Source organism: Rhodoferax sp. GW821-FHT02C08 (assembly GCF_059421805.1).
The window spans coordinates 341406-456748 of record NZ_JBWKVR010000001.1 but is presented as its reverse complement, the minus strand read 5'-3'; the positions used below and the strand labels follow the sequence as shown (position 1 = coordinate 456748).

Below are 115343 nucleotides of genomic sequence, written 5' to 3'. Positions count from 1 at the left end.
GAAAGCTCAAAACACCGGACGCCGACACGAAACTGAATTCAGGTAGTGACCATGCGAACAGCCGGTGTCCGTCGTGATCGACCTCATAAAATCCGCTAGCTCTCGACAGTTCCGCCGCGTCACCACTGACGTCGGCATATAGCCCTGCCAGAGTGCGCGCAGCCTGACGCCAGGTGAAGTTGGCACGCGTGACGAGGGTGGAGAGAAGGCTGTGAGGCTGCGACAGCATTTGGGCAATTCCGCGCACAATATCGTGTACATCGTCATGCCTGACATATTCAGCACCTTTGCCGAAATATTCGCGTGCACACCCTTCGCCAGTGATGACTACTTTCGCACCGCATGCCGAAGCTTCCAACGCGGCAAGTCCGGGAGTCTCTAGGGTGCTAGGCAACGCAAACAGTTCGCAAGCAGCATAGGCCGACTTGAGGAGGGGCGAGTCATGTGGCAGCGAGCCGATGTAGCGTACTTGCTCACCGCCTTCGGATATGCAGGCTTTGGCGTAATCCGGATCGCGTTGGTACCCGATTAACACCAATTGGAGATGGGGAAATGCCTTCATTGCCCGCACTAGGTTAATTTGGTTCTTACGCGGCTCGAGATTGGCGACATTCAGCACAAACGGGCCATCGAAATCGAAAGTACTGCGAAACAGTGCCGGATCCGATGGCTCAAAAAATGCCTCATTAACGCCGTTGTAAACGGTAGAAAATTTCTCACGCGGAATATTGAAGACCTGCGCCAGCAGTGCACATTCCATATCAGAATTACAGATCACCCGATCGGCCAAGACAAACTGGGTGCGGATCTCTTCAACAGGATAGTTGCCTTTGTTCTCTTCCGTAATCCATAAATTGGGCGAGACCAGCAATGGCAAACCGAGGTTTTTAACAAACGCGCAAAAATGCACCGACCCACCCATGCTGGAAAAAAAATGGACTAGGTCAAACCTCAGGAAGCCGGGATTCCACGGGTCAAATAGCGTGACACCAACCGATTCAGCAGACAGGTACTTCCTGTACTGCATCAATTGGACTTCTCCTCCACCAGGCGTATGAAATGCCGTGGGATAAGTATTAAAGAGAACGTTCATTTATTATGGCTAAAGACCGACATGCCGCAGACCTGAATCAAATCTTGACATCAATCGCATTGAGTAACTCTAACGCACTGGTTTGCCATGAAACCATTTTTACTTGAGAAGGGGATGGCGCATTACCTGCTGCAGCGAGCTCAATCCAAGTTTGCACGTGCTGGGCGAGGATACCTGGGTGTAAATCCTTTGGCAAATAGTAGGCCCCATCACCACATACTTCCCTGAACACGTCAATGTCACGTGCCAGTATTGGTAGACCATATGACGCTGCCTCAATGTTCGGCAATCCAAAGCCCTCAGCTTCGGAAATGGACAAAAGTGCACTTGCGTGAGAATAACTATAAGCAAGCTCTTCATCTGTAGCCGCGTTTATGTAAACCAGATTGGTGCCGAAGTGAGGGTGAGTGTCGATACGCCGCAGAAGTGCTTCAGATTTCCAGCCGGGCCTTCCAATAATCACAAGTTTTTGCTCATTACCCTCACTCCAAAGTAGGTCAAAAGCATCGAGCGCCAACATGTGGCCTTTCCTAGGCTCGAGCGTACCCACAATGAGGAACGTCGTTCGCGAGTCAAAGACACCGCAAAGCCGTGCCGTAGGCGGTTCTTCGAGGCGCTGCAATTGACTAGATCCCAAGCGAAAGTGATCCAAGCGTGGACGTCTACTCCTGGAAATAGACTGCCCATCAAGCCAGGTTTCGAGATATGACTGAGTAGTCATTGAAATAGAGATCAATGCACTTGATAGAGAGGCCGCAGCAGACAACCAATATGTGAACTGGGCTACAAAGTCTTCGTTAGCAAACCATTTTTCATTAGCAGGAAATAGGGTTGGATGCGTTATCGGAAGAAGATCATAAACAACGAAAAATATAGAACAGCCGTCGCCTCGATAACCATCCAATACCGACACAAGTGCTGGTTCTATTTGGTAATGAAGATCAACACCCAGAAATATATCAGCAGATGAAGGATAGATAGCGACCACATCGGTGGTAGCCACGAAGTTTTCTGCCTTTGTATCGATATCGGCTTTGTAGAAGTGTTTTGAACTGGCGCTACCGATCACGGGTTCGATTTCCCAAGGCCCAAGCGACGTTAAGGCCTCTAATGCCTGGAATATTTCCCAAGTGACGCGCTGAATTCCCGTCTTTCTATTCAGACGAGAAATCTCCGTGACATCATAGAAAATTTTTGGCATTATTAGGCACGAGTCTCAAAAAGCAGATAGTCGTAGAGATTAGAAAAAGCACGAGGAAGAAGGAACTCATTTGATTTCTCTCTCGACGCTACTACAAACTTTCTTTCCAACTGCAACAGTACAGCTTGACGTATATTTTCTTCTGATCCAGGATCTACTAGGGTGGCCTTACCATCGAAAAATTCTTTTGACCAATCGCAATCTGAAAGAATCAATTCGCAATTTGCTTGAAATGCTTCCATCGCTGAAACACCTGGAAAATCTAGAGGCAACTCCAAAAACACTTTACAGCCTGTTAGTGCCGATATATATATCTCCGAGCCAAAAGGCATTTCCGGAACAAAGAGGGTGTTGGCACCTGCACTTTCACGACAAAGCCGGAAATAAGCCTGATCTCTGACGCAACCCGAGACAACCAGCGGGATATCCAAGTCGGAGAGCGCCTGAATTGCTTTCAGCTGATTTTTCTGTGGTTCGATGATCCCGGGCCAAAAAATGTAGTCCTTTGCACCATAGACATCTGTGAAGAGCGTGGTCCGCTTGGCGGTCACAAACTCATTCGACACACCCGGCAATACGAAGATGATTTTTTTATCCTCGATAGCGAAATACTTCCGAAAGTGCACGCATTCAGCGTTGGACTTGAACACGATCACATCAAATCGGTTCACCAACTTTTGCAAGTGCGCCACTGTGTCTTTTGACGGTTCCTCTACAAACCATAGGTTTGGCCACAGAATCATCTGACGTTCGTCTCCCGCCAGCTGGTCCAGCAGCTGCTCAGTACCAGCCGCTAAAGAAAAGTGAATCACCGTATCGTATTCGGAAACAGGACGTGAATCAGGGCCGTATAGGTCCGCAATCAGGCCAACCTTATTTAAGGCGTCGCGCAACAAAAAAATCTCCCGCTCTCCACCGCCGTGATAGAGGTAGGCGCCGGGGGAAGTAGTCAGCAGGATACGTTTCATTGCATAGCCTTCAAAGTCGGATCGTCGAAGTTGACGAAGCGATATCGTGTCTGCCCGTCAACTGTCACATTGATATAAACATAGTCACAATTGCCAATGGCAAACGTGGGATAGTTGCTTATATCAAGTTCAAGCAGGTGATGCAGAATGGAGCACACAGTGCCTTCATGCCCGGCGATAAGTATGTCCTCGTCCTCGGCCCAATTCTTTTTTTCCTGGTCGAACCACCCCGTAACGCGGGCCATCATTTCGTTGAGGCATTCACCGCCGGGATATTTAAGGTCTGGGCTCAGGCCTTGGTATTGGTAGCGTGGAGAGTGCGCATACAACTCAGCCACCGTGATATGGCTCACATCACCAGTGTCCAACTCGACCAGCGCGGGAACCGTCGTGACGGAGATCTGTTGCTTCAGGTGCGCAATGGTCTGCTGGGCGCGCTGCAGGGGTGAACAATAGATGCGCGAGAAGGTCAGCTTATCGAGCTCAGCGCAGATAGATATCGCCTGCACCAGGCCACGTGTGGAGAGTGGGTAGTCAGACGCTCCACAAACAATGCGCTTTTCGTTTGAGACACTAATGCCGTGCCGTAGCAGATAAATATTCATGGTCAGAAGCCGTAGGTTTCGTTAATGCCAACTTCATGATCCAGAATACGACCGTCGAGGTCGTTGTCGAAATTAAACTGCCTGTCGATCAAGGAGAGTCTGGCTTGCATGAGCTTGCTGACGCTGCGCAGAGAGAAATCCCGATTTACACGAATCTTGGCATTGTCGGCCAGCATTAAACGCTCTCCGTAGCGCTCAACCATCTCAGTAAAACATCGAGTTGCAGATTCCATGTCCGGTTCAGCCCACATGTCTTGTTTTTTATAGCGAAGACGCTCATGGCCAATGTTTCGAAGTTTGTAATCGACAAGCATGGTGTCAGCGCCATTGCAAAAATCCACATTTCCAGAGTAACCGGTCGTAATCACTGGAATGCCACGACTTATAGCGTCAGAGATAGTGAAGCCGAAGCCTTCTGCGCGATGCAAGGACACATAGGCATCCGTCTGGTCGTACAGACCATGGATCACTTCATTCTCGACGTAACCGGGGACAATCTGGACGTTGAGGTGCTTTTCGGCAATCGACTTGAGCTTAGCATCGAGCAGCAGGTCGTATTCCAGATTACTAATCTTCAAGACTAGCCTAACATCCTGGCGGTCGCCAAAGGCATTCAGGAAGGCTCGAACGGAGAACAGGATGTTCTTGCGTTCGGCATCGCTATACACATTGGCAATGGTAAGAAATGAAAATGCTCCGCAATCGACGCCAGCCCTACGATCTTTCATTCGGTCTGTTACCGCGAATTCCTCGATGGGATGGGGCATCAACAGAATGGGGATATTGGATGATCTAGACATGGCTTGCTGACAAAAGGCGGAACCAGTCCAGACCTCGTCAAAAAACCGGAACTGCTTCGCCCATTGCTCTGGAATCTCAGGCACTTCACATTCCCAGTAGCCGATATTATGAAAGCCATCTAAAGCACCGGCAGACAACTGCGCGAAGTAGTGCGGAACCCAGCGTGCACTGAAATGAAAGTAGTTGATCTTATGAGGCAGACTTTTAACCAGCGCGTCAGAGATAACCAACTGGCTGGTCTTTTGCAGGGCTACAGGACGGGACAGCACAAATTTCTCGACGCTAAATTCCGTATCGCTCAAGCACTGCAGGTTCAATGATGCAGCACGACCGATACCATCCGCTGTTTCAGAAGGGCCGAAAAAGTTGATTCCTAATTTTTGGCCATTAAGCATTCGTGGTGAGCCCTTTTTTGCACTGGCCTGACTTGTTGTGAATCATGGGGGATGTCATGGATGAACGAATAGCAACTCAAGCATTTTTTTTAGTCTTGCCGACCAGGTGTTGTCGCATACAAACTCGTATGACTCCGAGACGGTAAAGCCGCCGCGAGCTAATTGAGCGTTTATATGCTCAATGAATTGCTCGCTGGTGTCGGCCACCAGCAGACCGGCTTGGTTGGTTTTTGTGAATTCTAACCGCGTACCGACCACGGGCACACCAGCAGCCAAATACTCGAAATACTTCATCGGAAACATCGATCGGGTGTACTCATTGATCAACGTTGGGAGCGTGCCGACATCAAAGCCACGCAGATAGTCGGGTAACACTGCATATGGTTTGTCCCCCAAAAAATGGACGTTCGGCAACGCACGCAATGCTTCAGCTAGAGAGCTTTGCTGCCCTTCGCGCTCGGCACCGATCACCACCCAATGCCAATCCGGCCGGGCAATGGCAACACCCCGCATCAATGCAAAATCCACTTTGAAATCCGACAGTGCTCCCACGTAGCCGATTCGTGGCGACGGTATAGCCGCAATATCTGGCGGCAATGCGCCAGGGTTATGTGCACGACCAAAGTGGTCCAAATCTGCAACGTTAGAAAAATAATATGTATTGGCGTTAAACGGCGCACACTTGTCCTTAAGCGCCAAGCTGGTAACAAACACAACAGCGCATTCTGCAAGCAACCGTTGCTCTTCACTATTGAAGCTATCCGGATCAATACCGGGCACAGCCGACAGGTCGTCAACACAGTGATAAACGAGCTTGCCATGGGGCAACTTGGATATCGTTTCACGCATGAAAGGGTGGTAAGTCCAAATCATGGGCAACTTAAAACCCTGACGCAGCATAAACAGCTTGATGCGCATTCTGAGCCAGCCTTGGTTCATAGCCCGAACAATTGGCAAGTGCTGCTTAAACGGTATAGCCAATGGCGACATAACCCACACATTGGGCTCTACCAGTTTTGCGGGCCGCAGTCCCCGCTTTAGCCTTTGCCAAATACGCTTAAGGTCCATCCCATTCATTGTGGGCGCACGCAAGCCTATGCTCTCGATATACAAGACTCGATGTCCCGCGAGCGCGAGGTGGTGAGCCGTATGCTGTTTATTGGTCCAATAGGGGGCGTCCCAGTCTGCTGTAGCAAATAACACACAGTCTTTGGAGTTGGGTGCTTCTGGCTCAGCCATTAAAGCCCTCTACGCAGCTGCCCAACAATATGGCAACGATACGTTGGCTAGCAAGTCCGTCACCGTAGGGGTTGCCTCTTTGCTGCAATTCGGCTTGCAGGCCCGGGTTACCCAAATATCGCTCCGCAGTGGAAACAATCAGACGGGTATCGGTACCGGTTAAAGTTGCAAAACCAGCCGTAACGCCGTCATTACGCTCTGTGTGTTCTCGCATCACAATGGTCGGCACGCCGAAGCTTGGTGCTTCTTCTTGTATGCCGCCTGAGTCTGTGATGATGAGTGCGCACTGGCTTTGCAGATACAGATTGGCCTCAAAGTTCAAAGGTTCAATCAAACGCAGATTGGGCAATCTGTCCAACTCCGCGAACACCACCTTGCGCACCTCAGGGTTCAAGTGCACCGGAAACACAAAACCGACGTTCGGGTGATTGGTACATAGCATTTTGATAGCGGCACAAATTTGCCCTAAGCCCTGCCCGAAGTTTTCCCGGCGATGCGTGGTAACGAGCACCATGCGTTTGTTTTCAAAGTACGCCGGAAACTTGTGCTTACGACCTGCCTCCGCCCAACGGCGTTGAACCATGCCAATGGCATCCACCACGGTGTTGCCAGTTATAAAAACCTTTTCCGCGTCTACTGCTTCAGAGCGCAAGCAGTTTGCCGCGCTAAGGGTAGGCGCGAAATGCCAGCTTGCAATCCTGCTAATAGCAACACGGTTGAACTCTTCTGGAAACGGGCTGTCCCAAATGCCAGTGCGCAAACCAGCCTCCACGTGTGCAACCGGTATACGCAAATAGAAGGCAGCCAATGCAGATGCGAATGCCGTGGAGGTATCTCCCTGCACCATCAGCACATCGGGACGATATTCAAGCAATGCTTCTGTTACGAGGTCTATGAGTTTGGTGGTCAATCCAGCCAAAGTTTGACCTTCTTGCATGACCGACAAGTCCACCTGCGGGGTGATACCAAAAACGGCCAGCGCCTGGTCCAGCATATGGCGATGCTGGCCAGAAGAGCACACCGTCAAGTGAATGGCTGAAGGGTGCTTTTGCACCTCCGCAATAACAGGTGCAAGCTTAATGACCTCTGGACGGGTGCCAAAAATGACCATCAATTTCATAACAAAACACCATCTTCAGTGACCTCAAGCAGTTTGCCGCGATATTCCACAGCAACAGCCCACGGAGTCACATTTACACCAGGGGCTATTGCATATTGAGCTCCTGCAACTGATAGTCTTATAGAGGACCGATAGTGCAGAAAGTCCATTGCGTCAGTCTCATTACAGAACAACACTTTTTTTGTCTGCTTCATATAGCCGACAAATGCTTGATGGAACTCAATTCGCTGTGCTTCTGTCTGCCACCCGTATTGATACCTGGGCGAAAATGGATGGTCTAGATAGCCAAAGAAAGCCCCCCCCTCTTTAGAGATGTCAAACGCTTGTTTGAATACGGAATGTGAATCTGCATCCTGAAGTACGCAGTCACCATGCAGCATGCATTGTTGGCTATGCCCAATAAAACCCTCACCCGCTGCAGGCACTTGACCGGACCTCGCTGTCAAAAAATCTGGATCATTTCGGATGATGCCACCTATACAACCGGCATATCCTGCGTCAGCCAATGCAGCGCGGGCATAGCCTGGTGTTTGGTGAAATGGAGACACCGCATACTTGACCCGATAGGCGATGGCACCATCAATGCACGCAGCCGATGCCATGCCCTCAGCAAATGCGGCCTCATAACTACCGCCCCAGTCCGGAGCGTGTGTGGCAGTATGCGATAGTAACGCTCCGCCAAGTGACAGCACCTCCTTGGGCAATGCATGATGGATAGGATCTGCCAATACCTTGGCGTGGAGTGCCAATGAAAACGGCACGTCCATTGCACGATAAGCCTCCCATAAAGGGCGAGCAGACTCTACGTCTTCATCACAATCCAACCGCATGGTGACGGCAGCATCAAATCCGTACGGTACTTCGCGCAATACAGGCCAACAAGATAACTCGGCCGATCGGTAGCTGGCTATAAAGTGTTCGACCAAGGCCCACTCCTGCGAGTCCACCGGTCCTACTGCACGGTTAAACCACAGCAGGCTGCTTTGGGGTGTGTCCCAAACCCCTACATAGGCACTCAAAACTACATGATCAGCGTGCACTTCTGCAATAACGTTAGAAGGAGGCGCAGCCACAGATTGCGCCAACGCCCAAATGGACGAATGCGTTGCATCCACATGGATGGAGCCATAGCCCAGATTGTTCCACTCATCGGTAAAGTCATATCGTAAAAATGGCCGCTCCCTCAGTGGAGAAGCCTTATCGCCCAGAGCAGAGATGTATCGCACAGTCGCCGCACTTTGCGAAAACCGCCCGGAAAGAGCTGGGGCACACTTTGCGGCATTCACCAACGCATCGCCTACCGGCAATATTGCAACATTTAAATACTGCGCCAACTTGGGAGGCAAAGCCCCAAAAACAATGACCTTACTTTTGGAGGCGCTCAATGTGGCAATAATGCTGTCGATCCAATCGTTTAGAGGATCAATTAAAACCCAACAGCAAGGCATGCCAACCTTGGTTGGATAGGCCATCTGGCTTATGGTTGAGCGCGTCACCAAATGGGGGGTGCAGCTGCGCACAAATGCAAGAGCAACTATCTCTCCTGCTTGGGTACGTGAGCCCGGACAAATGACATTAATCATGGATGAACGACATGCCTGAATTTAGCGTGACGACCAACTCGAACAAATGCGTCGTGGTCCACAAACTGTAGCTCAAAACCTTGCCTCCAAAAACTGGTAACCTTACGGCGTATTTCTTCTTTATCAGCGAACACCTCTGGCACGATTTTCAGTACAGGAGGTGTTGATCGAAGGTCTATCTGAAACTCTTGAATACCACCCACACGATGATCCAGCATGTCCTGGATATGGTGTGTTGGATGATCGACGCCATTGATGGACACCAAATCGTGTATGCGCCCAACCACGTTGGTCAAGAAAAACCCCTGGGGGCCATCTTCCACCTTGGCAAGGTCACCAGTACGATAACGAATGAGTGGCATGAGTTTGTTGCGAAACCCAGTAAATACCAGTTCATGTTCACCGTTTTCAGCACCATCTACTTCAAATGACTCTGGCCAGGCTTCAGACTCAAGCACCTGCTGCCCATTGCCTGCGCCAGACAGTTCATAACCAACAACCCCCAACTCCGCCAAGCCATAACGATCTACAACACGACAACGCAGCGCACGGCCAATGGCTTCTCGCTGATAAGGCTCCAACAACTCACCGCTAGACTCAAAAACCTCAAAGGCTTTACCACTACCGTATTTACGCTCAACATAACATGCCAAAGCATAAATGGTGGAGGGGTGTGCGTGCGCCAAGTAGGGTCGACGGCGAAGAAGGGTCTGCCATATTTCTTCTAGCCCGTCATCATCGACGCTGCTGAAAAAAATATTGCTGCGGTTCATCGCAAAGCATTTGAAGTCTTCGCGCGTAGGCCATTGGGGCACCATGGCATCTGGAAAGCGACAGGCGAAATGCAGCTCTGTTTTGTACTTGCGTTTGCCGATGCGCTCCCGCGCATACAAGGTAACCGCAGCCGAATAATCAGCGCCTTCCTGATCGTAATAAATTACGCTCGATAGCCCCGTTGACCCCCCCGTCTTGCAGATGTGGTGGCGAGTTTGGTCCAGCGCCCGCGACAGCATGCGGTCGCCTTGCTCGCGAATAATATCTTTGGTTAAGTAGGGAAGATCATTCAGATACCGCACATCCGCGCGGACCTTCTCGGTATTGAATGCGTGCTGGGCAAAAAGGTCTCGGTAATAAGGTACCGAAGTTCCGGCAAAACAAAGGGCATCGGCCAAGCGATTGGTAGCGATGCTGCGGCGCTGGGCTTTGTCCTGGCTATAAAAGCGTCTCAGCTCTTCAAGTTTGGGGCGAACTTCACGCTGCTCTCGCTTTTCAGCGTAAGGATATGCAATGTTGGCACTGAACAGCCCCTTAAGTAACTTAAGCGGCTGGTAGGAGAATGCAATTGCTCCTGCACGAAGAACCGGATGGTCTGCACTAATCATGCGTCAACTACAGTCGTTACTAGCTCATCCGAAATAATCCGCCCATGCTCCATAGTGATCTTGCGGTTGCAGATTCGCTGGATAAGACTTGGGTCATGCGATGCCACCACAAGAATCGAAGCCTTACCAACAAGACTTTCAAGTCGGATAGCTGCCTTGGCACTGAATGCTGCGTCACCTACGCTAAGCCACTCATCCATGATGATGATGTCTGCCTCGATACTGGTCGAAATTGCAAACGCAAGCCTCAGCATCATGCCGCTGGAATACGTACGCACGGGTAGATTGAGGTAATCGCCAAGTTCGCTGAAATCTGCAATCTCGTCAATTTTGGAACGTATCTTGGCAGGTTTCAATCCGTCCAGAATACCCCGGAGATAGATGTTTTCAAAACCAGTAGCATCCGGATCGAGCCCCATGGACACATCCAACAACGATGCAATCGACCCCGTCACCTTAAGCTGACCACGCACAGGCGCATAAACCCCGGATAGGACTCGCAGCAAAGTTGTCTTGCCCGAACCGTTGTGCCCCAGCAGCCCCACTCGCGTACCTTCCTCAAACCGGAAGTTCAAACTATCCAGTGCGGTAACGATCGAGTGCTTACCTGTGTCCTGGCCAATTTTTCCTCCGGTAGAAAGATTCAGAACAGTTTTCTTGAGAGAGCGGTGTGAGTTTTCATAAATCGGGAACTCTACGCCTAGCCCGCTGGCGACAATTGAAGTACTCACGTTATTACAACCAATAAGGCACGCGATTGCGGTACCGTTTCATTAAAAACTGTGCAAAGATAAACCCCACGACAAGAAGCCCAATAGCCCAAACCCAAGACTCCAAGGGAACCGGGCGGCCGATAATTGGGCCGCGTGCAATTTCTATTAAATGGTAGAGCGGATTAAATTCAGCCACCCAGGCACGGTCAACCAATATGTCTGGCGACCACATCACAGGTGTAAAGAAAAAAGTTACCTGCACGAGATTAGCAACGATGGGCGCTATATCCCTAAAGCGAGTGCAAAGTATACCAAGTGCAACGCCTATCCAAATTCCCTGCAACCAGAGAATAAGCAATGCAAATGGCAGCAACAATATCTCTGCAGTAGGCCAATGTCCAAAAACCAAAAGAGTAAGTATCACTACCGGCAAACTATGCAGGAGAATGACAAAATTACGCCATGCAATGCGACACACATGGACAGTGAGGGGTAATCGTATCTGCTTAATCAAATAAGCAGAGCCAATGAATGACGTACAACCCTCAGTTACCGCCGAAGCCAGATACTGCCACACAACAAGGCCGACAGCCAAATAAGGCAAATAACTACTTATTTCCTGATGCAACAATTGCGAATACAGCAACCCCAAGACAACGACCATAATGAGTGTGCTCAATGTAAACCAGAAAGGACCAAGTACTGAACGGCGATAGCGCTGGCGTATATCATGCCAACCCAAAGTTCCCCAAACTGTATATGCAGCCATACCGAAACAAAGATCACTGGAAGGCGTATGGTCTGCTGGACCATTTTTTCTGTGTATTTCAACTTCAGCAACCATGACTAACCACAGTTCTCTTGGAAACAAACAGGATTATCTTCATCGAGATTTTCATAAAAATTATCTACACCAACTAATATGTAAATTTACACCCGCCGTCTGATTACCTTAATCAATATCGGCTTACCCCTGGATCACATTATGTCAGACGCGAGCTCACACGAACTCCATGCTTCGTAACCGTTTTACGCATGCTGCGTGGGTCATCCACACCACTTTGCACAACATCCACCTCACGCGACTCCGAGTTGTTGCGAACCTCACAAAAACTCTTAAACCCGCCCCTCAGATGCGGCCATCAACCCCAACGACTGCTCCACTTTGGAATTCTGCGCGCTAGGACAAGATATGCTCACAACCACAACCACAACCACAAGTGCAAGCAATACCTCGACTATGGGGGGTGTCAGCACGTATGCACACGCGGCGGTCGCAGTACCCTCAATAAAGATTTCTGTTGGGGGTTCTGTCATGCCGATCATCTGCGAGGCCTATACCAAAGCCGCGAAGCACGCCGCCTGGGTTATTCGACTTAAAGCATTACTTCGCTATCAATGTCGGCATTCCGTTGCAGCACATGGACTCGCCCATGACTGCATCCTAGATAAGTGAGCCACGAACCACGTCCAAATGAGAGCACAGTCCGTTAATTTCATGGCTTAGCCACTGGTCCGGGTGCTTTGCAAGAAATCCTCGTAGGCGCGGGCTATGCCTTCTTCTAGCGGGGTGCTGGCTTTCCAACCCAGCTCGGTCAGGCAGGATACGTCCAACAGTTTGCGCGGAGTTCCGTCTGGTTTCGTGGTGTCGTATTCAATGCTGCCCTTATAGCCCACCACGTTTTTCACCAATTCAGCAAGTTCGGCAATAGAAAGATCTTGTCCGCTGCCCACATTGATATGGCCTTGCATCGGTTGTACGTGTAGATTAAAAGTAGCTCTGGGCAGTTGCATAACATGAATGCAGGCTGCGGCCATGTCGTCTACATACAAAAATTCTCGTTTGGGCGTTCCAGTACCCCATATGTTGGCACTGGGTAGGTTGGCAACGCGGGCCTCGTGAAAGCGGCGGATCATGGCAGGCAGCACATGGCTATTTTCAGGATGATAGCTGTCGCCAGGGCCATATAGATTGGTGGGCATGACGCTACGATAGTCAATGCCATGACTGCTGCCGTATTGACGGTTGTAACTTTCGCATAGCTTGATACCGGCAATTTTGGCAATCGCGTATGGCTCGTTAGTGGGCTCCAGTTTGCCGGTGAGCAACGCGTCTTCGGCCATGGGCTGGGGAGCCAAACGAGGGTAGATGCAACTAGATCCTAAAAACAGCAGTTGCTTGACGCCCGCTTTGAAGGCCTCGTGCACTACAACGGTCTCCAGCATGAGGTTGCTATAGATGAAGTCTGCAGGGTAGGTATTGTTGGCGTGAATACCGCCCACTCGGGCTGCGGCTAGATAGACCTGGTCAATGCGCTCAGATGCAAAAAAAGCGCGCACCTGGGCTTGCTCGGTAAGATCAAGCTCGGCATGCGTCCGGGTGATGATGTGGTTGGCAGGTATGCCTTGGGTCCGTAAGGTTCGCATGATAGCTCCACCAACCATGCCCCGGTGACCGGCTACAAATATCTTTTTGATCATTTTTAACCCTTGCAAGAACTCGCATCGACTTGACGTACCGTCAAGCCTCATTATTCCGTAGCCTCGCCAATTATGCCGCCAGCATGCTTGTTTTTGAGTCACACGAAACCGACAAAGCCAGATCCGGAGTGAGATCAACAACCACGGCTGAGCATTTTTCGGAATCGCCACAACTAGTGAGGATCCACCACGACACCTGACAGAAGTTGAAAAGAGGCAACAACAGGTTAGCGCGGACTTAGCTGGCAAAGTGAATCCCCACTACACAAATCCGAATGGCCAGCAAGAATAAACATAGAGCCAAAATATGCAATCATTTGTAGCAAATGCTTGGTAGAACTTGTGACAAGCAGAACCTACCATCGCTATCGAGATAATAAAAATTATCTATCAACAACCATCCATTAATAGCTTAATATGCGACTCCGTAGCCAATGCATCCCGCACTAGCAACCTACGTTTTACAGGAATACCACATGTCTCTGATCAATACCCAAGTCCAGCCTTTCAAGACCGAAGCCTTCCATAACGGCAAGTTCGTTACCGTGAGCGATGAGACACTGAAAGGCAAGTGGTCTGTGCTGATCTTCATGCCGGCCGCCTTCACCTTCAACTGCCCTACCGAAATCGAAGACGCGGCTGAAAACTATGCAGAGTTCCAAAAGGCAGGTGCCGAGGTCTATATCGTTACCACCGACACGCACTTCTCGCACAAGGTGTGGCACGAAACCTCGCCTGCCGTGGGCAAGGCCAAGTTCCCTCTGGTGGGTGATCCTACCCACACCCTGACCAACGCTTTCGGCGTGCACATCCCTGAAGAAGGTCTGGCACTGCGCGGCACCTTCATCATCAACCCCGAGTTGGTGATCAAGACCGCCGAAATCCACTCCAACGAAATTGCCCGCGACGTGAAGGAAACCGTGCGTAAGCTAAAGGCTGCCCAGTACACCGCCGCCCACCCGGGCCAAGTCTGCCCCGCTAAGTGGAATGAAGGCGCCGCGACCCTGACCCCTTCGCTGGACCTGGTCGGCAAGATCTAAATCTGCATGAAGTAAGCAGCTTGCAAAGGCCGCTACAACCCGCTACCCACCCACAAGGTGGGTAGCGGGCAATGGATAACCACGCCCAAAATATGGGCAGCATAGTCGAGATAGGAAGAGAACACCATGTTGGACGATAGCCTCAAATCACAACTCAAAAGCTACCTGGAACGGGTGACACAACCATTTGAAATGGTGGCCTCCCTGGATGACAGCAAGGCCGCTGGTGAAATGCGTGGCTTGCTGGAAGACATCATAGCCCTATCCGACAAGATCACGCTGAAGACGGATGGAACGGACACCCGCAAACCCTCCTTCAGCCTGAACCGCATCGGCAGCGCTATGAGCCTGCGCTTTGCCGCCATCCCCATGGGCCATGAATTCACCTCGCTGGTGCTGGCTCTGCTGTGGACCGGTGGCCACCCGCCCAAGGTCGAACCCGGTGTGATCGAGAGCATCCAGGCATTGGACGGCGACTTCAATTTCGAGGTCTACATGTCCCTTAGCTGCCACAACTGCCCGGACGTGGTACAGGCGCTGACACTGATGTCGGTGTTTAACCCAAAAATCAAAACGGTCATCATCGACGGCGCGCTGTACCAAGACGAAGTCAATGCCCGTGAAATCATGGCCGTACCCAGCATCTACCTGAACGGCAGCCATTTCGGCTCGGGCCGCATGACGGTGGAAGAGGTTGTGACCAAGCTCGACACTGGCGCAGCCGACAAAGACGCCGCCCGGCTCTCCGCCAAAGAAGCCTTTGATGTGCTGGTGGTCGGCGGTGGCCCTGCCGGCGCCGCAGCAGCCGTATACGCAGCCCGCAAAGGCATCCGCACCGGCATTGCCGCCGAACGCTTTGGCGGGCAGGTGAATGACACACTGGCGATCGAGAACTTCATCTCCGTACTGGAAACCGATGGTCCGAAGTTCGCCATGGGCCTGGACGCGCATGTGAAGGCCTACGGTGTAGACGTAATGAACCTGCAACGTGGCGACAAATTGATCCCCGCCACCACGCCCGGCGGCCTGGTCGAGGTGCAGCTGGCAAATGGCGGCTCCCTCAAATCCAAGACCGTGATCGTCACCACCGGTGCGCGCTGGCGCAACGTTAACGTACCCGGTGAACAGGAATACAAAAACAAAGGCGTGGCCTATTGCCCGCACTGTGACGGCCCACTGTTCAAGGGTAAGCGCGTGGCGGTGATCGGTGGCGGCAACTCGGGTGTAGAAGCCGCCATCGATCTGGCCGGACTGGTTGAGCATGTGACCCTGATCGAATTCGGCGAAGCACTGCGTGCCGATGCCGTGCTGGTCAAGAAGCTGCACAGCCTGACCAACGTAACCGTCCATGTATCAGCACAAACCACCGAGCTGACCGGCGACGGCAACAAGCTGAATGGCCTGACCTACACCGACCGCACCAGCGGCCAAAGCCACCACATAGCGCTGGAAGGCTGCTTTGTGCAGATCGGCCTGGTGCCCAACACCGAATGGCTCAAGGGCACACTGGAACTCAGCAAGCACGGCGAGATCATCGTGGACAACCGGGGTCAGACTTCGGTGCCCGGAGTGTTCGCGGCGGGTGACGCGACGACCGTACCCTTCAAGCAAATCATCATCGCCGCGGGCGATGGCGCCAAGGCCGCGCTGGGTGCATTTGACCACCTGATCCGCAGTTCATCCCCCGCCGTAGCCTGAAGACCAAGCCAGTAGACGTCCAGCCACGGATGCCCAGCACCCGTGGCTGAAACAACTCAGGGCTTGCCCGACTGCGTGTAGCCTCCGGTCAGGCACTCTGCCCCCTTGGGATCCTGGCAGCATGCGGCCAGCATGCGCACGCTGCGGACAAACTGTTCATTCCACTGCGCCTCGCTGTGCAGATTGCCAGGCGGCATCCAATGTGACTGGGGGAACTTCCTACCCCAAGCATCCAGCCCTTCCGTATGTCCCTGGCCAATGGACTGCCACATGGCCACGTTACAGCTATTCATGTTGCCTATGCGATGGCAGGTGGTACATGCGTTGCCGCGGGTGCTGATGGAAAAAGGTACAGCCCAGCGCTGAAAATCTTTACCAATATCATTTTTGTACAAACCAAAGGGATCACCAGGCACCATACGTGTCTGGGCGATAAAGGGACTGTACATGAAAGGGCCGCTGTCGTGGCACTGCACGCAGTTCTTCGCAGCGGTCAGACTCGGCTTGTTCCAGAAGGTCTGCGCTGGAGGATAGCCGGGCAAAGGCTGCGCCTGATTGGGCGGCGGTACCTTGCGGCCATCGACGCCCTCGTTTTGTTTCAGTGGCTTACGTGTGCTGGCCTGGAACCAGCAGGTGCTGCCGGTGCGCACGTTGTGGGCCACGATATCCACCTCATCATACAAATGAGTGTCAGCGGGGCGAATCATCTTCTGCCGGCAAAAGGCGCTGATCTGTGCCTGGTCATCGTCGCGCAACACCAGCGCTCGCGAGTACGGCACGCATTGACCATCGGTCTTCTGCCCTTTGTCTGGCGGCAGCAGAGAGGGCCGGTCGCAGAGCATGTTCTTGGTGTACTTATCGGGTGTACGTCCATCCACGGTGATGGGTACAGCCACACCGGTTTCACAACTGAATGCGGGTATGGGAGCCACCTTGTCTGCACACTCCTGGCCGTATTCGATAATGCCTTGCGCATGCGCAGCCCCCGCCATAAGCAGCACCATACTGAGTAAATAACGCTTCATACAAGCAGCCCTTTCTCCGCTGTAACCAGCGCACGGATCGCTTCGTAATACCGCACATAGCCGGTGCAGCGGCAGATATGGGCACCACATGCGTTGGCAATGGCCGCGTCCAGATCCGAGGCAGGAATCGGGGCCAAACGCAGACGCTCCAGCAGCATATGGGTGGCCATAACAAAGCCTGGAGTGCAGTACCCGCACTGAAAGGCAAAGTGGTCCAAAAAGGCCTGCTGGATACGGTCCAGCTGCTCAGGCTGGCCTATGCCTTCGATGGTGGTGATGCTTTCGCCGTCCAACAGCACCGCAGGGGTCGAGCACGCCAGCAATGGCTGGGGCAGGCTCTGTGGGGTGCGTTGCACCGCCACGGTACAAGCCCGACAAACACCGATGCCGCAGCACAGCTTGGTTCCGGTCATCCCCAAGTCTTCCTGGAGAAAGTCGATCAGCGCCAGATCGTCTGGCACCTCGCGCTGCACCTTTTGACCATTGATATGGATAGCGATGGACTGGTTCATTTTCTCAATACCTTGCGCACTTTTTCAGGGGTCATAGGGAGTTCATAAAACCGATGGCCAGTGGCAAACGCCACCGCGTTCGCAATCGCCGGAGCAATCGGGCACAGCACGGCCTCAGCAATACCCTTGGCAGTGGACTCAGTAGTGGGCAGGACGGTCAGCCCCAGCCTTTTCAATGGCACATCGCCAGCCAAAGCTACGTGGTAGTTATCCAGATTCCAGCGACCGTTGCCACCGCCCTCCCCTCGCAAGGGGATGTTTTCCAGCAATGCGTAGCCAATACCCATGGCCACACCACCTTGGGCTTGGCCTTGCAGCAGATCAGGCTGAATAACCTTGCCAGCATCCAAAAACAGCTCAATCTGCAGAACCTTGACAATGCCGGTTCGGCGTTCGATCTGCACAGCAGCCAGTGCACCCGAAGGCGAAAACAGACTACGCCCATACAAACTGGCGTTCGCAGGGGGGGCGACGGTATGGGTCCGGTCGTGGCGCCGCCAATCATGTTGATTGGCCAGCTTGGTGGACAAGCCATCCAAAGGCAAGCTGCCGCTCCAGTCCCCGACTTTGTAGTCGGCCGACACCCACTGCCCTTGGTAAACCGCATGCACCATTGCCGCAGCAGGCAGACCACCGGCATACAACTGGCCAGCAATCCTTACCAGATCCAGCGGCGGCAAACCGGGCGCCTCCAGTTGGCTGTCGTGCCACTGGGTGTGCCCACGCAAGGTGTCAATCGATACTCCCCACAGCTGCGCAGCAGCCGGCAGCAAACCAGTTTCAAACAGAACCAGGCTGGCCTGCTCCGCTACATGGACCTGGTGAAACGCCGTCAAACAGGCACTGGACGACATGGCCCAGCTCGCGGTCCAACGCGGGTTGTTCCAGGCATTGGTGTCTGACGTATCAGTGAAACCCAATGGCTGCGTGAAATACGCCGCCTCCCCCATATTGGCCAACGTGGCATTGGCACCGGCGTATTTGGCCGTGCTGATGGCCAAGGTGGTGGCAGAACCATTGCCCATGTCCACGCAATTGGTGCGCACCGTGAGCTGCCCGTCTTGCGCAATCGAGACTTCGGCCATCACGCCATCCGTACCCGTGCCGAAGGCCTGGTTGGCCAGCGCAAAGCCCACTCCATACAAATGCTCGGCCGTATGCCTGTGTGTGTGGCGCTGTGCCCACAAAGGATGCTCGCGCGCCAGACGGCAAATCTCAGCCAATTGCATAGGTTGGGTCAACGGTGTGCCGGTTACCGTACGGTCACCCTTGCGCAGTACATTGCGTTCACGCAAGGCAATGGGGTCCAGCTTCAGGCGCACTGCCACTTCGTCCACCAGGCTCTCCACCGCAAAGCTGGCCTGTGGGCCACCAAACCCCCGCATGGAGCCGGCCACCACACCATCGGTCGGCACGGCTCGAGCATCCACAGCCGCCTGAGTAATGTTGTAGCCTCCGGTGCCACAGTAGGCGGCCAGCTCGGCCACATACTGGCTGTAGTTGTTATTGCCACCCGAGCGCAGGTCTTGGTGGCTCTGAAAAGCCACGAAGCGACCGTCGCGGTCCACCGCAATACGCTGCCGCATGGTGGAGTCCAACTGCTTCAAACCAGACTGGAATTGCTCGTACCGGTCTTGTGCAATACGCACCGGCCCGTCAGCATAAGCCGCAGCCAGGGCCAGCAAAGGAGGGAATGTAGATGTATCTCGCCCGCCAAAGCCGCCGCCGGGGTAGCAAGAATTGAGCACCACCATCTTCACCTTGATGGGACAGTCCTTGTTCTGAAACAGGCCGAAGGTGGATGACAAGTCACCATTAGTCGCCTGCGTGCCCATCACCAAATGCAGCGTATCGCCATTGCGCCATGCCAGGCCTGCTTCCGGCTCCATGAACATCGGGTCCAGCACCTGCGTGGAATACGTACCCTCAAAGCTGCGAATACCGGGCTTGCGAAAAGTCTGGTCTATATCGCCCCGCAGAGTGCGCGCTACCCAATCGACGGCGGTAGGAGGATGGGCAAATGGATTGCTTTTGCCGCTCTCCACCTGCGAGAAGCCAACGCCCGCTGCATCTGCGTAACGTGTCAACTGGGTGGTAGGTGCATATCCCTGGTGGACCTCCGGGATGCGGGCGACATCGCCGTAGCGCAGCACATCGGGGTTGAATTGCAGCAAGCGCTTGGCTTGGCGCCAGGTTTCAAAATTGCGAAACAGCAGCAGTGCCACAGGCTGCCCAAAGAAGACAGGGCGTTGCCCCTTGCCCACCAGCAAACCACTGGGCCATGTAGCCGGTGGCTGGGCAAACCAGGGAACGTCGATGTGGTCGCGCAGCAAATCTTCCTGCGTCACAACCTTGGTGGGCCTGAGCGCTTCCGGCAGCATCGACAGGTCTATGCGCTCAAACAATCGATCCACCACGGTTGCACGCAGGACCATGCCCACCTGCTCCTGGGCTGGCCAGCCGGGCATATCGCGGGCACGGAAATCGCGCGCATAAATCTTCTGCCCGGTCACCTTGGCAATGCCATCGATACGAAACCGGGCCTTGCCAGGAGTATCGCCCCACGCGGGTTGGCCCGTCGGTGGCGGCACTGCGGTGGGATCAGTGGCACCTATGGCCAAACGATTGAACACAACGCATAAACTAGCCGCTCCAGCGGTCTGGATAAATGTTCGTCGTGATAAGGTAAACAGGCTTTTCAAGTCAGATCCTTCCTTATTGCTAGTGCTGGCCGGCCTGCACAAATGGCTCACCGCACGAGGCACAAAGCAGGCCGCCGGTGTAACACCTTGTATCATTCTTGTCTATGGCATGAAATAGGCGAATAGAAATTATTTTTCGGCGTGGTGCCGCTATTGAAGGCCCCCAAAAAATCTGCGGAGGTTCAGCACATGGAGTCTTATGTCGCGTCAGCCGATTGCGAAAGCATGTTCGAATGGGCGCCCATTTCATTGTGGCTGGAAGACTACGGCGAACTCAAGAATCTGTTCGATGCCTGGCGTAAGCAAGGCGTAGTGGACATACGTGCTCACCTGCAAGCTGCGCCTGAGCGGCTGCTGGAGTGTTCGCGCAAGATCCGCCTGGTTCGGGTCAATCGCCAAACCTTGATCCTGTGCGCAGCACAGAGCCAAGAAGAACTGGTGGCCCGCCTGTCCGATATTTTTCGCGACGACATGCTGGAGTCGTTTGTCACCGAGCTGGAAAACCTGTGGAGCGGAGTCTTCCATTTCACCAAGGAGACCGTGAACTACGCGCTGGACGGCAGACGTATTGAAGCGCAGATCCATGTTCGCGTGCTGCCCGGCCACGAAGAAAGCTGGAGCCGGGTGATGGTGACACTGGAGGACATCACGATCCGCAAGAAAATCGCCGCCAACCTGGAATATGTCAGCACCCACGACTCTTTGACAGGTCTGTACAACCGCGCTTTTTATACCTCGGAGTTGGAGCGCATTGCGCGCCAAGGCACGTGGCCGCTGTGCGTAGTGGTCATGGACCTCAACGGGCTCAAGCGCATCAATGATGCGCAAGGCCATGCGGCCGGTGACGCAGTGCTGCGGCGCGTGGGAGACCTGTTGCGCCGGGCGCATGCCATGTCCCACCCTGCCTGCTCCATGGTCCGTATTGGTGGAGACGAATTCGCCGCCTTGATGCCTGGCTGCAACGAATTGCTGGCGCAAGCTCTGATCGACTGCATCACCAAGCTGGTGAGCGAAAGCAATCTGCATGACCCCGAGTACCTCATCAGCCTGTCCATAGGCATGGCCACCTGCAGCGCCGCGGGAGACATCGACGAAAGCCTGCATCTGGCCGACCAGCGCATGTTTGCCGAGAAAAACCGCTTCTACGCTGCCGCCCCCATAGAGCGGCGCATCGTATAAGTCGCTTAACTACACGACCAACCCGTCTGAGCTCTAAACGCGCAGGTCGATCAGACGCTGCAATGTGCGCTGCAGCAAACGGGCATCGTTGCTGGCCCTGTGGCGCTGCTCCCCCAGCTCCATACACACTTGCTGCTTCATGCCATGCCACTGTGACAGTTCATCTTCCCGCAACAAAGAGCGCAGGTTTTCGAGCTTGAAATAGGGGCTGAGGTCGGCCACTTCAAACAGCGCGTTGATCCAGCTGTAATCATTCGCCCAACCGTCGGAGTACACGGTTTGCCCGCGCAACTGGGTGTTGAGCAACTGAGCCACTTCCAGCGCGGAGCGCCCCTTGTGCACAACCAGATCACGGGAAATATGGTGCAGTTGTTCAGCCGCTGGGTCCCAATGGGTCCACTCCGGTTCGGGCTTGATCAAGGAACAAAAGCTGCGACCGTCAGACAACACACACCCCACTTCAATCGGATAGCTGTTACGCCCCAAACCAGAGGCTTCGATATCCAGGACGGCGGGAGCGGGGTGTGCATGCATATGGCAATTGTGACTGCGTCAATTGATTCATCTCTGATTTTTATCAAGTCACCACAACCTGTATCGGCATAGAGTGGACGGCCCAACCCGGACCCCACATGCCCATCGAGCTCTACCGCGACCCTCAACACACTTGCCTCATGTTTGCCGACCTGATCGAAGAAGGCGGACAAGCCGTGCAGGCCAACCAATTCCTGATCGTAGACAGCGGCACGGGCGCCATCATCGACCCGGGCGGCAACCTGGCCTTCAACGAGCTATTCCTGGGCATGACGCGTTACTTCAGCCCACACAAGCTGTCCTACGTCATGGCCTCGCACGCCGACCCGGACATCATTGCCTCGCTGGACCGCTGGCTCACCTCGACCAGGGCCCAGCTCGTCATCTCCAAAGTGTGGGAACGCTTTGTGCCGCACTTCACCAAGGTAGGTAAAACCGAGGACCGCATCATCGGTGTGGCCGATGCAGGCGGCCGCCTGCCGCTGGGCAAAAGCGAGCTCTGGTTGCTGCCCGCGCACTTTCTGCACTCCGAAGGCAACTTCCATTTTTACGACCCGATCAGCCGCATCTTGTTCACGGGCGACCTGGGCGCTTCCGTGCTCACGGGCGAAGAGTCCAAGCAGGCCATTACCGATTTGCGCAAGCATATCCCGCACATGGAAGGCTTTCACCGCCGCTACATGGTGGCCAACAAAGTGCTGCGCCTGTGGGTCCGCATGGCACGCCAGTTGGACATTTCCATGCTAGTGCCACAACACGGCGCACCGATTGTCGGAGCCCCAGCGATAACGGTGTTTTTCGAATGGGCCGAGTCACTCGCGTGCGGTATCGACCTGTTTGACGAACGGGCCTACCAGATACCTACCCAAAGCATTGACCGCTGAACCACAACGCCCCGTGTAGCAGGGAGGCAAAGCAGGCACATTTCTTTTGATAGTCCCGCAGACTGCAGCGACAATGGCCCATCTTTTCACCCCTACGCTAGAGGACGAACACCATGAAGGGCGACCCACAAGTCATCGCGCATCTGCAAGCGCAACTCAAGAACGAGCTCACCGCCATCAACCAGTACTTCCTGCACTACCGCATGTACAAGCACTGGGGCCTGGACAAGCTGGCCAAGAAGGAATACGAAGAATCCATCGGCGAAATGAAGCACGCCGACAAGCTGATGGACCGAATCTTCATGCTGGACGGTCTGCCCAATCTGCAAGACCTGGCCAAAATCCTGGTCGGTGAAGACGTGCCCGAATGCCTGGCATGCGACCTGAAGGCCGAGTATGGCGCACAAGCCACCATCAAGGACGGTATCGCCTACTGCGAAACCGTGCGCGACTACGTGTCCCGCGACCTGCTGCAAGGCATCCTCGACGACACTGAAGAGCACATCGACTTCCTGGAAACCCAGATCGACCTGCTGGGCAAGGTCGGCATCCAAAATTACCTGCAAAGCCAGATGGGGGAACTGGGCTAACCCCCAGGCTCCAGTGCTGCGCACTTTCCGCCAACCCCCTTGCAGGGGGCAACACCAGCAGCCTGGCAAAGCCAGTTCTGCGGTGTTCTGGGCTAAGGTCCGTTGCGTCTGAAAGTGAAGTACGTCACAGCGGCTTAGGGCCACACCATCGGAGCATAGCGGCTGAGAGCAATCTCAGTCGCTATTTTTTGATAGCTACTTGCGCAGAATCTAACTGCGCTGCAGCCCTTTTTTTCTATAAATAGTGGATGGCGAGCGCCTCTGCTGGCAAAGCTGCCTGGGCCACCTGCACCAGATGCTGGTGGTGGGTGAACAGCAGCACCTGGCCGCCCTGGGCGAAGCGGGCCAGGGCCTGGAACACTTGGGCGGCGCGGGCGTCGTCGGAAGTCATCAATACATCGTCCAGCACCAGCGGCATGGCTTTGCCGGCCTCGCGCTGCAACTCCAGCGCGGCCAGGCGCAGCGCCAGGTACAGCTGGTCGGCCGTGCCCTCGCTCATGGCTTCGACACCGATCACCCGGCCGTCGGCGCCTTCGGCCTGCAGCACCGGCTTGTCAGCCGAGGCGTCAACCAGCAGCTTGGGGTAACGCCCACCGGTGATCAGCCCAAAGTACTCCGACGCCAACCGCAGCATGGGCGCCTGGGCGCGTTCGCGGAAGCGCCTCAAAGCCTCTTGCAGCAGGGTCTCGGCCAGCCGCAGCTGGGCCCAGGGCCGGACAGCGCCGCGCAGGCGCGCGACAGCCGACTCCATTTGTTCACGCGCCTCGGCGGCCGCTGCCGAGGTGTCGATGGCCTGCAGCGCACGGCGGGCATTCTGCGCGGCCTCGCTGGCCTGGGCGATGTCCAGGTCCAGCTGCGCGACGCGGGCCTCGCAGGCACTGCGCTCGGCATCCAAGTCCACTACATCCTGGCCCACCACCGCCGCCCGCAGCTCGGCCAAGGGCCGTGTCGCCGCCTGCTGCAACTGGCCTTCCAGGGTGCGCAGCTGCTCTTGCAGCGCGCGCTTGGCGTGGGAGCGGTCCTCGGCCTCCGGCAATTCGGCCGCATCGTTTACCGATGCCGCCGCGCACAGAGCTTGCAGCACGCTCTGGCTGGCCGACTTCTGCTGGCCCGCTGCCGCCTGCTGGCGCAGGGCCACATCGAGACGCCGCTGCAACTCGGTCGCTTGCGTGGCATGCGCCTGGGCCTGGGCCACGCGGGTGCCGAGCCCGTCGACAAAATCGTCCACGTGCTGCACCGGCGGCTCCTGCAACAGCCCGGCCAAGGCCTGGGCCTGGGTCTGCAACGCGTCCTCGCGGGCCTGCAGCTGGGCAATCGCCTGGACACGCCGGCTCTGTTCCGCCTGGGCCTGGTCCAGCGCCGCCAGTTCGGCCAGGCGGGCCTTGATGGTCGCCGCGCTGCTGGCCGCCGGCAGAAACAGGCGCGCGGTCCAGCCGGCTTGGGCAGCCGCCTGCGCGTCCAGCGCCTGCTGTTGCGCGGCCAGGCTGGCCTGCAGCGTACTGCGCTCGGCCTGCAGCAGGCCGCGTTGCCGGCTGCGCTCGCGGCTGCGGGTGTCGGCTTCCAGCGTGCTGCGCAGCCAGGTCACGGCCTGCGGCAGCAGCACCGCCAGGTCGGCGGACGCGCCCTGCCCGACCGCCCGCAGCGCCGCGACCAAAGCCTGGTTTGCTACCTGCGCACGGCCTTGCAGATCGGCCAGCTCACGCTGCAATGTGTCGTGCTGCTCGCACAGGGCCAGCGCGTTCTGGCGTTGGCCTTGCCACTCGCGCAACGCCGCTGGCGGGTACGGCGGCAGGCCCGCCTGGGCCAGGGCGGCCTGCCAATCGCTTTGCTGCTGCGCGGTCTGGGCGGCGCAGGCGCTGCGCTGCTCGGCAATCGCGGCGCGCCGGCTCTGGGCCTCACTGGTCTGCAGCGCGCATTCGGCCGCCTGGGTGGCCCGCTCGGCGCCGGCACGCAGCAGATCGGCCTGGCGGTCGGCCTCGGCCTGGGCCTGTTCGAAAGCCGCCAGCAGCGCCGGGTCGGCGGCCGGGTTGGCATAGGCATGCTTAAGCTGCAGCCAATGGCTGTCGCGCTGCTGGCGTGCGGCCTGCAGGCTCTGCGCGGTGACCAGTTCGCCGACGGCTGCGAGCTGCTGCTGGCGCAGCTGGTAGGCCTGCAGGGCACGTTGCAGGGCGGCGTCCTCCTGCTGCAAGGCATCGCTCAGCGCGGCCAGCGCGGTCTGGGCTTTTTCGGCCTCGGCGATCTCGGCTGGCAGCAGCGGGCGCACCGCGTACAGGGCTGCGGTGTCGGGCAGACGCAGCTCGGCCAGGGCCTGGTGCAGACGGGGCGCCACTGCGTCCAGCCCGCGCTGGGCCTCGGCCAGGCGTTTGGGTGTATCGCCGAGCGCCTGGGCCTGCTGCACGGCCGTGTCCAAGGCGGCTTGCAGCGGCGGGGCCACGCCGTGTACCTCGCCATCGGTGGTGTCGGCCAGTTGTGCATCAATCTGCGCCAGCCGCGCCTGCTGCTGCGCCAGCGCCTGGGTCTGGCGCGCCAAGTTGTCGAGCAAGTCGTCCAGCGCGACCCGGTCGGCCGTGCCCGGTACGGCTGCCAGCACCGTGGCCAGATCTTGCTGCGGGGCGATGCGCTGGGCCATGGCGGCCAACGCGGCCGCGCCCTGCTCCACCTGGGCCTGGGTCTGCAGGCGTTCGCTGCGCTGCTGGCGCACGGCCGCGCAGTCGCGCAGCAGGCGTTCGATCGCCGGCGCGTGGGCCAGCAAGGTCGGCTCCAGCCGCAGGCCGGACTGGGCCTGGGCGCAGTGGTCGATCTCGGCCTGGGCGGTATCCCACTGGCTGTGCGCGGTGTGCAGGCTGTGCTGCGCGGCCAGGCGCTGCTCGCGTGCGTCCAGCGCCAACAGCTTTATAGTGTTTTGTGCCTCTAGCGCAGAATCTACCTGCGCATGCTGCTGCAATAAAGGTAGCACGGCACGCAGCTCGGTCAGCGCGTGGATGCGCTTGGTCTGGTGGGCCAACTGCTGCTTCAGGTCGGCCAGCTGTGCATTGGCCGACTCCAGCGCGCGCTGCCGGTCCTTCCATTCGGCGGGTCGCACCAGTGCGGCCTTGAAGGCGGCTTTGTGTTCCTCGATCTGGCGCAGCGCCTCGGGGATGGTGGCCTGGGTGGCGCGCGGACTGTAATAGCTTTTGGCGTCGTCCTGCAGACTGGTCAGCAGCGCCTTCACGCCTTGCAGGCCGGCACTGGCTTCGAACAGCGCAGCCCCCAGCTCGCCCTCGCCTTTCAGCAAATCTTCGCCGCCCTGGCGCAGGCGCGTATGGTCCAGGCCAAAGCTGCGCTCGAAGCCGGCGCGGTCCAGGCCGCCCGTCAGCGCCTGGGCAATGGCGGCCGACACGGGTGTGGCCAACGGCAGGCCGGTGGCGGGGTCGGCAGCGGTCAGCGCATCCTTGTTCTTCTTGCGCCGGGCCACGGCCACCGGCTGGCCATCGGTATCGGCGAACACCCCGGCCAGCAGCAGCTTGGCGCTGTCGTGCACAAAGTTGTCGGCGCTGCGCAGCGGAATGCCAAAACGCAAGTCGGCCATGGCGCGCAGGGCCGAGGACTTGCCAGCCTCGTTCGGGCCGTACAGCAGGTGCACATTGGCCGAGGTAGCGCTGAAGTCCAGCTCTTTGCCGGTGAATGGGCCGAAGGCGCTCAAGAAAAGTTTTTGCAGCTTCATACGGCGCTCCCCAGCCGGGCCAATAGCGTGGCTTCGGCGTCCAGCAGCAGAGCTTGCATGGCGGCGGGCGTGCTCCAGTCGGCATCGGTTTTGGCCTCGGCCGGCAGCTTGTGCAGCACGTCGCCACAGGCCTTAGCCGTCCAGGCGGCCAGCGCCGCGGGGTCGGCAGCCAGCTCGTCGACCAAGCGCAGCAGCTCGGCCACCGCGTCCTCGCCCTGGGCCAGCTGGGCGCGGTCGATGGGGCTGGCCAGGCGCAGCTGGACCTGCTCGATCCAGAGTTCGGCGCCGGCCACGTCCTGGGCGGCGGCATGGACCGCCGCTTCCAGCGTGCCGGGTTGCTGGGCCTCGGTGCCGTGCAAGGCGCTGCGGCCGGTGAGCACCACGCGCAGCGCGTGCAGGCGGTCGCCGGCGCCACGGGTGGCGTCGGCCAGCGTGGCGGCGATCAGCTGGGTGGCTTGCGCCAGGCTGTCCATGCCGTCCAGCGCAAGCTGCAGCTGGTGCCAACGCACGACGTCCAGCGGCACGAAGCGCGCCTCCATCTGCCCGCCCTGCACGCTCACCAGTTCGCAGCCCTTGGGCCCGGTTTCGTTCGCATGCCGGCCCTGCAGGTTGCCGGGGAAGACGACGCGCGGCGACTCGCAAACGACGTCGCGGGTATGCACATGGCCCAGCGCCCAGTAGTCGTAGCCCTTGGTCTTGAGCATCGGCAAGGTCGTGGGCGCGTAGGTATCGTGGATGCCGCCGCCGACCGTCAGGCTGGTATGCAGCATGCCGATGTTGAACTGGCCGGGCACGGCATCCGGGTAGTCGGGCACAAAGTCTTCGTCCACCGCGCGCTGCGGAAAGCTGCGGCCGTGGATGGCGACGCCGAGCGCGTCGATGCGCACGGTTTCCGCACTGCGGCTGGAGAACACTTTCACGTGCTCGGGCAGAGGCAGTTCGCGGGTGATGGTGCCTTGGGCGTCGTGGTTGCCCTGGACGATGTAGACGCCAATCTGCGCCCGGCCCAGCCGCACCATCTGCTCGCGAAAGAACAGGCCGGTGTGGAAGTCGGGCCAGTCGCGGTCGTACAGATCGCCGGCCAGCAGCACGAACTGCACCTGCTCGGCCAGCGCCAGATCGACCAGGTTTTCCAAAGCACGACGGGTGGCGTTGCGCAGGCGCTCCACCGGCGCCCCCGCATAGCGGCTCAGGCCGCGCAAGGGGCTGTCGATGTGCAGATCGGCGGCGTGGATGAAACGGAAGCTGCCGGAGGTTTCCACTACAGTATTCATAGCGGACAGTGTAGGTGGAATATACGGTGAAGGGCTTTTATCAAGCGACAGAAATCAGCCTGCCACTGGCGTTGCACTTGGACATAAAAAAAGCACCTGGCGCAGATGGAATCTGCGCCAGGTGCTATTGTTTTTGCAGAGCGGGCTTGCCCGCCCTGATGCCTACTCGCCCAGGTACGCGGCGCGGACCTTGGGATCGCTGAGCATTTCCTTGGCGTCGCCGCTCATGGTGACGATGCCGGACTCCATCACATAGCCACGGTCGGCAATGCCGAGGGCGCGACTGGCGTTTTGCTCCACAAGCAGCACGGTCACACCCTGGGCATACACGTCTTTCACCACTTCAAAGATCTTGTCGACCATGATGGGCGACAGACCCATGGAGGGTTCGTCCAGCAGCAGCACCTTGGGACGGCACATCAGCGCGCGGCCCATGGCCAGCATTTGCTGTTCGCCACCGGACATGGTGCCGGCCAGTTGGTCCTTGCGCTCGCGCAGGCGTGGGAAGATGGTGAACATCTTTTCGATGTCTTCCAGGATCGCGGCCTTGTCGTTGCGGATGTAGGCGCCCATCAGCAGGTTTTCCGTGATGGTCATGCGGGTGAACACGCCACGGCCTTCCGGCACCATGGCCAGACCCTTCTTGACCAGATCCCATGCGCCCTGGCCCCTGATGCTTTGGCCCAGGTACTGGATGTCGCCGGCCACGAATGGCAGGGTGCCGGTAATGGCCTTCATGGTGGTGGTTTTGCCAGCACCATTGGAGCCGATCAGGGAGACCAGCTCGCCTTCGCGCACTTCAAAGTCCACGCCTTTAACGGCCTGGATGCCGCCGTAGGAAACCTTCAGCCCACTGACCTTCAGCAGCACTTCGCCCGCTTTTTTGTTGGGTGTTGCAGCCATTATCAATGTCCTCCGGTTCCGAGATAAGCTTCGATCACTTTTTCATTCTTCTGCACTTCGGCAGGTGTGCCTTCGGCAATCTGCTTGCCGTAGTCGAGCACGGTCAGACGGTCGCACAGGCCCATTACCAGCTTCACATCGTGCTCAATCAGCAGGATGGTGCGGTTGTCCTTGCGGATCTTGCTGATGAGTTCGCGCAGCATGACCTTTTCGGTCGCGTTCATGCCGGCAGCGGGCTCGTCCAGCGCAATCAGCTGCGGGTCGGTCGCCAGGGCACGGGCGATTTCCAGGCGGCGCTGGTCGCCGTAGCTCAGGGTGCGGGCCTTGTAGTCGGCCAGCTTGCCGATGCCGACATAGTCCAGCAGCTCCTGGGCGCGCTGGGCGATTTCCAGCTCTTCCTTCTTGAACGAAGGGGTGCGGAACAAGGCGCCCAGCAGACCCGAATGGGTGCGGATATGGCGGCCGACCATCACGTTTTCCAGCGCCGTCATTTCAGCGAACAGGCGAATGTTCTGGAACGTGCGTGCGATACCGGCCTTGGCGACTTCATGCACCGCCGTGGGGGAGTACGGCTTGCCCGCCAGCTCGAAACTGCCGCTGTCAGGCGTGTACAGGCCGGTGATCACGTTGAAGAACGTGGTCTTGCCGGCGCCGTTCGGGCCGATCAGGCCATACACCTGGCCGCGCTTGATGGTGATGCCTACATCGCTCAGGGCCTGCAGGCCGCCAAAACGCTTGGAAATGCCCGCGACGCGCAGGACCACATCGGTGTTATTTGTATCAGTCATGTGTGTTCCTTACTTACCTTGCAGCGACTTGCCATGGTCGGGCGCAGGCCACAGACCACGGGGGCGCAACAGCATGATGATGATCATGGCCACAGCAATCAGCAGTTGGCGCAGGATGGCCGAATCCAGACGGCCACCGGTCATGGCCTGCAGCGGGCCGGCCAGATAGCGCAGCACTTCAGGCAGGGCCGACAGCAAGATCGCGCCCAGAATCACGCCAGGCAAATGGCCGATACCGCCGAGCACCACCATGGCGACGATCATCACCGACTCCATCAGACTGAAAGACTCGGGCGACACAAAGCCCTGGAACGCGCCGAACAAGGTGCCGGACACGCCACCAAAAGTAGCGCCCATGCCGAAGGCCAGCAGCTTCATGTTGCGGGTGTTGATACCCATGGCCTTGGCGGCGATTTCATCTTCGCGGATGGCCATCCAGGCGCGGCCGATACGCGACAGCTCCAGGCGGGAGCACAGCACGACGCTGATCACCACCAACGCCAGGAACAGGTAGTAGTACAGGCTGACGGATGCCACCTCAAAACCAAACACTGTCAGCGGCTTGCCCAGGTCGATACCGAAGAACTTCAGCGAGTCGATCTGGCCCAAGCCCTTGGGGCCATTGGTGATGTTGATGGGGTGGTCCAGGTTGTTCAGGAACACGCGGATGATTTCACCAAAACCCAGGGTCACGATGGCCAGGTAGTCACCACGCAACTTGAGGGTTGGAGCCCCCAGCAACATGCCGAACAAGCCGGCTATCACCGCCCCGACAGGCAAGATCAGCCACAAGGGCATGTGCAGACCTTCGGGGAACATGGCGGCGATGGCCGGGAAGGCATCCGTCAACTGGGGCGAAGCCAACAGGCCGTAGGTGTAGGCACCCACGGCAAAGAAGGCCACATAACCCAAGTCCAGCAGACCAGCAAAGCCGACCACGATATTCAGGCCCAGGGCCAGCATCACATAGATCAGCGCCATGTCGGCGATACGCACCCAGGCGTTGCCGAAGCCTTGCAGGACCAGGGGCAGAATCACCGCAGCCAGCGCCGCGATGATGAAGGTAATTGTTTTGTTCTGTTTCATGGAAGTGCTCCGGTCAGGCGCGGTCGGCCACGCGCTCACCCAGCAGACCCGAGGGACGCAGTGTCAGCACGATGATCAAGACGATGAAGGCAAAAATGTCCGAGTAGTTACTACCCAGGATGCCACCAGTCACCTGGCCGATGTAGCCTGCGCCAATGGATTCGATCAGGCCCAGCAAGATACCGCCGACCACCGCACCAGCCAGGTTGCCGATGCCGCCGAACACGGCTGCCGTAAAGGCCTTCAGACCGGGCAGGAAGCCCATGCTGTGCTGCACCGTGCCGTAGTTGGACGCATACATGATGCCGGCGATAGCCGCCAGCACGGCGCCAATGATGAAGGTGGCGGAGATCACCATGTCAGGCTTAACGCCCATCAGTGCCGCCACACGGGGGTTCTCGGCCGTAGCGCGCATCGCGCGGCCCAGCTTGGTGTAGTTCACCAGCCACACCAGCACCGCCAGGGACACCGCTGTCAGGCCCAGGATCAGGATCTGGGTGGGCGTGATCACCGCGCCGCCCACGTTGAAGGGCGTGCTGGGCAGCAAGGTGGGATAGGGTTTGTAATTGGGCTTCCAGATGATCATGGCCAGCGTCTGCAGCAGGATGGACATGCCGATAGCGGTGATCAAGGGGGCCAGTTTCGGGCTGCTGCGCAGCGGCCGGTAGGCTACTTTTTCAATGACGAAATTGAGTGTCGCTGCAACCACGCAGGCAATGATCATCGAGATGAACAGCATGATCCAGCCGGGTGTTCCCGGCATGGCGTCCTGCATCAAGCCGATGATGGTCCAGCTGGTCAGCGCGCCGACCATCAGTACCTCGCCGTGCGCGAAGTTGATCAAGTTGATGATGCCGTACACCATGGTGTAACCCAAGGCGACCAAGGCATACATGCTGCCCAGTACCAGACCGTTGATGATCTGCTGAAGCAAGATATCCATAAAAATTATTCTCCATTTTGTAATGCACCACAGCCAGCGTCAGTGCATAGCCCGCGATCCGGGGCCGGCGTTCATACACAAGCACCCATCTAGCAAAAAACCCGCCAGGTCCATCCCTGGTCGGGTTCTGCCGGGATTGTAGCGAGCATGAATCGGGCCAAAACCAGGGTTTTATGCCGTGTTTACCCTCGGAAACAGACGGATAAGCGGTTTTTCACAAGTATTAGTCTGACTCATTATGCAAATACATTAACGAGCACAACTTATAGGACATAGGCCTTGCAAAGCGTTCTGGCTTTTCGGACTGGAAATACCTTGATACAAGTCCCCGCTTCAAAAGCCCTGCTTTCAGCGAAGCGTTTCCATGGCCAGCGCAACCGGACGGCAGAGAGATACGGCGGGTCAGCACCAATTCAGCGCAGCGCCAGCCAGTGGTGGGTGCATATCCACCGGCATGCGCAGGCCCGCGCACAGGCAGCCGCTTGCGCAACTGCAGCTATTTGTCCGATGTACCCGCCTCGTCATCCCACTTCCTCAGCAGGGCCAGCTTCTCGCCAATCTTGGCTTCCAAGCCACGGGGTGTGGGCCGGTACCAAGCCGGCTCCTGCATGCCATCCGGAAGATAGGTTTCACCCGCCGCATAGGCATTGGGTTCATCATGGGCGTAGCGGTATTCATGCCCATAACCCAGCTCCTTCATCAACTTGGTGGGGGCATTGCGCAAGTGCACTGGTACTTCACGGCTCTTGTCTTGCTTGACGAAGGCTTTTGCCTGGTTGTAGGCGTTGTAGCCCGCATTGCTCTTGGCCGCCACCGCCAGATAGATCACCGCCTGGCCCAGTGCCAGCTCGCCCTCGGGGCTGCCCAAGCGCTCGTACGTCAGGGCGGCATCATTGGCAATTTGCATGGCGCGAGGGTCCGCAAGCCCAATGTCTTCCCAGGCCATGCGCACGATCCGTCGCGACAGATAACGTGCATCGGCCCCACCGTCCAGCATTCTTGTGAGCCAGTAGAGCGCGGCGTCGGGATGTGAACCACGGACCGATTTGTGCAAGGCCGAAATCTGGTCATAAAAATTGTCGCCGCCCTTGTCGAAACGCCGGCTGTTCAAGCTCAGGGCGTTCTGCAGGAAATCGGCCGTGATCACACTCAGACCTGTCGCCCTGGCGGCCGTACTGGTTTGCTCCAGCAGGTTCAAGAATCGTCTGGCGTCGCCGTCGGCGTAGCCAATGATGGTGTCTCGTGCCAGGTCATCAAACTCCAGATGGCCCAAGGCCATTGCCTGCGCACGCTTCAGCAGCAGCTTCAATTCTTCGTCAGTCAGCGACTTCAGCACATAGACCTGCGCCCGCGACAGCAAGGCCGAATTCACTTCAAACGAAGGGTTCTCGGTGGTCGCGCCTATGAAGGTCACCAGGCCACTTTCCGCATATGGAAGCAGCGCATCTTGCTGGGACTTGTTGAATCGGTGAATCTCGTCCACGAACAAGATGGTGTGCTTGCCCATGGCCAGGTTCTGCTGCGCCTGCTCCATCGCCGCACGGATGTCTTTGACACCCGAAAATACCGCCGACAGGGCAATGAACTCGCACTTGAAGGCAGTGGCCGTCAGCCGCGCCAAGGTGGTTTTGCCCACGCCCGGGGGGCCCCAGAAAATCATGGAATGCGGCGTTCCCGACTGGAAAGCCAGCCTCAAGGGCTTGCCTTCACCCAGAAGATGGGACTGCCCAACCACCTCGTCCAGGGTCTTGGGGCGCAGCGCCTCCGCCAACGGCGCAGAAGGCTCTTGTGCGAACAGATCAAGCATGGCGAACCCCTGCAAAACCACGGGCAAGTTCTCCATACGGCGCAATCCATACCAGCCCCCCTGCCAGCCTGCTCGGACGCAGGTGATCGGCCCGGTGGGCGTCCTTGGATGGAGGGGTGGAGGTCATGGTGTCGCGCGGGCGGAAATGGGGAGGATTTTTTTGCGCAGCAAGCGCTGCACTGATTCTGCCATGCGGTCCATCCGCAACAGCCCGCAGGCACCGAGCCCGCCAGATACCGTATCCTCGGGCACTTTCCGAGCAACCTTTTGCGCGCGCTGTTCCCAAATGATTTATGTTCCCGTGCCCGTCTGGCACATCGAGATCGACCGGCCCCTGCCCATCAATATCTGGGACTCCAAAGGCAATCTGCTGCTGCGCAGAGGCCAGGCCATCACCTCTGAACACCACCGCGACCACCTGTTTGCGCATGGCGCCTGTGCCATACAGAGTGACTTCAAGGCCTGGGCCCACAGTTACGACCGCCTGGTCTATGCCATGCTGCGCGCCGGCGCGAGCATCGACGACATCGCCAAAGCCAAAATGCCGGAAGAAATCCTGGAGCTGGACTACACCGTAGGCGAAGACATCACCGGCGACTGGACCGACGTGCAAGCCGTGCTTGGCTCCATCCTGCACGCGGGCGCGGTCGCCAAGAACCCGCTGGGAAGGCTGCAAGGCGTGCAAAAACGCGTGATGGAATTGCTGGACCACGACGCGGACGACAGCCTGTTCAAACTCTTCCAGACCCTGGCCGACCGCACGCTGGGCTACTGCGCCACCCATGCCCTGCTATGCGCGGCAGTATGTGAACTGACAGCGCGCAAAATGGAAGTAGACGAACTGGTGCGTCCGGTACTGATGCAGGCCGCACTAACCATGAACATCAGCATGGCCAAACTGCAGGACTCGCTGGCCTCCCAAAGCACGCCGCTGAACTCCACGCAAAAACAGATGGTGCAGGACCACCCGCAGCGCAGCGCGGACATGCTGCGCGCCTTCGGTGTGGTTAACGAGGACCTGCTGGACATCGTGTCACTGCACAACGACCGCGATCTCCGCAAAGGTCTGGCGCGCAACCACCTGTGTCGGCGCATTCTGTATACGGCAGATGCCTTCATCGCCAAGATGGCCGCACGTAGCACCCGGCCCGCCTTATCCGCCTTGGTGGCTGCACGCTCCAGCATCGTCGGCGCTGGGGAAGAAGATGCCGAGGTCGCCAAAGCCATGGCCACGGCCGTAGGCTTTTACCCGCCCGGCACCTATGTGCTGCTGGCCAATGGGGAGAAAGCCGTGAGTGCCAAGAAAGGTGCCTCAGTAAACACCCCGCTGGTGGTCAGCGTGGTCAACCCGCAAGGCCTACCGCTGGGCATTTATGTGATGCGCGACACGCGGGAGAAAAACTATGCCATCCAGTCACCCGTGGCATCCGACAGCATGCGCATCCACCACGAGCGGGTACAGCGCGCCCTGGGCAAGCTGCCGCCAAACAGCTGAACTTGCCCCCGGTTAGTGGCGGCAACGGCTACTGCCGCACCACGTCGGCACCTGCCGGCGGCTTGAACTGAAAGCTGTCCGCCGCCAGGCTGGGGTTGAGTTCCATCTTGGCGAAACTCATCACCGAGCGCTGGCCAAAGCTGTCCAGAATCTCCAGCGCGCCGAGTTCGGTCGCTTTGTCCACCTGCTTGAAGCCCACACGCACGCTTTGCAGTTGACCGTCCTTGGCCTTGGGGGTGGCCACTACCCACTGCAGGCCATCCTGGTCAGGTGCGGCCTGCAGAGTGAAATCGGCCTGCAGGGCTTTCAGATCGGGTGCAGCCGCGATCAGCGCTGCAGGCGTGGAGCCCAGCACCTGCGATTGCTTGCGCGCCGTCACCTGGTTCAGGTCCACGTCATACAGCCACAGGGTCTGACCATCGGCCACGATGCTCTGCGCAAATGGTTTTTTGTAGATGAACTTGAAGCGGCTGGGGCGTTGAAACTCAAACGTGCCGCTGGAGGTCTTGCTGCGCGCAGCCTGCCCGTCCTTGGGTGGCGAAGTCACCACCTGGGTGAATTCGGCGCGGCCGGTCTTCGCGGTCTTCACGAAGTCTTCCAAGCTTTCAAGGCCTCCGGCGCAGGCAATACCTGCGCTAGCAGCTATGAATACCGTAGCAATCAGTTTTTTCATGTATTTACTCCGCGCGCGCCGGCACCAGAATTTCACGTTGGCCCGCACCGCTCATCGCGCTGACCAGGCCGGCTTTTTCCATGTCTTCCACCAGGCGCGCGGCGCGGTTGTAGCCGATCTTCAAATGGCGCTGCACCAGGGAGATGCTGGCCTTGCGGTTCTTCAGCACTACCTCCACCGCCATGTCGTACATCGGGTCCTTCTCGCCGCCGCTGCCGCCACCCAGACCGTCAGCACCCTCGCCGTCCTCACCATCGACCGTGCCGCCTTCCAGTACGCCTTCGATGTAGTCGGGCTCGCCCTGGGTCTTCAAGTAACTTACAACGCGGTGCACCTCTTCGTCGCTGACAAAGGCACCGTGCACCCGGGTCGGCATGCCGCTGCCGGGCATATACAGCATGTCGCCCAGGCCCAGCAGGGCTTCGGCGCCCATCTGGTCCAAAATGGTGCGGCTATCGATCTTGCTGCTGACCTTGAAGGAAATCCGGGTCGGGATGTTCGCCTTGATCAGGCCGGTAATCACGTCCACGCTGGGCCGCTGGGTCGCCAGAATCAAATGGATGCCGGCAGCCCGCGCCTTCTGCGCCAAGCGGGCGATCAACTCTTCGATCTTCTTGCCGACCACCATCATCAGGTCGGCCAGCTCGTCGATCACCACCACGATGTGCGGCTCGCGCTTCAACGGTTCGGGGCTGTCGGGCGTCAGGCTGAACGGGTTGTAGATGAACTCTTCGCGCGACGCGGCTTCGTCGATCTTGGCGTTGTAGCCGGCCAGGTTGCGCACGCCCAGCTTGCTCAGCAGCTTGTAGCGGCGCTCCATCTCGGCCACACACCAGGTCAGGCCATGCGCGGCTTGGCGCATATCGGTAACCACTGGGGCCAGCAGGTGCGGAATGCCTTCGTAGACCGACATTTCCAGCATCTTCGGGTCGATCATCAGGATGCGCACATCGCGCGCCTCGGCCTTGTACAGCAGGCTCAAGATCATGGCGTTGATACCCACCGACTTGCCCGAGCCGGTGGTGCCGGCCACCAGCACGTGCGGCATCTTGGCCAGGTCGACCACCACCGGGTTGCCGATGATGTCCTTACCCAGGCCCATGGTCAGCAGCGACTTGGCCTCGTGGTAGACCTGCGAGCCCAGGATTTCCGACAGCGTAATGGACTGGCGCTTGGCGTTCGGCAACTCCAGCGCCATGTAGTTCTTGCCGGGAATGGTTTCCACCACCCGGATCGACACCAGGCTCAAGCTACGCGCCAAGTCCTTGGCCAGGCCAACGATCTGCGAGCCCTTGACACCGGTAGCGGGCTCGATCTCGTAACGGGTAATCACCGGGCCGGGCGAGGCCAGCACCACGCGCACCTCGACGCCGAAGTCCTTGAGCTTTTTCTCGATCATGCGGCTGGTCATTTCCAGCGTCTCGGGGGCCACGGTTTCCTGGCGCAGCTGTGGGCCGTCTAGCAGGTCCACCTGCGGCAGCTTGGTGTCGGGCATCTCGGTAAACAGCGGCTTCTGGCGCTCCTTCGCCACACGCTGGCTCTTGGGTGGATCAACCAAAGTCGGTTCAATCATGACCGGCTGCGGGTGGTGGGCCTCGATTTCGACGCGCTCCTCGCGCACCACGGCTTCACGCTTCTTGGCAGCCTTTTTGCCCACGGCCAAGTCCACCGCCACTTCGCGCTTCTCGCGCCGCGTTTCCACCAGGGAATAGGTCCAGGCGCCCAGGCGCTCAGCCACCTGGCTCCAGGAAAAGCGGAACACCGCAGACACACCGATCACCCCCAGCGTGATCCACACCAGGCCGGAGCCAGTAAAACCCAGCCACTTGACGCCAAACGGACCGATCAAATAGCCCAGCGCACCGCCCACATGGCCCGGCAGCTGCGGCTCAAGCCGGTACAGACGCGACCATTCCAACCCGGAGCTGGCGCACAACAGAACGGCCAGGCCGATCCAGAAAGTCCAGGCATTGCCACTGAGGCGTGGCGCAGGCTGCTGGGCACGCTCATCCGGGGCATGGCCACGCATCCAGCCGGCCAGGGCGGCCAGCCAGGCGCGCACGCCGGCAGCAAAACACCACCATACAGAAAAGCCCAGGCTGAAATAGCTGAGGTCTGCGATCCAAGCACCCAGGCGCCCGCCCCAGTTGCGCACCACGGCGCTCTGGCCAGAGGTGGACCAAGCGGGGTCTTGCAAGGTATAGCCCAACATGGACATGAGCCAGAACACCAGGGCCAGCAGCCCCAGGATCAAACCGATTTCACGCGCAAAACGGTTGAGGCCCGTGCGTACGGGCGACACCACCGGGCCAGATGAATTGAGGGTATTGAGAGAATAAGTCATGGGCAAGAAGTACTGCCCTGAGCTTACCCCAAGCCCAGCCCCCGAATGGGGCACGGCGGCCACGCACTCGCCGCAAGATGTAAGAACGTGTTCAAACAGCCCGTGCAGTACTGCCAATCGTTTAAATCAGGCTACCCAGCACCGACTGGATGTGGGTCGAGCCATTGTCCTGGCTGACGATGTAGCCACGCTCCTCCAGGTCTTTCATGACGCGGCTGACCATCTCGCGCGAGGCCCCCACCATCTTGGCCACGTCCTGGCGCGAAATCTTGTCACGAATGACCATCTGGCCGTTCACGTCATGGGCGGCAGACTCCAGCAGCACGTGGGCCACACGGCCGTACACATCCATCAGGGCCAACGACTCGATCTTCTGGTCGGCACGGCGCAACCGCTTAACCAGCCCAGTCATCACGGCCCGGGCCATGGCGGTATTGCCCTCCAGGCAGTGCTCGAATTCAGCACGGCCCAGCACCAGGCAGTCGGTGAGGGCATCCGCCTGCACGGTGGCCGAATGCGGTTCGTGGTCGATCAGACTCATCTCCCCCACATAGTCACCCATTTGCAGCGTGGCCAGGATCACCTCGCGACCGCGACCGTCAGTGGTCAGCACCCGGGCCCGGCCGCTGAGCACGATGAACAGCGTGTCAGACTTGAGGCCTTGCTCGACGATCACCTCGCCCCGTTTAAAGCGCCGCTTGGTGACCGCCTTGGCCACGACATCCGCCTGCTCGGACGTCATGCTGGAAAACAGGGGAACGCGTAACAGCAGCTCTATGTTGGACAACATTGACATTCGCATTTCCTCTTTAAAAGACACATCAGCCTCTGCCCGGCCCATGCCTAGCCCTCGGCAAGAGCAACTGCACGGAACCCTGCAAGCCATAGGTTCTTACAATCTGGGGCAAAATTTCAATTAAACGCCATCATTAAAAGCGCCCGGCAGCCACGCTAACTTGCATTTTCATAGCAAGCCGCGAACTGTACACGGCACCCTCCTATTTTCACCACAGGTTTTCATCCATGTCCATGATTAAACACGCCAAAGTTTTGGTTTTGGGCTCAGGCCCTGCCGGCTACACCGCCGCCATCTACGCTGCCCGCGCCAACCTGAACCCGGTACTCATCACCGGCATCGCCCAGGGCGGCCAGCTGATGACCACCACCGAAGTAGACAACTGGCCCGCCGACGTGATGGGCGTGCAAGGCCCCGAGTTGATGCAGCGCTTCCAGGAGCATGCAGAACGCTTCAAGACCGAAATCATCTTCGACCACATCAACACCGTGGACTTCAGCAAGCGCCCCTTCACCCTGACCGGCGACAGCGGCAGCTATACCTGCGATGCCCTGATTTTGGCCACCGGCGCATCCGCCCAGTACCTGGGCCTGGAGTCCGAAACCGCCTTTATGGGCCGTGGCGTATCCGGCTGCGCCACCTGCGACGGTTTCTTCTACCGTGGTGAGGACGTGTGCGTGGTTGGCGGTGGCAATACCGCCGTGGAAGAGGCGCTATACCTGTCCAACATCGCCCGCAAGGTCACCCTGGTGCACCGCCGCGACAGCTTCAAGGCCGAGGCCATTCTGGTGGACAAGCTGCACGAAAAAGTTGCCGAGGGCAAGATCGAGCTCAAGCTCTTCCACACGCTGCAACAGGTGCTGGGCGATGCCTCCGGCGTGACCGGCGTGCGCCTGAAAAGCACACAGAGCGATGCCACCACCGACGTCACCCTCAAGGGCTGCTTCATCGCCATCGGCCACAAACCCAATACCGAGATCTTTGCTGGTCAGTTGGAAATGAAGGACGGCTACATCGTTACCCGTAGCGGCTTGCAAGGCTTTGCCACCATGACCAGCGTACCCGGCGTATTTGCCGCCGGCGACGTACAAGACCACATCTACCGCCAGGCCATCACCAGCGCTGGTACGGGTTGCATGGCGGCACTGGACGCACAGCGTTTCCTGGAACAAGGCACGCATTAAAAACGAGCCCGCAAGCGGGCCTGAATTTATATAAAAAGAGCGGCCGGCGCAGGTACTACCTGCGCCGGCCGCTCTTTTTTTGATAGTAAATAGCTACTGCGCAGGCTTGGGCTGCAAGGTGATGCGCAGACCCTGCGGCGTCACCTCCAGACTGCCGGGTACATAGCCCATGCCTTCCACGGTGGCCATGTTCTTGGCGCTGACCTGGTAGAGGCTGGCGTCGTCCAGCAAACGTTCGGCCAGCTGGGGTGCCAAGCCTTGCACCAGGCTTTGGTAGCGCTCGGGCACGCCGGCAAAATCCAGGCTGTTGACGTGCAGATCGACCAGGCGGATGGTCTGGTCGCTGGGCTCGAAACGCAGGCCATAGTCCACATCCAATGTGCCATTGAATACATTGCGGCCCAGGCGCTCGGACACCTGGATCTGCAGCGACGTGCCGACGCGGTTACGCTCGGGCAGCATGCGCACCTGGGGCGTTTGGGCCTGGATTTCAAACAACGGGCCGATGCGGCCGGTATAAGGGAAACGCTGCGCCAGCAGCAACTGGATCTTCTCGGTACTGATAGTGGTGCTACGCGGCCCGGTGCCAACGCATGCAGCCAGCACACTCACACCCAGCAGCAGAACCCAGCGCAACAGATAAACATACAAACGCATTACAGCAAAGCCTCCTTGTCTACACCACTGCGGCCCAGTTGGATGCGCAGCTTGCGCAGGGCCTCGTTTTGCACCTGGCGCACCCGCTCACGGGTCAGGCCCAGACGCACACTCAAAGTATCCAGGGTTTCGGGTTCACGGTTGTGCAGGCCAAAGCGGCCATCCAGCACCTCGCGCTCGCGCCGGGTCAAGGTGGCGGTCCAGGCCTCCAGCAGGCGCTCCACCTCGTGGATCTGGGTGTGTGCAGCGGGGTCCAGTGCGCTCTCGTCCGTCAAGGTGTCACCTAGGGTCTGCCCGTCTTCCGAGCGGTCGAAGGTCGAGTCCAGCGAGCGCGGTGTTTCGGCCAGAGCCAGCAGGTCGGCCACCTCATGCTCGTCGCGGCCCATCAGGGCGGCCACGTCGTCCACACGCACGCCGTCCGGGCGCAACGCGGCAAATACCGGGTCATGCTCCAGCGTGCGCCGGGCCCGCAACACCTGCTGCAGCTCGCGCACCACATGCACCGGCAGGCGTATCACCCTGCCCTGCTGCATCACCGCGCGCTCGACCGACTGGCGTATCCACCAAGTGGCATAGGTGGAGAAGCGGAAGCCCCGGTCGGGCTCGAACTTGTCGATGGAATGCATCAGGCCCAAATTGCCCTCTTCGATCAGGTCGCCCATGGGCACGCCGCGTCCCAGATAGGCCTTTGCGATGCTCACGACCAGGCGCAGATTGTGTTCGATCATGGCCTGGCGGGCCGCAAAGTCACCGGCCCTGGCACGCACCGCCATGTCGAACTCTTCGCTGGCGGTGAACAGCTCGGTGCGGCGCACATCGCGCAGATACAGCGTGAGCGCGTCGTGGATTTCGCCGCCCGTGGCGAGCCAGGAGGCCAGGCCGTCGCCCGCCAACGGCGCGGCATCGACCTCGGGTATGGCATCTTCGCCCAACGCATCCACGACCAAGGTCTTAGCGGATACGTCAGGCTTTTGCATGGTGTTTACCGGTTGGGGAGGTATTTGGTCGGATCGACCGGCTTGCCCTGGCGCCGAATCTCGAAGTGCAGCTTCACACGGTCGGTGTCGCTGCTGCCCATCTCGGCGATCTTCTGGCCCTTGCGCACAGACTGGTCTTCTTTGACCAACAAGGTCTGGTTGTGCGCATAGGCTGTCAGATAGGTGTTGTTGTGCTTCAAGATCAACAGATTGCCGTAGCCGCGCAAGCCGGCACCGGCATAGACCACGCGGCCATCGGCGGCGGCCAGCACGGGGTCACCGGCCTTGCCACCCAGATCCAGGCCTTTGTTCTTGGCTTCGTCGAAACCGGCGATCTGGCTGCCACTGGTGGGCCAGATGAAAGCCACGTCGTCATCACCACCTGTGGCCACGGCAGCCGCAGGAGCTGCAGATACGGGTGCCATCGGCTTGCTAGCAGCGCTGGCCGGGCTGCTGGCCGCACTGGCCGCGGCACTGGCGGCAGGCACCGCAGCCGCCGTCACGGTAGAGCTGGTGACCGGGCGCGTCACCACGCCAGCTTCGGTGGCCGTGGCGTTCGGCGAGATCACGCGCAGCACCTGGCCAACTTCAATCAGATTGGGGTTGTCCAACCCGTTCCAGCGCGCAATATCCTTCCAGCTCTGGCCGTTGTCCAGGCCGATGCGGATCAGGGTGTCGCCAGGGCGGACTGTGTAATAACCAGGCTTGCCTGCATTTTCAGCGCCGGGCAAGGGTTTGGCGGGAGCGGCATCAGTCGGCGCAACGGCAACGGACGACTGGGTGCGGACTGCCCCCGTACCACGGTCTTCTACCGGGGCTTTGTGCAAACTGGTACTGGAGCAGCCGACCACGGCCAGTACGGCCAAAACGGCGGCCGTGTATTTCCAATCCTGAGGACGCAAAGCGAGCATGTGTAATTCCTGTTCAAGCAATCCCTGATTTTAGAGGGACAAAGTGAACGGCCTCGAGCAATTGCTGCTGCAGACCTTTGGCCGTTTTATCCACAACCACCAAAGCCTGCTGCCCCCCGGGCGTCACCATGGGTGCAACCAGGCGCCCACCCACAGCGAGCTGGTCCAGCCAGGCCTGGGGAATCGCCTCGCCACCCGCGGCGGCAATGATGCCCGCATAGGGCGCGCCCTTGGCATAGCCAACCATACCGTCGCCAAACAGCAGGTGCACATTCGGCAGGCGAAAGGGTCGCAGATTGGCGCGTGCCTTGTCGTGCAGGCCGCGCAGGCGCTCGATGCTGTAGACCTCGCGCGCCAGCACGGCCAGCACGGCAGCCTGGTAGCCGCAGCCCGTGCCAATCTCCAGCACACGGCCCAGCGGCCCGGCATGGCCTAGCGGAGAATCCAGCAGTAGCTCGGCCATGCGGGCGACAACATTGGGCTTGGAGATGGTCTGACCCAGGCCGATGGGCAGGCTGGTGTCTTCATAGGCCTGATTCACCAAGGCGGTATCGACAAAGCGGTGGCGCTCCACCTGGCCCATGGCGCGCAACACGGCGGCCGAGCCTATGCCCATGGCGGCCAGCTTCTGCACCATGCGCGCACGCACCGCAGCCGAATCCATGCCGTGGCCGGGTGCCGGTGCATGTTCGAAGCTTTTAGGGCCTCTGGCGCTGGAATTAACTGCGGCAGCAGCTACTTTTTTAATAGCAACTGTCTTGCCCGATGGAGCACCGGAGGAGAGGTCCAGTCGCGCGGGAAAGCGGGGACGTTGGGTCATGGAATCCACTGCCGCTATGCACCCGCGAGATGGGCCGCAGTCTGCGCCCAGTAACTCAGATGGTCGTGGTCAGTGAGATCCACTTTGAGAGGAGTCATGGTCACATGGCCTTGCAGGCTGGCATGGAAGTCGGTGCCTTCGGCATCGTCCTTGGCGCGGCCGGCCTCGCCTATCCAGTACATGGTGTCGCCACGCGGACTATCCATGGTGATGACTTTTTCGGCCGCATGGCGGCGGCCCAATCGGCACACCTTGAGTGGCTTGAGCTCGTCCAGCGGCAAGTTGGGGATATTGATGTTCAACAGAAACGGCTGGACACCCACCAACTGCTGCTGGGTCATGCGCAGCACCAGATTGCGCGCAGTCTGGGCTGCGGCATCCAGATGCTGCCAGCCCTTCTGGGTTTGCGAAAAAGCCAAAGACGGAATGCCGAACAAATAGCCTTCCATGGCTGCACCCACGGTGCCAGAGTAAATGGTGTCGTCGCCCATATTGGCACCATTGTTGATGCCAGAGATCACCATGTCCGGCCGGTAACCCAGCAAGCCGGTCAGCGCGATATGCACGCAGTCCGCCGGCGTGCCGTTCACATAGCGAAAGCCGTTGCTGGCCTGGTGCACGTACAGCGGGGAGTACAGGGTAAGTGCATTCGACTTGGCGCTGTTGTTGTGCTCGGGCGCAACCACCTCGACCTCGGCCACGTCTTTCAGGGCTTCATACAGCGCAACAATGCCAGCGGCCTGGTAACCATCGTCGTTGGAGATAAGAATTTTCATAACAACAGGAACATGCCCGTCCGTTCAGCAGACCGGTTTCAAAATGTGATTTTGGATTGTAGGGAAGTTCTGTCGCTCAACCTGTGTGGTTGCCGCCGACCAGACCTTTACAGTCCCTGCTGCTGCGCAAACACCTCGGGGCGCAAAGGCCGCGCAAAGTGATAGCCCTGGGCATAGGTGCACTGCAGATGGCGCAGGCGATGGGCCACCGCCTCGGTTTCCACACCCTCGGCCAGCACCGGCAAACCCAGGCTCAAGGCTAGCGAGATCATGCCGCGCACGATGGCGGCATTGTCCGGATCGTCGATAAGGTCGCGCACAAAAGACTGGTCAATCTTGATCTTGTCGAACTTGATGCGCCGCAAATACGCAAAACTGGAATAACCGGTGCCAAAGTCGTCGATGGACAGTTTCACGCCCAAGGCCTGCAGTCGACGCAGTACGGCGGTGACTGCCTCTCCATCGTGCAGCAGTACGCTTTCGGTCAACTCCAGCTCCAGACAATCGGGTGGAATGCCGGAAACATCCAGCGCCTCTTCCACCTGCTTGAGCACCACACCGCGCTGGAACTGCCGGGCCGACAGATTCACCGCCATCATCAAATCAGGACGGCCGGCATCATGCCAGGCACGCAGTTGCAAAGCTGCAGTCTTCAGCACCCAGCCTCCCAAAGCTTCAATCACGCCGCAGTCTTCGGCAATCGGGATAAACACGCCAGGGGGAATTGCGCCACGCTCGGGGTGGTCCCAGCGGCACAAGGCCTCGACACCAATCACACGCCCGCTGGGCAGATGGATCAAAGGCTGGTACTCCAGACGCAGGGCGTTATTTTCAATCGCTCGGCGTAAGGCCGACTCAATACGCAAGCGCTCCAGCGCCGCCTCGTTCATGGTGGCATCGGCAAACTGGTAGGTGCCCCGTCCACCGCGCTTGGCAGCATACAGAGCCGAATCTGCTCTGCCAAACAGGGCATCAAAATTGTCACCATCGGCCGGAAACATGGCGATGCCGGCCGAGATGGACACATTCACCGGCATATCGGCTAGCACCATGGGCTGGCCCACGGCATCCATCAGAGCCGTGACGGCATGGGCCGCATCCGCCGTACTCTGCACATTGCGCAGCAGGATCAGAAACTCGTCTCCACTGAGCCGGCCGATGACGGAGCGCTCGTCGGCAAACCGGCTCAGGCGCAAGCCGACCTCACGCAACATCTGGTCGCCTGCGCCATGGCCCAGGGAGTCGTTCAGCGTCTTGAAGTTGTCCACGTCAATGACGATCATCGCCACCTGCTCGTGGGTGCTTTGTGCATGTTTGAGCACCAGCGTAGAGCGCAGTGCCACGTGGGTGCGGTTCGGCAAACCGGTAATCACGTCCTGGCTGGACAGATAGGCAATCTGCTCCTCGGCTGCCTTGCGCGAGCTCAAATCGGCAAACGCCGCCACGTAGTGGGTGATTTCGCCGTGGGCACGTTGGTGGAGTGCCGACAGACTCAGCCACTGCGGATACACCTCACCGTTCTTGCGCCGGTTCCAAATCTCGCCAGCCCAGCGCCCCTCGCCAGTCAAGACCTTCCACATATTCTCAAAGAACATGGGCGTGTGCTGCCCGGACGCCAGGAATTGCGGGTCGCGCCCAAGCACTTCGCTGGACTGGTAGCCGGTGATTTCAGAAAATGCGCCGTTTACCATGATGATGCGGTTGCGCTCATCGGTGACCATGATGCCATCGGTGCTCTGCTCCAGAACGCGGCCCGCCAGCTCCAGCTTGGTCGCCGCAATTTGCTGGTCGGTAATGTCGCGGCGCACCACCAGCAGATGCATGCGCTCGCCCCGGCGACCAAAGGTGGGTACGCGGATCACGTCGAAACAACGGGCGTTGCCGTGGCCATCTTCCACCATCTCTTGCATCTGCGACGGCAGCCCTGATTGCCAGGTCGCCTCGTCGGCCAATGCACCATGACGCAGACTATCGCCCTGGGGATGGTCTCGGTCGGCAATCTCCAAGTCGGTATAGCCGTATGCCTGCTGCTCGGATATGTTCAGCACCGCACGCGCCGCAGGGTTGGTCAACAGCCAACGCCCCTCGCCGTCCTTGAGATACACCAGGTCTGGTAGATGGCCAAACACCGAACCCAGCAGTTTGTCGCGGTCGCGCAGCAGGCGATCAGATTCCGAACGCGCCGTCACATCCAGGCCTATGCACCAGATGGAGCCAGAGGCGTCACCTTGCTGCAGCCCGTCGATGCTGGACCAGGCAATGCGGCGTTTGGTACCGGACTTGGTGGTCAGCGTGGCCTCCAGATCCCGAAAGCTCGGCCCCTGCTCCATGAAGTCGGCAATTTTGCGTGCCAGGTATGCAGAGTTCGGATACAGCCACTGCAAGGCCTCAGGGTGGCCAACCAGTTCGTCACGGCTATAGCCCGTAACAGCCTCGCATTCGCGGTTCCAGTAGGTGATGCCTTGGTTTCCGTGTAATTCCTTGGCGCAAACCAGGACAGGCAGACTGTCCAACACGCTCAGTATTTGGGGCGACGCCGCAACACCCGTCACCAGTGACGCCAACGCCGCCTGGGTCACGTCTCCTGCACCCATGCCACTTTGCCGAGCAAGCTGTGGCAAAGCGGGTTCCAATAGAACTTGAGGGTGCTGTGTTTCCACGCAAGCTTTCTAGAAATTAGGCAGTTAGGTATTCAAAATAATATTTTGAAACTGTATACGAGAACCCGATTCTGGGCCGCATGCGGGTATCTATATTTGATTCGCGGCGAAGAGTACTGCCGGCTCGAGCACTCTACCTGGTATGGCGGGCAAGCTTTCTGGCACATACCCACTACCACTACATGAACACAGCCAAAAATCATCTACACGTAGAAAATAAAAAAGCGCACTACCCAAAGAGTAGTGCGCTTTTTATAAACTGGGGTGGCTGAAGGGGCTCGAACCCTCGACAACAGGAATCACAATCCTGGACTCTACCAACTGAGCTACAGCCACCGTAGATTTAGATTATAACCCGAGTTTTGTGGGTTAACGACTATTCCGCAGCAGATAGTGTTTTCAGCATCGGTTTGGCCACATTGATCTTGACCTTGAACATCTCTTTCAAGGTTTGGTAGTACGCACGCCCCTCAGCTGCAGCCCAACCTTGGGAGTATTGCTCACGCCCTTGCTGCGCCACATCCGCGGCAGGCACGTCGCGGGGCACGCGCTTGTTGACCTTGACCACGGCATAACCTTGCTCACCCAAATCCACACCCATCCACGCAGGCAGAGTGGCCAGATCGACACGCATGGCGGCATTCACTACGCGAGGAAGCTGTTGCTGGGCGTTTTCCCGCGACACCAAGACAGGAGCAGACAAACTCGCCGCACCAGGGCTGACCTTCCAGGCCGCCAACTTGTCCATACCATCCTTCTTGGCCAGCTCTGCTGCACGCGACGCAATTAACTGCATACGCACCCGGTCTTTGACCTCAGACAATGGCAAGGTATGTGCCGCCGCATACTGGGTGATACGCCCCGCAACCAATTGGTTGGAGCCAACGTCAATGGCCTCCGTGTTGTGCTTTTTCTCAATCGAATCTGCCGAAAAAATGGCATTCAAGAATTTGGCATTGGCCAATACACCCTTGGCGTCTACTGCAGGGGTACGCCCCAGGCTGGCTGTCTTGATCTCCAGCTTCAATTTATCCGCAATAGGCTTGAGGCTGTCTGCTTGCTCATAGACGCCGTTGGTAAACACATCGGCCACCTCGGCAAACTTGCTCTGGGCTTGCTGATTCTTCAGTGCAGCTTCCAGCTCAGGGCGCATTTCTTCAAAACTGCGTTGCTTGGGTGCTCGAATATCCGTCAACTGAATGATGTGAAAACCGAAGTCCGACTCCACAATGTCGCTAATATCACCCTTCTTCAAGGCAAATGCAGCGTCCTCGAAAGGCTTGACCATAGCGCCACGCGCAAAGTAATCCAGGTCACCGCCCTTCGCAGCAGAGCCTGTGTCCTGGGAATTCTTCTTGGCAACATCAGCAAAACTGGCTGGCGATTTTTTCACCAGGGCCAGCAATTCCTCGGCCTTGGCACGGGCCTTTTTACGATCTTCGGCCGACGCATCCTTGGGCGCGTTGATCAGGATATGGCTGGCACGACGCTCTTCTTTGCCTGCCAAACGTTCGGCATTTTCCTTGTAGTAAGTCTGCAAATCCTGTTCGTTAGGTACGATGCCTTTTTTCACGGCATCCAGGTCCAGTACCAGGTATTCCACCTGGGCTTGTTCGGGAGCCTGGTACAGAGAGGTGTGGTCCTTGTACCAAGCCTCAAGCTCTGCATCACTGGGGCTGACCTTGGAAGCAAAATCCGCCGTCTTGAAAAGTGCCACTTGCACCTCGCGCTTTTCAAAGAAAGCGTTCAAAGACACATCGGCCTCTACCCCCGATGCGAACGCCGTGGCAGCCACACCATTCACCACCTGCCGCTGCGACAAATCGGTGCGCACGCGGGATTCAAACATTTCCGGCGTCATACCCTGGGCGGCCAGCAACTGGCGGTAACGCTCCATGTCCAACGATCCATCGGGCTTCCGCAAGGACGCAATCGTGGAGTCCTCCTGCAGACTGCGAGCCAGTCTGCCATCGCTGGTCACGAGGCGGAATTTCTCGGCAGCTGCTGCCAGCACACGCTCTTGCACCAAGCTTTCCAAGGTGGCGTAACGCGCATCCGCAGAGTCGAGCAGCTTGGGGTCCAGGTTGGGCCGCGAAGCCATCATGCGCTGCACCTCGCGTTGGTGCGCAGCATCCCAATCGGCCTGCTTGATGTCGTGCCCGGCCACCTTGGCGACCGTATCGCCGCCTTCGTTGTAACGCCGGAAGCCCTCACGACCACCGACCACCACGAACGCAGGAATGATCAACAAGAACATCAAGCCCATCATGATCTTGCTGTGCTTGCGAACGAAATCAAACATGGAAGAACTCTTTTGAAAAAACAAAAAAGGCGAACAATCTGTTCGCCTTTACTGGGTGGGGTTGGTGGGTGCTGACGGGCTCGAACCGCCGACCTACGCCGTGTAAGGGCGCTGCTCTACCAACTGAGCTAAGCACCCCACCTGAAACAGAAAACTCAGTTCAACGCATCTTTCAATGCCTTGCCTGGACGAAACTTTGGCACCTTGGCTGCCTTGATTTTAATCGCAACGCCGGTACGCGGATTACGTCCGGCACGGGCAGCACGCTTGCCAACAGCAAAGGTGCCGAATCCTACCAGCGAAACGGTGCCACCCTTTTTCAGCGTGGTTTTCACCGCGCCGATGGTGGACTCCAGCGCACGCGCAGCAGCAGCCTTGGAAATATCAGCATGCTTTGCGATGTGTTCAATCAATTCAGTTTTGTTCACAAGGAGCCCCTCGCTCTAATTTATTCAGACCAATGTATCTAACAAATTCCCCCCCGACTTGCTGCTCTGCGGCGCGCAAAAAAACAGGCCTGGGGGAAACATAACTTTGCAGCACCTACTGCGCAACCGATTAAAACTTTGGACTCCCAACATGTCAATCGGACAAACTGCATTCAAGCGGCGCGGAGGCGGATTCTAGACTGAAATCGGGCCACTCTTGAACAGCACTCACACTTTTTATCTCGCCGCAACAACAGCTCACAAACGGTGCGCGTGACCCGCAGCAATTGCACTACTTTGGGGCCTTCAACGCAGACGCCGCAAACACTTATTTTGTACGTGCGCGTATCTCCGGCAAGGCCTTCTGTAAATAATAAACCATGGACCAAATGGTCAGGATTGCAGAAATCCAGATCAGCCACTGACCCCACACATGGGTGTCCACCACGCCGAACAAGCGGCCGTCAAAAAGCAAAAATGGAATGGCCACCATCTGCGATACGGTCTTCAATTTACCGATCATGTGCACAGCCACACTCTTGGACGCGCCGATCTGTGCCATCCACTCGCGCAGAGCAGAAATCGCAATCTCGCGGCCAATGATGATAAGCGCCACGAAGACATCAGCACGGCGCAAATAGACCAGCACCAACACACAGGCACACACCAGAAATTTATCCGCCACCGGGTCCAGAAAGGCCCCGAAGGACGAGGTCTGGTTCAGCCGGCGAGCGAGGAAACCATCCAGCCAGTCGGTGGCGGCAAACACCACGAACATCACGGTCGCAATCAGGTTGCGGCTGGGCTCGGCCAGGGGCAAATAAAAGACCCCGACGATCAACGGTATCGCGACGATACGCGTCCAGGTCATGATGGTAGGAATGGTCCAAAACATACCTGATTGTGTCATGCGATTGGGGTGTGGGCCTCAACGCAATGCGCGGTAGATTTCTTCCGCCAATTCCCGCGAAATGCCGTCAACTTTGGCGATATCGTCCACACCCGCAGCGGCCACGCCACGGATGCCACCAAAACGCTGCAACAGACTGGCACGCTTCTTCGGGCCGATGCCGGCAATATCCTCCAGCTTGCTACCACCCACACGGACCTTGGCGCGCTGGGCGCGCATGCCGGTGATGGCGAAGCGATGGGCCTCGTCACGGATCTGCGCAACCAGCATCAGCGCCGCCGAATCGCGAGCCAGCGTGGCCTTGGTGCGGCCATCGGCGAACACCAACTCTTCGAGCCCGACCTTGCGACCCTCGCCTTTTTCGACCCCCACGATCAACCCCAGGTCCAACCCCAAAGCCTCAAACACCGACTTCGCCATCGACACCTGGCCCTTGCCTCCGTCGACCAGCACAAGGTCAGGCATACGCCCAGCCGGTGGCTCAACACCAGGCTCAGCCTGCACGCCAAATTTGCTGTAGCGCCGTGTCAGCACCTGGCGCATAGCCGCGTAATCGTCGCCCGGCGTAATGCCTTCGATCTTGTAACGCCGGTACTCGGAGTTTTGCATCTTGTGCTGCTGGAACACCACGCAGGAGGCCTGGGTCGCCTCGCCGGCCGTGTGGGAAATATCAAAACATTCGATGCGCAAGGTATCAAGATCGTCCGGCGCCAGGTCCAGCGCGTCCACCAGGGCCCGGGTACGGGCTTGCTGCGAGCCCTCCTCGGCCAGCAGACGCGCCAATTGCAGACCGGCATTCTTCTGCGCCATCTCCAGCCAGACACGGCGCTGCTCGCGCGGGTTGTGCACCGCCGTGACCTTGGTGCCGCTTTGCGACGACAACGCATCCAGCAAGGCCTTGCCGACCGGCACGCTGGTGATCAAAGCCGGCGGAATGGGGATGTCGATGTAATGCTGGGCGATAAAGGCCTCCAGCACCTGCACCTCGACGCCCTGGACTGCGTCCTCACCTTCCACCTCGACCGCGTTCATGAACACCGCGTCTTCCACATGCGTGGGGTAGTAAGCCCTGTCGCCAAGGTGACGCCCGCCGCGCACCATGGCCAGGTTCACACAGGCCCTGCCCCCCTGCACCTTCACCGCCAGGATGTCCACGTCCTTGTCGGACACGTTGTCCACCGACTGCTGGTGCAGCACGGTAGATAGCGCGCTCATCTGGTTCCGCAGCTCGGCGGCCTGCTCGAACTCCAGCTTGTCGGCATGGACCATCATGCGGACCTCCAGCGCCTTCAGCACCTGCTGGGTTTCGCCGTCCAGAAACTTCTCGGCGTTCAGTACGTCCTGCGCATAGTCTTGCGGCGAGACAAAGTTCACGCACGGGCCGGAGCAGCGCTTGATCTGGTACAGCAGGCAGGGCCGGGTGCGGTTGTTGAACACCGTGTCCTCGCAGGTGCGCAAACGAAAGACTTTTTGCAGCAGCTGGATCGACTCTTTCACCGCCCAGGCGCTGGGGAAGGGGCCGAAGTAACGGTGCTTCTTCTCCACCGCGCCACGGTAATAGGCGACGCGGGGAAAGGTCACCGCGCTAGGTTCTGCAGCGAAGGCCGGCAAAGCCGTGATCTTCAGATACGGATAGCTTTTGTCGTCCCGGAACAAGATGTTGTACTTGGGGTGCAAGGTCTTGATCAGGTTGTTTTCTAGCAGTAACGCCTCGGCCTCGGAGCGCACCACGGTCGTCTGCATGCGCGCAATCTTGCTGACCATGTGGCCGATGCGGGTTCCGCCATGGTCGCGCTGGAAGTAGGTGGTGACGCGCTTCTTCAGGTTCTTGGCCTTGCCCACATACAGCACCGTGCCGTCGGCATCGAAATAACGGTACACGCCGGGCAAGGCGGGCAAGGCGGCGACTTCGCTCAGCAGTTGCTCAGAATGCACAGGCTCGACAGCGGGTACGACAGGTGGTTCAACAGGATTAATCTCGGACATAAGCCGTATTGTGGACAATCCAAGGCTGCGCTCCTCCACTGCCCCATGATCCCCCTGAAATACCTGTCGGCATATCCGGCCCACGTCACCGCCCAGGTGCAGCAGCTGCTGGCCGCCGACAAGCTCGGCCCACTGCTGCTGAAAAAATACCCCAGCGCCCACAGCGTGCGCACCGACAAAGCCTTGTACGACTATGTGATGGACCTGAAGAACCAACACCTGCGCAATGCCGCGCAGATCAACAAGGTCGGCTTTGACGCCAAGCTGCACGTCTACCACCATGCGCTGGGCACCCACACCACGGTGTCGCGGGTGCAGGGCAACAAGCTCAAAGCTAAGCACGAAATCCGCATCGCCACCCTGTTCAAGGACGTGCCCGATGCCTTCCTGAAAATGATCGCGGTGCACGAACTCGCCCACCTGAAAGAGCGCAACCACGACAAGGCCTTCTACCAGCTGTGTACCTATATGGAGCCCGACTACCACCAGCTGGAATTCGATGTGCGCCTGTACCTGACCCACATCGACGTGGCCGGCAAACTCGACTGGCCCACATGAAAACCTGGGACATCTTCTGCCAGGTGATAGACAACTTTGGCGACATCGGCGTCTGCTGGCGCCTGTCCACCGACCTGGCCGCGCGCGACATGCAGGTGCGGCTGTGGGTGGACGATCCGTCAGCCCTGGCCTGGATGGCGCCGCATGGCTGCCCTGGCGTAGAAGTGCGGCACTGGACCCAGCCGCTGGACCTGGCGGGACTAAGCTCCAGCGATGTCTGGGTTGAAGCCTTCGGTTGCGAGATTGCTCCTGAATTCATAGCTGCTCACGCAGGCGATACCTGCGCCAGTGGCTCAAAACCCTTATGGATCAACCTCGAATACCTGTCGGCCGAGGGCTATGTGGAACGCAGCCACGCCCTGCCCTCGCTGCTGCGCGACGGCCCGGCCGCGGGCCGGCAGAAATGGTTCTTCTACCCTGGCTTCAACGACAAGACCGGCGGCCTGCTGCGCGAAACCGATCTGGCCCAGCGCCAGGCCAGCTTCGACCGCAGCGCCTGGCTGCAAGACCTGTGGCCCCGGCTGCAGCATGGCTTGGGCGCCCCACTGGCCAGCAGCGAAGAGACGGTAGTCAGCCTGTTCTGCTACGAGCCCCCAGCCCTGAAAGCCTTTCTGGAACAGCTGGCCGGCGCACCCCACCCCACCCGGCTGCTGGTCACCGCCGGCCGGGCAAGCCGCGCAGTGCAGGCCCTGCTTACAGATGAAAACTGGCTCCAGCGCACATTTCACCTGCGCGGGCAGCTATCAATTTCATACTTACCCACCCTGACCCAGCGCGACTTCGACCACCTGCTGTGGGCCGCCGACTGGAATCTGGTGCGCGGCGAAGACTCCCTGGTGCGGGCCATCTGGGCCGGCAAGCCCTTCGTCTGGCACATTTATCCGCAGGACGACACAGCCCACCACGCCAAGCTGGAAGCCTTTCTGGACACAGCCCAGGCGCCGGACTCGCTACGCCAATTCCACCGCGTCTGGAACGGGCTACAGGCCGGCCAGTTGCCGGTACCCGACCTAGCGGACTGGAATACCTGGGCCAGGGCTTTACGGCCCCGACTGTTGCTGCAAGCTGACCTGGCGACGCAGCTTCTGAGCTTCCAGCCTAAAAACCGTTAAAATCCAGGGCTTTGCCCAAACGGGCTGCTATCGGCAAACGCGATGTTTTGCCCCACCCGCCGCAGACATATCCCCCGAAGATGTTCCCGGGAGCGTTGCGCGGCCCTCACTCCAGAGAATGCTATGAAAATCGCCCAAGAAATCCGCGCAGGCAACGTCATCATGAACGGCAAGGACCCGATGGTCGTCCTGAAAACCGAATACAGCCGCGGCGGCCGCAACTCCGCTACCGTGCGCATGAAGCTGAAGAGCCTGATCGCCAACTTCAACACCGAAGTGGTGTTCAAGGCCGACGACAAGATCGACCAGATCGTGCTGGACAAGAAAGAGTGCACCTACTCCTACTTCGCCGAACCCATGTACATCTGCATGGACACCGAATACAACCAGTACGAAGTCGAAGCCGAAAACATGGGCGACGCACTGAACTACCTGGAAGATGGCATGGAACTGGAAGTTGTGTTCTACGACGGCAAGGCCATCTCGGTCGAGCTGCCCACCAGCGTGCAGCGCGAAATCACCTGGACCGAACCCGCCGTCAAGGGCGACACGTCCGGTAAGGTGCTGAAGCCCGCCAAGATTGCTACCGGCTTTGAATTCGGCGTGCCAATCTTCGTGGCCCAGGGCGACAAGGTCGAAATCGACACCCGCACCGGCGAATACCGCAAGCGCGTCTAATACACGCCCAGGCGCACCGTGCAAAAGGCTCCTCCGGGAGCCTTTTTTGTTGCCGACACCCTACCCCTTCAGGCCCCCATGCAAGCAGCTACCGCAGTCGATCCCAAAACCGTGGCGCATTTCCAGCCCAAGGCCATCACCCCCACGGCCGAGCAGCTGGCGGTGCAGGTCAGCCCGGCCCGCATGGCCATTGTGGAAGCCAACGCAGGGGCCTCTAAAACCACCGTGCTGGCCCTGCGTATGGCCGAAGCCTGGACGCGCGGCACCCGGCCCGAACACATCTTCGCGTTGACCTATACCGACGCCGCCCAGCTGGCACTCAAGACGGCGCTGAAAAAGATCGGTGTGCCAGCCGCCATCGTCCAGCAACTGCGCATACAAACCTTCGAGGCCTTTTGCAGCCAGGTGCTACGCGACATGGAGGGCGGGCCCATACCTCTCTACACCGAGGCCGAACAATTCAGCCCCGTGCTGTGGGAGGCCGTGGAACGCGTGGCTGAACACCCCGGTGAAAAATGGCCAGAAGAACTGCTCATGCCCACCCTGGGTGACCAGGGTCTGGTCGACAGTTTTTTGCAATACAGCGAAATCCTCAAAGGCACGCTGCGCGATGTGCTGGAGCGCCAGGAGCAGTCCGTCACGCCCGACTACGCCGCCTCCCTGGAAATCGAATACACCCAGCTCAAGATCTACCTGGCGTTTGAACGCCTGCGTTGCGCCAACCCCGAAAAGCCCGCCTTCCGCGGCCCGCATGACGCCACCTACGATCTGGCCTGCATGTTGCAGGAGGCCGAGCCCATGGAGCACTACCCTGCCTGGCCGACCCGGGTGAAGGTGCTGGTCATCGACGAAATGCACGACATGAACCAGGCCATGTTCACCGTGCTGCAGGCCCTGCTGGCCAGCAACCGCTGCTTCTTTTGCGGTGTGGGAGACATCGACCAGGTGATCCACAAAGCCACCGGCGCCGACGCCAAATTCATGCGCAGCAGCCTGGCCGAACACAGCAGCCACAAGGTTCAGCGCTACCCGCTGACGCACAGTTTCCGCTTCGGTACCGCCGTGGCCAAGCTGGCCGGCCAGATCGCCAACAAGGCTTACGCCACCATGGCCCCGCACACCACCCAGCTCACGCGCCTGGACTACGCCGACAACGCCGCCTGCGCTGCACAGGTGGTGCAGCAGGCCCTGCAATGGAAGAGCCAGCCGCGCGCCAAGATGCATGAATGTGCGGTGCTGCTGCGCCATGCCCACCAGTCGGTGCAGATTGAAAACGCCTTGATCGAGGCCGGCCTGCCCTACACCACGCGCGGCTTTGACAGCTATGTGCTGCGGCCCGAGGTGCTGTTCCTGCGCGGCCTGCTGGCCGTGGCTACCGACGACCTGCGCAGCGTTACCGTGGAGCGCACCCGTGCTCTGGTGATGCGCGCGCTGGTGTTTTTTGCCGGCTCACACATCCAAGTGGAGGGGCGCGAGCACGAGTCGCAGCAGGAGCTGTTGGACGATGCCGTGCGTAGCGTCACCGACAACCCGCTGTTCCTGACCTCATTCTTCGACAACCAGGTGCTGCGCAACGCACCAGCCAATACCCGCAAGCGACTGCAGGCTGCCGTGCAGCGCATACGCAGCCACACCGACCCCGGCCTGCTGGACGTCGTGCTGAAAGATTTGCAGATCCACACCCTGATGAACCAGGTGCTCAGCTCACGCCTACGCCGTGTGGAGGCCGAAACCAACCTGGCCTGGCTGGCCCAGGCGGCCGAGCGCTTTGCCAGCCCGGCGCTGTTCTTCCAGCACCTGAACGCAATCGAGCAAAAGCAACACGACAGCCAGCGCGACAAAGGTAGCAGCCTGCTGCTTGCCAGCATTACCAGCGTCAAGGGCCTGGAATTCGATATGGTGCAAATACCATATCTGGCACAAGGCGAGTTCCCCGACCCGCATTCCGACGCGGGCGAGGAAGCCAATACCTTTTATGTAGGCATCACCCGCGCCCGACGCCAGCTGACGCTACTGGCCAGCCAGACACGGCCCAGCAGCCTGCTGGGCAGCGACGCCTGAGTACAGGCGCCTAAAGGGCGTGCGGATGAAGCCTTCAGACCCGCACGCAAAAGCTTGCTCAGCGCTTGAGCAAGACTTTCAGCACGGTCTGCATGCGTCGCGCCTGACCGGCATCGAAGTTGCTGGCCCAGACCTTGGCCGCATCTTGCGCCCAGGTTTGTGCGGGCGACGGGTCGTTGCGCTTGGTCAGCAACTGCAGTTGCAGCATGCGACGGGCGCTGACCAACTCGGCCGGCGTGGGTGCTTCAGCAGCGATTTCCAGACGCAGCAGGGCTTCTGCGGCCGTCTTTTCATCGGTCTTTGCGGGGGCGCTCAGGCTTTGTGCCCAGGCCGTGCGGGTCGCGGGGTTCACGCCATGGCCCAGGGCCTGGGCGCTGGGCAGCTGAGCCACGTCGCGTTTTTCCCAGGCGCTGAGCAAGTCGGTCAAGACCTCGCCATGGGCTTGCGCAGCCAGTTTCTTCAGCGCGTGCTGGGCATTTTCCAGCGCATCGCGCTGGGCGCGGAAGGCCGCATCGCCCAGGCGTGGGCCACGGTCTTCGAACGCGGGGCGCTCGCCAAAGCGGCCGCCGTCACGGCCGCCACGGTCGTCGCGACGGGGCTCGAACTTGTTGTCACCCGGGCGGGCCGCGCCACGTGGGCCATCCTTGCGGTCACCGAACTTGCCACCACGGCCCGCAGCGGGTGCGGGTTCGGCCTTCTTCATGCCGGGGCGGTCATCGCCGCGCATCGCCACCACAGGCTTGCGCACCGGCTTGGGCGCTTCAACCGGGGCTGCTTCTGCGGTGGGTTCTGCGTTTGCTACATTTTCAATAGCTGCTTGCGCAGATTCTTCCTGCGCTGCAGGCGTATTTTCTTCAGAAGTCTCAGCCGCCGGTGCGGCAGCCGCAGACTCGGCCTGCACAGCGGACTGGGCGGCAGCGTCGGCCTTGTCGGCATTCACGGCGGCCTGGGCCAGGGCCTGGCCACGCAAGGCAGCTTCCAGGTCGGCCATGGCGGAGCGGATCTTTTGCGCATCGCCGGAGGCGTTCGCGGCATCCAGAGCCTTGGCGGCGTCCAGCACCATACGGTCGCGGTCGCTCAGGGCCGTGGCGGCCTTGCTGCGCTCTTCGGTCTTGCGGTTGAAGGCCTCGTCCAGCGGCTTGCGGAAGGCGTCCCACAGCTTTTGTTCGAACTTGCGATCCAACGGTACGCCTTGGGCCTCGGCCTGCCAGCGTTGCTGCAGGGATTTGACGGCGTCGATGCGCAGCACGGGTGCGGCGCCCAGTTGCTTGGCTTCTTCGATCATGGCCTGACGGCGTTCCACGCTCTGCTTTTGCAGGTTTTCCAGTGGCGCAGCGGCCAGGCTGATGGCCTCTTTCCACAGCGGCTGCATTTCAGCGAAGGCCTTCTCACCCAAGTGGCCGGCATCGCGCCAGCGGTCGCCGAACTGGTGCAGGATGCGGGAGAAGCCCTTCCAGTCGCCGTCCTTGGCCGTCACGTTCTCGGCAGCCCAGGCCTTGACTTCTTCGATCAGCGCCAGGCGCTGGGCCTTGTTGGCCACGGCTTCGGTCTTGACCTTGTCCAGCCAGGCTTCGACGACCTTGTAGGCCTCGTTGCAGGCTTCGTCAAAACGCTTCCACAGCGCATGGTTGGGCACGCCGCCTTGGTCGGTCTGCTTCCATTGCTCGCGCATCTGGCGCAGCGTGTCTTGCATCTTGCGGCCACCCAGGGCATGGCCCTCGGGGCGCTTGAGCAGGCCTTCGGCCTTGATCAACAGTTCTTCACGCAGTTGGTCGGCGCGCCAGCGCTGCCAGCCTTCCAGTTCACCGGCGGCAGCCAGCGCGGCTTGCGCGGCGTTGCCCAGCTTTTCATCGACCAGGCGGTTGTGTTCTTTCAAGGCATTGCGCAATGCGGCTGCGGCGCCGGCACTGGCCTTGCCATGGCCTTCGGCCACTTCTTGCTCGACCTTGCTGAGTGCATCTTGCACGGCCTTGTTGGCGGCTTCGCGCAGGGCCGGGTCCACCGGGGCCTTGGCTTGTTTGGCGGGCTTGGCGGCTTCCAATGGGATGCCACGGGCCACGCGGATTTCGTCCGCCCACACGTTCACGGGGGGCAACGGCGCATTGGCGTCGGCGTCGGCCGCGACGACCAGGGCCAATGCGCCCTGGAAGGCGTCCCACACCACCAGCAGTTGGCCACGCGAGGCATCCAGCATGGTGGGGTACTTGCCGTCCACGCTGGTCCAGTTGCTGTCGGACGCCAAGGCTGCAGCCTGGTCTTGCCAGTGTTGCACGTCGTTGCGCAGCACGTCCAGTGCGGCCTGGGCATCGCGCCAAGGCTTGGTGGACAGCACTTCGATGCGCTGGGCCAGCAGCACGGCGGCTTCACGCTGCACCTGCACGCGGTGCTGCAGGTCTTCAATGCCTTTGACGCGGTCAGCCAGCTGTACCTTCAGGGCGGCCAGCGGCTCCTTGCTCAGCGGCGCGCCGGCCTTGGCGGCATCGCGCTGCCAGGCCATGGCATCGGCCATGTTTAGCTTGGGCAGAGCCAGCAGCGCGGTGGCCTTGCGGGCCCATTCGGCAGCGATGATTTCAGCGCCCTTGCTGCGCTTGAGTTCGTCCAGCTTTTCTTTCAACGGCTTGGCTGCACCGCGGTCCCGTCCGTTCAGCTCCTGGAACACCTCCTGCATCTGCTCGTAGCTGGGGTTGGTAACCAGCCAGTCGCGGATGCGCTGCGCACGCTCTCCCGCGGTGTGGGCAGAAAAAGCGCCCCCCGTCAGGGTGTCGAGCGGATGCGGTTCTTGGGATTTTGTGGCGTTCACGGCAGGCTTTTCAGAAGGAGTGGCAGGCGTTGTTTTAGGAGAAGAGAAGCCGAACATGGATGAATTTATTTGGGGATAGAACAAGCGGCCACCGGGGCCGCTAGGCCCCACGGCACACAAGTCCGGTTCGGGGCAAAGGTGCTATTTTCGCCGCTTTTCAAATCACCGCATAAATCCCGCTCTGGCGGCCCCGGTTTTAGCCGTCCGGTGTCAAGGCATGGCCAGCTGCAGCTCGGCCTGTGGCTGCCAGGTAGCCTCGGTTGTCAAGGTTTTGGCGGCCCCCAGGAACAAGCGTTCCAGCGGAATCTTTTGGCCCGCCAGGTAGTCACGCACCACCACGCCGCGCTGTACCGCCAGACGCTGTAGCGCGTCGTCGCTGGCGGGCAGATTGGCCAGCAACAGTTGCTCCATATCGGCATCCGGCAAGTCCTTGACCAGACCCAGGGCGTTGCGCGGTTTGGGGAAGTTGGCCCGCTTGTACAGAGACTTGAGCAGGGCCGGGTATTCGGCCGGGTCTACCGCCATAGACGCCAGCTCGCCGGTATCGGCATCGGGCGCAGCCGCGCCGTCCACCACGGCGTTGCGGCGCTTTTCGGCCAACACACGGCGTTGCAGGCGGGCTTTTTGCAGAGCCTCGCGCTCGGCTTCAGCGCTGGCGCTGCCCACCACGGTCAACTTCAGGCCATTGCGCGCCTCCAGCGCCTTGGCCACCTTGTCCAGGTTTTGCCGGGCCTCGGGGGTCAATACCGTGCTGCCGGGGGCGAAGTGGACCACGCTCAACTCGTCCCCACCGCCGCCAAAGGCACTGGCCAGCAGGCTGAAAGGCGAGGTAATGGCCTTGGCAATCAGGTTGCCGATGATCTTGAAGATCACCGGCCCGATGCGGAACTGCGGGTCGTTCAGCGAACCGGACAAGGGCAAGTTCAGGTCAATCACGCCATTGCGGTCAGCCAGCAGGGCCACGGCCAGCTTCACCGGCAGGCTGGTCGGCGCGCCAGCCACCTCGTCGCCAAAAATCAGCTGGTTCAGGATGATGCTGTTGGTGGCGGTCAGTTGGCCATCGGGCTGGACCACGTAGTGCACGTCCACGCTGAGCTTGCCGCGCTCGATGCCGTGGCCGACGTATTTGATGCTGTAGGGTGACAGCGCGGGCAGCTCCAGGTCACGCACCTTGGCGTTGATGTCCAGCACCAGGGGCTTGGCCAGCGGGTTGAGCTTGCCCAGAATTTCCAGCGAGGCCGTGCCCTCGGCCCGGCCGCGCAGCTCCAGGTCGGCCTGCTGCACCACGCCCTGCTCGGCCACGGAGGAGAACGCCCCCAGCTTGCCAGTCAGCTCGCTGAGGTTGGCGCTGTAATTGGGCTTGATGAAACGGTCCGAGAACTGCACCCGGCCATTGACCAGACTGATGGCTCCTATGCGCACCACAGGCGCTGCGCCATTTGCATTATTTTGGCCGCCAGCGCTGGATTTACCTGCGCTAGCAGCTACAGTATTAGTAGCACCCGCCGGTTCCGTCGGACTGGATTTGACCAGGTCTTGCAGGTTGATACGGCCGGTTTCGTCCAAGACCACGCGGGCATAGAAGTCGCTGAGCGCGGTTTCCTTGACCTCGATGCGGGTCACGGCGGCCGGAGCCAGTGCCACGTCGACCCCGCGCAGGTTCAGCAGCTTCCAGCTCAGCAATTCACGGTTCTGGTTGGCGCCCGCATCCGGGGTGCTGCTGTAGGGCGAACGGTTGGCGCGGAACTCCTCCAGCGTGCCGTCGCCACGCACTTTGAGCACCGGCCCGGCCGGGCTAGCGCTGTAAGCGACCTGGCCTTTGAAGCTGGTGTCGGCCCGCACAATGTCCACATTCAGGCCGGCACCGAAATACGGCTCCAGGGCATGCAGAGGCAGATGCACCAAATCCACTTGACCCTGGGCCGCCAGCGGCTGCAGAGCCAGCGTACCTTTGTAAGACATGCGTCCAGCCTCTACATTGCCGGCGCCGATACGGGCGGCAATATTCAGCGGCGAGGGCTTGGCGCTGTTCGGGTCCAGGTCTTTCATCTGCACCTGCAAAGCCGTCAAATCCAAGGAGACAGGCTGAGACGTCGCCTTATCTATATAGGAGACGGCGCCGCCTTCCAAGGCAAAGTCAGCCACGTTGATGGACCAGGGCTTGGCCGTTGCGCTGGAAGTCGCCGGCGCAGTCGCCGCGGACGCGGCTGCTGGCGCGGCACCGGCGGCCGTTTTCAGCCAGCGCTCGAACATCCAGCGTTGGTCGGCGCCCCGCTCCACCTTGGCACGCGGCTCGGTCATGGCCAGCTTGCCGATGCGCACGCTGTGCTGGGCCAGATCGACCTGGGCTTGCAGCAGCTGCAGCTGGCGCAGGCTGGCCAGGGCTGCCGTTGCCGGCTTGCCGCCGTTGGACGGCGTACCCAGCGCCAGGCCGTCCAGCGTGAGTTGCTTGGCCGTGAGCTGCAGCGCGTCAGGTGCCTTCCAGTGCAGCTGCAGATCGGCATTCAGTTGGCCACTCAACCGGGGCTCCAGCACGGCGGTCAAGTACGGCGCAGCCAGGTCCAGCGGCAAGCCGCCCAGGCTGGCATCGACATTCGCTTCCTGGTCGGTAGCGGAGCCGCTAAAGCGCAGCTCGGCAGCCTTGCCAACCGGGGCCTTCCCACCCTCCTCCAACTGGGCCTGCCCGCTGAACTTCAGCGGCTGGGTGAACGGCCAGGCGATGGCCGATGCCTCCAATGCCACATCGTTCAAAGCCAGCTGGGCTGCCGGGTGGGTCGTGGCGTCGGTCCAGCGCACACTGCCCCGTGTCAGCGCCAGCTTGGCCACGTTGAGCTTCCACGGCGAGGACGCTGCAACTTCAACATCTTTTTGACCGCTAGCGCTTGATTTACCTGCGGGAGAAGCTACGTTTTTAGGAGCAAGCGGCGGCACCAGGAAATCCAGCTGACCGGCAGCATTGCGACGCATATCCAGCGCTAGCGCGTTCAATTCGACCGAAGACAGCTTTACCACCCGCTCCAACGGCCGCACATCGTCCAGCGTCAGCTTCAAGCTGTCCAGCGCCAGCCACGGCGCGCCTTGCGGATTCGCCACCCGCAGCTTGTCGGCCTGCAGCACGCCGCGCAGACGCACGGCCATCTTGGGAGTTTCTTCAAACGCCAGCTGCAGGTCGGCATTCAGCACCGCCCCCTGCACCTTGACCGGCAGGCTGGCGGGCAAATAAGGCAGATAGGGCGCCAAGTCCAGGTTTTTCAAGACCAGATGCGCATCCGTCTTGCGGGTGGGCTCGAAGGGCGTAGTCTGGGCCGCGGTGTCAAAACTGCTGCCATTCAGGGTAAAGGCCAGCCTGGGCTCGGCCTGGATGCTGCGCTGCGAATCCAGGTTACTGATGAAAGGCAGGCTCAGGTGCAGATCGCGCACCGCATGGGTTTTGCCCACAGGCTGATCCATAAAGTCCACCGACCCACCGGTCAGGGTGATGTTGTACAGCGCAAACGAGGGCGTAGGGCTGGGCTGGGGATCAGGCGGTGTGGCCAGGCGGGCCACGATATCGTCAAAGTCGTAGCGCCCCTCGCCCAGGTGGGTGATCTTCAGCTGCGGCTGTTGCACCGCAATCGCATCGACCACGGGAGCCAGCCGACGCAGGGATTGCCAGAGCGCCACGTCCACCAGCACATGCTCAATGCGTAGCTGCGGCGTGGCCCCCGCGGAAGCGGCGATCGAGAGCTGATCCAGCGACAGTGCCAGCGTCCAGGGGTGGAAGTCCACATGGCCGACCAGCACCTGGCGACCCAGCTTTTCGCTGCCCGCCTTCTCCAACTGGCTTTTCAATAGCGGTGGCACCGCCAACCAGGCCAGCGCCCATAACACCAACAAACCAGCGAGGGCCCACAGCACGCGGCGCAGCCATGGACGGGAAACAAAAGATGCAAAAGTCATGGTGCCCATTTTGCCGCCAGACTACGCGGCGCTGTGAGGGAATGCACCGCCTGAAAAGCAGAAAGCCCGGACGGTAGGTAGTGAACCTGGCCGCCGGGCTTGACGGCGAACTTGCGGTTCATGCCGTCTGGGTTTGCAAGGGAGAGAGTGATGTCCCCCATTGCATTGGAAGCAAGAGATTGCCTCCATATAGTACCGGGGCTGCTCCACACCGCCGTCGCAAAGTGTCAGGCTTAGCAGGCTCCTACCGGTGAACGCCTGTTTGCACAGGCGGTGTCAATTTAGTCCATGGTGGTGCGGATTACAAATCTGCTTTTCAATGCATATGCAGTCTGCGATTGAGTCAATTTTCTTGACACATGAAATCAAGGTAGTAGCAACACAACAGGTGTATACACCACCATCGAGCACTTACATCATGAAACAAAAAAATCCCTGACACCTTTCCCAAGTGACAGTTTCGCTGTGCAAATTAGGTGAAAACGGGCTTCGAAATTGCTAATTTCTTATAAAGATCAACTTTTATATTCTTGACTTGATATGATAAGTCCTCCTAGAATCCGCCCGTCCCTCCCACTATGGCCTAGGGACAACCCGAATCCGCTGCCGACCCCCGGCTACATCAGATCGCTGCACAAGCCTGGAAGGCGCCGCAGGATACTGATAGCGTACCCACCCAATCGAAGTGCCAAAGCGAATTGCTCTTACGCAAATTGATCGCCCCCGGCCTTCGCTCGATGAGGAAGTGCTATGACAGCGTTACAAAAGTTAGGACATGGACTGCGAACCTTCGCATCCGATATTGCCCAAGGCTTTTTTGAGATTACCCACAACGGATTTGCCCTCTTGGGCTTGGTTGTGGCTTTTACCGTCGTGACCATGACCGCCCGGCCCGATCTGCGCCAGGTGGCCGAAGTCCAGTTGATGGGCTGGTTGCAAGAACGCCAGGTTGAACCTACCGGTATGGAAGACATTGCCGAGGCAGACACCGAGGCGGTGGACCGTGCCACCGCCAGCAACCCCAAGGACCTGCCTAAACAGCAAGCAGCTGTAGCCTATTGGCTGAGCAAGAAATACCATGTCGCGGCCGAACCGGTCAGCGCCCTGGTGGCCGAAGCCTATGACATCGGCAGTCGCGTCAAGCTCGACCCGACTCTGATCCTGGCCGTCATGGCCATCGAATCCGGCTTCAACCCCTTTGCCCAAAGCTCTGTGGGTGCCCAAGGCCTGATGCAAGTCATGACCCAGGTGCACACCCAGAAATACGACGTCTTTGGCGGCAAGCTGGCCGCGTTTGACCCGCTGACCAATCTGCGCGTCGGCGTTAAAGTGCTGCAAGAGTGCATTGCCCGCGCTGGCTCGGTCGAAGGCGGGCTGCGCTTTTACGTAGGTGCGGCCAACATCGAAGATGACGGTGGCTACGCCAGCAAGGTCATGGCCGAGCACGCCCGACTACAACAAGTGGCCGCCGGCCGGGCTACTCCCACGGCCCCGCAACTGCGCACCATCCCTGTCACTGCGCCTGCCCAAAAGCAGCCCGCAACGGATGACGTACAAAAAGTGGCGGTACTCGGTAAGTACTAATCTACGTTCGCCAGCTCCGTTACACTAGGCATGTACGCAACTGGCGATAGGCGTGACCCCGGCACCGGGTGCTCACGCTGACGTGGACCACCGCAGCACCTTTCTTACAAGGTTTTTCGGACAACCACTGGGAAGCGTACCGCCAGGCTTTGGCTTGGTGTTCAGCCGTTCGCCTGGGCAGCACTTGTTCCAACCCCAAGACCTTCGTCTGATAGGACTGCCATGTACGACCGCCGCATTCTGATTGAACAAACCGACCCCGAGCTGTTCGCCGCCATCCAGGCCGAAAACGCCCGCCAAGAGCACCACATCGAACTGATCGCTAGCGAAAACTACGCCTCGCCCGCCGTCATGGCCGCGCAAGGTTCGCAGCTCACCAACAAATACGCCGAAGGCTACCCCGGCCGCCGCTACTACGGCGGCTGCGAATACGTCGATATAGCCGAACAACTGGCCATCGACCGCGTCAAGCAACTCTTTGGCGCTGAAGCCGCCAACGTGCAGCCACATTGCGGCGCATCGGCCAACGAAGCCGTATTCCTGGCCTTCCTCAAGCCCGGCGACACCATCATGGGCATGAGCCTGGCTGAAGGCGGCCACCTGACCCATGGCATGGCATTGAACATGAGCGGCAAATGGTTCAACGTCGTCAGCTACGGTCTGGATGCCAACGAAGCCATCGACTACGACGCGATGGAACGCAAGGCCCATGAAACCAAGCCAAAACTGATTATTGCGGGCGCCAGCGCTTACTCTCTTGCTATCGATTTTGAGCGCTTTGCCAAAGTCGCGAAGGATGTGGGCGCCATCTTCATGGTCGATATGGCCCACTACGCAGGCCTGATTGCCGCTGGCATCTATCCCAACCCCGTGCCCCACGCCGACATCGTCACCTCCACCACCCACAAAAGCCTACGCGGCCCGCGTGGCGGCATCATCTTGATGAAGTCAGAGTTTGAGAAGGCCATCAACAGCGCCATCTTCCCTGGCCTGCAAGGCGGCCCGCTGATGCACGTCATCGCAGCCAAGGCTGTGGCGTTCAAGGAAGCGCTCACGCCCGAATTCAAGACCTACCAACAGCAGGTATTGAAGAACGCCCAGATCGTGGCCGAAACCCTGACCCAACGTGGCCTGCGCATCGTCAGCGGCGGTACGCAAAGCCACGTCATGCTGGTGGACCTGCGCGCCAAGGGCATCACGGGCAAGGAAGCCGAGGCCGTGCTGGGCAGTGCCCACATGACGATCAACAAAAACGCCATCCCCAACGACCCGGAAAAGCCCATGGTCACCAGCGGCGTGCGTATCGGCACCCCCGCCATGACCACCCGTGGCTTCAAGGACGAAGAAGCCCGTGCTACCGCGAACCTGGTGGCCGACGTGCTGGACAACCCGCGTGACGCGGCGAACCTGGACACCGTACGTGCCAAGGTCGCAGCACTGACCAGCCGCTTCCCTGTCTACCGCTAAGCGTTAGCTAGCCATGAAATGCCCCTTCTGCGGCCACGGTGAGACCCAAGTTGTCGAAACCCGCGAATCTGACGACGGCGACCTGGTCCGTCGTCGGCGCCGCTGCGGGGGCTGCGAAAAGCGATTCACTACCTACGAACGTCCAGACGTTAGCTTCCCTGCGATCGTTAAAAAAGATGGGCGGCGCATTGATTACGCCCCCGCCAAATTACGGGCATCTCTAGCACTAGCTTTAAGAAAACGCCCCGTCAGTACAGAGCAAGTGGACAATGCCATTGAGCGCATAGAGGAAAAGCTGCTAAGCCTCGGCGCACGTGAAGTTTTATCCAACTACATCGGCGAACTAGTGATGCGCGAGCTAAAGAAGCTAGATAAGGTCGCCTATATACGCTTTGCCAGCGTATACCGCAGTTTTGCGGATGTAGACGAATTCAAAACCCTAGTGGACGAAGTACAGCGTTAAGCAAGCTATCCGCTTAACGGTTTTGATGGAGGGACAGGCGGCAACCGCCATGCTTCCATCGGTAAACAGATGTATCTATTATCGATGCATGGACTTTACACATTACATTCGCGAGCAGTACCTTGCCTCCAAGTGTGGTGCAGTTCGGCTGGAATTGCGCTCCAAGGGTTTTTCCTTGCTTGAAGTGCTTATATCCATCGTTGTACTTTCATTTGGTTTGCTAGGTATGCTGGGTTTACAAGCGGCTGCATTGCAAGCAAATCGGGATGCACGAATGCAATCCGCCGCAGTCAATTTGGCACGTGAATTGGCTGAAATGATGCGGAACAATAAAACCATTGCATTGGATACTTCAAGCCCATATTTCGGCAACTTCACCACTCCATTGACTGCAGTTTCACCCAGTTATTGCCTCAATGTAGCCTCAAGTACCAGCTGCGGCACTGGTACAACTGGCCTTACTGCAATAGCCAACGCTGAAATGACGGAATGGCTATCACGGGTAGATAGCGAACTACCGGGTGCCCGCGTAACAGTCTGCTCTGACTCTGCCCCATTCGATTCAACCGGCGCACCGCAATGGACCTGCGGTACCGGAACAGATGCCAGCACAGTGATAAAAATCGGCTGGACCAGAGGATCTACGGATCACTCAAGCACAAACACCACTCCATTGGATAGGGCCACGAAGCCCTCGATCATTCTCCCGGTAACCGCAGGCAATGCCCTATGACCGCTTTGATCAAACCATACACACCAAAGCGGCGATCAAATCAATCGCTGAGCTCCCAGCATGGGTTAACCATGGTCGAACTATTGGTAGCGATGGCTATCAGCCTTGTGATAGCCATCGCAGCAGTTGCATCACTTCTTATTAGTAGACAAGGATTTACTGCAGTAGATGCATCTTCGCAGCTAAGAGACAACGCTCGTTTTGCGATGGACCTTTTCCAGCGCATAGGTGTTCAAGCGGGATATCAGGATGTGTTGTATATCGCGTCGCCTAGGCAAACAAATGTTAGCGGCGTTGCAACCAATCCTGATCCGAATATTTTCGGCATTGACAACAAGATACCCAGCGCAACCGATCCATTCAACGCGAGCCCCTCCACTGCAGGCACTAACGGCAGCGACATCTTGATGATCCGATACCAGGTGGGTGAAACATTTCCAGGATCTGGCGTCTCCGACGGTTCAATGATCGACTGCATGGGTAATGCGCCCACCGCAGTTCCAGGCAATCAAGATGATCGGATAACCAGTGTGTTTTATGTAAGTACTGGGTCGGATGGAGAACCCTCCCTCTATTGCAGCACAGGTCCGTCAAGTACACCTCAACCGATAATCCGGGGTGTAGAAAATTTTCAAGTGCTCTATGGGGTAGATGGCGTGACGGCCAACACGGCATCTACCGCGGCAACGGATTCCTTTGCAGACGGATACCTACGCGCGGATCAAATGACCGTATCTGGAAATGCCGTTGCAACCAACGACAACTGGCGGCGTGTTCGTACCTTGCGTATTGGGATGGTATTGCGCGGACCTATTGGCTCCGCACAAGACTCAACGGCGCAAACCTTTTATCCCTTGGGGCTGGCAAAAAGCTCTAGCAGCGCAACCCCGGGTTCAGCCATGTCCTCCTCTAGTGACGTGGGCACTATCTTTAGCCCAACGCCAGACAAGAGATTACGCCAAGTTGTCACCTTCACGGTACACCTACGCAATGAGCAAGGGCTCAAGCTGCAAACCCCTTGAGTAGGAATCCAAGATGAAGAACGAATTTGGCGTTGAAAATTGTCAGAAAGTGCCAAGAACATTGAGCAGGCAAGGCGGCATGTCGCTCATATTGGTCATGATGATATTGACGATAGTTTCATTACTTGGTGTCGCTGGAATACAAATTGCCACTATGGGAGAACGTAGCGCTCGTAATGACCGAGATATGCAGGTCGCATGGCAAGCGGCTGAAGCCGCATTAATTGATGCAGAGTTCGATATTTTTGGACCGACCTCGTCCGTCCGGCGCTCTATCTTCAAAAATTCCAACGATATTTCCAATTTTGTAGCGGGATGCAGCAATACAGGTAATTACGTGGGCCTTTGCACTCCATCTACTTCCGGAAAACCCGTTTGGTTGACCGTAGACTTCACAGACACCAGCAGCTCTGCCAGAACAACAGCATTCGGCACATATACCGGACGCTCTTTTAGTGCCGGTGGACTTGGTGTCCAACCCGCCCAGCTACCACGTTACATCATTGAAGCCATTGTGGATACCGAGCAATCCAACCTCTTCATATCTCCGCCGAAATACATTTATATGTACCGGGTAACCGCTATGGGTTTTGGCCCTCGAAAAGAAATTCAAGCTGTGCTTCAAATGATCTACCGATATTGAGATAGAGGTTCCCATGCTACCCAATACCCCCTCTCGTACAAGCCGCGCAACCTATAGCCTGAAGAATATATATACCAACAGATGGATTCAACTGGGTTTACTGGCATTCTTTTCGATTACCACCACAATTGTGGTGAGAGCAGACGCATCAACCACAATTCCATCGATTGCACTGTCATCCGTACCACTTTATGGAACATCTACGGTTGACAAACCGGTAATTGCGCTTGCATTATCGGTTGAATATCCTACGGTTGGAGCTCAATATGTGGACCAACCTAGCGCAACAACAGATGGAACATATTCCAATACCAATGAATATCTCGGTTACTATGATGCAGAAAGCTGCTACACCTACAACAATGCACCGACTGAAACACCTGCGAGTGGACTGACAAGCGCTGATTACAAGCGTTTTGATCGTAGCGGAGCCGCAACCAATCGACAATGCAGCAATGCATTTAGCGGAAATTTCTTAAATTGGGCGTCCAACTCCGCAATAGATATGCTTCGGCTCGCCCTATCTGGTGGCGACCGTTATATTGACACCCCAAGTTTGACAATTTTACAACGCGCGTACATTCCCAACGGTGATCCCATTTGTATGTGGAATAGCAGCAACTTCCCCGCAAAGCAACTCAAAAGAAATGGTGGCTCAACCATTTATTATGGCGCCGTGCCCACTGCGATGATTAATGAAGCAGCTGGAAGCGACATCTGGATCGCCAACACATTAAATCGAATTTATTTTGGAACCAGTGCCACGGGCTCATGCACAAGCACGGGGGCCTACACCCTAGGTGGAGGGACTTCAAGTCAAATTGGCCCCATTACCTCAGGAACAACCCTTCCTAGCGGCACTACCAACTGCGCGGCCGAAAATGCCAATTGCGCATTCACAGGGACGCAAGAAGTTTGGTATGGAGCCGGCACCACTTGGAAGGTTGCGCCGGCATCCAACGGGGTACTTTGTGCAAACAGTGTTTTTGGTGACCCCATATCAGGCACAGTAAAAACCTGTCGTATACGCAACTATAGTGGCTCATGGACACCAACTGCAGGCAGTCTCAATTCAGATGGTTTCTTCTACAGCCGCGTTCAAGTCTGCAATACTGCATCGAATGTATTACAAGACAACCGCGACTATGGTTTATGCAAAGCATACCCAAATGGGAACTACAAACCCACAGGCTCCATTCAAAAGTACAGTGATCAATTAAGATTAGCAGCATTCGGCTATCTAATGGATCAAACAAACAGTGCATCTGGCGGCAGATATGGCGGGGTTTTAAGAGCGCCCATGAAGTATGTTGGAGCCAAAACATTCGACACACTCGGCCAGGACAACACGCCATCCACAGGGAACCCCAACATTGAATGGGATGCAAGTACTGGTGTTTTTAACACGAATCCAGACGGCGACACAACGCAAACACCAAACATCAGCGGGGTTATAAATTATCTTAATAAATTTGGCCGCACCGGAAGTGTTCCCGGCCGTTACAAAATTTATGACCCAGTGGGCGAACTTCATTATGAAGCTCTACGCTATCTACAAGGCTTACAACCCACAGCTGCCGCCGTGAGCAACATCACGACAGCGATGTATGACGGCTTTCCTGTGGCGACGTCTTGGACCGACCCATATGGTGGAAGTCGCTCCAGCACGGCAGATTACTCATGCCTGAAAAGCAATATCGTCGTAATTGGCGATGTAAATACACATGATGGCAACAACATCCCAACCACCGATGTCAGCGGCAACATTCCAGATATAAATTACTGGACGGGCATTGCTCAAAACTTCGAAAAAGGACTTTCATCAACATACACAGATGGGCAGGGCGTTTCGCGCGGCACAGCAAACCCCAATACCCCTCTAAATGGGAGCCCTCCTGGAAATAGAATTATTGGTGCTTCCTACTGGGCTCATTCTCACGATATTCGAGGAACGGCATGGACGGCCAATACTAGCGCACAGCGCCCCGGACTGCGCGTGAAGACAATGCTTTTTGACGTCAACGAGTATGGCAACTCCAACTCAACAAATTACAGGCAATACAGCAATCAATTTTTCACTGCAGCGAAATACGGTGGGTACCAGGCAGATTCCGCAAACACCACATCCAGTCCATACAACACCTATGGCAACCCATTCAAACAAAATGATGGCACCAATAATAATAATGTATGGCAAGATCCCGCACGCCCTGGTGAAGCCAGTGCATACTACTTACAAAGCAGTGCACGCAGCGTACTCAGCGCATTCGAAAGTATTTTCAGCGCTGCTGCCAGCAAATCAAACAATATTGCAGCCAGTGCCGCTGCCTCCACAAATATAACCTCGTCGGGTAGTCTTCAATATAGAGGATCCTTTGATACGTCGGATTGGAGTGGTGATATTTCAGCTTATCCCATTACCGTAGACGCCTCCAATAATATTTCTGTGGGTACAGTCGTCAGCTGGAGTGCGTCCGCTCAACTCGCTGCAATGACCTCTCCCGTCACCACTAGAAATATCGTAATTGGAGTTCCGGCACCTATTTCTGGTACAACTGCCACGAACTTTACGTGGTCTGCAATAGGTACAGCATTGCAAACCAATTTAAATAAATTGACTCCGGCATCTGTCTCCGATGGATTAGGATCTTCACGCCTTAGTTATCTCAGAGGTGATACGACCAATCAAATTAGCACCACGAATACGGGGGGGCTATTTCGTGCGCGCAGCAGCTTGCTTGGTGACATCATCAATTCCGGCATTCAATACTCAGGAGCACCTACCACCAGCATCGCCTATAGCAGCACATACGCCAGCTTTTATAGTACTTACGCCTCCCGCACTGCGGCCGTTTTCGTAGGAGCAAATGACGGCATGCTGCATGCATTCAATGCCACCAATGGTAATGAATTATTTGCTTATATTCCGAGCTGGATGGGACCCAAGCTTGCAGCATTAACAAGCACCAGCTATAACCAAAACCACCAAAGCTATGTTGATGCAACTCCTGTCGTTGCGGAAGCACAAGTAGGTTCAGATTGGAAGACTGTGCTGGTAGCAGGTACCGGGGCGGGAGGGTCGGGCGTTTTTGCATTGGATGTAACCGATCCCAGCACATTTGACGCCAGCAAGGTTATGTGGGAATTTACCCGTGCCGATGACCCAGAAATAGGCTTTGTCATTGGCACGCCCCAAATCGTCCGCCTGCGAACCAGTGATCCCGGCGCTACTGCGACCTACCGATGGTTTGCTATGGTTGCGAGCGGCGTAAACAATTACGTGCCAGATAGTTCTGGCCGGTATAGCACAACTGGGCAGCCCGCTCTATTTCTGCTAGCACTAGATAAACCCGCGGCTACCGCCTGGACATCTACAGGTACGACCCCAAACTACTACAAAATTTCTCTGCCTACAGATAGCACGCTAAGCGCAAACAATCCAACTGGACTGATTAACTTCACAACAGTTTTCGGCTCCGCTGGAGAATTAACCCAAGTATATTTGGGTGATTTACATGGGAAGCTATGGAAACTAAATTTCAGCAGCTATGGATCATCCAATTGGAATATCAACAAGCTATCTGCATATAACAAAGGGACCACAGCAGCCCCCAATCCTTATCCTCTATTTATCGCACAAACAGCATCTGCGGCTGTACAACCCATATCCATGGCGCCAATGGTAAAGGCAGGTCCATCCGTCAACCAGGTCAGCACAAACTACATCGCCTTCGCGACAGGAAAATACTTAGAAAATAGCGATAAAACCTCTACGCTGCAAAATTCCATATATTCCATATTTGATAATGGATCTACAGCTGCTGACAGTAGCCCAGCGGGTAGTAGCGTCATTTCAGGTCGCGGCCGATTAATAGCGGGTACCATTAGTCAATCGGCAGGAACGATAACAGTGCCGTCATTTACTTGGGGGCGAGCGACAAGTAACACAGATGCGTCTCAGCGTTCCGGTTGGTATGCAGACTTCGCCAGTTCAGGAGAGCGAGGAATCAGCAACGGCCTGGTGAATGGCAACAGCCTACTGTTCTCCACACTAATACCGGCGAGTACTGGTACAGCTGGATCTTGTGCTGCCAGTGGCGGTAGCGGTAATCTTTACATAGTGGACCTCTTTAGTGGAGCAGGCACAATTACGACATCCACCGTAGGGCTTCCCGGAACGCCATTTCTGGCCACAGGGGAATACAGTAGTACCGTGTCTAGCATTACCTACCCCAGCGTAAGTGACTCCACAGGACGACGTATAAGGCGGACCACAAAGACCGTGGTGCAATCTGGCACCAAGGGCTCCAGCACCGCCGTAACGACGACAACGTCGATGACTACAGGTCGTCTAAGTTGGCGACAAATCAACAACTACCTTGCTTTAAAGAATGCGCCATGACCCAGAAAAATGAAAGCGGCTTTACGCTGATGGAGCTGATGATCGTAGTGGCAATCATCGGCATACTGGCAGCCATTGTTTACCCTTCGTATACCGATTCAGTACTCAAAGGTAAGCGAGCCCAAGCCAGAACTGCGTTACTGGACCTGCTGCAACAACAAGAACGTTATATGACGCAGAAGAACTGCTACTTGGCGTTTTCCAATAGCAGCGGAACAGTCACAGCCATAGCGTCTGCCTCCGGCCTGCCTTGTGGAACGACCAGCAGCTCAGCTGTGCCGTTCAAAACCTTCTCTGGGGATTCTGCAGCCAACACTGCCTATCAATTGACCGCCAGTAGCTGTCCTGCACCCGTTTCCGGCGGGACAGTCCCCACCATCCAAGAATGTGTTCAAGTAACTGCAACGCCAGTAAAGGCCGACCCATTGGTTGCCAATCTCAGCATTACCAGTACTGGGGTCAAAACCTGTACAGGAACCGCGAGCAGCACCAACTTCAGTCTCTGTTGGCCATGAACACTAAAAATCTCCGAAACAGGGGGTTCACCTTAATAGAGCTCATGGTGACGCTGATCATCACAGCTCTATTAATGATGGTGGGCGTCCCCAGCATGGTGGCATTCAAGCGTAACTCCGAGCTCACCTCAGCAACAAGTACTTTGTATGCGGCGATTGCAGCAGCCCGCGGCGAAGCGATGAAAAGAGGCATGTATGCATCCATCGTCCCAGTCAGCAACGGATCGAACTGGGCAAGTGGTTGGATCGTCTTCCTCGATGCGAATCAAAATGGTGTCTACGATTCCAGCGCGGACACCATTGTGTTGCAACAACCTGCAATGCAAAGCTATATCAACGTAACTGGAAATAACACAGCCACAGGAACCACGCCCTACATCATGTTTGACGGGTCTGGCTATTCAAAAAATAAATCGGGCGGATTTGGAGCTTTGTCGTTGCAGCTCGTGCGTAATGATGTGTCTGGAACAAATCTCTATGCACAAACACGTTACATCAAGATAGCCAGAACTGGTCGTGCCCGCATATGCACTCCAGCCAGCAGCTCAGACACCACCTGCACAGACCTCACCAGCAATGATTGAAATATAAACACAGGACATGCAAGATGACACATCACACATGGCTCTTGCCCTTGCACTTGCCCAAAACGCATTAAGTATCAGCCCCCCCAACCCCAGGGTCGGCTGCGTCATTACCACCCCCGATGGACAGCTGCTTGGCCAAGGCCACACCCAGCGTGTTGGTGGCCCACATGCCGAAGTCATGGCCTTGCGTGACGCAGCGGCCCAAAGTCACAGCGTAGAAGGCGCCACGGCCTATGTCACCCTGGAACCTTGCTCTCACCAAGGCCGCACCGGCCCGTGTTGCGATGCCTTGGTGAAGGCGGGCATCCGCAAAGTAGTTGCGTCTCTTGCCGACCCCAACCCCCTGGTAGCAGGCAATGGTTTTGCACGCCTGCGCGCTGCCGGGGTTGAGGTGGAAGTGGGTCCGGGGGCAGAGGAGGCGCGCGAACTCAATCTGGGATTTTTCAGCCGCATGGTGCGAAAAACCCCATGGGTGCGCATGAAAGTGGCCACATCGCTAGATGGCCGCACCGCGCTATCGAATGGTGAAAGCCAGTGGATCACTTCCGCGGCTGCACGTGCAGACGGGCATGCCTCGCGGGCACGCGCCTGCGCCGTCTTGACCGGCATTGGCACTGTGTTGAAAGACAACCCATGTCTCGATGCGCGCCTGGTAGACACGCCGCGCCAGCCCCATGTGGTGGTGGTGGACAGTCGAATGGACACACCGCCAGACGCTAGTATTTTTATAGCTGGTCGCGCAGTATATATCTGCGCCAGCGTCGAAAATGAAGCCAAAAAATCAGCCTTGGAAGCTGCGGGCGCCACCGTGCTCCATCTACCCGGCGCACACGGCAAAGTCGATTTAACAGCCATGCTGCGTGAACTGGCGCGGCGGGAAATCAACGAAGTCCATGTGGAAGCTGGCCAAACGCTGAACGGCGCCTTGGTGCAGGCTGGTTTGGTGGACGAATTCCTGGTCTACATGGCGCCTAAACTGATCGGCCCGGGCATGGATATGGCACAACTCAGCCCGCTGGCGCATCTGCAGGACGCGCTCACCCTGGACTTCACATCCGTCAGCCAGGTCGGCCCGGATATCCGCATTGCCGCGCGCGTTCAGGGCCGCGACCAGTTCTGAAGAATTTCAAGGCGCGCAGGGCTTGCGACCAAACCCTGCGAAAATAGCGGGATGTTTACCGGAATCATCACCGGCGTCGGGCGCATCGTCGCCGTGCACGACCTGGGTAGCTCTTCTTCGTACGGCAAGCGTCTCACCCTGCAGACGCCCGCCGGGTATCTGGACGACGTGGGCTTGGGCGACAGCATCGCGCTCAATGGCGCATGTATGACTGCCACCACGCTCGACACGGGCCAGAACCAATTCACCATCGACATCTCGGCCGAGTCGCTAACCAAAACCACTGGTTTGGACCAGCCAGGCCCGGTCAACCTGGAAAAGGCTTTGCGGGCTCATGACAGGCTGGGCGGGCATATTGTGTCCGGTCACGTGGATGGAATTGGCAGCGTTAGGCAATTCACCCAGGTGGGTGAAAGCTGGTTGCTGCAGATACTGGCGCCGCGCAGCCTGGCCAAATACCTGGCCTACAAGGGCTCCATCACGGTCAATGGCGTCAGTCTGACGGTGAACCAGATCAATGACACGGCCGACGGCTGCGAGATGGATATAAACCTGATACCGCACACCGTGGACAACACGGCTCTGGGCCAGTTGAAAGCAGGTTCTCACGTGAATCTGGAAATAGATTTGATCGCGCGTTACGTGGAGCGCATGCTCCAGGCTGACCCACAGCAACCTTTGAAAGCCCAGCTATGACAGCACCCGTGCCGGTCGCTATTTCCCCGGTGGAAGACATCGTCGCCGACATCCGTGCCGGCCGCATGGTGATATTGGTCGACGAAGAAGACCGCGAAAACGAAGGCGACATTATTATTGCAGCCGACCACGTGACGGCGGACGCCATCAACTTCATGGCCCGCCATGCACGCGGACTGATCTGCCTGACCCTGTCGCGTGAGATCTGCGAACGCCTGCAACTGCCCCCCATGGTGGCCCACAACGGTACCAAGCAAGGCACAGCGTTCACCGTGTCGATTGAAGCCGCCGAAGGCGTCAGTACCGGCATCTCTGCTGCCGACCGTGCCCGCACCGTTCAAGCTGCCGTAGCCCGCAATGCCACAGCAAAAGACCTGGTACAGCCCGGCCATATATTCCCCTTGCAAGCGGTAGACGGCGGCGTGTTGATGCGCGCCGGCCATACCGAAGCGGGCTGCGACCTATCCGTAATGGCGGGCTGCAGCCCGGCATCGGTGATCTGCGAAGTGATGAACGACGACGGCACCATGGCGCGCCTGCCCGATCTGCAAATCTTTGCCGCCGTACACGGTCTCAAGATTGGCACGATTGCCGACCTGATCGAATACCGCAGCCGCAATGAATCGCTGATTGAAAAAATTGGCAGCCGCACGATCGAGACGACTTTTGGCAGCTTTACCGCCCATGCGTTTCGCGACAAACCCAGCCAGGGCGTGCACCTAGCTTTAGTCAAAGGCACATGGACAGCCGACACCACCGTCCCGGTACGGGTCCACGAGCCGTTGTCCGTACTGGATGCGCTGGAAATCAACCGTAGCCTGCACTCCTGGAGCCTGGACGCCAGCCTGCGCCATATCGAAGCCGAGGGCCAGGGCGTAGCCGTCTTGCTCAATTGCGGCGAGAGTGCGACCGAGCTGCTGGCACAGTTTGAAGGCACGGCCCGCCCCGCCCAGGCGCCCGAGCGTGGCCGGATGGACCTGCGCACCTACGGCGTGGGCGCGCAGATACTACTGGCCTGCGGAGTGCACAAGATGGAACTGATGGGCGCACCCCGTCGCATGCCCAGCATGGCGGGCTATGGCCTGGAAACCACCGGCTACCTCTCGCCCCAAAATAACAACAAGGAATCAACATGCTGAACGCCGACCAAGGAGCACTGAGCTCCGACGATACCCGCTTGGATGGCAGCAAGCTGCGTATTGCCATCGTGCAGGCACGCTTCAATGAAAGCATCACCAACGCCCTCACAGAAGCCTGCAAGAGCGAGCTGCAGACATTGGGTGTCCTACCCGACAACATCGACCACGTGCAGGTTCCGGGCGCACTGGAAGTTGCACTGGCACTGCAGGCCCTGGCAGAAACCGAGCAATACGACGCCCTGGTCGCCCTGGGCTGCATCATCCGCGGTGAAACCTACCACTTCGAACTGGTGGCCAACGAATCCGGCAGCGCCGTCACCCGCATTGGGTTGGACTACCAAATCCCGATTGCCAACGCAATCATCACCACCGAAAACCTGGCGCAAGCCGTGGCCCGCCAAACCGACAAGGGCCGCGATGCCGCCCGCGTCGCAGTGGAAATGGCCAGACTGTTGGAACAATTGGCATGAACATCCCTGAAACCCCGTCCACCCCCAAGCGCCCTCGCCAATCCCGTAGCGGCCTGACCGATACCGGAGTACGCAAAGCCGCCGCCAAATCTGACCGCAGCCGGGCCCGCGAGTTTGCCTTGCAGGCGCTGTACCAACACCTTGTTGGTGGCAACGCTCCCGAAGCCATCGACAGCTTTACCCGCGACCTGGCCGGCTTTCACAAAGCCGACTCGGTGCATTACGACGCACTGCTGCATGGCTGCATAGCGCAATCCGCTGAGCTAGACGCGCTGATCGTGCCCTTGCTGGACCGCAAGCTGGAAGAAATCTCGCCGGTCGAACGCTCCGTGATGTGGATTGGCGTGTACGAGATGCGTAATTGCCTAGACGTGCCGTGGCGCGTGGTGCTAAACGAGTGCATCGAGCTGGCCAAGGAGTTTGGCGGCACCGACGGCCACAAGTACGTGAACGGCATTTTGAACAGCCTGGCGCCCCAGCTGCGGGCCGCCGAAGTGCAGGCCGACAAGGCCGGCAAAGTTGGCAAAACCAACACCGACTAAGGCGCCCGGCATGCGGATTTCCCGGCGGGCGTTGGCCATAGAGCCGTTTTATGTCATGGAGGTAGCCAAAGCCGCCTCTGAGCTGGCCCAAAAAGTGGCCCACACCGACCGGCCCATGGTGTTCTTGAATATCGGCGAGCCCGATTTCACCGCACCGCCGCTAGTGCAGGAAGCGGCGGCCCAGGCCGTGCGCAATGGCACAACCCAGTACACCCAGGCCACCGGCCTGCAAGCCCTGCGCGAGCGCATCAGCGCCTGGTACGCAAGCCGCTTTGGTGTGCAGGTGCCGGCCAGCCGCATCGTGGTCACGGCGGGTGCCTCAGCCGCCTTGCAATTGGCCTGCCTGGCGCTGATAGACGCAGGTGACGAAATCCTGATGCCGGACCCCAGCTACCCCTGCAACCGGCATTTCGTGTCCGCGGCAGATGGCAAGGCCGTGCTGCTGCCCACTACCGCAGCCGACCGCTACCAATTAAGTGCCGACCAGGTGGCCGCCGCGTGGACCGACAAGACCCGCGGCGTGCTGCTGGCCTCCCCCTCCAACCCCACGGGTACGTCTATAGACCCTGAGGAATTGCGCCGCATCCACAGCGTGGTCCAAGAACGCGGGGGTATCACCCTGGTGGATGAAATCTATCTGGGTCTCAGCCATGACGCGCGCTTTGGCCAGACCGCGCTGGCGCTGGACGACCAGGTCATCAGCATCAACAGCTTCAGCAAATACTTCAACATGACCGGCTGGCGCCTGGGCTGGCTGGTGATACCTGAAGCGCTGGTGCCGGTGGTGGAGCGCATTGCGCAAAACCTGTTCATCTGTCCCAGCACCGTGGCACAGCATGCAGCGCTGGCCTGCTTTGAAGACGCCAGCATTGCCGAGTTTGAGCGCCGCCGTGCTGAATTCAAGGCACGGCGTGACTACTTTATTCCAGCACTCAACGCGCTCGGATTTTTAGTACCCGAAATGCCCGATGGCGCTTTTTATGCCTGGGCAGACTGCTCTCAAATTTGCAGCAAGCTAGGCATCAAGGACAGCTGGGATCTGGCGTTTGAAATCATGCACCGCGCCCATGTGGCAGTGACACCCGGGCGCGATTTCGGTAGCGCAGACACGCACCGCTTTCTGCGTTTTTCCACCGCCAGCTCCATGGACAACCTGCACACTGCCATCGCGCGGCTGCGCGAAATGTTGAATTAACGATGGAGAAGAACATCTTTACCTTTCCTATACGTGTCTATTGGGAAGACACAGACGCAGGTGGCATAGTCTTCTTTGCCAACTACCTGAAGTTCTTTGAACGCGCACGCACCGAGTGGTTGCGCGCTCTGGGCCTGGAGCAGCGCAACCTGAGGGAGACCCATGGTGGCATGTTTGTGGTGGCCGAAACCACCGTCAAATACCTGCGCTCGGCCCGGCTGGACGACCAACTTTTGGTAACAGCCCGTGTGGAACAAATTGGCCGATCCACTATCACATTGCAGCAAGAAGCCATTTGTGACGGCGTGGTGCTGTGTGAGGGCAGCATCCGCATCTGCTGGGTGGAGGCTGACACGCTTAAATCCGGCCGCATCCCGGCCCATCTTTTAGAAGTTCTGCAATGACACAAGACTTGTCCATCTGGACCATGGTTCTCAACGCCAGCATCGTGGTGCAGCTGGTCATGCTGCTGCTGGTCAGCATATCGATCGCCAGCTGGGCAGCCATCTTCCGCAAGCTGTTTGCCCTGGGCAAGGTCAAGGCACTGAACGAGTCCTTCGAACGCGATTTCTGGTCTGGCACCAGCCTGAATGATCTGTACACCGGCGCGGCCAAGAAGGCACAGGATGGAGGCCCCATGGAGCGCATATTCGCCAGCGGCATGCGCGAGTACCACAAGCTGCGCGAGCGCCGCATTGCCGATGCAGGGACCCTGATGGACGGCGCACGCCGCGCCATGCGCGCCAGCTTCCAACGTGAGATGGACGTGATCGAGTCCAGCCTGTCGTTTCTGGCATCCGTCGGTTCGGTGTCGCCCTATGTAGGCCTGTTCGGCACAGTATGGGGCATCATGCATGCCTTCACCGGCTTGGCCAGCATGCAGCAGGTCACCTTGGCCACGGTGGCGCCCGGCATCGCCGAAGCCCTGGTGGCCACCGCCATTGGCCTGTTCTCGGCCATACCGGCAGTGGTGGCCTACAACCGCTTTGCACGCGACATCGATCGCACCGCCAACAGCCTGGAGACATTTATTGAAGAGTTCTCCAATATCTTGCAGCGCAATGTAGCGGCGCAAACGCCCGCACCCCGCTAAAGGAGCCGCGCACATGCCTTCCATGGTTTCCCGCGGCCGCGGACGGCGCACCATCAATGAGATCAATATGGTGCCCTTCATTGACGTGATGCTGGTGCTGCTGATAATTTTCATGGTCACTGCCCCCATGGTGACGCCCAGCTTGATCAACCTGCCCAGCATTGGCAAAGCCAATAAGCAACCTGACCGGGTGATCCAGATCGTCATCAACAAGGACGAATCTCTGGAGCTGAAGCAGGCCAGCGGCAACAGCAGCCACCTTACCAGTCGCGATGTGGCCAGCGCCGTCAAAACTGCACAGGATGGCGAGGCGAACACGCCCGTGGTCATCAGTGCCGACCGCAACGTCAAGTACGAGTCGGTCGTGAAAATCATGGACACCCTGCAGAAGGCTGGCATCCAGCGCGTCGGCCTGTCCGTCCAATTGGGCAAATAAGCCCCATGCACGCAGCACAGGACAGCATCAGCTTCGCGCCGCCCGAACCGCCGGGCATGCTGCGGGCGGTTGGCCTGGCACTGCTGGCACATGCCCTGCTGCTGCTGGCACTGGTTTGGAATGTGCACTGGAAGCAGACCGAAGTGGCCTCGGTGGAAGCCGAGCTCTGGTCCAGCAGCGTGCAGCAGGCCGCGCCCAAAGCGGTCGAGGAAGCCCCCGCCCCCCCACCGCCGCCGACGCCCGCACCAGAACCTACGCCCCCTCCTCCTGTGGCCAAGGTAGTGCCGCCACCCGCGCCGGATCTGCACGAAGCCGAGATTGCGCTGGAACGCGCCAAGAAAAAGCGCGAAGCTGAAAAACAAGCCCAGGCAGAGCAAGACCGGCAGGAAAAAGCCTTGCGCGAAAAAGCCAAGCTCGAAAAAGAAAAGCAAGATGCACTGAAGGCCCAGAAAGAGCAAAAGGCCCAAGAGGCTGCGGACAAGAAACGCGCCGAAGAAAAGCAGGCCGAAGACAAGCGCATCAAAGATAAAAAAGCCGCCCAGGAAAAACAAGCCCAGGAAGCCCAGGAAGCACAGAAGGAAGAGGCCCAAAAGGCCAAGGCGCAGGCGGATGCCAAAGCTGCTGCAGCACAACGCGCAGAAAACCTGAAGCGCATCGCTGGTATGGCAGGGGCCACCGGCGCGGCCAATGCCACCGGCTCGGCACTGCGGTCCACCGCACCATCCGCCGGCTATGGTGGCAAGGTGGCGGCCAAGGTTAAAGCAAATATCGTCTTTCCCGACGGAGTGGACAACAACCCTGTAGCGGAAGTAGAAGTGCGCTCCTCGTCCGACGGCAGCATCCTCAGCCGCCGTCTGACCAAGTCCAGTGGCAACAAGAACTGGGACGACGCCGTGCTCAAGGCCATCGACAAGACAGAAACCATGCCCCGCGACACCGACGGAACCGTTCCGTCAACAATGATCCTCACCTTACGCCCCAAAGACTGATCTGCAAGGACCTAGATGGACTACGTTTTCACGCCCCCTGCCATTGTGTCTGTGCCGGTTGTCGGCCAAACCGCCCGCTTCCCCGTACACCGCGTTTACTGCGTGGGCCGCAACTATGCAGAGCACGCCAAGGAAATGGGCTTCACAGGCCGCGAGCCCCCCTTCTTTTTCATCAAACCCGCCAGCGCCGTGCTGGCGGTTGAAGCTGGTCAGATCGGCACTATGGACTATCCCAGCCTCACCAGCAACCTGCACCATGAAATCGAGCTGGTCGTGGCCATCGGCAAAGGCGGCAAGAACATTGCCGCAGCAGACGCGCACCAGCATATCTACGGCTACGCGGTCGGTCTGGATATGACCCGCCGTGACCTGCAGAACGAAATGAAGAAACAGGGCCGCCCCTGGTGCATAGGCAAGGCCTTTGAGCAATCGGCACCTATTGGTCCCATCACCCCCTTGGCCCAGGCGGGTGACGCAGAACATGCCGAGATCTATCTGCAGGTGAACGGGCAGGACCGACAACGCAGCAACTTGACCCAACTCATCTGGAACCTGGCGGAAACCATCGAATCCCTTTCTACCGCGTGGGAGCTGCAGCCCGGTGACCTGATCTACTCCGGCACGCCCGAAGGTGTGGCGACCGTCGTGGCCGGTGACACCTTGGTGGGCGGCGTAGGCAGCCTGACACCCTTATCGCTGCGCATTGTGTAAAAGCTAGCCACTACACTGGCGACATGATTTACCGCAGCCCCATCAAACACTGCAAAAACTGCGGCACTGCGGTGGTCTACCGCATCCCTGACGACGGCGACACCAAAGAACGCGCGGTCTGCCCTGCCTGCCAAACCATCCACTATGAAAACCCGCTGAACGTGGTCGGCACCGTGCCACACTGGGGTGACAAGGTGCTGCTGTGCAAGCGCAATATCGAACCGCGATTTGGCAAATGGACGCTGCCCGCAGGCTTCATGGAGCTGGGTGAAAGCACATCCGATGGAGCTGCCCGCGAAACCCAGGAAGAAGCTGGCGCCCAATTCGAGATGGAAGAGTTGTTCACCGTGATGAGCGTCATCCACGTGGGGCAAGTACATATGTACTACCGGGCACGCCTGTTGAGCGAGGTATTCAACCCGGGCTTCGAAACCCAGGAGGCCCGGTTATTTACCGAGTCTGAGATTCCCTGGGACGAAATCGCCTTTCGCACCGTGGCCCACACGTTGAAGCACTATTTCGCGGACCGACGCACGGGGCAGTTTGGCCTGCACCACGCCAGCCTGGACTAAGCTTTGAACTCCCAGTTGCGCTTGGCACCCAACACCGCGTCTGGGTAAGGCGCCCGGCCACGCGAGCCGTTGTAGCGGCCCAGACCCATGAACAGGTCGCCGCCTTCACGGTCCAGGTAGTGGCGCAGGATCACGCAGCCAAAGCGCAAATTGGTCTGCATGTGGAATAGCTTGTCGGCATCACCGTCGCCCAGTACGCGGGTCCAGAACGGCATCACCTGGGTATAGCCACGGGCGCCCACGCTGCTGATGGCAAATTTGCGGAAATTGCTTTCCACCTGGATCAGGCCCAGCACCAGGGCGGTGTCCAGCCCGGCACGCTTGCTCTCGTACCACACGGTTTCCAGGAACTCCTTGCGCACCTGCCACTCGGGCTTTTTAGCCCGCAACTTGTCGCTCATCGCGGCAAGCCAACGCAAGTAGGCCAGGCGCGATTCGGTGTTGGAAAACTCGGGTACCGGCGGTGCCGCGTTGTGGACCGCCGAGCTCAAGGCCGTGCGCACAGAGTCGGCCAGTGGTTCCTCAACCTGGCCACCTGCATGCGAAAGCTCCACTTTTGATAGCAGCCCCAGCATAGCAGCTGTACGCAAGACCGCATTTCTTCTAGTGAAACCTGGTATCTCCACAGTATCAAGCTCCTGTTGCAAGTCCCAGCTTTGTTTGCATGAAAGTGAATATGTCCGCAGCTGCCACCTTGGTCGCAGCGGCATCACGGCGGTGCTGGTATTCCACCTGTCCGTCTTTCAGCACCTTGTCACCCACGGTAACGCGGTGCGGCACACCAATCAACTCCCAATCGGCAAACATGGCGCCAGGGCGTTCACCCCGGTCGTCCAGGATTACGTCCACACCCGCTGCCAGCAGCTCGCCATACAGCTTGTCTGCAGCCGCCTTGACGTCGGGGCTGCGGTCCGGGCTGATCGGGCACACCACCACGGTGAAAGGTGCCAAAGCATCCGGCCAAATGATGCCGCGCGTGTCGTGATTTTGCTCAATCGCCGCGGCCGGCAAACGCGTAATACCGATGCCGTAGCAGCCCATTTCCATGAATTGCGGCTTGCCGTTCACGTCCAGAAAGGTCGCATTCATGGCCTGGCTGTACTTGGTGCCCAGGTAGAACACGTGGCCGATCTCAATGCCACGCTCGATGGCCAACACCCCTTTGCCGTCGGGCGACAGATCGCCTTCGACGATATTGCGCAGATCGGCGATCACGTCCGGCTCCGGCAAGTCACGGCCCCAGTTCACACCGGTGTAGTGAAAGTCGGCCTCGTTGGCGCCGCACACCCAGTCCGACATGACCGCCACCTCGCGATCCACCACCAGCTTGACGGGCAGCTTCACACCCACAGGCCCCAGATAACCCGGCAGGCTGGCGAAATGCGCGTCGATTTCCTCAATGGTCGCAAAGCGGAAACCTGCGTCCAGGCCAGGCACCTTGCCGACCTTGATTTCATTCATGGAGTGGTCGCCACGCAATAACAGCAGCCAGACCTTGGTCTTTACGATGTCCCCTTTTTCGTTGGTTACTTCGGTAGCCAACACCAGGGACTTGACCGAGTTTTGCAAAGGCAGGTTCAAATACTCAGCCACATCCGCGCAGGTGCTCTTGCCGGGTGTGGCCGTCTTGACCATGGCTTGGCTCGCAGCCTTACGCTCGACCTGGGGTGGCAAGGCCTCGGCCTTTTCCATATTGGCCGCGTAGTCGCTGGACGGGCAGTACACGATGGCGTCTTCGCCGGTTGCCGCAATAACCTGGAACTCTTCGCTCAAGTCACCACCGATGGCTCCGCTGTCTGCCGCCACCGCACGGTAGGTCAGGCCAAAGCGGTCGAAAATCTTGCGGTAGGCCTGGGCCATAACCTGGTAGCTGGCCTTGGCGCCCGCCTGGTCGCGGTCGAAGCTGTACGCGTCCTTCATGGTGAACTCGCGACCACGCATGAGGCCGAAGCGTGGACGACGCTCATCACGGAACTTGGTCTGGATCTGGTACAGATTCTTCGGCAACTGCTTGTAGCTGCGGAACTCCTGGCGAGCGATGTCAGTAACCACTTCCTCGCTGGTAGGCTGCACCACGTAGTCGCGATCATGGCGGTCCTTGATGCGCAGCAATTCGGGGCCCATCTTGTCGAAGCGTCCGGTCTCCTGCCACAACTCAGCCGGCTGCACCACCGGCATCGCGACTTCGATGGCGCCGGCGCGGTTCATTTCCTCACGTACGATGGCCTCTACCTTGCGGATGACGCGCAGACCCATGGGCATATAGCTGTAGATGCCAGCGCCCAACTTTTTGATCATGCCCGCCCGCGTCATGAGCTGGTGGCTGACCACCTCGGCATCGGATGGCGCTTCTTTGAGCGTGGAAATCAGGAACTGGGAGGCTTTCATGGGGTGAATTCGGTTCTGAGGTTCGGGAAACGGGCTGACTCGCTTGATACACAGGCCACGCTGTGCATAATGGACTCAGTTTAAAAATTGGGGTTTGATTATGCTTGACCGCGAAGGCTTTAGGCCTAACGTCGGCATCATCTTGCTCAACCAGAGAAATCAGGTATTTTGGGGCAAACGCATTCGTACCCATTCCTGGCAGTTTCCGCAAGGTGGCATTGACCGTGGTGAAACGCCCGAGCAAGCCATGTTCCGGGAGCTGCACGAGGAAGTAGGCTTACATCCTGAGCATGTACGCGTTGTGGCCCGCACCCGTGACTGGTTGCGCTACGAGGTGCCTGACCGCTTCATCCGCAGGGATGCACGCGGTCATTACAAAGGCCAGAAACAAATCTGGTATCTGCTGCAGTTGGTTGGTCACGACTGGGATTTGAACCTGCGCGCTACCACCCATCCCGAGTTCGATGCCTGGCGTTGGAACGACTATTGGGTGCCCCTGGACGTAGTGGTCGAGTTCAAACGTGGCGTTTACGAAATGGCGCTGACCGAACTGGCGCGTTTTCTACCCCGGCAGCAAGACCATCGCAACCGCTACCTGCGCAGCAGCATGCGTGGCCGCGAAGGTGAACAGGTCGAAGCGCCTTGTGAGATGCCCTCCAGGCCGCTGCACTTTGAACTGCCGCCGGGCGCCACCTTCGAGCCTGATCCGCACCACAGTTACCCTGCGGGTAACCACCTCATCTAAGCAATAGACGAATCTGGGCTGCCCTAGCGGGCCAGCACCAGGTTGTCGCGGTGCACCATTTCAGGTTCAGCCACATAGCCCAGCAAGCTCTCGAATTCGCTGGATGGTTTGCGGCAAATCAGCCGGGCTTCAGTGCTGGCATAGTTGGCCAAACCGCGAGCGATGGCGGTGCCGTCCGGGCCGCGGATGGCAATCACGTCGCCACGAGAGAAATCACCATCCACCTGGGTCATGCCGATAGGCAGCAGGCTCTTGCCTTCATCCCGGACCTTCGCTGCCGCGCCCAGATCTACCGTCACCGCACCGCGCAGCTGCAGATGGTCGGCCATCCACTGCTTGCGCGCCTGGGTTTTTTGGGTTTGCGCCACCAGCAAAGTGCCAATCGCTTCGCCGCGCGACAAGCGCACCAGTGCATCGGACTCTCGCCCCCAGGCAATCACAGTGGAAGCACCAGAGCCGGCGGCGCGCTTGGCCGCCAATATTTTGGTGATCATGCCGCCACGGCCAATGCTGGAGCCCGCGCCACCCGCCATCGCTTCCAAAGCAGGATCGCCCGCCTGGGCTTCGTGGACAAAGCGCGCCGCAGGATCTTTGCGTGGATCGGCGGTATACAGACCCTTTTGGTCCGTCAGTATGACCAGGGCATCCGCTTCCACCAGGTTCGCCACTAAGGCGCCCAGGGTATCGTTGTCACCGAACTTGATCTCGTCGTTGACCACCGTGTCGTTTTCATTGATCACCGGCACCACCCCATGCTGCAGCAGGGTAAGCAGCGTGGATCGGGCGTTCAAGTAGCGCTCACGGTCAGCTAGATCGGCGTGGGTCAACAGCACCTGGGCACTACCCAAGCCGTTTTCACGCAGCTTGGTTTCATACATCTGGGCCAAGCCCATCTGACCCACAGCTGCCGCAGCCTGCAAAGCATGCACCTCGCGGGGCCGGGTAGTCCAACCCAGACGCTTCATACCCTCGGCAATGGCGCCACTGGACACCATGATGACTTCACGCGGACGCAGCTGCGCTTGGCCATCTGATTGCGGGTCCAAACCCTTCACCAAGGCCGCCAGCTGCCGGCACCATTCGCCTATGGCCTGTTCATCCAGTCCCCGGCCCTCGTTGGTGACCAGACTGGAACCCACTTTGACGACGATGCGCCGCGCATCCCGCAATACCGTTGAAGCAAAGTTTGATGTCATTTATGCCTGTAGCGCAGATATTCTCTGCGGCAATAGCTATTATTTATATAGCAACCATCTGGTAGCTATTCGCCAGCAGCATCCGCGGGATTGACGGCAAATCGAGGATCCACCTCTACATGCACCTGCTCAGCCAATTGCTGGGCTTTCACATGCTGGTAAATCGCCTTGACCAAGGGCTCGCAACCCTCGCGCGTCAAACCGGAAATTTCAAACACCGGGCCTTTGAATTTAAAGCGTTTAACGAAATCCTTGACCAAGGCTGCACGCTTGTCGTTGTCCACCATGTCCAGCTTGTTGAGAACCAACCAGCGCGGCTTTTTATACAAATCTTCGTCGTATTTCTTCAACTCGCCCACGATGGCCTTGGCCTGCGCTACGGGATCAACGGAATCATCAAATGGCGCCATATCAACAACATGCAGCAACAAGCGGGTGCGCTGCAAATGGCGCAAGAACAGATGCCCCAGACCCGCACCGTCGGAAGCGCCTTCGATCAGGCCAGGCAAATCTGCCACCACAAAACTTTGCTCCGGCCCCACACGCACCACACCCAGATTGGGGTGCAAGGTCGTAAAGGGATAGTCCGCAATACGCGGACGGGCATTGGAGATCGCCGTAATAAAGGTGGACTTGCCTGCGTTGGGCATGCCCAACAGGCCGACGTCAGCCAGCACCCGCAACTCCAGCTTCAGGCTGCGCTTTTCGCCTGGCCAGCCAGGTGTTTTTTGGCGTGGTGCACGGTTAACCGCACTTTTGAAGCGCATATTGCCAAAACCGCCATCGCCGCCCTTGGCGATGGTGATGACCTCACCGGGCACCAGCAACTCAAACAGCTTTTCACCCGTTTCGGCATCGGAAATGATGGTTCCGACCGGCATCTTGAGCGTGATGTCATCACCGGCGGCCCCGAACATGTCGGAGCCCATGCCATGCTCGCCCCGCTTGGCGTCGTAGCGCCGGGAAAAACGGAAGTCGACCAAGGTATTCAAATTAACGTCTGCCACAGCAAACACATGGCCGCCACGGCCGCCATCGCCGCCATTGGGGCCGCCGAATTCCTTGTATTTCTCGTGACGAAACGACACGCAACCCGCCCCACCATCGCCTGCGGAAATGTCAATAAATGCTTCGTCAACGAACTTCATACCGACTCCAGTTCACAAAATAGAATCCCCAAAACACCGAAGCCCCGACCAGGCGGGGCTTCGGAGGGATCAAAGCGATCTATGCAACCAGGGCTTTAGGCCGCTGGCGTAATGACCACTTGGTGCTTGTTCATCGAACCCTTGACAGCGAAAGACACGTGGCCGTCCACCAGGGCAAACAAGGTGTGGTCCTTGCCCACGCCGACATTGGTACCGGGGTGGAATTTGGTACCACGTTGGCGAACAATGATGGAGCCTGCGCTCACCAGTTCACCACCGAACGCCTTGACACCAAGCATTTTTGGCTTGGAATCGCGCCCATTTCGCGTAGAGCCGCCGCCTTTTTTCTGTGCCATGACCTATGCCCCTTATGCCGCAATAGCGCCGATTTGCAGTTCGGTGAACTGCTGACGGTGCCCTTGACGTTTCATGTAGTGTTTACGACGGCGCATTTTGAAAATGCCGACCTTGTCGTGCTTACCATGCGCCACAACCGTGACTGTGACCGTTGCGCCGGACACCAAGGGCGTGCCAACCTTGATCTCGCTGCCGTTACCGACTGCCAGAACCTGGTCGAACACGATCTCTTGGCCTACGTCCGCAGCAATCTGTTCTACTTTAATTTTTTCGCCGGAAGCAACACGATATTGTTTGCCGCCGGTTTTTATGACCGCGTACATGCTTGACCTCTTCACTTAATCTGCAGACCAATTTCCACAGAGCCCTAGATTCTAGCATTCTTTGCCGACAAGCTGCGCAAGCCCTGCTATCTATCTCATAACGGGTTTGCGACCTTCATATAATTGGCCAACTCCCGGTTTCATATTTTGTCCGTCAACTCATCCCGCACAGCCGACACCCTCGCACTCATTGCCGATGACATGCGTGAGGTAGATCTCGTCATAGCGCAACGACTCGCCTCCGGCGTGCCATTGGTAAGCACGGTGTCGCAGTACATCATCTCGGCTGGCGGCAAGCGATTGCGACCGGCCATACTGCTGCTGGTCTGCGGCGCACTGGGTTACCGCGAGGCACAGCGCTTCAATATGGCGGCCGTGGTCGAGTTCATCCACACCGCCACCCTACTGCACGACGATGTAGTCGACGAATCCACGCTGCGCCGCGGGCGCCCCACCGCCAACGAAGCCTTTGGCAACCCGGCCAGTGTGCTGGTAGGTGACTTCCTGTACTCCCGCGCATTCCAGATGATGGTGGATGCGAAGGACATGCGCATCATGCAAACCCTGGCAGATGCCACCAACGTGATCGCCGAAGGCGAAGTCATGCAGTTGGTGAACATGCACGACGCCTCACTCGATGTGACGGCGTACTTGAAGGTCATCCGCTCCAAAACCGCCAAACTGTTTGAGGCCAGCGCGCGCTTGGCTGCATTGCTGTCCAATAGCAGCCCCGAAGTGGAGCAGGCCTGTGCAGACTACGGCCAGGCGCTGGGCACGGCATTCCAGGTCATTGACGACGTACTCGACTACGACGGCGATGCCACCGAAATGGGAAAGAACCTGGGCGACGACCTGCGCGAAGGCAAGGCCACACTGCCGCTGATTGCCGCCATGCAACGCGGAACTCCTGCCCAGTGCGCACTGATACGCCAAGCCATTGAGACCGGCGAAACTGAGCGCCTGGAAGAGATCATCGCCATCGTCAAAAGTACGGGCGCACTGGACGTCACCCGCCAGGCTGCGGCAGCCGAGGCACAGCGCGCAATAGAGGCAACAAAGCACTTCCAGCCCAATGCCTACACCGATGGTTTGCTACAATTAGCGGCTCAATTATTGGAGCGCCGCTCTTAACCCACGCAGTGGGATATGTAGTTCTGGCATCGCTTCTGCGGGGTGTAGCTTAGTCAGGTAAAGCGCTACGTTCGGGACGTAGAGACCGGAGGTTCGAATCCTCTCACCCCGACCACCCCCGTAAGTGGTTGATTTAATTCAGATTTTTTATTCTTAAAAATCGCAGCCTGGTCCAAACGCTGGTCCATTTCTCACAAGGAATGACCCGTGCGCATGCCACCCTACCTGCTGCTCCGCCCCAGCGGATACTATTTCCGCTTCGCCGTCCCCCACGATTTGCGCCCGCACATTGGCAGGACGGAAATCCGCAAATCCCTGTGCACCCACGACCGTAGACGGGCGCTGCTGATGACCGCTAACATGTCGGCCAACGTCCAGCAAAAAATTCAGGCATTCAGGATAGACATGTCTCAGCTCCCAAACATTGATTTCGACAACCTGCGCGCATTTGAAATTGAAAGCCTGGAAATCGGCGGCGCCAAACTCACCGGAGTCAAGGTAGATAGCTCCAAGCCGCTGGATGTCGCCGCGTTCACGAAGGTTCTGGAAACGCTCAGAGCCTCCTATGCCGCTGAAGCTGAAGCAGAAGCAAAACTCGCCGCGCCACCACAACAGCAGCAGCCCGAACTGCAACCCAGTGCAGGTGCTGGCCAGAACATGCTGTCGCAGATTTTTCCGATCTATCTGCGCCTGCGCGAAAAGGCCGGCATCAGCCAGCACAGCCTGGATGACTTCACTTCAGCCTACAACCTGCTCATCGATGTGATTGGCGATAAGCCGATTACCCATTTGTCTCAGGATGACGCCAACCATTTCGTGGACGTCGTCCAGCAGCTTCCACCCAACCGAAACAAGGTTGCCGCCTATCGCGGAAGGTCCATCGACGAGGTGCTCAAGATTCGCCGCGATCTGGAAGAGACCGAGAACCGCAAACGGAAGCTCAACTCCGACGCACCCTATATCCCAGCGGATTTCAGCATGTCGCCGCGCACGGTCGACAAGCACATCAGCATTCTGGGAACATTCTTCAAATGGGCCATCGGCAAAGGCTATGTCCATGGCAAGAATGTGTTTGAAGGCCAAAAAATCCAGACCGCAGCCCAACGCGAGGCTGATACTGGGGCCGCTCGGCAACCGTTTTCTGACGATGACCTTCGGAAGATTTTTAGCCCCGAGAGCTATCGGACCAGGAAGAGTCCTCACGACTTCTGGTTCCCGCTGATCGGTCTTTTCAGCGGCTTGCGGCTTAACGAAATTGCCCAGCTCTACCTCACGGACATTGCCGAGGTGAACGGCGTATGGACATTCGACATCAACAAGAATGCACCAGATAAGAAACTAAAGAATGTGACCTCCAGGCGCCTGGTTCCAGTACACCCGCAGCTCTTGGCACTGGGCTTTCTGGAGTTTCTTGAGGACATGAAAAAGTTGGGCAAGCCCAGAATGTTTTCGCAGCTCTCCTACGTGGAAGGCAGCTATGGCCGACAGCCGGGCAGAAGTTTTGCGGACTACCTTACCTCCATCGGGATCACGGAGAAGGAAAAGGTGTTCCACTCCTTTCGCCATACGTTTAACGACAATTTAAAACAGGTTGCGCTGCTCGCCGATGAAGCCCGTTCCGAGTTGATGGGACACGCACACCAAAGCATCAATGCCAATGTCTACGCATCAACGCATCGGCTCGCCAACAAGCGACAGTTCATCAACCAACTGAGATTTGACGGACTGACGCTTGACTACCTCCGATACGAATCTGGCCGGTTTGATGGGCAGTTCGCAGGGAACGAGTCTCAGACAAAATCCCAAAAGGCATCTTACGAAAAGCACCTGGCAGCGAAATTGGCTAGAGAAGAACGGAATCGCAGTGCTGGAAAACCAATTCCGAAATAAAGCCTCTCGCCCCAGCGGCACCCTCCCCGATCAAATTTTGGGCAGGGCCGTCGCATCCAGCTGATGCGTGTTCAGCGCCGCCCTCGCCTTCTGGGTCTGCGAACTCAGACTCAGTTGCACCACCTGGTTCTACGGCCTCACGATCTGCTCACGCAGTACCAGGCATTGGTCGTACCGCTGGCCTTAAACAGCGGCGTGAACACCAAATTGGCCAGCCTGCCTGGCTGTTGCCGATCACAGGGCCTACCTATATCTGGCTAAAAAATGCCGTTGTCCGAGGCATCTTTTGCCTGCTCTGGTCGCCTCGCGGGCAGCCCCACCTGACGCCGTACCGGTTCAAACCGAAAGTTTCCAAGTAAAATCAAAAAATGGAGAAAGACTTGGAAATTCGAGAAATCGATCCCGATGCTGCGCGCCAGTACATTGATGCACGCTCGGCATTCTTGGAACTCGAACGCACCAAGAAAACCGCACTCCAGGTCCGTGGCGGAATGGTATGGAAAACGGTCAAGGGTACAGACTACCTCATTCGCACCACGCCTGCGGGTGGCCAGTCCAGTCTGGGCGCCAAGTCCGACAAGACCTTGGCAATGTTTGAGAAATTCACGCAACAAAAGACGAACCTTACCGCTCGCCTCGCAAGCTTAAAAGATGCAGTCACCAAGCATGAGCGAATGAACCGGGCACTGCGGGTTGGCAGAATGCCCAACATCGCCGTCGCCATATTGAACCGCATCGCCAACGCTGGATTGGACGAACACTTTCGGGTCGTCGGTACACACGCCCTATATGCCTACGAGGTCGCAGCGGGAGTCAACCTTTCGAGCGATGTCACCTCGACACGAGACATTGACTTGCTGTGGGATACGCGTAAGCGCGTTATATTTGCCCAGCGCCTGGCCCTGGATTCCCCATCCATGTTGGAGGCTCTCCGAAAGGCGGACAAGACCTTTGAGCTGCGGGAAGACCAGAAATACACGGCAGTTAATGGGGATGGCTTTGAAGTAGACATCATTCGCCGAGTAGCCCAAGAAAACGATCCCCACCCAATCCGATTGAGCGAGTCGGAAGAGGACTTCTGGGTGGTTCAAGCTCGACGTGCCGCCGATTTGCAAAACGCCTCGGCGTTCAGTGAAATCGTCGTTGCCGTCAACGGCACAATGGCAAGGATGCACACCATTGATCCGCGAACGTTCGTGGATTTCAAGCGGTGGATGGCCCAGCAGACGGATCGGGAGGCCATCAAACGCCGGCGCGACATGTTGCAGGCGCAGACTGTCGAATGGTTGGTCCGGGAGCGACTTCCACAATTGCTGCGGTAGGCAAGTAGCGGCAGTCGGGCCAGTTGATTCGGATGATTTCGGCCACACACATACATCGAAAAGAGCGCGTGGTTTATGAACCAGCCAATTAAAGCCATTCCAAATTTCATCAATGAGGCACAGGAACGGGCCTACTGGGAAACGCGCGGCTCCACCGAATACCTTGCTTGGTCAACGGTAAAAGCCTTGGATGCCAACTTCGTACAACGCCTTAAATCATTGACCAGTGACATCGAAGTCGATCTTGATGCCCCTCTGTCAACAGAGGACGAATGAACGTTTACAAGAGAATCAAAAAACTCGAACTTGAACCGCCCCGAGTTTTGAGCATGCCTCCCGCCCCAGCGACACCCTTACAGAGAGCTGTAAGCCGACCAATCGGTCGCTACGAACTGTTGGGTCCCAGTTTGAGCTTTGTATATTTCTTCAAACTCACACAAACTTTCAAGTTATCTTCACCGATCAATTGGGCAACCCAATTTACTTGATGCGGTCGAACTTGCATTCTTGCAACCCGCAACGCCTGAAATGTTGCATTGGCGAGCGCTTTTCGTCCGAGCACAGTTTGCACTGGCTCGTTGGACAGAATATCTACAGTTGTAACTAGCCTCACCGCTCCAAACCGCTCTCCTGCGATCCGTGTAGCTTTCTTCTCGTCAATAGCGGCCGAAAACTCGTTGCAATATGCAAATGCAAGAGTTGCAGCCTCACCATCACCGAGAGAATCCGATGTACTGCCTGAAACCAAACTAAAAAAATTCTCTAACGATAGGCCAGCCAGTTCCTTAGTCTGTAAAAGATTTGAACTAATCAACTCACTCAAAAGCTTAGATTCTTGCCGGCCATTTACCGAGCCCTGCTCGATTTCACGCACGACATTGCCAGTAACGAAGAGATTCACCGTCAATGCCTGCAGAATTTCGGCCGCATATCCGGTCGCAAGTAGATTAATTATTACGCTGGCGTCCAGAACGACAGCTTTATCTTGATCAGTAAGGCAGCTTGAAAAGGTCATCTATTTCATCCTCTTCGGCCTCATCGAGCATTTCACGAATCTTTTCACGATTTAGTTTCAGCATTTCCGACATCTGGCCTTCGCTGATCAGATCCTTCTTCCAAGCTTCAATCGCTAGCAGGAAAAGTCTAGAGGATTGCGCTCCATCAAGCGGAATTTTTTCATGTGCCACTGAACCAAGAACCTGACGTACCTGTTCGTCGGTAATACCACCGTTGTCTACGAACCAATCCCAAGTTCCCTTCTTCGTCAGATCTAACTCTTCGAGCCTTAGTACCATTGCTTGACGGGATACGCCAAAGAAGCTGGCCAATAAAATGACATGCCGTCGAGTCAAATGAGTTGAGCCTAAAGTTAGATCCTTGAATTTCTCCATGACAGCACGGACCGGCATAAGAAACGCACTAGCAAATGCGTTGGCATAACGCTCCTCGCGAGAATTCTCATACTTTTCGTCTTGATAGACCTCTGGTCGACGTCGAGTCCCAATAAAGTGCCCCAGCTCATGAGCGCCAGTTAGAGTTTTTCGGTCTTCCCGATGACATGAATTGATCAGTATGCAGGCACCAACCGCCTCGTCGTAAGCAAATAGTCCTGATACCTTGGTATCCAGTTTTCTGGAATAGATCCGAACGCCAAGCTGCAGCTCTAGAAGTGCGAAAAGGTTTTGAATAGGTCCTTCCCCGAGTCCGAGCCAATTGCGCAAGCTTTGCGCATCTTGTTCTGCTTGCTTGCGAACATCGCCCGGAAGAATAGTTTTTTCCACAGGGTAGTTGTAGGACTTCTTAATGCCCAAAATGTTTTCTAGTTCCACCTCGGCCCTAACCAAATCATTCAGCATTCGCGCCGCCTGCTCGATACCTGTACCCACGGTCTCCGGAAGTGAGCGAAAGCGCGGGACCAAATCCACGTGAACGGCATCTCGGCGCAATAGAGAATTTGCAGATATTCCGTATAAGCGGCTAAGTTCCTGAATCTCTTCTAGCCTTGCAGCACGTTGCCCCTTCTCAATGGAGACAAGCGTAGTACGCGCGATGCCTGCGGTCTTTGCTGCAACATCTTGAGTAATGTTGGCGGTCTCCCGTGCTATCTTCAATCTTTCGCCCAATTCTATTTGGCTAAATTCATAGTTTGGCTTACTCATGATGCACCGTCTATCCATTTCTTTACGAACGACCTTGATCCAAGATCATCGGTGAATGCCGCCCATTCGACAGCGTGTTGCCGCAGAAGTCGGTCAAGATTTTTATTCACAGCTTCCGTCGGTTCAGACAGCGCGCGGGCCAGTTCGTTCGCGCCGCGTCGCTTGACGAGTTCATACTGCGCTGAATCGCGAAGTGAAGCAAAGTGTTCAAAGTGGAGTACCCCAGCAATGGAGTATTCCCGCAGAGCGGGCGTGAAGTTAGTAAATTCCTTTGCCGCTCCATCTTCCCAGGTGGGAGTTTTCAGTGATTCCCATACATAGTTTTTAGATGGCTCACTTAAGCCTGCCGCATGGACACTGAGACGACGGAGCACACAAGCCGCACAAACTCCGCATTGCCGTCTTTCACCTGAGACAGCAACCTGTCGAGATTGCTGCCAGCACGATCTGGTATTTGCCCACTGTACGTCAATACCACAAACATCTACGTACTCACGCAGAGTCTCCCCTTTAGTCATCCATAACCGAGGAAATTGGTATTTAATCTGATATCCGAGCAGCGCATTAAAGAAACGTGCCATCAATGCGGCAAAGACAGGATGGCTTCGATAATCTTCATAGCCCTGCCCAACAGGGAGAAAAGCTGGCGCCAGGGCACCTTGACCACTCTCCGGAATAATGACTGCCCGAACGTCGATCAAATAAGCGGCCATAGTGGATACAACGCTGAATTTGAATCCTCGGCTCCGTGCACTACTTTCGGCATTCCTGCCGCCTTCAAGTTTTACGGTATACGGCAGCGAGGCAAAAGGCATCTCGCGACGATCTTTTTTTGAAATATCGTGCTGCTTGCTACCTACCCTCACACGTACCAGCCGAGTACCAAGACGGTGACTCTCCAATCCAGCTACCGCACGGGAGTCCATTCCATCGCTAAATGCGATGACGGCTTCTGCATTTAGAGGAAACCTCATGCGATCCTGGGCGGGAGGGGTTGCCGGAACCTTGCGAGGACGAAATTCAAAGTGCCAGTCATCCCCGGTAAGTAAATTCAACGCTGCCACCAAAGCGTGGGTGACTGTCTTATTCGACCATTTGTCGAAATCATGAACAGGGATATAAACAGAAAATTTTCGCCCCCAATTCATTGCACTGCGGGCAAGACTTCGATCACAGAATTCAACTACGGCAGCCACCACAAGAGAGTCATACGCCGCCGTATCCCACTTAATGGATGAAAACGATTCAAGAGCCTCAAGGTCAAAATCAATGTTTTTGCCGAGTCGGCATGCAACCATACCTTTGCGTCGACGTGCCCCAGCTTCGACCACATCAACGACCAATTCTTTAAGAGGCAATAGGTTCATCACAAGGGCACTCCTTCATCAAGATGGATTTTCTTTTTCAAGCGTTGGGTTCCTGATGATTCAGAGGCGGCAAGCATCGAGCCCAATCTGCCTTCTGAAAGACTAGATATAGCGGCATTAAGTCGCTTGCTCACGTTGTCTGACCGTCGTTGATTTGACTCCCGAAGATAGTGTTCTTCAACCGACCGAACATTTGCGAAGCCACGATCTTTAGCAGCGAGGCCAATTGCATCGTAAAAAGCATCCAAGCCAAATCTGCCATCGGAGATGAGATCTATGCTCCATCCAATTGCGTTCATTCCAAATACGGAGCCAGCCGCCAAAGCTTTCGCATCGTCAAGCTCCTGAAGAGCAATTTCACGGAGCCCGAGGGAGTTGTCGCGCCCGGTAAAAATCGACTTCAATGCGTCAATGAGTGACCATTTCACTTCGTTTTTGAAGTCGCTGGCAAGCGCACCCGCAGCAGCCTCTGCTATCTGCTCAGCATCGTAGGTACTCTGATCTGCGCGTTTGGCCAGTTCCTTCCACGACTTTCGCATCGGCAGACTTCTATGCGGTCCATCACTCATGATTTTGCTCCATTTGTCAGAATTTAATCAGAAAAATAGGACAATGTCAAAAATTATCATCGAAGGAAGTGAACCAAGACCGCCCCGCCCTTATTCGAAGACATTTCGCCATGGGAGCAAACGGCAAAAAGCCTCCCGCCCCAGCGACACCCTCCCGCCATCAAACCTTGGGCTTGCCCGTCGCATCCAACTGATTCGCATCCAACACAGCCCTAGCCTTCTCGATCTGCAAGCTCAAACTCAGTTGCTCCATCTGGTACTGCAACTTCACGATCTGCGCATGCAACACCTCGTAGTACATGGTGTTGGTCGTGGTCCTGGCCTTGACCATGAGCTTGGATACCAGATTGGCCAGACTGCCCAGCTGCATTTCCATGCCGATGGCGGTGGCTGATGTCATCGGAATGCTGGCAAATTGAACGACAGTGTTGCCTTCCGATTCTTTGGTCGGTGTTGATACAGGATGGCGGACACCATGGTCGGCCTGTTGAACTTGAGTGCTGGCCACAGTGGCGGCATTGGCTTCTGCTGGCATGGTGCGTGGCACCGCAGGTTTTGAAGCCGTTTTGGCGGGTTCAGTGGGCTTCTGTGCGGATAAGTTCGGCATGGTGCCGGGTGGTCCCTTGGCACCGCCTTTGCGACGGATGGTTCGTTTGAACGTGGTCTTCTTCTTGTAACGCTTGGCGAAGTACTCAGCCCTCTCAAGGGTCAGCTTTTCCAAGGTGCCCTTGGCTTGGGTATATTCCTCTGCAGTGAGTTTCTGGGGCTGTTGTGCCTTCTTATGTTGCTCCACCAGTTGCTGGTAATCGGCACCCTCCTGGAACAAGGGTCCCATGAGCCTCTTTGCTTTGGCACTGCCCGGTAGCCTGATGGAGATGTAGTCCTTGCCAACACGGGTGACTTCACCATAGTTGTCTTCCAGATGGGTGATGAGTTCATCGCGGTCCATGATTTTTCCGCTGACGATGTGGCTGTGCAGCTCCTTGGCCAACAAGGTCTTGACCTTTCTGGACTTTTTTCCTGCTTGTGATTTGGCTTCAAATTCGCTGAGTGCCACCTTCAAGGGATCAGGCGTGACCTGGTTGTAGCCCATGGCGTGGTTGATGACTTGCGTGAATGCCAGGAAGTGCTGGATGTTTCTTTTGCCTGGTGGATGGATGTTGAGTTGTCTGCCAGTCTGCATTTCCGTGCCAGCCACCACAAAGTGCAATTCAAGATTGCCTTTGTCACGGTGGGCAATCCAGGCATCGGCATAGTTGTCGCAGTCTTTCAAGCCAGGAAGAAAGCTGGCTTTGAAGGCATCCATGATTTTTTGGATTTGCGCTGCATCGGGCTGTTCGGTGTCACGAAAGCTGATAGCCCCTGACACGTATTTGTGTTTACGGTCGGTGCCGTTGGAGACCAGTTGGAACAGACTAGGTGAACCATGCAGCCATTCGGGGGTGACTGATCGTGGTTTGCCGGTGTGGTCATTCTTGCCCATCAGGTAATTGATGGCGGACTTGGCACTGCCCGTGCCGGTGTTGAACACGCGGACCATCATGATTGCACCTGTGCGCGAATGATGCTTTGGTAGTGCTGGTCCATGGCGGTGAGTCTGGACTCCACTTTGCAGAGTTCTTCCAGCATGGCGGTGGACACGTCCTCGTCGCTGTTCAAGGCTCTGGCGATCTGGTTGACGTTGTTGCCGATACGGGCCAACTCGGCAATCATGGCTTTGCTGGTGTCTCGCTCCTGGCGGATATGCTGGGTGACTGCCATGCCGCCGTAGACCAGTTTGTTACGGGCGTATTGGGCCAGGGAGTTTTCTTCGGCAAGCAGCGCTTGTGTGACGAGGGTGCTGTGCTCTGCGGGTGAGAGGCGCAGTTCAAAACGCAGGGTTCTCAATTCTTGGTTTTGTTCGATGCCAGACTGGCCGACTTTTTTCTTCTTCTGTGTCATGGTGACCTCCTTTGGTTTTTTTGCTTTTGTGAGGCTTGCGCCTCTTCCTTTCTGATTGGTTGTTGTTCCGTGCGCGGGTAGAGCATTCACGGGTTGATGGTGCTCACGGGGGACTGGGGAAACACCCCAGATCATTCGATAACCCGAAACGCAATATTTGCGACGGGTTATAGATTGACCTTGCTGTGTACCCCTCACACAGCAATGCCTGCCTATATCTTGGGTTTGCTGAGTGGCTTGTTGACTGTCCCTCCACCTGCATCACCACCCTTGTCACTCCTGCCGTCTGAACCCGATGTCCCTACCGGGTGAATGCCGAGGTGCTTGTGACGTAGCTCTGCGATCAATGAACGGCTGCGCTCTTGCGACGGTATGCGGATGCCGTGCTTGTACCAGTGGCAGAGTTTGGGATCAGCTGAACAGATTGCTGGACCGTTGTCACGGTGCAATGCCCCATCGATGAAGTAGTAGCTTGTGCCGTCCGAAGTTTCTAGGGCTGGGCCATCCTCACGATGCAATCTGCCGTCAGTGATGTAGATGTTTGTTCCGTCTGGGAACTGTAGATTTTCTTGCATATGATTTCCTCCTGCTGAACAAGTTACAGGAATGAATTCGAATAGCAAGGGGTTCTGGGGAGTGAAATGGGTGGGTGTTATTGGACGGCGGAAGTGACCAGGTTCTGCATTGGAAATGAATTAGTTGTCAGCCAATTTTTCGCAGGCGGTAACCAACGGTATCAGAGAGCTATAAACTCAGTGTAATAGAGCAGCAATTGGCTGTAAATACAGCAAGTCAATAGATGCGCCCTTTAGTCGACACGAAAATCCAGAAGGAACCTCTCGTTTTCTAAACATAAAGTATGAAAAAAATAATTTTGTTGATTGCCAGTGCGACAACGATAGTCTTTGCAAGCGCACAGACGCCTTCGTATCCAGCGACATTTTTTAGATTTCCAACGGACATGATGACACCCGACATTCCGAAAGGAGCACTGGTTGTAATTGAACCATCAGCTGGAGATATTAAGCGCGGGGACATCATTGCTTATGTCGCCACAGAATCAAAAGTTCAATTTATCAAACGTGTCGTTGCCATCCCAGGAGACAGTATAGAAAGTACCACGCAGGCCGTGATGATTAATGGGAAAATTCAACCGGGATTTGTGCGAAATGGAGCTTCAGAACCATCAGAGTATTTGGGGTCAGAAAAATTTCCGCCACTCGGACAAACGCTCACCGTAGAAAGAGATCATTTCTACGTACTCTCCAATACCGTGCGCGATATGTTTGACTCACGAAGCAACGGAACTATCAAGATTGATCAGGTAACCGGGAAAGTATATCTGTGGCAAGACGTTCTTCAGGTTGAAGGCTGGCCAAAAGTATTTTTGTCACGCAGCATTTTGAACATTAAAGGGTTTCTCCCCAGGGAAATTGCCGAGGGATTTCTTCTAGAGGATCTATCCATCAAAGGTGATCGTACGATGCATAGCTCTGTCCGCCTGATCAATATTATAGACAGTAGCGCACTTGACGCGAAGCTTGTTCAGTTTGTTCAAAGTCGCAAGTCGGTATATTGCAATGGTGCATTTGAACCAAAGCTGTTTGGAGTGTCTGCAAGCTATTCTATCGTTTCGAACAAGGGGCAAGGCATCTTGGAATTTGAGTTTACCCCAGAGAGTTGTCAGTAGAAGTTGTTCGACGGCACAGTGATTGGCGTGCACTCACGTAATGGAGGATAATTTAGTCGCATTTTAGTCAAGGGATTTGAATAGACTAAATAGAGGTTAGCCCTTATTGGAAGTCTCTGCTGCTTCCAACATTTCCAAAAACATATCAGCGTCTTTCTGTATGCTTCCAGAGTAGCGATCTAGGTTTGAAAGTTCTACTACCAGTTGCTCAAGTGCTGTGACCTCATCGACCGACAGGTACCGTGTCGCCATACTACTTAGCTCGACGGCCTTTGCTTTGTAAGTTTCGTCTCGCTGCGCCACCTTTGACAAGATAAAAGCTAGCCCCATGCTACGTGGAATACCCTGTCCTTCATAGTACAACTGAGCCAACGCTAGTTGCGCTTCTTTATCACTCATGGCAGCTGCTTTCTTAAAGTATTGAGCAGCTTTCAAAAAACTCTGCTCTCTTATATAGATTTTCGCAAGCCCCTTGTACGCATCTGATTTCCAATAGTTATTGGGAATCGCCAATGCTTTTTCATACCAAAGTATCGCAAGCTTGGTATCGCGATTTACACCCGTGCCATCGGCCAGCATTGCTGCAACTTTTTCCTGGGCGAATGCACCACCTCTATTTGCGGCCTTCTCATAAGATTCAAATGCCTTTGAATAATTTTGCGCAACTCCTTCCCCGCGAAAATAGCGACCACCTTTGCGTGTCAATGCATCCACATTTCCTTGCATTTCCGCAAGTTCAAATAGAGCATTTGCCTTTTGTGCATCGACTGGTACACCCTTTCCATCTTCCAGCATTGTTCCCAGTACATATTGGGCCTGCGAATTGTTCTGTTCAATTAGCGGCTCTAGAAGCTTGAGTGCGAAAGGGAAGTCTTCGTCGTCGTAGTTGTGCACAAAGTGCTCCGCAACTTCTATAGGAGATACTGCGTAAACATCGCCTCGCTTTGTCGCAGTAAGATCAAGGATCTCCAACTGATTGTGATTGCCAACGCTAGCGCCAAGTAATTGACTCGCAAGCTTAGAGGCTACCGCGATTTCATACGGACTTAGCTTCAATTTGAGTATTTGCACAAAAGCAACCGCGGGGTTGTCAGCACGCGGCATACCAAGTTTGAACTCGTCCGGATATTTAGTGGCGGAGAGCTTTGCCAAGGCAAGTGCGATAACCGAATTTTTCTTGACTCCGGAGCCGTCATCGTACATTTGTGCAAGTGCAAAAAGATTCTCGCCAACAGCGCCAACTGACTTGCGCAGCCAATAATGTGCTTTGACGAAATCCTGAGGAACACCTAGGCCATCTTTGTACATGACACCAAGCTTGCCCTCGAAACCAAGATTACCTTGTGCCACCAGACCAGAAAAGAGTTCGAATGCCTTCTTGTAGTCTTTATCGACACCCACTCCCTCTAGATACAAATTGGCCATATAGTCTCGTCCAATCGGATCATCTAGCGATGCAGCCTTTTGAAACCAATACGCGGCGAGCTTGGGATCGCGGGTAACCTGCTGCTCGCCATAGAGATAAAGACTTCCAATTTTTGCGATTGAGGCGACGTCGCCTGCCTCGGCGTCGACAATTCGCGCTTTAACGGCATTGGGCAAATTTGCATGTTTTTCATTGAATAGAACTGCTTCCGTAGTGGCTCGATCCAAAGTTGCAAGAAAACTGTTGGGGTTATGCAAATCTTTAGCCAACTTCAAAATTTCTTCTAAGGTCTTGGCCCCAAAACCACCATCAGCCCGAAGTTGTGCCTCCGACAAAAATCCCGAAGTTACATAGAGTGCGTGAGAAATAACTACGCTTTGAGGGACACCAAGACCATCGTCATATTTTTTTGCCAGCAAATAGTAACTCTTGGAATTTGAACGCTCAGCAAGAACGCGAAGCCATTTGATCGACTCTTGTTGGTTTTTTGGAGCGCTTTCGCCCTTTTCATAAAGAACAGCAAGAATGAGCATTGCATCTTCATTACCAGCATTCGCAGCCATTTGAAATAGGCTGAATGCCTCCGTCTTGCTTTGTGGGTCACCCTGCCCTGAATTAAGCACTCTTGCGAGTAGAACCTGAGCCTCAGTAGAACCTTGCTTTGCTAGCAGTCGCAGCTCGATAGTGGCTACATTGAAGTCGTTTCGCTTTATTGCATCCAGTGCCTCTGGCATACCTGCTTGTGCAGCCATGGCGTATGCCGCGAAGAGTGCAGCAATTTGGCGTACTTTCAGAATCATTGATGTATGTCCTTGTCTATGTGCCGGCATGGGGGGCTGCCGACGCCTTTGCAAAGCTATTCAGGCTTATGTGTAGGCAGATCACTGTATTGGATGCTGAAAGGAGAAAACATCCAAATTCTGTTTTTAAAAGTTCCATTGTGCTGTCAAGCAATTCTTTCGGAACATCGAACGCATGCCACTATCTACTTCCTCCCCCGCACCCCCTCACAAATCCTCTCCACCACATCCACCACCATGGCCCGGTCCTTCTTGCTGAGGGTACTGAGCAATGTTGCGATGTGTTCGGCCTGATCGCTGCTGCGTTCACTGGTTTCGATCACCAGTGCATCAATCCCGCATCCAAAGATCTCCGCCAGTTCGGCCAGACGTACCACCGTCGGGATAGTCAACCCACGCTCCATGCGTGATACGGCTTCCATGCCGATCCCCAACTCCTCAGCCACTTGATCCTGCGTGAATCCAGCCGCCTGTCTGCGCTTGGCGATGCACTGACCAATCAGTTGCCCGATGGATTGGTCTTTGGATGGAACTTGTTTTGTTGCCATGGCTGTTGGTGTTCCTGGTCAGAGATAAATAGTTCACCCCATTTTATTGACTGTCAACCTTTCGGGTGAACATGCGTTAAAGTTGAAAATCACCCTTGTAGGTTGAATTTGATCATGTTTTCAACTTTTCTCATGCTTTGGAAGGACTGGCAATGCGGTTTTCAAGTTTTCTCGCCATCGGGGCGATGTGCATGGCTCTTGTGGCCTGCGGTGGTGGCTCGGATTCATCCACAGCTGACAACACCAATAACGGCACAGTGCCTTCGGCCTGCGCGATTGCAAGCACCGATCCAATGTTGGTGGTGTCATTGAACGGCGTGGTGGGGTCTGCCCAGTTTTCTGGTGGCGGTAGCCAACTGAACTATTCCGGTGGTCTTACAGGATCCCTTGGTTTGGTTCAGGATGGCAGCAGTGCTGCCTGTCTGGATACCGCAGGCAACAGCGCCAGCATGCGCACGGCCATGCAAACAGGCTCCACAGGCATGGGGGTTTCCCATGTCACCGTGGCTGGTGTGAACCAGCCTGCTTTGCTCTTGAACACGAACGGGCTTGCATCCAATGGGGCCTTGTCTGCACTTCAGGGCAACTACGTTGTGCTGCGCTACCAGCAAGATACCAGCGGCGGCGGTCAGATTCGCATGTCGTATGCCACCTTCACCATTGACAGCAGTGGCAACTGGAGCATGTGCAAGAACACCGCGAGTTGCTCAACCCCCACGGCTACAGGAAGCTTTGCAGCCACTGCTGGCAGTTCCAACGCCTTTGACCTGTCCTCCGGTGGGCTGGTGCGTGCCAAGGCCTATCTGATGGGCACAGATGCCAACCGTGTGCTGGTGGTGGCCGAAAACGACTCCGGTGGTGGCGGGGTGGTCACTGGCCTTTGGGTGGGTACGCCACAGTCGGCATGGTCCCCGGTGGCAGGCAGCTATGTGATGAATTCCAGCGATGGTGTTCAAAGCAGCCTGTCGGTGTCATTTCAAAACCTGGTGGTGGATGGTCAAAACCTTGCACTGACGGCGGATAGCCCCATCACAGGCGTGGCCACGACGACGGCCTCCAATAGCAACATCAACTATCTGGTGTCTTCCCCCGCTGGCCTTGTGGTGACAGGCAACAACGAGGCCAACAACTTTGCCAATGGACCGGGCTACTTCTCCTTCGGGGTGAAGCCTTGAGGCCGACGACTGAGGAACAAGCGTTGACTGCAAAGCCCGTTCAGTTTGAATCCCGCGATGGTCACTTGCGTGCACAGATGCGGAGTGACGAGCAGGGACGGGAAGAACTGTTTGTCTATGACCACCGAGGCAACTTGCTGGATGTGCTGAGCAAGGTGGAGGGTCTTGCTCCAGCGGCACCCACCCATGTTCCCAGCGGGCACAGCCCATCAACCTGAGTAACAGGATGCCGCATAGGTCGGCATCTGTGCTCAGGCCGGTGTTCAGGGAGCAATTTCACACCGAGGGTCTCGCCCGAGCAGGAGGCTCCCTGCATCAAAACCCCAACAACCAACGATCCACCAAGCACCATCAGACGAAGGAACTCACCATGAAATGCGACTACTGCAATTCAGACCACACCCGCAGGATTTTTGAGATTCACAACGCGGGCACTTCCATTTCCACGGGCAGTGGTTTTGGCTACGCCACAGACGGTCAAGTGATCATGACCAACACCACCACGGTGAGCAAGACACTGGAGGCCGCAGGCCTTGAGCCACCGAAGAAGTTCAACTACTCCAGCGTCTACATCGCATTTGTAGTCATGCTGTTTGCGTTGATGAACTTTCCGCCACCATGGATGTGGCTGCTGGTCTGCCCGGCCATGGTGTATGCCGCCTACCAATACCCCATCATCTGGAACCATCGCAACCGTGTGTTTCCCGACGTAATGCGGCACTACATCAACCAGTGGAAGTGCGGGGACTGCAAGCGCGTCTTCATCGATCCGTCGTTCAAATGGACCGAAGGAGTCAGGGACTGGGTCTGGAGGGAAGTGCTGGCACGGAACTTCATGTTGACTAAAACCGTGAAGGTAATGTTCAGCGTGGCAGGGCTGTTCTTCATCTACCCGTTCATCCTCAGCTTCTCACTGGTGCGGCAAATGCCCTATCTGGGTGGATTTTTGAGGGAGTACCTGTTTGCCTTCATTCTGGTGACCATCGCCGCAATCAAAGCCTACAACGCTGCCAAGAAGCGCAACGCCAAGTAAAACCGAAGAACGAGCGCAAAGAATCTAGCGGCCAATTTTTAATCCCATCTTTTGTTGGATGGATGTTCATTGGTCCTTGGGTGTGGATTTATTGGGTTTTGTTCTGAAGGATTTCTGTTCCCACTGGGTGAATTACCTGATGTGAGGCGTTGTGGACTTCTGGATTGAATATCTAGCATCATTCAAGGCAATGTAAACGGCAGGCGATTTAGAGTATTTTGAAGAGTAATCCACCAGCCCATTTTTATCTTCATCCCTGGTTGATTAGATATTCATCGGTGCTGGTAGATGAATTCATTGGGTATTCCTGCTGGGAACCATCATTCCCACTTGGTGAATTACCTGATGTGAGGCGTAGTGGACTTTCATACTGGGATAAGTGTCACGACCCGAACGAAAGCCACAAGGGCGTAATGCCATAGGCAGCTGGGTGATATGGGCACTGTGTGCCTGAAACACAATACAAGGCTGGGCGGCTTCCATGCTGAAACGCAAACGGACACCTCCTACGGTGAGACCTATTATTTGTCAATATGCATTGGATTCAATTTATTTTAATATATTTTGAATTAATTGCGGTCAATCTATTGACACGGCCGATATTATTTTGCACAATGCAATCTACAGCGACGAAACCCTTAATATTGACGACCGACTAATTTAATTAGCGAAGACCACTTATTTAATAGCGACTCCCTCCCCCATTCATAGCGATCAACCCAACAGGCGGGTTCTTACAACGCTTTTTTGAATTGGAGAACGCTATGAATAAGCAGAATAATATCGGTTTGGTTACCCCCATTGCTGGGGCTGTGTCTTTGGTTTCTTCCTCCCAGAATGCTGGTGTCATGTCCCTTGCGGACTTGAGCTCTCTGGAAATCCACGAAGTTGCTCACCTTTTTCCTGAAATGCAGGAGAAGGAGTTCGCTGAGCTGAAGGAGGACATCCGTATCAACGGGCTTCAAATGCCCATCTTGACCTGCGGCGGCAAAGTGGTGGACGGTCGCCACCGTCTTCGTGCCTGTATCGAGTTGGGCATTGTTCCCCGCTTTGAAGAGATTCAAGCTGCCAATGATTCCATCTGGCACACAGTGGTCAGTATCAATTTGCACCGCCGTCATTTGACGGAAAGCCAACGCGCCGTGATTGGTGCCCACTTGACCAATTCCTCTATTGGCAGCAATCAGCATACCGCTGGAGCAGTAAGCCAAGCCAAGGTGGCAGCAAACCTTGGCATCTCTGTGGATTCCATTTCTCGCGGCAAGAAGGTGCTTAAAAACGGCATCCCTGAGTTGGTGGAAGCTGTGTCTTCCGGTCGCTTGAACATCACCAGTGCGGCCAAGTTGGCAGGGCTTGCCAAGGAAGACCAGAGCCAGCTGAACTTTGACGACATCAAGGCGATTCAGGATGCCAGCAAGGCCATCAACAAGGCCAAGTTTGAAGTCCGTCGCCAGGAGCGATTGCAGGCCATTGAAGACAAGAGGGCGAACAACAAACCATTGACTTCTGCGCTTGGGAATTTCGGGGTCATCTATGCAGATCCTCCATGGGACTACCTTGGCACTGCCGTTCCTTACCCTGTGATGACCTTGCAGGAAATCTGCGACATGCCCATCAACAGCATCTGTGCCGAGGATGCGGTGTTGCTCATGTGGTGCTCTAACTCATTGTTGCCCGATGCTTTGCAAGTCGTCAGCAGCTGGGGCTTCAACTTCAAGACCTCCATGGTCTGGGATAAGGGGGTTGCTGGTCAAGGAGCCTACTGCCGCCAAATGCATGAAACCCTTTTGATCGCGACCAAGGGTGTGGTGCCAGAGGTGCCATTTTCTGCACGACCTGTCTCTGTTTTGAAGTACCCACGACTTGAGCACAGCCGCAAGCCTCCCGAGGTCTGTGACTTGATTGATGCCATGTATCCCGAGCTTTCCAAGGTGGAGTTGTTCTGTCGCGGGACACCCGCTCCTGGCTGGGCTGGATGGGGCAACGAGTGTGACTACATCCCACCAGAGGCGACAACTACTGAAGCAGCACCAGCTGCACCTGTGCCTGCTCGCATGCGAGCCTGATTTTGAACCAAAACACATTGAACCAATTTTTAAAGGAGACGACGATGACAACAACAAACCAACAAGCAATTCATGAGGTATTCGGCAAGCCTGAGGTGTTGATGAAACTAATCAACCAGACATTGGACGAGCTTAATCACCCCGACAATTCCGACCTTTCATTTGACGCCTTTGCCGACTACTTTTGCATTGGCATCAATGGCCGTATCGCTGAGCATGTGGCAACCGAACTATTGGGTGCGGACCCTGCCCATCACCCAGGCAAAACACCATGGGTGGGAACAGGATTGCTTCAAGACATGATTGACGGCGATGCTCCACATTTCCCTGATGCCCAGGTTAACGAGATCTTCGCCCAACTAGCACTCGGAGATATCCCAAAAGCATATGACATGTTTTTGGAGTCCTTCAAATTGCAACAGGGATGGCGCCCTGCCTTCACGCATGACGAGTGGGCCACCTATGTGGGGGAGGTCAACGAACACATCAAGGGACCCGATGAATTTACTTTCATCATCGCCAACTTCGAGAGCGCGGTCGCTAATCACAAGCTTCGCCAAAAGCTTGACACAAAGTTGGTTCGAAAGGGAGAGATTCAGTTGGCCAAAATTTGAAGATGACTAGCCTTGCTCGCGCGTTGATAACCGTTGCGATAATCGACCAACCAATGTCGTTTTTTCACCATGAATTCACCGTTTAGCCCACTGTCCGATGACGAGTTGCATAAGCTCGATGACTTCCTGCTTTACGGGGTGAAAAACGACGAGGGCATGACGTTGGACATTCTGGATGGCTACTTGCATGCCATTGCCATCGGACCGACTTCCTTCATGCCCAAGCAATGGATGCCCGCGATCTGGGGTGAGACTGGCGCCATGATGCCTGCTGTAGAAAGCGCCGAGCAGCTCAACGAAATTTTGGGGCTGGTCATGCGGCTGTTCAACAGCATCATCGCGGGTCTGGAAACCGAGACACGTGAGTTTTGCCCCAACTGGTGCACCCAGACCTACCGTGGCAAAGAATACGACGATGCAGAGGGCTGGGCGTATGGCTTCTGGGAGGGCATGAAGCTGTGCTGGTCAGACTGGGAGCCCATGCTGCAAACGCCACAGGGACAGGCTTGGTATCGTCCCATTGGCCTGTTGGGTGCGGATGAATTTTCTACCGACCAGGATGTCTTGACCAAGACACCTGCAAAGCGGGGGAAATTGGCTCTGCAAATTCCTGATGCTGTTGTCGCCATCTATGAATACTGGCTACCGCACCGTCTTGCCGTCCATGAGCGCCATGTCGCCACCACCTTGCAGAAGAAGGTTGGACGCAATGATCCGTGTCCTTGCGGCAGCGGGAACAAGTTCAAGAAATGCTGCGGGGCTGCGGCAAATTTACATTAGTCGGAGGTTCAAATGCCGCAGATTGCTCGCAAAAAAACGATGTTCTCCCCCACTGCGCTGATTCAGGAATATCTCTCGACAAGCCCGACTGGCATCAGTGATACGAAATACAGAGGCAGCATTCATTTTGACCACTTGTATGCATACACCCAACAATTTTCGTCGCCGTCTGACATGGTTAGTAGTCCGCGCGCAACAGAACAGACTGCGCTCTGGATCACGTCGTATTTGGCGCACTGGGGAATGTTCCGAGGCAGTAGCAAGCTAGGTGATCTGAATATTATTTACTTCAAGGATCTACTGCGGTCGCTATTGTCGAAACAGGACGGGATATTGAATCCACTCTTCGGGGTTCAATTCGAAGACATTCACTGCATAGACAAAAGAACCCTCGATGACGTCCTCGAAAGATTTTCAGGTGTTCTCAGACCCAATGTCAGCCCAACTGCAACATTAATCAGTAAGCTCACACTAGGCCTCACAAGCAGCCTGCCTGGTTATGACAGAAACTTCATTGCTGGACTAAAAAAGCTTAAGGATGATGACGACTTCGAGGGACCTGTAATCTTCGGGGCCAATAGTCTTACCAAGCTATCGGCATGGTACTCACGCAAGTCATGGCCTCAGGTTCCAAGTGCTTCCAATCCCACGCTCTCCCTGCCTTCAGCGCGTCTCATTGATATGGCCATATTCAAATATGGGGAGAAAGAGCGCTAACGTCGCATCCAACACAAGCATCGGCTGTCTGTCCGATTTTTTGAATATCAGCGTTTATTTAGTGCCCAACCTGCCCCATGTACTTCCTCACCGTCTTGATGTTCAGCCCCGATGCCGCCTGCAAGGCCAGTGGTGTCACGAGGGTACCGCTGGAGCGCAGGGCTACCGCTGCCTTCTGTAGGGTCTGAATGGCTTTTTCGGCTCTGATGGCATTGGTGTACTCGGCACCCTTGCTCATTCGCTCCTGTGGTGTTTCCGTGGTGAAGTTCAGTACCTTGGGCCTGCAGCCAAAGTTGAGACGGTTTTTCCAAGCCCAGCGACCACATGCTTTTGCTGAATGCTGGACTTCCTTGTAGGGCAGTGGATCAGCAAATCCTGCATTGATTTCTGTAGCCTTGAACTGGATCGCCTGCAACCAGACTTCCTCACTGGCGAACTGCTGGACAGCGCGATATGCCCAATGTCGCATGGTGTGAAACAGCTTGTCATTGCGGCCTCGCATGTCCTGGTCTGCGGCTTTTCTGTGTGGATGGGTAGTGGGCTTATCAGGCAGGTATTCGTTGATCACTGACAGGTCGTAGCTGGCTGGATTAGTGATGACATGCCACCTGGGATGCAAGGGGTTCTTTGTGATCACATGGTTGTATGCCAAGTCGGCAACCAGGCAGTCGGTCATCGCCCTTTCAATGCCTTTGAAGAAGTCTTGTGGTTTTGAGCGACCGCCGTCATGGAAGGCCACGGGGGTGTTGAGCTTGTACAGGTAGTGACAGTGGGAGTTGGCTGGGTTTACCGTAACGATGGTCGGTGGTGGCAGTCCAACGGCTTCGTATCGGAATGCTGAGCCTGGCTCGTCAATGTCGAAGCTTAGGTAATGGCGGTACATCTGGTTGAGACCGCAGTAGGCGAAGTCCCCTACCTTTTCTCGCTTGCGAAACCTGGTGCCGTATTCAAAGTCGTTGGTGGTGACCACGGCTTCGTTGAGGTGATCATAAAAATCTTGCAGTATCTGGTTCATCCTTTTGTTCCGTTATTCATACGGTACAAATTAATGGATTCACGGCGGAAGTCAAGTCGATGGGGTGGATTCAGCGCTCTTTATCTTCGGCAACGAGAGGAGCTGAATGACCGCGTTCCAACGCAACCGATATCCTTGGTCACGGCAATCGGCACGGCGTTGCGGTAACCGACTTTGCGCGTCGGGAAAGAGCTGCAAGTGGGAACCGTTGCTGCGGCAGCCTACCAGCTGGCGTTATGATGGCCTGGTACAAAACCTGGTCCAGAGTTTTTGGTACAGATTGCGGTGAAATTTGTTTTAAATCATAGGGTTACAGGACATAGGTTCGAATCCTCTCACCCCGACCATCAAAACGGGACACCCGGACAGGTCGCAACCCTTTTTCTGTTGGATTTCCCTGCCCCCTTGCTGTGGATGTGCAGTGTGTGGACAAATGCTCTATGCGCAGCACCCTTGCGCCCACCACCATAGTGGCGCAGGCACAGCTTGTTATGTCATCTGCTGTCAATCATTGACTCTGCGTTGCCCGGCTACAGAGATAGCTGCTGAACTTCCACAGCTGCAAGTTCCAAGCAAAACCTTGACATAGATCAGCCTGTCCGGCGCAGATGCGGACACCATGGGAATGGGTTTCTGCGGCCATACATTCGCCGTGCACAAGCCGGCCAGCAACGCGGCAACCTAAGGTTCGGGCACATGGGTGCAGAACACCCGGCCCATGAATGCGTCTTTTACGTAAGGCCACCCGCTATGCAATACAAAGACTACTACGCCACGCTGGGCTTACCGCGCGATGCCAGCCTGGAGCAGATCAAAAAGGCCTATCGCAAACTGGCGCGCCAGACCCACCCCGACGTCTCCAAGGCAAGCGATGCCGAAGCCCGCTTCAAGGATGCCGCTGAGGCCTACGCCACCCTCAAGGACCCCGAGAAGCGGGCCGCCTACGACGCGCTAGGCCAGCCACGGGCTGGAGAAGAATTTGCACCACCACCCCAATGGCGGCACGAACATGCGGCAGATGCTGCATCGTTTGACGACATGGACCTGGCCGACCTGCTGGCCGCCATGGGCCATGGCCGTCGAGGATCGGCCCGCGCACCTGTGTCCACACCCGGCCATGACTATGAAAACACGGTACAGATCAGCCTGGAGGACGCACACCGGGGCTGCACACTCAACCTGAACCTGGCTGATGCCGGTGGCACGCGCACATTGGAGGTCAGCATCCCACCCGGCACGCGCGAGGGCCAAAAGCTCAGGCTGCGCGGCAAAGGCGGCAAGGGGCGCAACGGTGGGGCCGATGGCGACATCTACCTGCACATCACGCTGGCGCCCCATCCCTTGTTCCGCCCGGACCACCACGACCTGTACTTTGACCTGACGCTGACTCCGTGGGAAGCGACCTTGGGCGCGGAAATCGAGGTACCCACGCTGGACGGCCCGGTGTTACTGACCGTGCCGCAAGGCACCCGCTCAGGCCGCAAGTTGCGCTTGCGAGGCCGGGGCCTGTCCCAAGGAAAAAACGGGTTCGGCGACCTCTATGCACTTGTCCATATTGATGTACCCACCACGCTGTCAGACCGGGAACGCGAGCTGTATGTGGAGCTGTCACGCATCTCCCATTTCAATCCACGCCAAACGCCACCCAAGGAGTCGCACCATGAACCTCACCCTCGTTGAATGGGTCTGGCTGGATGCCAGCGAGACCATGACCCTGGCCGAACTATCCCGCTGCTGCGGAATGGGCACCGCCGACCTAGAAGAGCTGATCGAATACAGCGCCCTGGTGCCGCTAGCCCCCCTACAAGCCGCCCCGCAAGAGTCCGCCTTCAGCGCCGAATGGGTGGCCCCGCTACGCACTGCGGCCAAATTGCGCAAAGACTTTGACCTGGACCTGTTCAGCGTGGCCTTGCTGCTCGGTCACCTCAACCGCATCGAGGCGCTGGAGCGCCAAGTGCGGTCGCTGCAGGCCCAATTGCCGTCCCACGCCCTTGCTTAGTGCGGCGTCGTGCAGTATCAATAAAGATAGCTATCCACGCAGACAGAATAAGCGCTAGAGGCTTAAATGGCTTGCAACAACCTGATCGGGAAGCTGCTCCTGCAGGCTGGCACTTCAAGCCCGCAATCCAGCTTGCATAAGCGGTCTAACTTGCAGTACCCGCGCGAAACATTGACATAGATCAGCCGACCCGATACCGGTCTGTACAACATTAGTGCAAGCGCCGAACCAGGCCCGATCCTCCCATCC

At 57.1% G+C, this 115343-nt stretch carries 101 protein-coding genes, 3 tRNA genes and 1 riboswitch (1 of these 105 only partly in view); of the genes, 48 read left to right on the top strand and 56 right to left on the bottom strand.

Translation table 11 applies throughout. From position 1 onward, the window contains the following. From AC07VY_RS02060 to fcl, 12 genes are all read right to left on the bottom strand, one after another. Window positions 1-1093, bottom strand: partial view of a glycosyltransferase gene (locus AC07VY_RS02060; RefSeq protein WP_495099404.1) — the 5' portion only. The gene continues 626 nt to the left of window position 1, outside the view; the window shows 1093 of its 1719 coding nt (coding positions 1-1093); the start codon lies at window positions 1091-1093; the stop codon falls past the left edge of the window. A 37-nt stretch (window positions 1094-1130) separates the two neighbouring features. Then, complete coding sequence (locus tag AC07VY_RS02055) at window positions 1131-2294, bottom strand: glycosyltransferase (RefSeq protein ID WP_495099405.1); 1164 nt, start codon at window positions 2292-2294, stop codon at window positions 1131-1133. Window positions 2295-2296: 2 nt separating this feature from the next. Further along, the gene (locus AC07VY_RS02050) at window positions 2297-3262 is read right to left on the bottom strand and encodes a glycosyltransferase family protein (RefSeq protein WP_495099406.1); all 966 of its coding nucleotides are present in this window, start codon (window positions 3260-3262) and stop codon (window positions 2297-2299) included. Next, window positions 3259-3867 (bottom strand): histidine phosphatase family protein, encoded by a 609-nt coding sequence (locus AC07VY_RS02045; protein ID WP_495099407.1) that lies wholly within the window; start codon window positions 3865-3867, stop codon window positions 3259-3261. Before AC07VY_RS02045 ends, AC07VY_RS02050 begins: the two co-directional genes overlap by 4 nt. A 2-nt stretch (window positions 3868-3869) precedes the next feature. Further along, the gene (locus AC07VY_RS02040) at window positions 3870-5063 is read right to left on the bottom strand and encodes a glycosyltransferase (RefSeq protein WP_495099408.1); all 1194 of its coding nucleotides are present in this window, start codon (window positions 5061-5063) and stop codon (window positions 3870-3872) included. Window positions 5064-5117: 54 nt separating this feature from the next. After that, window positions 5118-5981, bottom strand: coding sequence for a glycosyltransferase (locus AC07VY_RS02035; protein WP_495119472.1), 864 nt, complete (start codon window positions 5979-5981; stop codon window positions 5118-5120). Between the two features lie 313 nt (window positions 5982-6294). After that, window positions 6295-7422: a non-hydrolyzing UDP-N-acetylglucosamine 2-epimerase gene (gene wecB, locus AC07VY_RS02030; RefSeq protein ID WP_495099410.1), complete on the bottom strand. Its 1128-nt coding sequence runs from the start codon at window positions 7420-7422 to the stop codon at window positions 6295-6297. Next, window positions 7419-9005: a polysaccharide deacetylase family protein gene (locus AC07VY_RS02025; RefSeq protein ID WP_495099411.1), complete on the bottom strand. Its 1587-nt coding sequence runs from the start codon at window positions 9003-9005 to the stop codon at window positions 7419-7421. The genes wecB and AC07VY_RS02025 overlap by 4 nt, the downstream gene beginning before the upstream one ends. Next, window positions 9002-10384, bottom strand: a complete 1383-nt coding sequence (locus AC07VY_RS02020) for a phenylacetate--CoA ligase family protein (RefSeq protein WP_495099427.1) — start codon at window positions 10382-10384, stop codon at window positions 9002-9004. The genes AC07VY_RS02025 and AC07VY_RS02020 overlap by 4 nt, the downstream gene beginning before the upstream one ends. Further along, on the bottom strand, window positions 10384-11118 hold the full coding sequence (locus AC07VY_RS02015; RefSeq protein ID WP_495099412.1) for an ABC transporter ATP-binding protein: 735 nt from the start codon (window positions 11116-11118) through the stop codon (window positions 10384-10386). The genes AC07VY_RS02020 and AC07VY_RS02015 overlap by 1 nt, the downstream gene beginning before the upstream one ends. A gap of 4 nt (window positions 11119-11122) precedes the next feature. Continuing rightward, window positions 11123-11944 (bottom strand): ABC transporter permease, encoded by an 822-nt coding sequence (locus tag AC07VY_RS02010; RefSeq protein ID WP_495099413.1) that lies wholly within the window; start codon window positions 11942-11944, stop codon window positions 11123-11125. Window positions 11945-12603: 659 nt separating this feature from the next. Further along, on the bottom strand, window positions 12604-13581 hold the full coding sequence (gene fcl / locus AC07VY_RS02005; protein WP_495099414.1) for a GDP-L-fucose synthase: 978 nt from the start codon (window positions 13579-13581) through the stop codon (window positions 12604-12606). 476 nt (window positions 13582-14057) lie between these two features. On the opposite strand from fcl, the gene ahpC reads away from it, so the two are divergent. Together ahpC and ahpF are read left to right on the top strand one after the other, a co-directional pair. After that, window positions 14058-14621, top strand: a complete 564-nt coding sequence (ahpC, locus tag AC07VY_RS02000) for an alkyl hydroperoxide reductase subunit C (protein WP_490592802.1) — start codon at window positions 14058-14060, stop codon at window positions 14619-14621. Window positions 14622-14747: 126 nt separating this feature from the next. Continuing rightward, window positions 14748-16319 (top strand): alkyl hydroperoxide reductase subunit F, encoded by a 1572-nt coding sequence (gene ahpF, locus AC07VY_RS01995; RefSeq protein ID WP_495099415.1) that lies wholly within the window; start codon window positions 14748-14750, stop codon window positions 16317-16319. 56 nt (window positions 16320-16375) lie between these two features. On the opposite strand, the gene AC07VY_RS01990 is transcribed toward ahpF, so the two are convergent. The 3 genes from AC07VY_RS01990 to AC07VY_RS01980 are packed head-to-tail and all read right to left on the bottom strand — an operon-like array spanning window position 16376 to window position 20489. Then, window positions 16376-17344 carry a hypothetical protein gene (locus tag AC07VY_RS01990; protein ID WP_495099416.1) on the bottom strand — a complete coding sequence of 323 codons (969 nt, stop codon included), beginning with the start codon at window positions 17342-17344 and terminating at the stop codon, window positions 16376-16378. Next, window positions 17341-17856 (bottom strand): (2Fe-2S)-binding protein, encoded by a 516-nt coding sequence (locus tag AC07VY_RS01985; RefSeq protein ID WP_495099417.1) that lies wholly within the window; start codon window positions 17854-17856, stop codon window positions 17341-17343. Before AC07VY_RS01985 ends, AC07VY_RS01990 begins: the two co-directional genes overlap by 4 nt. Continuing rightward, window positions 17853-20489, bottom strand: a complete 2637-nt coding sequence (locus AC07VY_RS01980) for a xanthine dehydrogenase family protein molybdopterin-binding subunit (protein ID WP_495111272.1) — start codon at window positions 20487-20489, stop codon at window positions 17853-17855. Before AC07VY_RS01980 ends, AC07VY_RS01985 begins: the two co-directional genes overlap by 4 nt. A 258-nt stretch (window positions 20490-20747) precedes the next feature. Between AC07VY_RS01980 and AC07VY_RS01975 the strand changes: the two genes are divergently transcribed. Then, complete coding sequence (locus AC07VY_RS01975) at window positions 20748-21737, top strand: GGDEF domain-containing protein (RefSeq protein ID WP_495099419.1); 990 nt, start codon at window positions 20748-20750, stop codon at window positions 21735-21737. A gap of 33 nt (window positions 21738-21770) precedes the next feature. On the opposite strand, the gene AC07VY_RS01970 is transcribed toward AC07VY_RS01975, so the two are convergent. Continuing rightward, a complete protein-coding gene (locus tag AC07VY_RS01970) occupies window positions 21771-22271 on the bottom strand; it encodes a 3'-5' exonuclease (protein WP_495074967.1) in 501 nt (166 codons plus the stop codon). Between the two features lie 98 nt (window positions 22272-22369). On the opposite strand from AC07VY_RS01970, the gene AC07VY_RS01965 reads away from it, so the two are divergent. Both AC07VY_RS01965 and bfr read left to right on the top strand, forming a co-directional pair. Then, on the top strand, window positions 22370-23155 hold the full coding sequence (locus tag AC07VY_RS01965; protein WP_495099420.1) for an oxygen-binding di-iron domain-containing protein: 786 nt from the start codon (window positions 22370-22372) through the stop codon (window positions 23153-23155). 113 nt (window positions 23156-23268) lie between these two features. Further along, window positions 23269-23745 carry a bacterioferritin gene (gene bfr, locus AC07VY_RS01960; protein WP_116605495.1) on the top strand — a complete coding sequence of 159 codons (477 nt, stop codon included), beginning with the start codon at window positions 23269-23271 and terminating at the stop codon, window positions 23743-23745. 235 nt (window positions 23746-23980) lie between these two features. Here the strand turns inward: bfr and AC07VY_RS01955 are convergent, their stop codons facing one another. From AC07VY_RS01955 to AC07VY_RS01925, 7 genes are all read right to left on the bottom strand, one after another. Beyond that, window positions 23981-27448: an ATP-binding protein gene (locus AC07VY_RS01955; protein ID WP_495099421.1), complete on the bottom strand. Its 3468-nt coding sequence runs from the start codon at window positions 27446-27448 to the stop codon at window positions 23981-23983. After that, window positions 27445-28722, bottom strand: coding sequence for a metallophosphoesterase family protein (locus AC07VY_RS01950; RefSeq protein WP_495099422.1), 1278 nt, complete (start codon window positions 28720-28722; stop codon window positions 27445-27447). Before AC07VY_RS01950 ends, AC07VY_RS01955 begins: the two co-directional genes overlap by 4 nt. 162 nt (window positions 28723-28884) lie before the next feature. Beyond that, window positions 28885-29625 carry an ABC transporter ATP-binding protein gene (locus AC07VY_RS01945; RefSeq protein WP_495074972.1) on the bottom strand — a complete coding sequence of 247 codons (741 nt, stop codon included), beginning with the start codon at window positions 29623-29625 and terminating at the stop codon, window positions 28885-28887. Window positions 29626-29627: 2 nt separating this feature from the next. Next, window positions 29628-30413, bottom strand: a complete 786-nt coding sequence (locus AC07VY_RS01940; protein WP_490592794.1) for an ABC transporter ATP-binding protein — start codon at window positions 30411-30413, stop codon at window positions 29628-29630. 9 nt (window positions 30414-30422) lie between these two features. Continuing rightward, window positions 30423-31499 carry an ABC transporter permease subunit gene (locus AC07VY_RS01935; RefSeq protein WP_495074973.1) on the bottom strand — a complete coding sequence of 359 codons (1077 nt, stop codon included), beginning with the start codon at window positions 31497-31499 and terminating at the stop codon, window positions 30423-30425. Window positions 31500-31512: 13 nt separating this feature from the next. Then, window positions 31513-32442, bottom strand: a complete 930-nt coding sequence (locus AC07VY_RS01930) for a branched-chain amino acid ABC transporter permease (RefSeq protein ID WP_495074974.1) — start codon at window positions 32440-32442, stop codon at window positions 31513-31515. 496 nt (window positions 32443-32938) lie between these two features. Then, the gene (locus tag AC07VY_RS01925) at window positions 32939-34249 is read right to left on the bottom strand and encodes a replication-associated recombination protein A (RefSeq protein ID WP_495099423.1); all 1311 of its coding nucleotides are present in this window, start codon (window positions 34247-34249) and stop codon (window positions 32939-32941) included. A 286-nt stretch (window positions 34250-34535) separates the two neighbouring features. Here AC07VY_RS01925 and AC07VY_RS01920 point away from each other — a divergent pair, with 286 nt between their 5' ends. Then, the gene (locus AC07VY_RS01920) at window positions 34536-35744 is read left to right on the top strand and encodes an HD-GYP domain-containing protein (protein WP_495099424.1); all 1209 of its coding nucleotides are present in this window, start codon (window positions 34536-34538) and stop codon (window positions 35742-35744) included. A 28-nt stretch (window positions 35745-35772) separates the two neighbouring features. On the opposite strand, the gene lolA is transcribed toward AC07VY_RS01920, so the two are convergent. The 3 genes from lolA to AC07VY_RS01905 all read right to left on the bottom strand — a co-directional run bounded on the left by lolA (window position 35773) and on the right by AC07VY_RS01905 (window position 39557). Next, the gene (gene lolA, locus AC07VY_RS01915) at window positions 35773-36417 is read right to left on the bottom strand and encodes an outer membrane lipoprotein periplasmic chaperone LolA (RefSeq protein ID WP_495074977.1); all 645 of its coding nucleotides are present in this window, start codon (window positions 36415-36417) and stop codon (window positions 35773-35775) included. A gap of 4 nt (window positions 36418-36421) precedes the next feature. Then, the gene (locus AC07VY_RS01910; protein ID WP_495099425.1) at window positions 36422-38761 is read right to left on the bottom strand and encodes a DNA translocase FtsK; all 2340 of its coding nucleotides are present in this window, start codon (window positions 38759-38761) and stop codon (window positions 36422-36424) included. A 121-nt stretch (window positions 38762-38882) separates the two neighbouring features. After that, window positions 38883-39557 (bottom strand): Crp/Fnr family transcriptional regulator, encoded by a 675-nt coding sequence (locus AC07VY_RS01905; protein WP_490592787.1) that lies wholly within the window; start codon window positions 39555-39557, stop codon window positions 38883-38885. 227 nt (window positions 39558-39784) lie between these two features. Between AC07VY_RS01905 and trxB the strand changes: the two genes are divergently transcribed. Next, window positions 39785-40741: a thioredoxin-disulfide reductase gene (gene trxB / locus AC07VY_RS01900; protein WP_495074979.1), complete on the top strand. Its 957-nt coding sequence runs from the start codon at window positions 39785-39787 to the stop codon at window positions 40739-40741. A 93-nt stretch (window positions 40742-40834) separates the two neighbouring features. Here the strand turns inward: trxB and AC07VY_RS01895 are convergent, their stop codons facing one another. From AC07VY_RS01895 to uvrC, 12 genes are all read right to left on the bottom strand, one after another. Beyond that, on the bottom strand, window positions 40835-41398 hold the full coding sequence (locus AC07VY_RS01895) for a DUF1439 domain-containing protein (protein ID WP_495095802.1): 564 nt from the start codon (window positions 41396-41398) through the stop codon (window positions 40835-40837). Further along, window positions 41398-42375: a sigma-70 family RNA polymerase sigma factor gene (locus tag AC07VY_RS01890; protein WP_495074981.1), complete on the bottom strand. Its 978-nt coding sequence runs from the start codon at window positions 42373-42375 to the stop codon at window positions 41398-41400. Before AC07VY_RS01890 ends, AC07VY_RS01895 begins: the two co-directional genes overlap by 1 nt. Before the next feature lie 5 nt (window positions 42376-42380). Then, entirely contained in the window at window positions 42381-43286 is a 906-nt protein-coding gene (locus AC07VY_RS01885) for a peptidoglycan DD-metalloendopeptidase family protein (RefSeq protein WP_495095803.1), read from the bottom strand. A gap of 13 nt (window positions 43287-43299) precedes the next feature. After that, the gene (locus AC07VY_RS01880; protein ID WP_495096097.1) at window positions 43300-43950 is read right to left on the bottom strand and encodes a protein-L-isoaspartate(D-aspartate) O-methyltransferase; all 651 of its coding nucleotides are present in this window, start codon (window positions 43948-43950) and stop codon (window positions 43300-43302) included. A 170-nt stretch (window positions 43951-44120) separates the two neighbouring features. Continuing rightward, window positions 44121-44882 carry a 5'/3'-nucleotidase SurE gene (gene surE, locus AC07VY_RS01875; protein ID WP_495095804.1) on the bottom strand — a complete coding sequence of 254 codons (762 nt, stop codon included), beginning with the start codon at window positions 44880-44882 and terminating at the stop codon, window positions 44121-44123. Between the two features lie 107 nt (window positions 44883-44989). Then, the gene (locus tag AC07VY_RS01870; protein ID WP_495111273.1) at window positions 44990-47476 is read right to left on the bottom strand and encodes a sensor domain-containing protein; all 2487 of its coding nucleotides are present in this window, start codon (window positions 47474-47476) and stop codon (window positions 44990-44992) included. 326 nt (window positions 47477-47802) lie between these two features. Next, a tRNA-His gene (locus AC07VY_RS01865) sits at window positions 47803-47878 on the bottom strand. A 40-nt stretch (window positions 47879-47918) separates the two neighbouring features. Next, window positions 47919-49844, bottom strand: a complete 1926-nt coding sequence (locus AC07VY_RS01860; RefSeq protein WP_495095806.1) for a peptidylprolyl isomerase — start codon at window positions 49842-49844, stop codon at window positions 47919-47921. A gap of 62 nt (window positions 49845-49906) precedes the next feature. Next, a tRNA-Val gene (locus tag AC07VY_RS01855) sits at window positions 49907-49982 on the bottom strand. A 17-nt stretch (window positions 49983-49999) separates the two neighbouring features. Beyond that, the gene (locus AC07VY_RS01850; RefSeq protein WP_490592778.1) at window positions 50000-50272 is read right to left on the bottom strand and encodes an HU family DNA-binding protein; all 273 of its coding nucleotides are present in this window, start codon (window positions 50270-50272) and stop codon (window positions 50000-50002) included. Window positions 50273-50600: 328 nt separating this feature from the next. Continuing rightward, a complete protein-coding gene (pgsA, locus tag AC07VY_RS01845; RefSeq protein WP_490592777.1) occupies window positions 50601-51167 on the bottom strand; it encodes a CDP-diacylglycerol--glycerol-3-phosphate 3-phosphatidyltransferase in 567 nt (188 codons plus the stop codon). A 33-nt stretch (window positions 51168-51200) separates the two neighbouring features. Beyond that, window positions 51201-53168 (bottom strand): excinuclease ABC subunit UvrC, encoded by a 1968-nt coding sequence (gene uvrC, locus AC07VY_RS01840; RefSeq protein ID WP_495095807.1) that lies wholly within the window; start codon window positions 53166-53168, stop codon window positions 51201-51203. 45 nt (window positions 53169-53213) lie between these two features. On the opposite strand from uvrC, the gene AC07VY_RS01835 reads away from it, so the two are divergent. The 4 genes from AC07VY_RS01835 (at window position 53214) to AC07VY_RS01820 (ending at window position 57577) form a co-directional block, all read left to right on the top strand. Continuing rightward, on the top strand, window positions 53214-53726 hold the full coding sequence (locus AC07VY_RS01835) for a M48 metallopeptidase family protein (protein ID WP_495095808.1): 513 nt from the start codon (window positions 53214-53216) through the stop codon (window positions 53724-53726). Continuing rightward, a complete protein-coding gene (earP, locus tag AC07VY_RS01830; RefSeq protein WP_495095809.1) occupies window positions 53723-54838 on the top strand; it encodes an elongation factor P maturation arginine rhamnosyltransferase EarP in 1116 nt (371 codons plus the stop codon). Before AC07VY_RS01835 ends, earP begins: the two co-directional genes overlap by 4 nt. 123 nt (window positions 54839-54961) lie before the next feature. Beyond that, window positions 54962-55516, top strand: a complete 555-nt coding sequence (gene efp / locus AC07VY_RS01825) for an elongation factor P (protein ID WP_490592775.1) — start codon at window positions 54962-54964, stop codon at window positions 55514-55516. 78 nt (window positions 55517-55594) lie between these two features. Further along, on the top strand, window positions 55595-57577 hold the full coding sequence (locus AC07VY_RS01820) for a 3'-5' exonuclease (RefSeq protein ID WP_495095810.1): 1983 nt from the start codon (window positions 55595-55597) through the stop codon (window positions 57575-57577). A 58-nt stretch (window positions 57578-57635) separates the two neighbouring features. On the opposite strand, the gene AC07VY_RS01815 is transcribed toward AC07VY_RS01820, so the two are convergent. Continuing rightward, window positions 57636-60434, bottom strand: coding sequence for a DUF349 domain-containing protein (locus tag AC07VY_RS01815; RefSeq protein WP_495095811.1), 2799 nt, complete (start codon window positions 60432-60434; stop codon window positions 57636-57638). Between the two features lie 153 nt (window positions 60435-60587). After that, entirely contained in the window at window positions 60588-64316 is a 3729-nt protein-coding gene (locus tag AC07VY_RS01810; RefSeq protein WP_495095812.1) for a DUF748 domain-containing protein, read from the bottom strand. Between the two features lie 750 nt (window positions 64317-65066). On the opposite strand from AC07VY_RS01810, the gene AC07VY_RS01805 reads away from it, so the two are divergent. The 21 genes from AC07VY_RS01805 (at window position 65067) to AC07VY_RS01705 (ending at window position 84695) form a co-directional block, all read left to right on the top strand. Continuing rightward, window positions 65067-65900: a lytic transglycosylase domain-containing protein gene (locus tag AC07VY_RS01805; protein ID WP_495095813.1), complete on the top strand. Its 834-nt coding sequence runs from the start codon at window positions 65067-65069 to the stop codon at window positions 65898-65900. A gap of 26 nt (window positions 65901-65926) precedes the next feature. Then, a riboswitch (ZMP/ZTP riboswitch) is annotated at window positions 65927-66086 on the top strand. A 36-nt stretch (window positions 66087-66122) separates the two neighbouring features. Continuing rightward, window positions 66123-67367 (top strand): serine hydroxymethyltransferase, encoded by a 1245-nt coding sequence (glyA, locus tag AC07VY_RS01800; protein ID WP_495095814.1) that lies wholly within the window; start codon window positions 66123-66125, stop codon window positions 67365-67367. Window positions 67368-67380: 13 nt separating this feature from the next. Next, window positions 67381-67830, top strand: coding sequence for a transcriptional regulator NrdR (gene nrdR, locus AC07VY_RS01795; protein WP_495095815.1), 450 nt, complete (start codon window positions 67381-67383; stop codon window positions 67828-67830). Between the two features lie 88 nt (window positions 67831-67918). Then, the gene (pilV, locus tag AC07VY_RS01790) at window positions 67919-68563 is read left to right on the top strand and encodes a type IV pilus modification protein PilV (RefSeq protein ID WP_495095816.1); all 645 of its coding nucleotides are present in this window, start codon (window positions 67919-67921) and stop codon (window positions 68561-68563) included. Next, window positions 68560-69585: a PilW family protein gene (locus AC07VY_RS01785; protein WP_495095817.1), complete on the top strand. Its 1026-nt coding sequence runs from the start codon at window positions 68560-68562 to the stop codon at window positions 69583-69585. The genes pilV and AC07VY_RS01785 overlap by 4 nt, the downstream gene beginning before the upstream one ends. A 13-nt stretch (window positions 69586-69598) precedes the next feature. Then, window positions 69599-70228, top strand: coding sequence for a pilus assembly PilX family protein (locus AC07VY_RS01780; RefSeq protein WP_495095818.1), 630 nt, complete (start codon window positions 69599-69601; stop codon window positions 70226-70228). Between the two features lie 13 nt (window positions 70229-70241). Then, window positions 70242-74630, top strand: coding sequence for a pilus assembly protein (locus tag AC07VY_RS01775; RefSeq protein WP_495095819.1), 4389 nt, complete (start codon window positions 70242-70244; stop codon window positions 74628-74630). Continuing rightward, window positions 74627-75145 (top strand): type IV pilin protein, encoded by a 519-nt coding sequence (locus AC07VY_RS01770; RefSeq protein WP_495095820.1) that lies wholly within the window; start codon window positions 74627-74629, stop codon window positions 75143-75145. Before AC07VY_RS01775 ends, AC07VY_RS01770 begins: the two co-directional genes overlap by 4 nt. Further along, the gene (locus AC07VY_RS01765) at window positions 75142-75729 is read left to right on the top strand and encodes a GspH/FimT family pseudopilin (protein ID WP_495095821.1); all 588 of its coding nucleotides are present in this window, start codon (window positions 75142-75144) and stop codon (window positions 75727-75729) included. Before AC07VY_RS01770 ends, AC07VY_RS01765 begins: the two co-directional genes overlap by 4 nt. A 37-nt stretch (window positions 75730-75766) precedes the next feature. Beyond that, window positions 75767-76852: a bifunctional diaminohydroxyphosphoribosylaminopyrimidine deaminase/5-amino-6-(5-phosphoribosylamino)uracil reductase RibD gene (gene ribD / locus AC07VY_RS01760; RefSeq protein ID WP_495095822.1), complete on the top strand. Its 1086-nt coding sequence runs from the start codon at window positions 75767-75769 to the stop codon at window positions 76850-76852. A 51-nt stretch (window positions 76853-76903) separates the two neighbouring features. Then, window positions 76904-77548 (top strand): riboflavin synthase, encoded by a 645-nt coding sequence (locus AC07VY_RS01755; protein WP_495075005.1) that lies wholly within the window; start codon window positions 76904-76906, stop codon window positions 77546-77548. Next, window positions 77545-78687 (top strand): bifunctional 3,4-dihydroxy-2-butanone-4-phosphate synthase/GTP cyclohydrolase II, encoded by a 1143-nt coding sequence (ribBA, locus tag AC07VY_RS01750; RefSeq protein WP_495095823.1) that lies wholly within the window; start codon window positions 77545-77547, stop codon window positions 78685-78687. Before AC07VY_RS01755 ends, ribBA begins: the two co-directional genes overlap by 4 nt. After that, the gene (ribH, locus tag AC07VY_RS01745; protein ID WP_495095824.1) at window positions 78681-79157 is read left to right on the top strand and encodes a 6,7-dimethyl-8-ribityllumazine synthase; all 477 of its coding nucleotides are present in this window, start codon (window positions 78681-78683) and stop codon (window positions 79155-79157) included. Before ribBA ends, ribH begins: the two co-directional genes overlap by 7 nt. Further along, window positions 79154-79699 (top strand): transcription antitermination factor NusB, encoded by a 546-nt coding sequence (nusB, locus tag AC07VY_RS01740; protein ID WP_495075008.1) that lies wholly within the window; start codon window positions 79154-79156, stop codon window positions 79697-79699. The genes ribH and nusB overlap by 4 nt, the downstream gene beginning before the upstream one ends. 10 nt (window positions 79700-79709) lie before the next feature. Further along, complete coding sequence (locus AC07VY_RS01735) at window positions 79710-80894, top strand: pyridoxal phosphate-dependent aminotransferase (protein ID WP_495095825.1); 1185 nt, start codon at window positions 79710-79712, stop codon at window positions 80892-80894. A 2-nt stretch (window positions 80895-80896) separates the two neighbouring features. Further along, complete coding sequence (gene ybgC / locus AC07VY_RS01730; RefSeq protein ID WP_495075010.1) at window positions 80897-81298, top strand: tol-pal system-associated acyl-CoA thioesterase; 402 nt, start codon at window positions 80897-80899, stop codon at window positions 81296-81298. After that, on the top strand, window positions 81295-81987 hold the full coding sequence (tolQ, locus tag AC07VY_RS01725) for a protein TolQ (RefSeq protein WP_495075011.1): 693 nt from the start codon (window positions 81295-81297) through the stop codon (window positions 81985-81987). The genes ybgC and tolQ overlap by 4 nt, the downstream gene beginning before the upstream one ends. A 13-nt stretch (window positions 81988-82000) precedes the next feature. Beyond that, window positions 82001-82423 carry a protein TolR gene (tolR, locus tag AC07VY_RS01720; protein ID WP_495075012.1) on the top strand — a complete coding sequence of 141 codons (423 nt, stop codon included), beginning with the start codon at window positions 82001-82003 and terminating at the stop codon, window positions 82421-82423. 5 nt (window positions 82424-82428) lie between these two features. Further along, a complete protein-coding gene (gene tolA, locus AC07VY_RS01715; protein ID WP_495075013.1) occupies window positions 82429-83412 on the top strand; it encodes a cell envelope integrity protein TolA in 984 nt (327 codons plus the stop codon). Window positions 83413-83427: 15 nt separating this feature from the next. Further along, the gene (locus AC07VY_RS01710; RefSeq protein WP_495095826.1) at window positions 83428-84123 is read left to right on the top strand and encodes a fumarylacetoacetate hydrolase family protein; all 696 of its coding nucleotides are present in this window, start codon (window positions 83428-83430) and stop codon (window positions 84121-84123) included. Window positions 84124-84146: 23 nt separating this feature from the next. After that, the gene (locus AC07VY_RS01705) at window positions 84147-84695 is read left to right on the top strand and encodes an NUDIX hydrolase (protein WP_495095827.1); all 549 of its coding nucleotides are present in this window, start codon (window positions 84147-84149) and stop codon (window positions 84693-84695) included. Here the strand turns inward: AC07VY_RS01705 and AC07VY_RS01700 are convergent. Both AC07VY_RS01700 and AC07VY_RS01695 read right to left on the bottom strand, forming a co-directional pair. Beyond that, window positions 84692-85270 carry a lytic transglycosylase domain-containing protein gene (locus tag AC07VY_RS01700; protein ID WP_495075093.1) on the bottom strand — a complete coding sequence of 193 codons (579 nt, stop codon included), beginning with the start codon at window positions 85268-85270 and terminating at the stop codon, window positions 84692-84694. The two genes, AC07VY_RS01705 and AC07VY_RS01700, sit on opposite strands and share 4 nt — an antisense overlap. 55 nt (window positions 85271-85325) lie before the next feature. Then, window positions 85326-87083, bottom strand: a complete 1758-nt coding sequence (locus AC07VY_RS01695) for a proline--tRNA ligase (protein WP_495095828.1) — start codon at window positions 87081-87083, stop codon at window positions 85326-85328. Between the two features lie 100 nt (window positions 87084-87183). Between AC07VY_RS01695 and AC07VY_RS01690 the strand changes: the two genes are divergently transcribed. Further along, on the top strand, window positions 87184-87828 hold the full coding sequence (locus AC07VY_RS01690; RefSeq protein WP_495075017.1) for an RNA pyrophosphohydrolase: 645 nt from the start codon (window positions 87184-87186) through the stop codon (window positions 87826-87828). A 23-nt stretch (window positions 87829-87851) separates the two neighbouring features. Here the strand turns inward: AC07VY_RS01690 and proB are convergent, their stop codons facing one another. The 4 genes from proB to rplU form a co-directional block, all read right to left on the bottom strand. Then, entirely contained in the window at window positions 87852-89024 is a 1173-nt protein-coding gene (proB, locus tag AC07VY_RS01685) for a glutamate 5-kinase (protein WP_495095829.1), read from the bottom strand. Between the two features lie 65 nt (window positions 89025-89089). Beyond that, window positions 89090-90172 (bottom strand): Obg family GTPase CgtA, encoded by a 1083-nt coding sequence (cgtA, locus tag AC07VY_RS01680; protein WP_495095830.1) that lies wholly within the window; start codon window positions 90170-90172, stop codon window positions 89090-89092. A 95-nt stretch (window positions 90173-90267) separates the two neighbouring features. Beyond that, on the bottom strand, window positions 90268-90528 hold the full coding sequence (rpmA, locus tag AC07VY_RS01675; RefSeq protein ID WP_490592743.1) for a 50S ribosomal protein L27: 261 nt from the start codon (window positions 90526-90528) through the stop codon (window positions 90268-90270). Window positions 90529-90540: 12 nt separating this feature from the next. Further along, window positions 90541-90852 carry a 50S ribosomal protein L21 gene (gene rplU, locus AC07VY_RS01670; RefSeq protein WP_092756606.1) on the bottom strand — a complete coding sequence of 104 codons (312 nt, stop codon included), beginning with the start codon at window positions 90850-90852 and terminating at the stop codon, window positions 90541-90543. Between the two features lie 201 nt (window positions 90853-91053). Here rplU and AC07VY_RS01665 point away from each other — a divergent pair, with 201 nt between their 5' ends. The 5 genes from AC07VY_RS01665 (at window position 91054) to AC07VY_RS01645 (ending at window position 95471) form a co-directional block, all read left to right on the top strand. Further along, window positions 91054-91983, top strand: coding sequence for a polyprenyl synthetase family protein (locus AC07VY_RS01665; RefSeq protein ID WP_495096098.1), 930 nt, complete (start codon window positions 91054-91056; stop codon window positions 91981-91983). 38 nt (window positions 91984-92021) lie between these two features. Then, window positions 92022-92098 (top strand) — tRNA-Pro (locus AC07VY_RS01660). A gap of 98 nt (window positions 92099-92196) precedes the next feature. Beyond that, window positions 92197-93873: a DUF6538 domain-containing protein gene (locus tag AC07VY_RS01655; RefSeq protein WP_495096099.1), complete on the top strand. Its 1677-nt coding sequence runs from the start codon at window positions 92197-92199 to the stop codon at window positions 93871-93873. A gap of 368 nt (window positions 93874-94241) precedes the next feature. Continuing rightward, window positions 94242-95195, top strand: a complete 954-nt coding sequence (locus tag AC07VY_RS01650) for a GSU2403 family nucleotidyltransferase fold protein (RefSeq protein WP_495095831.1) — start codon at window positions 94242-94244, stop codon at window positions 95193-95195. A 75-nt stretch (window positions 95196-95270) separates the two neighbouring features. Next, window positions 95271-95471 carry a CopG family antitoxin gene (locus tag AC07VY_RS01645; protein WP_495095832.1) on the top strand — a complete coding sequence of 67 codons (201 nt, stop codon included), beginning with the start codon at window positions 95271-95273 and terminating at the stop codon, window positions 95469-95471. 109 nt (window positions 95472-95580) lie between these two features. On the opposite strand, the gene AC07VY_RS01640 is transcribed toward AC07VY_RS01645, so the two are convergent. The 7 genes from AC07VY_RS01640 to AC07VY_RS01610 form a co-directional block, all read right to left on the bottom strand. Next, entirely contained in the window at window positions 95581-96210 is a 630-nt protein-coding gene (locus AC07VY_RS01640) for a PIN domain-containing protein (RefSeq protein WP_495095833.1), read from the bottom strand. Beyond that, on the bottom strand, window positions 96185-97354 hold the full coding sequence (locus tag AC07VY_RS01635; protein WP_495095834.1) for an ImmA/IrrE family metallo-endopeptidase: 1170 nt from the start codon (window positions 97352-97354) through the stop codon (window positions 96185-96187). Before AC07VY_RS01635 ends, AC07VY_RS01640 begins: the two co-directional genes overlap by 26 nt. Continuing rightward, window positions 97351-98721, bottom strand: coding sequence for a 7-cyano-7-deazaguanine synthase (locus tag AC07VY_RS01630; protein ID WP_495096100.1), 1371 nt, complete (start codon window positions 98719-98721; stop codon window positions 97351-97353). The genes AC07VY_RS01635 and AC07VY_RS01630 overlap by 4 nt, the downstream gene beginning before the upstream one ends. After that, complete coding sequence (locus AC07VY_RS01625; protein WP_495095835.1) at window positions 98721-99290, bottom strand: hypothetical protein; 570 nt, start codon at window positions 99288-99290, stop codon at window positions 98721-98723. Before AC07VY_RS01625 ends, AC07VY_RS01630 begins: the two co-directional genes overlap by 1 nt. Before the next feature lie 160 nt (window positions 99291-99450). Then, window positions 99451-100821, bottom strand: coding sequence for a relaxase/mobilization nuclease domain-containing protein (locus AC07VY_RS01620; RefSeq protein WP_495095836.1), 1371 nt, complete (start codon window positions 100819-100821; stop codon window positions 99451-99453). An 8-nt stretch (window positions 100822-100829) separates the two neighbouring features. Continuing rightward, entirely contained in the window at window positions 100830-101231 is a 402-nt protein-coding gene (mobC, locus tag AC07VY_RS01615; protein ID WP_495095837.1) for a plasmid mobilization relaxosome protein MobC, read from the bottom strand. A 212-nt stretch (window positions 101232-101443) separates the two neighbouring features. Further along, window positions 101444-101806, bottom strand: coding sequence for a hypothetical protein (locus tag AC07VY_RS01610; RefSeq protein ID WP_495095838.1), 363 nt, complete (start codon window positions 101804-101806; stop codon window positions 101444-101446). Between the two features lie 284 nt (window positions 101807-102090). On the opposite strand from AC07VY_RS01610, the gene lepB reads away from it, so the two are divergent. Then, window positions 102091-102921, top strand: coding sequence for a signal peptidase I (lepB, locus tag AC07VY_RS01605; RefSeq protein WP_495095839.1), 831 nt, complete (start codon window positions 102091-102093; stop codon window positions 102919-102921). A gap of 96 nt (window positions 102922-103017) precedes the next feature. Here the strand turns inward: lepB and AC07VY_RS01600 are convergent, their stop codons facing one another. Together AC07VY_RS01600 and AC07VY_RS01595 are read right to left on the bottom strand one after the other, a co-directional pair. Further along, the gene (locus tag AC07VY_RS01600) at window positions 103018-105147 is read right to left on the bottom strand and encodes a tetratricopeptide repeat protein (protein ID WP_495095840.1); all 2130 of its coding nucleotides are present in this window, start codon (window positions 105145-105147) and stop codon (window positions 103018-103020) included. 185 nt (window positions 105148-105332) lie between these two features. Next, entirely contained in the window at window positions 105333-105695 is a 363-nt protein-coding gene (locus tag AC07VY_RS01595; protein WP_495095841.1) for a helix-turn-helix domain-containing protein, read from the bottom strand. 152 nt (window positions 105696-105847) lie between these two features. Between AC07VY_RS01595 and AC07VY_RS01590 the strand changes: the two genes are divergently transcribed. The 7 genes from AC07VY_RS01590 (at window position 105848) to AC07VY_RS01560 (ending at window position 112080) form a co-directional block, all read left to right on the top strand. Further along, the gene (locus AC07VY_RS01590) at window positions 105848-106870 is read left to right on the top strand and encodes a hypothetical protein (RefSeq protein ID WP_495095842.1); all 1023 of its coding nucleotides are present in this window, start codon (window positions 105848-105850) and stop codon (window positions 106868-106870) included. A 23-nt stretch (window positions 106871-106893) separates the two neighbouring features. After that, the gene (locus tag AC07VY_RS01585) at window positions 106894-107088 is read left to right on the top strand and encodes a hypothetical protein (RefSeq protein WP_495095843.1); all 195 of its coding nucleotides are present in this window, start codon (window positions 106894-106896) and stop codon (window positions 107086-107088) included. A 152-nt stretch (window positions 107089-107240) separates the two neighbouring features. After that, window positions 107241-107903 carry a hypothetical protein gene (locus tag AC07VY_RS01580; RefSeq protein WP_495095844.1) on the top strand — a complete coding sequence of 221 codons (663 nt, stop codon included), beginning with the start codon at window positions 107241-107243 and terminating at the stop codon, window positions 107901-107903. Window positions 107904-108667: 764 nt separating this feature from the next. Continuing rightward, window positions 108668-109969, top strand: a complete 1302-nt coding sequence (locus AC07VY_RS01575) for a Spo0J and IME4 domain-containing protein (RefSeq protein ID WP_495095845.1) — start codon at window positions 108668-108670, stop codon at window positions 109967-109969. A 44-nt stretch (window positions 109970-110013) separates the two neighbouring features. Beyond that, a complete protein-coding gene (locus AC07VY_RS01570; RefSeq protein WP_495095846.1) occupies window positions 110014-110583 on the top strand; it encodes a hypothetical protein in 570 nt (189 codons plus the stop codon). A 69-nt stretch (window positions 110584-110652) separates the two neighbouring features. After that, the gene (locus AC07VY_RS01565) at window positions 110653-111363 is read left to right on the top strand and encodes a UPF0149 family protein (RefSeq protein WP_495095847.1); all 711 of its coding nucleotides are present in this window, start codon (window positions 110653-110655) and stop codon (window positions 111361-111363) included. A gap of 12 nt (window positions 111364-111375) precedes the next feature. Continuing rightward, complete coding sequence (locus tag AC07VY_RS01560) at window positions 111376-112080, top strand: hypothetical protein (protein ID WP_495095848.1); 705 nt, start codon at window positions 111376-111378, stop codon at window positions 112078-112080. Window positions 112081-112138: 58 nt separating this feature from the next. On the opposite strand, the gene AC07VY_RS01555 is transcribed toward AC07VY_RS01560, so the two are convergent. Continuing rightward, the gene (locus AC07VY_RS01555) at window positions 112139-113095 is read right to left on the bottom strand and encodes a replication initiation protein (RefSeq protein WP_495095849.1); all 957 of its coding nucleotides are present in this window, start codon (window positions 113093-113095) and stop codon (window positions 112139-112141) included. Between the two features lie 750 nt (window positions 113096-113845). On the opposite strand from AC07VY_RS01555, the gene AC07VY_RS01550 reads away from it, so the two are divergent. Both AC07VY_RS01550 and AC07VY_RS01545 read left to right on the top strand, forming a co-directional pair. Further along, the gene (locus AC07VY_RS01550; protein ID WP_495095850.1) at window positions 113846-114775 is read left to right on the top strand and encodes a DnaJ C-terminal domain-containing protein; all 930 of its coding nucleotides are present in this window, start codon (window positions 113846-113848) and stop codon (window positions 114773-114775) included. Continuing rightward, window positions 114756-115094, top strand: a complete 339-nt coding sequence (locus AC07VY_RS01545) for a chaperone modulator CbpM (RefSeq protein WP_495095851.1) — start codon at window positions 114756-114758, stop codon at window positions 115092-115094. Before AC07VY_RS01550 ends, AC07VY_RS01545 begins: the two co-directional genes overlap by 20 nt. Window positions 115095-115343 lie beyond the last annotated feature (249 nt).

Coding starts and splice junctions, on each gene's coding strand:
- AC07VY_RS02055 (WP_495099405.1), bottom strand. CDS start 2,294: ATGCCAAAAATTTTCTATGATGTCACGGAGATTTCTCGTCTGAATAGA.
- AC07VY_RS02050 (WP_495099406.1), bottom strand. CDS start 3,262: ATGAAACGTATCCTGCTGACTACTTCCCCCGGCGCCTACCTCTATCAC.
- AC07VY_RS02045 (WP_495099407.1), bottom strand. CDS start 3,867: ATGAATATTTATCTGCTACGGCACGGCATTAGTGTCTCAAACGAAAAG.
- AC07VY_RS02040 (WP_495099408.1), bottom strand. CDS start 5,063: ATGCTTAATGGCCAAAAATTAGGAATCAACTTTTTCGGCCCTTCTGAA.
- AC07VY_RS02035 (WP_495119472.1), bottom strand. CDS start 5,981: ATGCGCATCAAGCTGTTTATGCTGCGTCAGGGTTTTAAGTTGCCCATG.
- wecB (WP_495099410.1), bottom strand. CDS start 7,422: ATGAAATTGATGGTCATTTTTGGCACCCGTCCAGAGGTCATTAAGCTT.
- AC07VY_RS02025 (WP_495099411.1), bottom strand. CDS start 9,005: ATGATTAATGTCATTTGTCCGGGCTCACGTACCCAAGCAGGAGAGATA.
- AC07VY_RS02010 (WP_495099413.1), bottom strand. CDS start 11,944: ATGGTTGCTGAAGTTGAAATACACAGAAAAAATGGTCCAGCAGACCAT.
- fcl (WP_495099414.1), bottom strand. CDS start 13,581: ATGATCAAAAAGATATTTGTAGCCGGTCACCGGGGCATGGTTGGTGGA.
- ahpC (WP_490592802.1), top strand. CDS start 14,058: ATGTCTCTGATCAATACCCAAGTCCAGCCTTTCAAGACCGAAGCCTTC.
- ahpF (WP_495099415.1), top strand. CDS start 14,748: ATGTTGGACGATAGCCTCAAATCACAACTCAAAAGCTACCTGGAACGG.
- AC07VY_RS01990 (WP_495099416.1), bottom strand. CDS start 17,344: ATGAAGCGTTATTTACTCAGTATGGTGCTGCTTATGGCGGGGGCTGCG.
- AC07VY_RS01985 (WP_495099417.1), bottom strand. CDS start 17,856: ATGAACCAGTCCATCGCTATCCATATCAATGGTCAAAAGGTGCAGCGC.
- AC07VY_RS01975 (WP_495099419.1), top strand. CDS start 20,748: ATGGAGTCTTATGTCGCGTCAGCCGATTGCGAAAGCATGTTCGAATGG.
- AC07VY_RS01970 (WP_495074967.1), bottom strand. CDS start 22,271: ATGCATGCACACCCCGCTCCCGCCGTCCTGGATATCGAAGCCTCTGGT.
- AC07VY_RS01965 (WP_495099420.1), top strand. CDS start 22,370: ATGCCCATCGAGCTCTACCGCGACCCTCAACACACTTGCCTCATGTTT.
- bfr (WP_116605495.1), top strand. CDS start 23,269: ATGAAGGGCGACCCACAAGTCATCGCGCATCTGCAAGCGCAACTCAAG.
- AC07VY_RS01955 (WP_495099421.1), bottom strand. CDS start 27,448: ATGAAGCTGCAAAAACTTTTCTTGAGCGCCTTCGGCCCATTCACCGGC.
- AC07VY_RS01950 (WP_495099422.1), bottom strand. CDS start 28,722: ATGAATACTGTAGTGGAAACCTCCGGCAGCTTCCGTTTCATCCACGCC.
- AC07VY_RS01945 (WP_495074972.1), bottom strand. CDS start 29,625: ATGGCTGCAACACCCAACAAAAAAGCGGGCGAAGTGCTGCTGAAGGTC.
- AC07VY_RS01940 (WP_490592794.1), bottom strand. CDS start 30,413: ATGACTGATACAAATAACACCGATGTGGTCCTGCGCGTCGCGGGCATT.
- AC07VY_RS01935 (WP_495074973.1), bottom strand. CDS start 31,499: ATGAAACAGAACAAAACAATTACCTTCATCATCGCGGCGCTGGCTGCG.
- AC07VY_RS01930 (WP_495074974.1), bottom strand. CDS start 32,442: ATGGATATCTTGCTTCAGCAGATCATCAACGGTCTGGTACTGGGCAGC.
- AC07VY_RS01925 (WP_495099423.1), bottom strand. CDS start 34,249: ATGCTTGATCTGTTCGCACAAGAGCCTTCTGCGCCGTTGGCGGAGGCG.
- AC07VY_RS01920 (WP_495099424.1), top strand. CDS start 34,536: ATGATTTATGTTCCCGTGCCCGTCTGGCACATCGAGATCGACCGGCCC.
- lolA (WP_495074977.1), bottom strand. CDS start 36,417: ATGAAAAAACTGATTGCTACGGTATTCATAGCTGCTAGCGCAGGTATT.
- AC07VY_RS01910 (WP_495099425.1), bottom strand. CDS start 38,761: ATGACTTATTCTCTCAATACCCTCAATTCATCTGGCCCGGTGGTGTCG.
- AC07VY_RS01905 (WP_490592787.1), bottom strand. CDS start 39,557: ATGTCAATGTTGTCCAACATAGAGCTGCTGTTACGCGTTCCCCTGTTT.
- trxB (WP_495074979.1), top strand. CDS start 39,785: ATGTCCATGATTAAACACGCCAAAGTTTTGGTTTTGGGCTCAGGCCCT.
- AC07VY_RS01895 (WP_495095802.1), bottom strand. CDS start 41,398: ATGCGTTTGTATGTTTATCTGTTGCGCTGGGTTCTGCTGCTGGGTGTG.
- AC07VY_RS01890 (WP_495074981.1), bottom strand. CDS start 42,375: ATGCAAAAGCCTGACGTATCCGCTAAGACCTTGGTCGTGGATGCGTTG.
- AC07VY_RS01885 (WP_495095803.1), bottom strand. CDS start 43,286: ATGCTCGCTTTGCGTCCTCAGGATTGGAAATACACGGCCGCCGTTTTG.
- AC07VY_RS01880 (WP_495096097.1), bottom strand. CDS start 43,950: ATGGATTCGGCTGCGGTGCGTGCGCGCATGGTGCAGAAGCTGGCCGCC.
- surE (WP_495095804.1), bottom strand. CDS start 44,882: ATGAAAATTCTTATCTCCAACGACGATGGTTACCAGGCCGCTGGCATT.
- AC07VY_RS01870 (WP_495111273.1), bottom strand. CDS start 47,476: ATGGGTGCAGGAGACGTGACCCAGGCGGCGTTGGCGTCACTGGTGACG.
- AC07VY_RS01860 (WP_495095806.1), bottom strand. CDS start 49,844: ATGTTTGATTTCGTTCGCAAGCACAGCAAGATCATGATGGGCTTGATG.
- pgsA (WP_490592777.1), bottom strand. CDS start 51,167: ATGTTTTGGACCATTCCTACCATCATGACCTGGACGCGTATCGTCGCG.
- uvrC (WP_495095807.1), bottom strand. CDS start 53,168: ATGTCCGAGATTAATCCTGTTGAACCACCTGTCGTACCCGCTGTCGAG.
- AC07VY_RS01835 (WP_495095808.1), top strand. CDS start 53,214: ATGATCCCCCTGAAATACCTGTCGGCATATCCGGCCCACGTCACCGCC.
- earP (WP_495095809.1), top strand. CDS start 53,723: ATGAAAACCTGGGACATCTTCTGCCAGGTGATAGACAACTTTGGCGAC.
- efp (WP_490592775.1), top strand. CDS start 54,962: ATGAAAATCGCCCAAGAAATCCGCGCAGGCAACGTCATCATGAACGGC.
- AC07VY_RS01820 (WP_495095810.1), top strand. CDS start 55,595: ATGCAAGCAGCTACCGCAGTCGATCCCAAAACCGTGGCGCATTTCCAG.
- AC07VY_RS01815 (WP_495095811.1), bottom strand. CDS start 60,434: ATGTTCGGCTTCTCTTCTCCTAAAACAACGCCTGCCACTCCTTCTGAA.
- AC07VY_RS01810 (WP_495095812.1), bottom strand. CDS start 64,316: ATGACTTTTGCATCTTTTGTTTCCCGTCCATGGCTGCGCCGCGTGCTG.
- AC07VY_RS01805 (WP_495095813.1), top strand. CDS start 65,067: ATGACAGCGTTACAAAAGTTAGGACATGGACTGCGAACCTTCGCATCC.
- glyA (WP_495095814.1), top strand. CDS start 66,123: ATGTACGACCGCCGCATTCTGATTGAACAAACCGACCCCGAGCTGTTC.
- nrdR (WP_495095815.1), top strand. CDS start 67,381: ATGAAATGCCCCTTCTGCGGCCACGGTGAGACCCAAGTTGTCGAAACC.
- pilV (WP_495095816.1), top strand. CDS start 67,919: ATGGACTTTACACATTACATTCGCGAGCAGTACCTTGCCTCCAAGTGT.
- AC07VY_RS01785 (WP_495095817.1), top strand. CDS start 68,560: ATGACCGCTTTGATCAAACCATACACACCAAAGCGGCGATCAAATCAA.
- AC07VY_RS01780 (WP_495095818.1), top strand. CDS start 69,599: ATGAAGAACGAATTTGGCGTTGAAAATTGTCAGAAAGTGCCAAGAACA.
- AC07VY_RS01775 (WP_495095819.1), top strand. CDS start 70,242: ATGCTACCCAATACCCCCTCTCGTACAAGCCGCGCAACCTATAGCCTG.
- AC07VY_RS01770 (WP_495095820.1), top strand. CDS start 74,627: ATGACCCAGAAAAATGAAAGCGGCTTTACGCTGATGGAGCTGATGATC.
- AC07VY_RS01765 (WP_495095821.1), top strand. CDS start 75,142: ATGAACACTAAAAATCTCCGAAACAGGGGGTTCACCTTAATAGAGCTC.
- ribD (WP_495095822.1), top strand. CDS start 75,767: ATGGCTCTTGCCCTTGCACTTGCCCAAAACGCATTAAGTATCAGCCCC.
- AC07VY_RS01755 (WP_495075005.1), top strand. CDS start 76,904: ATGTTTACCGGAATCATCACCGGCGTCGGGCGCATCGTCGCCGTGCAC.
- ribBA (WP_495095823.1), top strand. CDS start 77,545: ATGACAGCACCCGTGCCGGTCGCTATTTCCCCGGTGGAAGACATCGTC.
- ribH (WP_495095824.1), top strand. CDS start 78,681: ATGCTGAACGCCGACCAAGGAGCACTGAGCTCCGACGATACCCGCTTG.
- nusB (WP_495075008.1), top strand. CDS start 79,154: ATGAACATCCCTGAAACCCCGTCCACCCCCAAGCGCCCTCGCCAATCC.
- AC07VY_RS01735 (WP_495095825.1), top strand. CDS start 79,710: ATGCGGATTTCCCGGCGGGCGTTGGCCATAGAGCCGTTTTATGTCATG.
- ybgC (WP_495075010.1), top strand. CDS start 80,897: ATGGAGAAGAACATCTTTACCTTTCCTATACGTGTCTATTGGGAAGAC.
- tolQ (WP_495075011.1), top strand. CDS start 81,295: ATGACACAAGACTTGTCCATCTGGACCATGGTTCTCAACGCCAGCATC.
- tolR (WP_495075012.1), top strand. CDS start 82,001: ATGCCTTCCATGGTTTCCCGCGGCCGCGGACGGCGCACCATCAATGAG.
- tolA (WP_495075013.1), top strand. CDS start 82,429: ATGCACGCAGCACAGGACAGCATCAGCTTCGCGCCGCCCGAACCGCCG.
- AC07VY_RS01710 (WP_495095826.1), top strand. CDS start 83,428: ATGGACTACGTTTTCACGCCCCCTGCCATTGTGTCTGTGCCGGTTGTC.
- AC07VY_RS01705 (WP_495095827.1), top strand. CDS start 84,147: ATGATTTACCGCAGCCCCATCAAACACTGCAAAAACTGCGGCACTGCG.
- AC07VY_RS01700 (WP_495075093.1), bottom strand. CDS start 85,270: ATGCTGGGGCTGCTATCAAAAGTGGAGCTTTCGCATGCAGGTGGCCAG.
- AC07VY_RS01695 (WP_495095828.1), bottom strand. CDS start 87,083: ATGAAAGCCTCCCAGTTCCTGATTTCCACGCTCAAAGAAGCGCCATCC.
- AC07VY_RS01690 (WP_495075017.1), top strand. CDS start 87,184: ATGCTTGACCGCGAAGGCTTTAGGCCTAACGTCGGCATCATCTTGCTC.
- proB (WP_495095829.1), bottom strand. CDS start 89,024: ATGACATCAAACTTTGCTTCAACGGTATTGCGGGATGCGCGGCGCATC.
- cgtA (WP_495095830.1), bottom strand. CDS start 90,172: ATGAAGTTCGTTGACGAAGCATTTATTGACATTTCCGCAGGCGATGGT.
- rpmA (WP_490592743.1), bottom strand. CDS start 90,528: ATGGCACAGAAAAAAGGCGGCGGCTCTACGCGAAATGGGCGCGATTCC.
- rplU (WP_092756606.1), bottom strand. CDS start 90,852: ATGTACGCGGTCATAAAAACCGGCGGCAAACAATATCGTGTTGCTTCC.
- AC07VY_RS01665 (WP_495096098.1), top strand. CDS start 91,054: ATGCGTGAGGTAGATCTCGTCATAGCGCAACGACTCGCCTCCGGCGTG.
- AC07VY_RS01655 (WP_495096099.1), top strand. CDS start 92,197: ATGCCACCCTACCTGCTGCTCCGCCCCAGCGGATACTATTTCCGCTTC.
- AC07VY_RS01650 (WP_495095831.1), top strand. CDS start 94,242: ATGGAGAAAGACTTGGAAATTCGAGAAATCGATCCCGATGCTGCGCGC.
- AC07VY_RS01645 (WP_495095832.1), top strand. CDS start 95,271: ATGAACCAGCCAATTAAAGCCATTCCAAATTTCATCAATGAGGCACAG.
- AC07VY_RS01640 (WP_495095833.1), bottom strand. CDS start 96,210: ATGACCTTTTCAAGCTGCCTTACTGATCAAGATAAAGCTGTCGTTCTG.
- AC07VY_RS01635 (WP_495095834.1), bottom strand. CDS start 97,354: ATGAGTAAGCCAAACTATGAATTTAGCCAAATAGAATTGGGCGAAAGA.
- AC07VY_RS01630 (WP_495096100.1), bottom strand. CDS start 98,721: ATGAACCTATTGCCTCTTAAAGAATTGGTCGTTGATGTGGTCGAAGCT.
- AC07VY_RS01625 (WP_495095835.1), bottom strand. CDS start 99,290: ATGAGTGATGGACCGCATAGAAGTCTGCCGATGCGAAAGTCGTGGAAG.
- mobC (WP_495095837.1), bottom strand. CDS start 101,231: ATGACACAGAAGAAGAAAAAAGTCGGCCAGTCTGGCATCGAACAAAAC.
- AC07VY_RS01610 (WP_495095838.1), bottom strand. CDS start 101,806: ATGCAAGAAAATCTACAGTTCCCAGACGGAACAAACATCTACATCACT.
- lepB (WP_495095839.1), top strand. CDS start 102,091: ATGAAAAAAATAATTTTGTTGATTGCCAGTGCGACAACGATAGTCTTT.
- AC07VY_RS01600 (WP_495095840.1), bottom strand. CDS start 105,147: ATGATTCTGAAAGTACGCCAAATTGCTGCACTCTTCGCGGCATACGCC.
- AC07VY_RS01595 (WP_495095841.1), bottom strand. CDS start 105,695: ATGGCAACAAAACAAGTTCCATCCAAAGACCAATCCATCGGGCAACTG.
- AC07VY_RS01590 (WP_495095842.1), top strand. CDS start 105,848: ATGCGGTTTTCAAGTTTTCTCGCCATCGGGGCGATGTGCATGGCTCTT.
- AC07VY_RS01580 (WP_495095844.1), top strand. CDS start 107,241: ATGAAATGCGACTACTGCAATTCAGACCACACCCGCAGGATTTTTGAG.
- AC07VY_RS01575 (WP_495095845.1), top strand. CDS start 108,668: ATGAATAAGCAGAATAATATCGGTTTGGTTACCCCCATTGCTGGGGCT.
- AC07VY_RS01570 (WP_495095846.1), top strand. CDS start 110,014: ATGACAACAACAAACCAACAAGCAATTCATGAGGTATTCGGCAAGCCT.
- AC07VY_RS01565 (WP_495095847.1), top strand. CDS start 110,653: ATGAATTCACCGTTTAGCCCACTGTCCGATGACGAGTTGCATAAGCTC.
- AC07VY_RS01560 (WP_495095848.1), top strand. CDS start 111,376: ATGCCGCAGATTGCTCGCAAAAAAACGATGTTCTCCCCCACTGCGCTG.
- AC07VY_RS01555 (WP_495095849.1), bottom strand. CDS start 113,095: ATGAACCAGATACTGCAAGATTTTTATGATCACCTCAACGAAGCCGTG.
- AC07VY_RS01550 (WP_495095850.1), top strand. CDS start 113,846: ATGCAATACAAAGACTACTACGCCACGCTGGGCTTACCGCGCGATGCC.
- AC07VY_RS01545 (WP_495095851.1), top strand. CDS start 114,756: ATGAACCTCACCCTCGTTGAATGGGTCTGGCTGGATGCCAGCGAGACC.